Origin of the sequence: Sporosarcina sp. P37, assembly GCF_002109365.1 — a bacterium.
Classification (GTDB): domain Bacteria; phylum Bacillota; class Bacilli; order Bacillales_A; family Planococcaceae; genus Sporosarcina.
The window spans coordinates 2060515-2175206 of the sequence record NZ_CP015349.1 but is presented as its reverse complement, the minus strand read 5'-3'; the positions used below and the strand labels follow the sequence as shown (position 1 = coordinate 2175206).

The 114692-nt window shown below is 44.7% G+C and carries 120 protein-coding genes, 1 pseudogene and 2 riboswitches (2 of these 123 only partly in view); of the genes and pseudogenes, 40 read left to right on the top strand and 81 right to left on the bottom strand.

Annotated features, from left to right (window positions below; translation table 11 throughout):
- A protein-coding gene (glpK, locus tag SporoP37_RS11190) for a glycerol kinase GlpK (RefSeq protein ID WP_085430975.1) crosses the window boundary here: on the bottom strand, window positions 1-599 show its 5' end (the start). Its footprint begins 910 nt before the window's first position; only the first 599 of its 1509 coding nucleotides appear in the window; it begins with the start codon at window positions 597-599; the stop codon falls past the left edge of the window.
- A 444-nt stretch (window positions 600-1043) separates the two neighbouring features.
- Here glpK and SporoP37_RS11185 point away from each other — a divergent pair, with 444 nt between their 5' ends.
- On the top strand, window positions 1044-1823 hold the full coding sequence (locus tag SporoP37_RS11185; RefSeq protein ID WP_085430974.1) for a DeoR/GlpR family DNA-binding transcription regulator: 780 nt from the start codon (window positions 1044-1046) through the stop codon (window positions 1821-1823).
- Window positions 1824-1954: 131 nt separating this feature from the next.
- Here SporoP37_RS11185 and SporoP37_RS11180 read toward each other — a convergent pair whose 3' ends face one another.
- The 3 genes from SporoP37_RS11180 to SporoP37_RS16985 are packed head-to-tail and all read right to left on the bottom strand — an operon-like array spanning window position 1955 to window position 4265.
- Window positions 1955-3619 carry a cbb3-type cytochrome c oxidase subunit I gene (locus tag SporoP37_RS11180; RefSeq protein ID WP_085430973.1) on the bottom strand — a complete coding sequence of 555 codons (1665 nt, stop codon included), beginning with the start codon at window positions 3617-3619 and terminating at the stop codon, window positions 1955-1957.
- 13 nt (window positions 3620-3632) lie between these two features.
- Window positions 3633-4100: a cytochrome c oxidase subunit II gene (locus tag SporoP37_RS11175; protein WP_085430972.1), complete on the bottom strand. Its 468-nt coding sequence runs from the start codon at window positions 4098-4100 to the stop codon at window positions 3633-3635.
- Between the two features lie 12 nt (window positions 4101-4112).
- Window positions 4113-4265 carry a hypothetical protein gene (locus SporoP37_RS16985; protein ID WP_155961338.1) on the bottom strand — a complete coding sequence of 51 codons (153 nt, stop codon included), beginning with the start codon at window positions 4263-4265 and terminating at the stop codon, window positions 4113-4115.
- A 799-nt stretch (window positions 4266-5064) separates the two neighbouring features.
- Here SporoP37_RS16985 and istA point away from each other — a divergent pair.
- Window positions 5065-6483 (top strand): IS21 family transposase, encoded by a 1419-nt coding sequence (gene istA, locus SporoP37_RS11170; protein WP_335696860.1) that lies wholly within the window; start codon window positions 5065-5067, stop codon window positions 6481-6483.
- Window positions 6480-7205 (top strand): IS21-like element helper ATPase IstB, encoded by a 726-nt coding sequence (istB, locus tag SporoP37_RS11165; protein WP_085430033.1) that lies wholly within the window; start codon window positions 6480-6482, stop codon window positions 7203-7205. Before istA ends, istB begins: the two co-directional genes overlap by 4 nt.
- 422 nt (window positions 7206-7627) lie before the next feature.
- Here istB and SporoP37_RS11160 read toward each other — a convergent pair whose 3' ends face one another.
- Together SporoP37_RS11160 and SporoP37_RS11155 are read right to left on the bottom strand one after the other, a co-directional pair.
- Entirely contained in the window at window positions 7628-7897 is a 270-nt protein-coding gene (locus SporoP37_RS11160) for a hypothetical protein (protein ID WP_081243719.1), read from the bottom strand.
- A 75-nt stretch (window positions 7898-7972) separates the two neighbouring features.
- The gene (locus SporoP37_RS11155) at window positions 7973-8926 is read right to left on the bottom strand and encodes a calcium/sodium antiporter (RefSeq protein WP_085430971.1); all 954 of its coding nucleotides are present in this window, start codon (window positions 8924-8926) and stop codon (window positions 7973-7975) included.
- A 321-nt stretch (window positions 8927-9247) separates the two neighbouring features.
- Between SporoP37_RS11155 and SporoP37_RS11150 the strand changes: the two genes are divergently transcribed.
- A complete protein-coding gene (locus SporoP37_RS11150; RefSeq protein ID WP_232329748.1) occupies window positions 9248-9664 on the top strand; it encodes a DUF1259 domain-containing protein in 417 nt (138 codons plus the stop codon).
- A 170-nt stretch (window positions 9665-9834) separates the two neighbouring features.
- Here the strand turns inward: SporoP37_RS11150 and SporoP37_RS11145 are convergent, their stop codons facing one another.
- The 6 genes from SporoP37_RS11145 to SporoP37_RS11120 form a co-directional block, all read right to left on the bottom strand.
- Entirely contained in the window at window positions 9835-10443 is a 609-nt protein-coding gene (locus tag SporoP37_RS11145; protein WP_085430970.1) for a CPBP family intramembrane glutamic endopeptidase, read from the bottom strand.
- 141 nt (window positions 10444-10584) lie between these two features.
- Complete coding sequence (locus SporoP37_RS11140; RefSeq protein WP_232329747.1) at window positions 10585-11208, bottom strand: DUF3885 domain-containing protein; 624 nt, start codon at window positions 11206-11208, stop codon at window positions 10585-10587.
- Between the two features lie 141 nt (window positions 11209-11349).
- The gene (locus SporoP37_RS11135) at window positions 11350-11694 is read right to left on the bottom strand and encodes a DUF5412 domain-containing protein (RefSeq protein ID WP_232329746.1); all 345 of its coding nucleotides are present in this window, start codon (window positions 11692-11694) and stop codon (window positions 11350-11352) included.
- Window positions 11695-11798: 104 nt separating this feature from the next.
- Window positions 11799-12350, bottom strand: a complete 552-nt coding sequence (locus SporoP37_RS11130) for a hypothetical protein (protein ID WP_085430968.1) — start codon at window positions 12348-12350, stop codon at window positions 11799-11801.
- Between the two features lie 207 nt (window positions 12351-12557).
- Window positions 12558-12929, bottom strand: coding sequence for an iron chaperone (locus SporoP37_RS11125; protein ID WP_081243713.1), 372 nt, complete (start codon window positions 12927-12929; stop codon window positions 12558-12560).
- A 270-nt stretch (window positions 12930-13199) separates the two neighbouring features.
- The gene (locus SporoP37_RS11120; protein WP_085430967.1) at window positions 13200-13622 is read right to left on the bottom strand and encodes a hypothetical protein; all 423 of its coding nucleotides are present in this window, start codon (window positions 13620-13622) and stop codon (window positions 13200-13202) included.
- Between the two features lie 222 nt (window positions 13623-13844).
- On the opposite strand from SporoP37_RS11120, the gene SporoP37_RS16980 reads away from it, so the two are divergent.
- Complete coding sequence (locus tag SporoP37_RS16980; RefSeq protein ID WP_157118631.1) at window positions 13845-14018, top strand: hypothetical protein; 174 nt, start codon at window positions 13845-13847, stop codon at window positions 14016-14018.
- 74 nt (window positions 14019-14092) lie between these two features.
- Window positions 14093-14272, top strand: coding sequence for a hypothetical protein (locus SporoP37_RS11115; protein ID WP_081243711.1), 180 nt, complete (start codon window positions 14093-14095; stop codon window positions 14270-14272).
- A gap of 88 nt (window positions 14273-14360) precedes the next feature.
- Here SporoP37_RS11115 and SporoP37_RS11110 read toward each other — a convergent pair whose 3' ends face one another.
- Both SporoP37_RS11110 and SporoP37_RS11105 read right to left on the bottom strand, forming a co-directional pair.
- Window positions 14361-15266 (bottom strand): chemotaxis protein, encoded by a 906-nt coding sequence (locus SporoP37_RS11110; RefSeq protein WP_085430966.1) that lies wholly within the window; start codon window positions 15264-15266, stop codon window positions 14361-14363.
- A 140-nt stretch (window positions 15267-15406) separates the two neighbouring features.
- Complete coding sequence (locus tag SporoP37_RS11105) at window positions 15407-17458, bottom strand: bifunctional diguanylate cyclase/phosphodiesterase (protein ID WP_158233669.1); 2052 nt, start codon at window positions 17456-17458, stop codon at window positions 15407-15409.
- A 289-nt stretch (window positions 17459-17747) separates the two neighbouring features.
- On the opposite strand from SporoP37_RS11105, the gene SporoP37_RS11100 reads away from it, so the two are divergent.
- Both SporoP37_RS11100 and SporoP37_RS11095 read left to right on the top strand, forming a co-directional pair.
- A complete protein-coding gene (locus SporoP37_RS11100) occupies window positions 17748-18074 on the top strand; it encodes a nucleoside triphosphate pyrophosphohydrolase (RefSeq protein WP_081243708.1) in 327 nt (108 codons plus the stop codon).
- Complete coding sequence (locus SporoP37_RS11095; protein ID WP_085430964.1) at window positions 18067-20499, top strand: DEAD/DEAH box helicase family protein; 2433 nt, start codon at window positions 18067-18069, stop codon at window positions 20497-20499. Before SporoP37_RS11100 ends, SporoP37_RS11095 begins: the two co-directional genes overlap by 8 nt.
- A 211-nt stretch (window positions 20500-20710) precedes the next feature.
- On the opposite strand, the gene SporoP37_RS11090 is transcribed toward SporoP37_RS11095, so the two are convergent.
- The 12 genes from SporoP37_RS11090 to SporoP37_RS11035 form a co-directional block, all read right to left on the bottom strand.
- The gene (locus SporoP37_RS11090; protein WP_081243699.1) at window positions 20711-21574 is read right to left on the bottom strand and encodes a YitT family protein; all 864 of its coding nucleotides are present in this window, start codon (window positions 21572-21574) and stop codon (window positions 20711-20713) included.
- Between the two features lie 105 nt (window positions 21575-21679).
- Window positions 21680-22318 carry a GntR family transcriptional regulator gene (locus SporoP37_RS11085; RefSeq protein WP_085430963.1) on the bottom strand — a complete coding sequence of 213 codons (639 nt, stop codon included), beginning with the start codon at window positions 22316-22318 and terminating at the stop codon, window positions 21680-21682.
- Between the two features lie 15 nt (window positions 22319-22333).
- The gene (locus SporoP37_RS11080; protein WP_081243704.1) at window positions 22334-23140 is read right to left on the bottom strand and encodes a carbon-nitrogen hydrolase family protein; all 807 of its coding nucleotides are present in this window, start codon (window positions 23138-23140) and stop codon (window positions 22334-22336) included.
- Window positions 23141-23164: 24 nt separating this feature from the next.
- On the bottom strand, window positions 23165-24451 hold the full coding sequence (locus SporoP37_RS11075; protein ID WP_081243703.1) for a TRAP transporter large permease: 1287 nt from the start codon (window positions 24449-24451) through the stop codon (window positions 23165-23167).
- Between the two features lie 3 nt (window positions 24452-24454).
- Complete coding sequence (locus SporoP37_RS11070; RefSeq protein WP_081243702.1) at window positions 24455-24949, bottom strand: TRAP transporter small permease; 495 nt, start codon at window positions 24947-24949, stop codon at window positions 24455-24457.
- A 15-nt stretch (window positions 24950-24964) separates the two neighbouring features.
- Entirely contained in the window at window positions 24965-25990 is a 1026-nt protein-coding gene (locus SporoP37_RS11065) for a TRAP transporter substrate-binding protein (protein WP_081243701.1), read from the bottom strand.
- Window positions 25991-26677 (bottom strand): RraA family protein, encoded by a 687-nt coding sequence (locus tag SporoP37_RS11060; protein ID WP_081243700.1) that lies wholly within the window; start codon window positions 26675-26677, stop codon window positions 25991-25993.
- A gap of 881 nt (window positions 26678-27558) precedes the next feature.
- Window positions 27559-28422, bottom strand: coding sequence for a YitT family protein (locus SporoP37_RS11055; protein ID WP_085430962.1), 864 nt, complete (start codon window positions 28420-28422; stop codon window positions 27559-27561).
- 188 nt (window positions 28423-28610) lie between these two features.
- Complete coding sequence (locus SporoP37_RS11050) at window positions 28611-29759, bottom strand: M20 family metallopeptidase (protein WP_158233668.1); 1149 nt, start codon at window positions 29757-29759, stop codon at window positions 28611-28613.
- An 18-nt stretch (window positions 29760-29777) separates the two neighbouring features.
- On the bottom strand, window positions 29778-31283 hold the full coding sequence (locus tag SporoP37_RS11045; RefSeq protein WP_085430960.1) for a tripartite tricarboxylate transporter permease: 1506 nt from the start codon (window positions 31281-31283) through the stop codon (window positions 29778-29780).
- A gap of 22 nt (window positions 31284-31305) precedes the next feature.
- Complete coding sequence (locus SporoP37_RS11040) at window positions 31306-31749, bottom strand: tripartite tricarboxylate transporter TctB family protein (RefSeq protein WP_158233667.1); 444 nt, start codon at window positions 31747-31749, stop codon at window positions 31306-31308.
- Window positions 31750-31778: 29 nt separating this feature from the next.
- Complete coding sequence (locus SporoP37_RS11035) at window positions 31779-32777, bottom strand: Bug family tripartite tricarboxylate transporter substrate binding protein (protein WP_085430959.1); 999 nt, start codon at window positions 32775-32777, stop codon at window positions 31779-31781.
- Window positions 32778-32955: 178 nt separating this feature from the next.
- Between SporoP37_RS11035 and SporoP37_RS11030 the strand changes: the two genes are divergently transcribed.
- Together SporoP37_RS11030 and SporoP37_RS11025 are read left to right on the top strand one after the other, a co-directional pair.
- Complete coding sequence (locus SporoP37_RS11030) at window positions 32956-33858, top strand: LysR family transcriptional regulator (RefSeq protein WP_081243694.1); 903 nt, start codon at window positions 32956-32958, stop codon at window positions 33856-33858.
- A gap of 99 nt (window positions 33859-33957) precedes the next feature.
- Window positions 33958-35031, top strand: coding sequence for a tartrate dehydrogenase (locus SporoP37_RS11025; RefSeq protein WP_085430958.1), 1074 nt, complete (start codon window positions 33958-33960; stop codon window positions 35029-35031).
- A gap of 176 nt (window positions 35032-35207) precedes the next feature.
- On the opposite strand, the gene SporoP37_RS11020 is transcribed toward SporoP37_RS11025, so the two are convergent.
- From SporoP37_RS11020 to SporoP37_RS10975, 10 genes are all read right to left on the bottom strand, one after another.
- Window positions 35208-36119 carry an aminopeptidase gene (locus tag SporoP37_RS11020; protein ID WP_085430957.1) on the bottom strand — a complete coding sequence of 304 codons (912 nt, stop codon included), beginning with the start codon at window positions 36117-36119 and terminating at the stop codon, window positions 35208-35210.
- Window positions 36116-36985 carry a DMT family transporter gene (locus SporoP37_RS11015; RefSeq protein ID WP_085430956.1) on the bottom strand — a complete coding sequence of 290 codons (870 nt, stop codon included), beginning with the start codon at window positions 36983-36985 and terminating at the stop codon, window positions 36116-36118. Before SporoP37_RS11015 ends, SporoP37_RS11020 begins: the two co-directional genes overlap by 4 nt.
- Before the next feature lie 41 nt (window positions 36986-37026).
- A complete protein-coding gene (locus SporoP37_RS11010; RefSeq protein WP_085430955.1) occupies window positions 37027-37698 on the bottom strand; it encodes an AroM family protein in 672 nt (223 codons plus the stop codon).
- A complete protein-coding gene (locus SporoP37_RS11005; RefSeq protein ID WP_081243689.1) occupies window positions 37695-38636 on the bottom strand; it encodes a DUF1177 domain-containing protein in 942 nt (313 codons plus the stop codon). Before SporoP37_RS11005 ends, SporoP37_RS11010 begins: the two co-directional genes overlap by 4 nt.
- A 15-nt stretch (window positions 38637-38651) precedes the next feature.
- Window positions 38652-39698, bottom strand: a complete 1047-nt coding sequence (locus tag SporoP37_RS11000) for an S-methyl thiohydantoin desulfurase domain-containing protein (RefSeq protein ID WP_085430954.1) — start codon at window positions 39696-39698, stop codon at window positions 38652-38654.
- Between the two features lie 13 nt (window positions 39699-39711).
- The gene (locus SporoP37_RS10995) at window positions 39712-41283 is read right to left on the bottom strand and encodes an OPT/YSL family transporter (protein WP_081243687.1); all 1572 of its coding nucleotides are present in this window, start codon (window positions 41281-41283) and stop codon (window positions 39712-39714) included.
- Window positions 41280-41927, bottom strand: a complete 648-nt coding sequence (locus SporoP37_RS10990; protein WP_081243686.1) for an aspartate/glutamate racemase family protein — start codon at window positions 41925-41927, stop codon at window positions 41280-41282. The genes SporoP37_RS10995 and SporoP37_RS10990 overlap by 4 nt, the downstream gene beginning before the upstream one ends.
- A gap of 125 nt (window positions 41928-42052) precedes the next feature.
- On the bottom strand, window positions 42053-43633 hold the full coding sequence (locus tag SporoP37_RS10985; protein ID WP_085430953.1) for a PucR family transcriptional regulator: 1581 nt from the start codon (window positions 43631-43633) through the stop codon (window positions 42053-42055).
- A gap of 353 nt (window positions 43634-43986) precedes the next feature.
- Window positions 43987-45360: an alkaline phosphatase gene (locus SporoP37_RS10980; protein ID WP_369922959.1), complete on the bottom strand. Its 1374-nt coding sequence runs from the start codon at window positions 45358-45360 to the stop codon at window positions 43987-43989.
- 120 nt (window positions 45361-45480) lie between these two features.
- Complete coding sequence (locus tag SporoP37_RS10975) at window positions 45481-46401, bottom strand: DMT family transporter (protein WP_085430952.1); 921 nt, start codon at window positions 46399-46401, stop codon at window positions 45481-45483.
- 166 nt (window positions 46402-46567) lie between these two features.
- Between SporoP37_RS10975 and SporoP37_RS17445 the strand changes: the two are divergent.
- A pseudogene (locus SporoP37_RS17445) lies at window positions 46568-46666 on the top strand (DUF1284 domain-containing protein); the annotation flags it as partial.
- Window positions 46667-46721: 55 nt separating this feature from the next.
- Here SporoP37_RS17445 and SporoP37_RS16970 read toward each other — a convergent pair.
- Window positions 46722-46919, bottom strand: a complete 198-nt coding sequence (locus SporoP37_RS16970; protein ID WP_157118611.1) for a hypothetical protein — start codon at window positions 46917-46919, stop codon at window positions 46722-46724.
- A gap of 18 nt (window positions 46920-46937) precedes the next feature.
- Here SporoP37_RS16970 and tnpB point away from each other — a divergent pair, with 18 nt between their 5' ends.
- From tnpB to SporoP37_RS10955, 3 genes are all read left to right on the top strand, one after another.
- Window positions 46938-47291 carry an IS66 family insertion sequence element accessory protein TnpB gene (gene tnpB, locus SporoP37_RS10965; RefSeq protein ID WP_085430172.1) on the top strand — a complete coding sequence of 118 codons (354 nt, stop codon included), beginning with the start codon at window positions 46938-46940 and terminating at the stop codon, window positions 47289-47291.
- Between the two features lie 67 nt (window positions 47292-47358).
- Entirely contained in the window at window positions 47359-48927 is a 1569-nt protein-coding gene (tnpC, locus tag SporoP37_RS10960) for an IS66 family transposase (RefSeq protein WP_085431677.1), read from the top strand.
- Window positions 48928-49050: 123 nt separating this feature from the next.
- Window positions 49051-49359, top strand: a complete 309-nt coding sequence (locus tag SporoP37_RS10955) for a DUF1284 domain-containing protein (RefSeq protein ID WP_085430951.1) — start codon at window positions 49051-49053, stop codon at window positions 49357-49359.
- 123 nt (window positions 49360-49482) lie between these two features.
- On the opposite strand, the gene SporoP37_RS10950 is transcribed toward SporoP37_RS10955, so the two are convergent.
- Window positions 49483-50736 carry an S-layer homology domain-containing protein gene (locus SporoP37_RS10950; protein ID WP_158233632.1) on the bottom strand — a complete coding sequence of 418 codons (1254 nt, stop codon included), beginning with the start codon at window positions 50734-50736 and terminating at the stop codon, window positions 49483-49485.
- A 487-nt stretch (window positions 50737-51223) separates the two neighbouring features.
- Here SporoP37_RS10950 and tatA point away from each other — a divergent pair, with 487 nt between their 5' ends.
- From tatA to SporoP37_RS10925, 5 genes are all read left to right on the top strand, one after another.
- Window positions 51224-51448 (top strand): twin-arginine translocase TatA/TatE family subunit, encoded by a 225-nt coding sequence (tatA, locus tag SporoP37_RS10945; RefSeq protein WP_081243681.1) that lies wholly within the window; start codon window positions 51224-51226, stop codon window positions 51446-51448.
- 12 nt (window positions 51449-51460) lie between these two features.
- Window positions 51461-52345 (top strand): twin-arginine translocase subunit TatC, encoded by an 885-nt coding sequence (gene tatC / locus SporoP37_RS10940; RefSeq protein ID WP_085430949.1) that lies wholly within the window; start codon window positions 51461-51463, stop codon window positions 52343-52345.
- 278 nt (window positions 52346-52623) lie between these two features.
- Window positions 52624-53577 carry an agmatinase family protein gene (locus tag SporoP37_RS10935; protein WP_085430948.1) on the top strand — a complete coding sequence of 318 codons (954 nt, stop codon included), beginning with the start codon at window positions 52624-52626 and terminating at the stop codon, window positions 53575-53577.
- A gap of 108 nt (window positions 53578-53685) precedes the next feature.
- Window positions 53686-54321 (top strand): helix-turn-helix transcriptional regulator, encoded by a 636-nt coding sequence (locus SporoP37_RS10930; protein WP_085430947.1) that lies wholly within the window; start codon window positions 53686-53688, stop codon window positions 54319-54321.
- A gap of 51 nt (window positions 54322-54372) precedes the next feature.
- A complete protein-coding gene (locus SporoP37_RS10925; RefSeq protein ID WP_085430946.1) occupies window positions 54373-55623 on the top strand; it encodes an Nramp family divalent metal transporter in 1251 nt (416 codons plus the stop codon).
- Between the two features lie 122 nt (window positions 55624-55745).
- Here the strand turns inward: SporoP37_RS10925 and SporoP37_RS10920 are convergent, their stop codons facing one another.
- The 5 genes from SporoP37_RS10920 to SporoP37_RS17600 all read right to left on the bottom strand — a co-directional run bounded on the left by SporoP37_RS10920 (window position 55746) and on the right by SporoP37_RS17600 (window position 61502).
- Window positions 55746-56999, bottom strand: coding sequence for an S-layer homology domain-containing protein (locus SporoP37_RS10920; protein ID WP_085430945.1), 1254 nt, complete (start codon window positions 56997-56999; stop codon window positions 55746-55748).
- Between the two features lie 161 nt (window positions 57000-57160).
- A complete protein-coding gene (locus SporoP37_RS10915) occupies window positions 57161-58720 on the bottom strand; it encodes an ABC transporter permease (protein ID WP_232329745.1) in 1560 nt (519 codons plus the stop codon).
- Between the two features lie 20 nt (window positions 58721-58740).
- On the bottom strand, window positions 58741-59640 hold the full coding sequence (locus SporoP37_RS10910) for an ABC transporter ATP-binding protein (RefSeq protein WP_085430943.1): 900 nt from the start codon (window positions 59638-59640) through the stop codon (window positions 58741-58743).
- Between the two features lie 243 nt (window positions 59641-59883).
- Window positions 59884-61371, bottom strand: a complete 1488-nt coding sequence (locus tag SporoP37_RS10905; protein WP_085430942.1) for an S-layer homology domain-containing protein — start codon at window positions 61369-61371, stop codon at window positions 59884-59886.
- Window positions 61371-61502, bottom strand: coding sequence for a hypothetical protein (locus SporoP37_RS17600; protein ID WP_257789302.1), 132 nt, complete (start codon window positions 61500-61502; stop codon window positions 61371-61373). Before SporoP37_RS17600 ends, SporoP37_RS10905 begins: the two co-directional genes overlap by 1 nt.
- Before the next feature lie 85 nt (window positions 61503-61587).
- Between SporoP37_RS17600 and SporoP37_RS10900 the strand changes: the two genes are divergently transcribed.
- Complete coding sequence (locus SporoP37_RS10900; RefSeq protein ID WP_081243672.1) at window positions 61588-61776, top strand: DUF6440 family protein; 189 nt, start codon at window positions 61588-61590, stop codon at window positions 61774-61776.
- Window positions 61777-61933: 157 nt separating this feature from the next.
- On the opposite strand, the gene SporoP37_RS10895 is transcribed toward SporoP37_RS10900, so the two are convergent.
- The 5 genes from SporoP37_RS10895 to SporoP37_RS10875 form a co-directional block, all read right to left on the bottom strand.
- Window positions 61934-62608: a Dph6-related ATP pyrophosphatase gene (locus SporoP37_RS10895; RefSeq protein ID WP_085430941.1), complete on the bottom strand. Its 675-nt coding sequence runs from the start codon at window positions 62606-62608 to the stop codon at window positions 61934-61936.
- On the bottom strand, window positions 62605-63597 hold the full coding sequence (locus tag SporoP37_RS10890) for a GNAT family N-acetyltransferase (protein ID WP_232329744.1): 993 nt from the start codon (window positions 63595-63597) through the stop codon (window positions 62605-62607). Before SporoP37_RS10890 ends, SporoP37_RS10895 begins: the two co-directional genes overlap by 4 nt.
- Before the next feature lie 1076 nt (window positions 63598-64673).
- On the bottom strand, window positions 64674-65198 hold the full coding sequence (locus SporoP37_RS10885) for a PCYCGC motif-containing (lipo)protein (protein WP_085430940.1): 525 nt from the start codon (window positions 65196-65198) through the stop codon (window positions 64674-64676).
- Between the two features lie 87 nt (window positions 65199-65285).
- Window positions 65286-66668, bottom strand: coding sequence for a class II fumarate hydratase (gene fumC, locus SporoP37_RS10880; RefSeq protein ID WP_085430939.1), 1383 nt, complete (start codon window positions 66666-66668; stop codon window positions 65286-65288).
- Between the two features lie 146 nt (window positions 66669-66814).
- A complete protein-coding gene (locus SporoP37_RS10875) occupies window positions 66815-68032 on the bottom strand; it encodes a multidrug effflux MFS transporter (RefSeq protein WP_085430938.1) in 1218 nt (405 codons plus the stop codon).
- 250 nt (window positions 68033-68282) lie between these two features.
- On the opposite strand from SporoP37_RS10875, the gene SporoP37_RS10870 reads away from it, so the two are divergent.
- The 4 genes from SporoP37_RS10870 (at window position 68283) to SporoP37_RS10855 (ending at window position 72607) form a co-directional block, all read left to right on the top strand.
- On the top strand, window positions 68283-68903 hold the full coding sequence (locus SporoP37_RS10870) for a DUF47 domain-containing protein (protein WP_085430937.1): 621 nt from the start codon (window positions 68283-68285) through the stop codon (window positions 68901-68903).
- Between the two features lie 13 nt (window positions 68904-68916).
- Window positions 68917-69915 carry an inorganic phosphate transporter gene (locus tag SporoP37_RS10865; RefSeq protein ID WP_085430936.1) on the top strand — a complete coding sequence of 333 codons (999 nt, stop codon included), beginning with the start codon at window positions 68917-68919 and terminating at the stop codon, window positions 69913-69915.
- A gap of 192 nt (window positions 69916-70107) precedes the next feature.
- On the top strand, window positions 70108-70308 hold the full coding sequence (locus SporoP37_RS10860; RefSeq protein ID WP_009766462.1) for a cold-shock protein: 201 nt from the start codon (window positions 70108-70110) through the stop codon (window positions 70306-70308).
- 148 nt (window positions 70309-70456) lie between these two features.
- Window positions 70457-72607 (top strand): MMPL family transporter, encoded by a 2151-nt coding sequence (locus tag SporoP37_RS10855; RefSeq protein WP_085430935.1) that lies wholly within the window; start codon window positions 70457-70459, stop codon window positions 72605-72607.
- A 185-nt stretch (window positions 72608-72792) separates the two neighbouring features.
- On the opposite strand, the gene SporoP37_RS16965 is transcribed toward SporoP37_RS10855, so the two are convergent.
- Genes SporoP37_RS16965 through SporoP37_RS17595 form a run of 3 tightly spaced genes read right to left on the bottom strand, consistent with a single transcriptional unit; the run spans window position 72793 to window position 73600 of the window.
- Window positions 72793-72960, bottom strand: a complete 168-nt coding sequence (locus tag SporoP37_RS16965) for a hypothetical protein (protein ID WP_155961335.1) — start codon at window positions 72958-72960, stop codon at window positions 72793-72795.
- A gap of 21 nt (window positions 72961-72981) precedes the next feature.
- Complete coding sequence (locus SporoP37_RS10850; protein ID WP_085430934.1) at window positions 72982-73443, bottom strand: hypothetical protein; 462 nt, start codon at window positions 73441-73443, stop codon at window positions 72982-72984.
- A 31-nt stretch (window positions 73444-73474) separates the two neighbouring features.
- Entirely contained in the window at window positions 73475-73600 is a 126-nt protein-coding gene (locus tag SporoP37_RS17595; RefSeq protein WP_255414225.1) for a hypothetical protein, read from the bottom strand.
- A gap of 119 nt (window positions 73601-73719) precedes the next feature.
- On the opposite strand from SporoP37_RS17595, the gene SporoP37_RS10845 reads away from it, so the two are divergent.
- From SporoP37_RS10845 to SporoP37_RS10835, 3 genes are all read left to right on the top strand, one after another.
- Complete coding sequence (locus SporoP37_RS10845) at window positions 73720-74847, top strand: CAP domain-containing protein (protein ID WP_085430933.1); 1128 nt, start codon at window positions 73720-73722, stop codon at window positions 74845-74847.
- 98 nt (window positions 74848-74945) lie between these two features.
- A complete protein-coding gene (locus SporoP37_RS10840) occupies window positions 74946-75395 on the top strand; it encodes a hypothetical protein (RefSeq protein WP_081243658.1) in 450 nt (149 codons plus the stop codon).
- Window positions 75380-75670, top strand: coding sequence for a DUF2653 family protein (locus SporoP37_RS10835; protein WP_081243657.1), 291 nt, complete (start codon window positions 75380-75382; stop codon window positions 75668-75670). The genes SporoP37_RS10840 and SporoP37_RS10835 overlap by 16 nt, the downstream gene beginning before the upstream one ends.
- A 167-nt stretch (window positions 75671-75837) precedes the next feature.
- Here SporoP37_RS10835 and SporoP37_RS10830 read toward each other — a convergent pair whose 3' ends face one another.
- Window positions 75838-76434: a superoxide dismutase family protein gene (locus tag SporoP37_RS10830; RefSeq protein WP_081243656.1), complete on the bottom strand. Its 597-nt coding sequence runs from the start codon at window positions 76432-76434 to the stop codon at window positions 75838-75840.
- Window positions 76435-76602: 168 nt separating this feature from the next.
- On the opposite strand from SporoP37_RS10830, the gene SporoP37_RS16960 reads away from it, so the two are divergent.
- Window positions 76603-76794 carry a hypothetical protein gene (locus tag SporoP37_RS16960; protein ID WP_143565469.1) on the top strand — a complete coding sequence of 64 codons (192 nt, stop codon included), beginning with the start codon at window positions 76603-76605 and terminating at the stop codon, window positions 76792-76794.
- 113 nt (window positions 76795-76907) lie between these two features.
- On the opposite strand, the gene SporoP37_RS10825 is transcribed toward SporoP37_RS16960, so the two are convergent.
- From SporoP37_RS10825 to SporoP37_RS10810, 4 genes are all read right to left on the bottom strand, one after another.
- Window positions 76908-77297, bottom strand: a complete 390-nt coding sequence (locus SporoP37_RS10825; protein ID WP_081243654.1) for an ectoine synthase — start codon at window positions 77295-77297, stop codon at window positions 76908-76910.
- Window positions 77298-77312: 15 nt separating this feature from the next.
- The gene (gene ectB / locus SporoP37_RS10820) at window positions 77313-78593 is read right to left on the bottom strand and encodes a diaminobutyrate--2-oxoglutarate transaminase (RefSeq protein ID WP_085430932.1); all 1281 of its coding nucleotides are present in this window, start codon (window positions 78591-78593) and stop codon (window positions 77313-77315) included.
- A 66-nt stretch (window positions 78594-78659) separates the two neighbouring features.
- On the bottom strand, window positions 78660-79184 hold the full coding sequence (gene ectA / locus SporoP37_RS10815; RefSeq protein WP_085430931.1) for a diaminobutyrate acetyltransferase: 525 nt from the start codon (window positions 79182-79184) through the stop codon (window positions 78660-78662).
- Between the two features lie 610 nt (window positions 79185-79794).
- Window positions 79795-80475: a phosphoribosylaminoimidazolesuccinocarboxamide synthase gene (locus SporoP37_RS10810; protein WP_085430930.1), complete on the bottom strand. Its 681-nt coding sequence runs from the start codon at window positions 80473-80475 to the stop codon at window positions 79795-79797.
- A 166-nt stretch (window positions 80476-80641) separates the two neighbouring features.
- Between SporoP37_RS10810 and SporoP37_RS10805 the strand changes: the two genes are divergently transcribed.
- The 8 genes from SporoP37_RS10805 (at window position 80642) to SporoP37_RS16955 (ending at window position 86410) form a co-directional block, all read left to right on the top strand.
- A complete protein-coding gene (locus SporoP37_RS10805) occupies window positions 80642-80863 on the top strand; it encodes a heavy-metal-associated domain-containing protein (protein WP_085430929.1) in 222 nt (73 codons plus the stop codon).
- A gap of 15 nt (window positions 80864-80878) precedes the next feature.
- Entirely contained in the window at window positions 80879-82780 is a 1902-nt protein-coding gene (locus tag SporoP37_RS10800; RefSeq protein WP_085430928.1) for a heavy metal translocating P-type ATPase, read from the top strand.
- Window positions 82758-83447: a Crp/Fnr family transcriptional regulator gene (locus tag SporoP37_RS10795; RefSeq protein ID WP_085430927.1), complete on the top strand. Its 690-nt coding sequence runs from the start codon at window positions 82758-82760 to the stop codon at window positions 83445-83447. The genes SporoP37_RS10800 and SporoP37_RS10795 overlap by 23 nt, the downstream gene beginning before the upstream one ends.
- Window positions 83448-83505: 58 nt before the next feature.
- Window positions 83506-83614: riboswitch (TPP riboswitch) on the top strand.
- Window positions 83615-83682: 68 nt separating this feature from the next.
- Window positions 83683-84294 (top strand): thiamine phosphate synthase, encoded by a 612-nt coding sequence (locus SporoP37_RS10790; protein WP_085431773.1) that lies wholly within the window; start codon window positions 83683-83685, stop codon window positions 84292-84294.
- Complete coding sequence (gene thiS / locus SporoP37_RS10785) at window positions 84278-84484, top strand: sulfur carrier protein ThiS (RefSeq protein WP_085430926.1); 207 nt, start codon at window positions 84278-84280, stop codon at window positions 84482-84484. The genes SporoP37_RS10790 and thiS overlap by 17 nt, the downstream gene beginning before the upstream one ends.
- Window positions 84481-85254 carry a thiazole synthase gene (locus tag SporoP37_RS10780; RefSeq protein ID WP_099662766.1) on the top strand — a complete coding sequence of 258 codons (774 nt, stop codon included), beginning with the start codon at window positions 84481-84483 and terminating at the stop codon, window positions 85252-85254. The genes thiS and SporoP37_RS10780 overlap by 4 nt, the downstream gene beginning before the upstream one ends.
- Entirely contained in the window at window positions 85251-86267 is a 1017-nt protein-coding gene (locus SporoP37_RS10775) for a ThiF family adenylyltransferase (protein ID WP_085430924.1), read from the top strand. The genes SporoP37_RS10780 and SporoP37_RS10775 overlap by 4 nt, the downstream gene beginning before the upstream one ends.
- Complete coding sequence (locus SporoP37_RS16955; RefSeq protein WP_157118630.1) at window positions 86264-86410, top strand: hypothetical protein; 147 nt, start codon at window positions 86264-86266, stop codon at window positions 86408-86410. Before SporoP37_RS10775 ends, SporoP37_RS16955 begins: the two co-directional genes overlap by 4 nt.
- A 373-nt stretch (window positions 86411-86783) precedes the next feature.
- Here SporoP37_RS16955 and SporoP37_RS10770 read toward each other — a convergent pair whose 3' ends face one another.
- The 4 genes from SporoP37_RS10770 to SporoP37_RS10755 form a co-directional block, all read right to left on the bottom strand.
- Complete coding sequence (locus tag SporoP37_RS10770) at window positions 86784-87464, bottom strand: ABC transporter ATP-binding protein (RefSeq protein ID WP_081243644.1); 681 nt, start codon at window positions 87462-87464, stop codon at window positions 86784-86786.
- Window positions 87465-87467: 3 nt separating this feature from the next.
- Window positions 87468-88538, bottom strand: a complete 1071-nt coding sequence (locus SporoP37_RS10765; protein ID WP_081243643.1) for an ABC transporter permease — start codon at window positions 88536-88538, stop codon at window positions 87468-87470.
- A gap of 17 nt (window positions 88539-88555) precedes the next feature.
- Window positions 88556-89848: a globin-coupled sensor protein gene (locus SporoP37_RS10760; protein ID WP_085430923.1), complete on the bottom strand. Its 1293-nt coding sequence runs from the start codon at window positions 89846-89848 to the stop codon at window positions 88556-88558.
- Between the two features lie 137 nt (window positions 89849-89985).
- Window positions 89986-90432 carry a hypothetical protein gene (locus tag SporoP37_RS10755; RefSeq protein ID WP_081243641.1) on the bottom strand — a complete coding sequence of 149 codons (447 nt, stop codon included), beginning with the start codon at window positions 90430-90432 and terminating at the stop codon, window positions 89986-89988.
- Window positions 90433-90634: 202 nt separating this feature from the next.
- Between SporoP37_RS10755 and SporoP37_RS10750 the strand changes: the two genes are divergently transcribed.
- The gene (locus SporoP37_RS10750) at window positions 90635-91441 is read left to right on the top strand and encodes a MerR family transcriptional regulator (protein WP_232329743.1); all 807 of its coding nucleotides are present in this window, start codon (window positions 90635-90637) and stop codon (window positions 91439-91441) included.
- Here the strand turns inward: SporoP37_RS10750 and SporoP37_RS10745 are convergent.
- From SporoP37_RS10745 to SporoP37_RS10725, 5 genes are all read right to left on the bottom strand, one after another.
- Window positions 91411-92838, bottom strand: a complete 1428-nt coding sequence (locus tag SporoP37_RS10745; RefSeq protein ID WP_198160019.1) for a cryptochrome/photolyase family protein — start codon at window positions 92836-92838, stop codon at window positions 91411-91413. The genes SporoP37_RS10750 and SporoP37_RS10745 overlap by 31 nt on opposite strands.
- A 28-nt stretch (window positions 92839-92866) precedes the next feature.
- Entirely contained in the window at window positions 92867-94591 is a 1725-nt protein-coding gene (locus SporoP37_RS10740; RefSeq protein WP_085430920.1) for a DUF2207 domain-containing protein, read from the bottom strand.
- 101 nt (window positions 94592-94692) lie between these two features.
- Window positions 94693-95187, bottom strand: a complete 495-nt coding sequence (locus SporoP37_RS10735; RefSeq protein WP_081243637.1) for a DUF1648 domain-containing protein — start codon at window positions 95185-95187, stop codon at window positions 94693-94695.
- Window positions 95188-95203: 16 nt separating this feature from the next.
- Window positions 95204-95590 (bottom strand): hypothetical protein, encoded by a 387-nt coding sequence (locus SporoP37_RS10730; RefSeq protein WP_085430919.1) that lies wholly within the window; start codon window positions 95588-95590, stop codon window positions 95204-95206.
- Window positions 95591-95674: 84 nt separating this feature from the next.
- Window positions 95675-96871 (bottom strand): class I SAM-dependent rRNA methyltransferase, encoded by a 1197-nt coding sequence (locus tag SporoP37_RS10725; RefSeq protein WP_085430918.1) that lies wholly within the window; start codon window positions 96869-96871, stop codon window positions 95675-95677.
- Between the two features lie 154 nt (window positions 96872-97025).
- Here SporoP37_RS10725 and SporoP37_RS10720 point away from each other — a divergent pair, with 154 nt between their 5' ends.
- A complete protein-coding gene (locus tag SporoP37_RS10720; protein ID WP_085430917.1) occupies window positions 97026-97763 on the top strand; it encodes an MBL fold metallo-hydrolase in 738 nt (245 codons plus the stop codon).
- Between the two features lie 90 nt (window positions 97764-97853).
- Here the strand turns inward: SporoP37_RS10720 and SporoP37_RS10715 are convergent, their stop codons facing one another.
- From SporoP37_RS10715 to SporoP37_RS10670, 10 genes are all read right to left on the bottom strand, one after another.
- Window positions 97854-98684: an undecaprenyl-diphosphate phosphatase gene (locus SporoP37_RS10715; RefSeq protein WP_085430916.1), complete on the bottom strand. Its 831-nt coding sequence runs from the start codon at window positions 98682-98684 to the stop codon at window positions 97854-97856.
- Window positions 98685-98958: 274 nt separating this feature from the next.
- On the bottom strand, window positions 98959-99591 hold the full coding sequence (locus SporoP37_RS10710) for a response regulator (RefSeq protein ID WP_081243632.1): 633 nt from the start codon (window positions 99589-99591) through the stop codon (window positions 98959-98961).
- The gene (locus SporoP37_RS10705) at window positions 99566-100609 is read right to left on the bottom strand and encodes a sensor histidine kinase (RefSeq protein ID WP_085430915.1); all 1044 of its coding nucleotides are present in this window, start codon (window positions 100607-100609) and stop codon (window positions 99566-99568) included. Before SporoP37_RS10705 ends, SporoP37_RS10710 begins: the two co-directional genes overlap by 26 nt.
- Window positions 100606-101307 (bottom strand): cell wall-active antibiotics response protein LiaF, encoded by a 702-nt coding sequence (liaF, locus tag SporoP37_RS10700; RefSeq protein WP_085430914.1) that lies wholly within the window; start codon window positions 101305-101307, stop codon window positions 100606-100608. The genes SporoP37_RS10705 and liaF overlap by 4 nt, the downstream gene beginning before the upstream one ends.
- A 50-nt stretch (window positions 101308-101357) precedes the next feature.
- Window positions 101358-101990, bottom strand: a complete 633-nt coding sequence (locus tag SporoP37_RS10695) for a PspA/IM30 family protein (RefSeq protein WP_081243629.1) — start codon at window positions 101988-101990, stop codon at window positions 101358-101360.
- Between the two features lie 14 nt (window positions 101991-102004).
- Window positions 102005-102349 carry a lmo0954 family membrane protein gene (locus SporoP37_RS10690; protein WP_081243628.1) on the bottom strand — a complete coding sequence of 115 codons (345 nt, stop codon included), beginning with the start codon at window positions 102347-102349 and terminating at the stop codon, window positions 102005-102007.
- 198 nt (window positions 102350-102547) lie between these two features.
- Window positions 102548-102985, bottom strand: a complete 438-nt coding sequence (locus SporoP37_RS10685) for a DinB family protein (RefSeq protein WP_198160018.1) — start codon at window positions 102983-102985, stop codon at window positions 102548-102550.
- A gap of 82 nt (window positions 102986-103067) precedes the next feature.
- Entirely contained in the window at window positions 103068-103430 is a 363-nt protein-coding gene (locus SporoP37_RS10680; RefSeq protein WP_085430913.1) for a hypothetical protein, read from the bottom strand.
- A gap of 144 nt (window positions 103431-103574) precedes the next feature.
- The gene (locus tag SporoP37_RS10675; protein ID WP_158233636.1) at window positions 103575-105764 is read right to left on the bottom strand and encodes a sensor histidine kinase; all 2190 of its coding nucleotides are present in this window, start codon (window positions 105762-105764) and stop codon (window positions 103575-103577) included.
- A gap of 156 nt (window positions 105765-105920) precedes the next feature.
- Complete coding sequence (locus tag SporoP37_RS10670) at window positions 105921-106610, bottom strand: response regulator transcription factor (RefSeq protein ID WP_081243624.1); 690 nt, start codon at window positions 106608-106610, stop codon at window positions 105921-105923.
- Window positions 106611-106904: 294 nt separating this feature from the next.
- Between SporoP37_RS10670 and SporoP37_RS10665 the strand changes: the two genes are divergently transcribed.
- Window positions 106905-107093: a hypothetical protein gene (locus tag SporoP37_RS10665; RefSeq protein ID WP_085430911.1), complete on the top strand. Its 189-nt coding sequence runs from the start codon at window positions 106905-106907 to the stop codon at window positions 107091-107093.
- A gap of 171 nt (window positions 107094-107264) precedes the next feature.
- Here the strand turns inward: SporoP37_RS10665 and SporoP37_RS17300 are convergent, their stop codons facing one another.
- On the bottom strand, window positions 107265-107441 hold the full coding sequence (locus SporoP37_RS17300; RefSeq protein ID WP_099662767.1) for a hypothetical protein: 177 nt from the start codon (window positions 107439-107441) through the stop codon (window positions 107265-107267).
- Window positions 107442-107731: 290 nt separating this feature from the next.
- Between SporoP37_RS17300 and SporoP37_RS10660 the strand changes: the two genes are divergently transcribed.
- Window positions 107732-109222, top strand: coding sequence for a glycine betaine uptake BCCT transporter (locus SporoP37_RS10660; RefSeq protein WP_085430910.1), 1491 nt, complete (start codon window positions 107732-107734; stop codon window positions 109220-109222).
- Between the two features lie 44 nt (window positions 109223-109266).
- Here SporoP37_RS10660 and SporoP37_RS10655 read toward each other — a convergent pair whose 3' ends face one another.
- The 5 genes from SporoP37_RS10655 to SporoP37_RS10635 form a co-directional block, all read right to left on the bottom strand.
- Complete coding sequence (locus SporoP37_RS10655; protein ID WP_081243621.1) at window positions 109267-110547, bottom strand: O-acetylhomoserine aminocarboxypropyltransferase/cysteine synthase family protein; 1281 nt, start codon at window positions 110545-110547, stop codon at window positions 109267-109269.
- A 273-nt stretch (window positions 110548-110820) separates the two neighbouring features.
- A riboswitch (SAM riboswitch) is annotated at window positions 110821-110924 on the bottom strand.
- Window positions 110925-111590: 666 nt separating this feature from the next.
- On the bottom strand, window positions 111591-111761 hold the full coding sequence (locus tag SporoP37_RS16950) for a hypothetical protein (RefSeq protein ID WP_155961332.1): 171 nt from the start codon (window positions 111759-111761) through the stop codon (window positions 111591-111593).
- Window positions 111762-113049: 1288 nt separating this feature from the next.
- Complete coding sequence (locus SporoP37_RS10645) at window positions 113050-113826, bottom strand: sulfite exporter TauE/SafE family protein (protein ID WP_085430909.1); 777 nt, start codon at window positions 113824-113826, stop codon at window positions 113050-113052.
- A gap of 57 nt (window positions 113827-113883) precedes the next feature.
- Window positions 113884-114111, bottom strand: a complete 228-nt coding sequence (locus SporoP37_RS10640; RefSeq protein ID WP_085430908.1) for a sulfurtransferase TusA family protein — start codon at window positions 114109-114111, stop codon at window positions 113884-113886.
- Between the two features lie 80 nt (window positions 114112-114191).
- Window positions 114192-114692, bottom strand: partial view of an MBL fold metallo-hydrolase gene (locus SporoP37_RS10635; protein ID WP_085430907.1) — the end only. The gene runs 621 nt beyond the window's last position; 501 of the gene's 1122 nt are visible here — the last part of the coding sequence; its start codon lies off the right edge, out of view; the stop codon is at window positions 114192-114194.

The following is a 114692-nucleotide window of genomic DNA, read 5'->3' as shown; positions in this document are numbered from 1 at the left end:
CCGCCAGCGATATTCATGAGCATTGTCCTTGAGGCTGTCGAATGGTCTGTAATATGCAGTTCTTTATTTGTCATCTTCCAAATAAGCCATGTATCCAGCGTACCAGCTGCCAATTGTCCTGCTTCTGCCTTTTCTCTTGCGCCTTCCACATGATCTAAAATCCATTTTATTTTGAGTGCTGAATAGTAAGAGTCCACTGAGAGACCAGTTTTGCTTTTTATTATCTCCCCCCACGTTTCTTTCACTTCATCTGCTTCTTTCGCCGTTCTTTTATCCTGCCAGACGATCGCATTATAGACAGGTATCCCCGTCTTTTTATCCCAAACTACTACTGTTTCCCCTTGATTCGCGATGCCTAGTGAAATGACATCATCTATTTTCAAATCCCCATTTTTCAATGCCAGGTTTATGGACATCTTTGTTTTATCCCATATCTCTAAAGCATCGTGCTCGACCCATCCAGGCTGGGGGTACAACTGCGTGTGTTCAATATAACCTTGTGAATGCACTTCCCAGTCATCATTTAAGATGAGCGTGGTGGTACCCGTTGTCCCCTGGTCAATACCCATGAAAAATTTATTTGATGGTTTCGCCTTCATTTCTTTCCACCTCATCTACTGTTCAAATACCATTTCTGTAGTTTTTTGCTAGTATTATGTGGTGTGTTGTATATATTTCCATTAAAAAGAGTATAAAGCGGTTACAATTCAATAAAATGTGACAACTTCAATTGTACAGTATATTCCGCTGTATTTATTATTTTTTCAAGAGTAAGAATCTGGGAGGATTAGTCAGCGATAGCAATAATTTATGAAAAGAGTTACAGCTTTACAGTCAGATCTAAAGTAAATGATTGCCGCAGTTATTTGAGAATCCCAAGATCCTATTGTGATAAAATTAGATGGAGGAATTTTACTGAATGCACATAACGGATGAAAGTCTTTCTTTGCCCACAAAGACGACCATCCATACGCAGCCATTACAAGAAATGATGAACAGTAAATTATGCGGCCAACACACTACAAATAAATGGAGGTTCTACATTGTTAGCACAAGAGAGATATGAAATCATTATCGACCTTTTACATGAAAATAAAATTGTAAAAGTTTCTGAGCTATGCAAAAAATTTGAGGTGTCCATAGAGACCATTAGAAGAGATCTGGAATATTTAGAGCAAAAAAACAAGTTAAAGCGGATCTACGGCGGAGCAATACTGAAAGAAGAGCCTGCTTTGGAACCTTCGTATACAAAGAGATACACAGAGTACACTAGAGAAAAGAGTCATATTGGAAAAGAGACAGCAAAGCTTGTGGAAGATGGAGACAGTCTGATGATTGACCTGGGAACAACGACTTTAGAAGTTGCCCGCCATTTAAAAGAAAAGAAAAATTTAACGATCATCACAAATAGTATGGTGATAGCGGAAGAGTTAGTGGACGTACCGACATTTAGGGTCATATTGCTTGGAGGGATTTTACGTCCGAACGAATTAAGCTTATCAGGCTCTATTTCTGAACAATTAATTCAAAACTTCACGGTGGATAAAACGATAATTGGCGCAGGCGGTATAACTGCTGACATGATTTCTGACTATCATCTTGAAGAAGCCCGGGTAAGAAGAGCGATGATCGAGAGCGGAAGGTTAGTGATTGCAGTATCTGATCACAGTAAATTCGGCAAAAAGGCATTTGTGAAAGTATGCCCGACCAGTCAAATAGATGTCATGGTTACGGATAATCAATTAAGCCATAAAACTGCACAATTGTATATCGATAAAGGCATAAAAGTAATAGGTTATACGGATCCGTCGGAAGTAAAGTAATTCCCCTCCCCTGTATCATATCTATACACATCAAAAAGTCCCGCCAATCATTGAGATGGCGGGACCTATTCTTTTTATTTCACGCCATGGCCCGGATTAGAGAAGCGGCAGACGCCCGATACTTACAGCGCCTACCATGTAATAAATGGCGCTGATCCCGGCGGTGCATTTCCTATCATGTCAATCAACGGGATTACATATCCGAACGCGACAATGAACAGCATAATTGCGATCCACAAACTCCAGCGTTCAGTCCATTTCGGTGTATCACTGGCATTATCTTCACCTTCCGCAATAGGAAACTCTGTATCTCCTTTTGGCGCAAAGAACATTAAATTGAAGACAATATAGACGATCAGCACGAGACCTATCGTTAACAGTGTTCCTCCCACCGCCAACAAAAGTAAATATGGGTCCCAGCTTGCAGCAACAGCACTATCACCGTATGTCGTATAAGACGTTCTTCTTGGCGCACCCAGAAGACCAACCGTATGCATACCACCGGCCATGAAAAGCATTCCCAGAGTCCATATGAGTGTTTGAATAACGCCTAACTTATTCATTGCCGGCGTAAGTGTCCGCTTTGACAAATAAGGTATCAGCCAATACATTGCACCAAAGAAGGTTAACACAGCTGTTACGCCAACTGTTATATGAAAATGACCTACAACCCACAACGTATTATGAACGACTTGATTCAACTGGTTCGCATTTTGAGCAATTCCTCCTGCTCCCCCCGGGATGAAGAAAATCATCGCGATCATAGGCGCCAGGAAACGCACATCTCCCCAAGGCATTTTTGCAATCCAGCCAAACACCCCATTTGCGCCCTTCTTCCTGCCGACGCGGGCGAATACGAAGAACATAGCAAATGCTGTCATTAAGGAAGGGAAGCCGATGACCATACTCATCAGTGCATGTGTCAATTTAATCCCTTCTGACATTCCCGGGTCGACAATTTGGTGGTGAAAGCCGCCTGGAATGTTAGAAACAACCAGCAGTATAACTACTACCCTTGTTAACGTATCACTGAATAATCTCCCGCCAATCACTTTTGGTACAACTACATACCATAAAGAAACTGCCGTTAAGTACCATATGTTTACGAATGTATGGCCGAAGCTCCAAAATAAAGTTCTGCTGAGCATTACATTGATTTTTTCTGTCCAGCCAAACGCCCAAGGTATAAGCATTAACACTTCTGCTGTTACACCAAGACTTCCAAAAAAGAGAAGTGTGAAAACTCCCATTGCAAAGAATGCCAGTAATGGTATATGTTCGCCGCGGTTTCTCTTTCTCCACTTGGCTATTTGAATAAACCCGCCAAAAGCCGCCATCCATATGCCAGCAACAACAATGAATAAACCGACATAGAACCATGGCGATGCCTTCATAGGCGGATAAAATGTATACATAACAGATGCCTTGCCCATTACGATTGTAGTAACTACAAAAACTACCCCTATTAGCATTGTAACGAGAGCAATCCATCCCATCTTTCTAACGACAGGAAATAAATCGTCCATTGTATGAGAAAGCACTGAGTAAAAATAAGCGATTACAAATAACACGGAGAACACTAAAACTAATAGAATACCATGCGCGGTTAAGACCTGGTAGTAGTTAAAGTTTGCCGGCAGTTCAAGTAATCCGGCACGGTTAAGTCCTTGAAGCAGACCGAGAAGTCCGCCGATAAACAAAGTGACAAAAGCGATTGAGAAATACGTTAATGTAAGACGTGAATCCAGCTTGTTTCCGCCTGATAGTTTACGGAATTTCTTTTCTGTTGTTTCCATTTCATTCACCTCCCTATTTAACTGTAATTGTCATACTCATTAATTGGTGACCTACGCCGCAGTATTCATTACATATTACTAAATACTCACCGGGCTTCGTAAATTTCTGTTTCGCTTCTTGAATATGACCAGGCATGATCATCGCGTTTAAATTTGTTCCAATAACTTGAAAACCATGCATTACATCAGTAGAAGTCATTTTAAAATGTACGGTTGCACCAGCAGGTATTTCAATTGCATTCGGCTCGAATGAGAATGCGCGTAATATCATGACAACTTCATATTCATTCTCACCGATTTTAGAAATCCCCGGATTATCAAACGGCGCTGTTTCCTCAACTTTTTCCGGGTCAATCATACCTACACCACTTGGCGGTCCCTGACCTAATGCAAAGGTTTGTACTCCGCTATACACTACTGCAATAACCAGCATGGAAGCAGCCAAGAAAAGCCAGATCTTTTCATATCGATGCATCTTCATTTGATTCCCTCCCTATAGTCTTACTGAAAAAATGATGAATAATATTAGCCAAAAAAATGCGATACCCCCTCCAACGAATAGGATGGAAGCATACATCGCGTTCCTGAATGACTTCTCATCCACTGTCTCTTCATTGTTCACTTGTTTAGTTGGTGAATTTTTCATTTTGTCCCCCCCTTTAGATAAGTCTTTAATGAAAATGTATAGTAAGTCATTGTAACCGTAATCAATTGAATGAATGAGTTATTATCAGACAGATGAAAACCCAGTTACTATATGAAGTTTTCTGTTTTAATAAATAGGATGATGTTTTGCCCGCTGCCGAGGCATAAAAGATTTATTCGGGTTGGCAATGTTTTACTGCATTTAACCTGTACCAATAAACTTTCCTTCGAATGATGTGCGTATTTTGCTGGGTATGAACTTTACTGAGTTCTTTTTACCTATCTAATTTTAATTTTCAGATTACTAGTCAGGCAGCTGGGTGCTATCAAACGTAATTCATCCAATTTATTATTATCATCCAGACTTTTATCTGTGCAATCTAAATCATTGGCGATAGCAATGTCCTATCCAAAAAACGGAGAAAGGAATAGATTTTCACTAACGTCATTTGACAAGGACTATTTACTGTATATCTAACCTTTAACTATAGTATGAAACATCCAGTGGACTTAAACCTTGATGTACGTCAAGAATAAAAGTCTGCTCAGCAAAGTAATTGTATGGGTGCTGCAACATCACAACCATCACAAAGGACTGTCGGCAATCAGTTTACGGATGTTTAGTGCAAAATAGAAGTACATAGTTTTGAAATGAAAAAGTACATAACATTGCAACGTAAGTTTCAATAAAAAAAGGCTTGCCAGCCTCTTCAAACTTCTCTACTGTATTGGTGTCGAATCAAAACCAGTGGAGGTTGAAAGGAATGCTGACAATGCCTGAAATTAATTGTATCAAACTAATGAGAAATCAGAAATCATTATCTATCAACAAGATATCTAAAACCTTAGGAATTAATTGGAGAACTGCTAAAAAGTATGCTGATGGTGATCTATTACCTAAAGAAGCAAAGAGAAAAAGATCGGGAATGATGTATAGAGAAAAATGGGGAGAAATTGTTGGAGATTGGCTTTGGGAAGATCAGAAGCTTAAAAGAAAAGATAGAAGAACTAATAAAGGAATTTTTAAGGCCTTGCAAGAGATGGGATTCGAGGGGTCCTATCGGACTGTTTCAAACTATATTCAAGAATGGCGTGAAGGAAGAGAAGACCTGGAGGATGAAACGAAAGACAAAAGCTATGAGAGACTCATCCATCCCCCTGCTGAGGCACAATTAGATTTCGGATTGATGCAAGCTGTGCAGGATGGAAAATACCGAGATGTTCATTGTTTGGTTATGACGCTTCCTTTTAGTAACAGTGCATTTGCCATCCCATTGCCAGCAGAAAATCAAGAGTGTCTTTTACACGGTATGAAACTTATCTTCGATCAACTTGGTGGTATTCCAAGAACAATCCGTATTGATAACATGAAAACTGCAGTGGTGAAACCAAGGAATAGAAATGAAGAGGCTGCTTTTACCCAAGAATTTTTACAGTTCGCCACTCATTATGGATTTGAACCACAAGCCTGTAATCCATATTCTGGTCACGAAAAAGGAAATGTAGAAAATAAGGTGGGATATGTTCGATATAACTTTATCACTCCGGCCCCTGTTATAGAGGACTTAGACCACTTGACAAAGCTACTGCAAGAGCAACTAACGACAGATCGACAACGTATTCACTATAAGAAGCAAGTTCCGTTACAAGAGTTACTGGAGGAGGAGCATCAATATCTTTTAGCATTACCTGAAGAAGAATATCCAGTATTCAAAGAGGAGAAAACAAAAGCGAATAAGTATGGAGAAATCACGTTAGATAAAACGAAGGTGTATGTTCCAAAAGGATATAATTACAGTCAATTATCCGTAGTGAAGTACTGGGATCGCTTTAAGGTGGTGTCTCCTCACGGAGAGCCGTTATATCAAGACAACCGACCCTATATGCATAAGAATCGCGAGATTCCTTGGCAATCCATCTTGAAAGCATGGTTGAGTAAACCACGGGCAGTAAGCTATTCACGTTATTCAGCTTATTTACCTGGTCGACTCTTTGAATATCTAAACATCTCTAATCTTTCGATTCGCAAAGAGCGTATTCAATGGATTATCGGGCTTTTAGCTACGTATGAAATGAATGAAATCAATAATCAATTCTACGAACTCTTAAGTGGTCAATCGGACGAGTTAAAAGAGCCAGATGCGCATCCCTATAACATTGATTGGAGCAAGTATGATCAGCTTCAGAGTGCTCCTCAGATTGAAGGTGAGGGGAAATGACCCAAGATTTACAGACCATGTGCAAAGCATTGCGCTTAGCGCACGTGCATGATGTTTATTCAGATATCCCATTTGAAAATTCTGCTCAATTTCTTGAAGCTTTATTAAAAAAAGAGCTGCAGTTACGGGAAGAAACGAAAGCCGAGAGATTGATTAAGAAAGCAAGATTTCTGCAAAAGAAGTCCCTTTCGGCATTTCAATGGAATGAACAGATTCATTTTCCCTCTCATATTGATTCGCAAGAATTATGTACGTTAAGTTTCATCAGGCGCAAAGAGAATGTCATTCTAACCGGTGCGCCCGGTACAGGAAAGACTCACTTAGCTACGGCCATTGGTTATGATGCGTGTAAAAGAGGGCTTGAAGTACGATTTTACCGGGTTTCAGATCTAGCAGAAGCATTGGAGAAATCCTGGCAGGAGGGAAAGTCAACGCAGTTTAGAGCGCGTTTTAAAAACGTAGACCTTATCATATTGGATGAAATGGGGTACATACCATTCAATAAGGAAGGGGCAGAACTCCTCTTTCAGCTGATTTCTGACTGGTACGAACAAAAAAGTTTAATCATCACATCAAACTTGGAATTTAGTCAGTGGAATCGCGTTTTTAGCGATTCTAGATTGACTGCAGCATTAGTAGATCGGGTGATACATCATGCCCATATATTGAATTTTACGGGAGATAGTTTTAGAGTAACAAACGCTTTATCACGTCAAAAATAATACTGAAATGAAGGCTGGCAAGCTTATGTATTTTACTTTGCATTCTTCTGCACTTTTATCTTGCAAAACACAACGGATCTTACAAAAAAATAATCGCCCCTCTATATAAAGGGACGATGTAATGGTTTTATTATTTTTTTCTGATAGATCTTTTGTAAATGGCACGGTATCCGATTAGAAACTGTCTCCGTTTACTTACGTACGGCTCAAATAATCCCTTTCTATTTTGAGGGACTATAAGCATTACTGGCCAGATACTCAAAATAGGTACAAATATTATTACTATCTTGTATGGAAAACTCGCATTACTAAACAGAGTAAATAATTCTTTATGTTTCAGTTATTTCTTTATTAATCTGATTCATTCTTCGATTCGGAAAGAATTGCTGATACTGCTGTCCAAATGGCCTTCGAAAATAAACCTACTTATAATGTTTATTTAATGATCTGACCAGAATGACATACAACACTAGAGTTACTGCTATAGCCGCTGCGTAAAGATTCCAAATATCTGAAAGCAAAAGCTTAGTTATCAGGCTGCTGGCAATTACGGATGCAGCCGCTCCTGCCAGCAGGCTTATTATTTTGGAGGATGTTATTTTGTCACTTAATTCGTGAAATAAAAAGCCGACAACAGCACTGATCACAACCAAAAATATAAACAGAGAGAAAAGCGTGTAGTATATAAACATTGAATTCCCTCCCTTAACTAATAAGTCCGGGGAACTTCGGCATTCCAGCCGGCAAGCTTACACAGGCAGTGCTTACTAATTACGCAGAATGATATACACCAGATATATTACGTAAGCCGCTGCCAGCATTACACCTTCACGCTTTCCGATCCTGAAACCAGTTCTCGAGAACAACAGCAGCACCACGGTCAACACAATCATGATCACCACATCGATAAAAACCTTTTCGTTCACCGCGATCGGCGTAATGGCAGACGAAGCTCCTAATACAAACAGGATATTGAAAATATTGCTCCCTACAATATTCCCCAGAGCAATTTCACTTTCTTTTTTCAGCGCCGCCGAAATAGACGTTACGAGTTCAGGCAAAGATGTTCCAATGGCAATTATTGTTAGTCCGACCAATGTTTCACTCATGCCGAGGGAATAAGCGATCTTCGTGCCATTATCGACGACCAAATCTCCTCCAAAAATGATGGCAATCAGCCCTAACAAAGTAATGACAATATTCTTCCCCCAGCTGATATTCTGTGAGGATGAGACAGGCACGGCATTTTGCCGGCTTTTCAGGCCAAGTTCAATTACATAATACATAAAAATTGATAGGAATAGCAGAAGAATAATCCCGTCACTGCGAGTAAGTACATTACTGCTGAAACCTTGCAGTGCTATATCGCTCATCAGCACGAGCATGACAATACTTGCCAGCAGCGTGAACGGGATTTCTTTCTTGATAGTTTCACTTTGAACTTTCAGCGGAAAAAGGAAAGCCGCCAATCCAACTACAACGGTGATATTAAAAATATTGCTGCCCACGACGTTACCTACAGCAACATCCGCATTCCCTCCGAACGCCGCAATAATACTGACAGTCGCTTCCGGAGAACTTGTTCCAAGCGCAACAATAGTCAGCCCGATTAAAATAGGCGGGACGCGCAGCAGTCTTGCGATATTAGAGGAGCCGTCAACGAAAAAATCGGCCCCTTTTATTAATAATATAAATCCAACAATCAGTAAAACATATGACATATGCTTGTATCTCCTATCACGGAATTGTAGTTTCAAACCTTTTGCTTACGGCCTGAGAGTGAACCCCTCAGGCCCTGTTATGATTGAGACATTAGGTGCTTCCCGCACATGCAATGCTTGCCAATGCTGGTACTGCACCCCTTCGTTTTATGAACTGCCCTTTACATGTAAGGGCCATTGTAATTCAAGGGCTGTGGTCAACTATTTGACTGATGATTTTAATTGACCCCACATTTATGCCGGCTGCAAACATTTAAAAACTACAGCTTATCCGGTGGACTATTGTAAGTTGTATGCATAGGATAACCCAAGGGGGAAACGATGGAAACCAGCATGTATTTTAATTCAATTTGCGATGATTTTGCCAAGATATTAAATGGAAAAAGCAACATACAAAACGGAAGTTGTTCCGTATCATTACACCGCACATTTGGTGTCAGAATGATGGGCAAAGATGCTTCATCGATTTTAGGTGTTGGCGTCAACTTTCAAGATTTAGATAACCAGGGTAATGCATTAAACATTTCTGAAACAGCGGTTTTGCAAGAGGAAATCCCGGCGTATGTTTATGCATTGACACAACAGGGCCTAATTGTAAGTGCCGTTCACAATCATTGGCTTGTGACTGATCCGCCACAAATTATGTATGTTCACGCCCAGTCAGTTGAACCGCCGCTTCAGTTTGCCCAAAAAATGAAGTATGCATTCTCACAATTAAGCAGTTTGCCTGTATCGTAAGCATCATAATATCTGCGCACGTTCTTTTTAAAGAACCGCTGATTTCTGTTCCAGGCGAATGCGTTTTGCGGAGCGGGCGGTGAACACAATGGAGTTGCCGCCTACCACTCCCATCGACTAAGAGTTTGCCTGGAATTTTTATATAACCATCCGTTAGTTTAAATAGAAAATCATTGCTTCAAATTTATTATTTTGTATTTAAATAAAATAGTCATTCCGACATTCAAAATGAAATGAACGAAAACCGGAACTAAAAGATTATTTGTTTTAAAATATATCCAGCCAAAAACCAGTCCTGGAATGAAGATATTCAAAAACATAATTGGCTTTTTAAAATATTGGACATGGGCGGCCAGAAACAATAAAGTCGTCGACAGAATGGCAATCCATTGGTGATCTGTAAATACGAAGAGCAGGTTTTGAATAATCCCTCTAAATAACAGTTCCTCAAACAATACAATTATAAACATGAAAATAATAATAGCTGACAATGAATGGTCTTGATATGTTTTATTGGTGTCGTCAATGTGTTTCGATGGAATGATAAAGGTTAAGAGGACCCCGAATGCTAATAAAGCAACAGATGAAATAACTGCAATCATGATCGATTCTATTGGATTATTTACAGAAAATATATTTCCAATAGTGAGCACATCATAAATCACAAGCGCAAAGATTACAGCAGAACAAACGAATGTAAACGAAGAAAACACAAAAACTGCGTCTTTGATTTTGAAATCACGATTTATATTTTCTGATCCGTTCTTTACATGATCCATACATATGACTTCCTCTCTAGATGACTGGAATAAAGCTAAAATAATATATATAACCATCACTGCTGATTGCCATGCTTCTATTCTTTTACTAGTTTCCAACAATATCTAAAACCAGCGCTGCCAGTTGACTGTCTTGCCAAGTCAAGTGAACACCTCATCAATTTCTGCGCGGTCATAATCTAAAATCCAGCTGTTACACTCTTCATACACCCAGCGTATTGCTTCCTTGTCCGCTCCGAGCAGATCACAGCCCCTGTCATCGTAGACATAGAAGACCGTGCCTTTCGTTTCATTCACAAAGTAGACAGGATAGTGAATGCTCGGACGTGTGCCCATATCTTGGTTGCAGACCGCTTTCAGAAGTGACGCATACTGGAAATCCGAACGACGGCATCTTAAACTGAAACGATGTGTACGCCAGTCCCAGGCTTCATCATCTTCCGGATAGATGTATGGCAAGCTCTCGTGCTGCAGCCGGCGCAAAACTGAATGGTCTTTTACATACTTCGCAAAGACGTTCAGCTTCCGACCCAGGGCATATCCTTTTCCAAAGTCGTGCGCATCAACCACAAGGTAAAGCTCATCCTCAGGAGCATGCAAGGCTTCAAATAAGTCAATTGCCCGCCGGTATACCCCTTGTAAATACAGCGGGTTTTCATGAATACTGACAGAGCTTTCGTTCACTCCAAGTTCGAACCGTAAGCTCGTATCCCACGAGTAAAAAAGAGGCGACCCGAGCTTCAGGCCAGGAAATTTATTCATCATACACTCATTTAGCGTCATGTTTCTTCCTTCTTTCTAGAAAAATCCTGTAAAACCGCACGGGTCTTCGCAGAGAAACTGGCTTTATATCTTTATAGGCTTCATTATATATACGGCAATCGTGCCCAACAATGAAGTACTGTGTTATTGCTGTCTAAAATTAAATTTATCTTTTGGCACATTCAAGGTATGCCCATTAATAACTACTGTATCGTTATCTGTCCAAGTGATAATTACCGTATCCTCTTTATAATTCCAATAAATATTTTTCGTTTTATTATTTTCTTGATTGAAAACCAATTCTCCGCGAATAGCATAGGGCACAGTAGCCCCTCCGTTCGTGACATAGACTTTTACTGTGTATTTTCCATCAGGTGATGTTTCTTCCGTCACGTATTCTCCTGTCGGCAATCTGCTCATATCATAGAACGCCCAATACACCCCATAACCAATAAATGCAGTTAACAATAAACTGACGACTAAAAACACTTTTAACGTATTTTTATTAATTGGCTTTGCCCACCTTTTATATGAATTTCTTTCATAGATTCAAAAAATAACTCCTTTACAGCCTCGGCAAAGAGCTGACCCATTTACCGTGCAGCTGGTTTAATCAGCACCTTAATTTCCTCTTTATTCTCCTCTGCCAATTTCTCCAACAACTGATTCGCTTCTTCATTCATCTTTTCATCGCCGAATTGATAGCCGTCTAATTTTTCTTCAAGAAAGGTAATGAGATTTGCATTGAGTTCATTTATTCTTCTGGCATACTCCTTTTGGTATTCTTCTGGATCCATATTCAATTTTTTTGCTTGAGATTCAGCAAAATCACGTATTTGCCTGCCGCCTTCATCTTCTGTGTTTTTAGGAGGCAGTTCTGAAAACCAGTCTTGGTCTGTTTCTAAATTTCCAGTGATATCGAGACCCATTTCCTGCACTTCCTGCTTTACCAATTCTAATTTTATTGTTCCGTCCAAATAATCCAAAGCTGTCTCATCTGGATATAAGAACCGTAAATCCCCAATTGTAATTTCCTGCCCTTTCACAATGGCCGCCGGTTCATGATCGTCATACTTCGCAATGCCGCTGCAACCGGACAGAAGGAAAATGAGCAGAAAAAGGGAGTATCTGAAAAAACTTGTCATCACTGCACCCCCAAACTTCTTAATTAGAAAAACCAGCCGTTAGTTGGATGGCGGTTTGAATCCGTTGATCTGCGCTGCATACGGATGCTTTCCGCGGCTTCCGCGCAAATCTACTAAATGACTAAATAGAACGTATTTCATAAACTTTAACAACCCGGTAGTTGGATACTTATGTTATAAATTATTCCCGTCAGATAATCGTGGCTTTCACATCCATTTTGCATCATTTTCCACTACATCCTTCAATCGATGGCTGGCTATTTCACGGATTAATTTTAACGGTAAAGGTTCATTCAATTTTAACTGTATTGCGCTTTTAGTTGTTGAGAAAGGTTTGAGTTCTTCGTTAAACACATTAATTGTGGCAGGTGTAGGATAGAAATTTACATGCTTCTTAAATGCTGCAACAGTGAACAAAATCCTGCGATAAGTAAATGCGGGAGCACCCCATTTTAGTTCCTTTTCTGCCTCCGGAACTACCTCAGTAAGACATGTCAGCAAAGCATCTAATGTTCGCTGCGTCTCCAGCGGGAATTGAGATACATATTCTTCAATAGTTTGTGGTTTTTGTTTTGTCATATTTTCAGCTCCAATTACTATTCTCAAATCTGAGGCTTCAACATAATGGCCTGACAGATGCGCAATGGCTATTCAGTTTACACCCCTGTTCGTTTAATACAAATATACATACATACAGAACAAATAGAATGTAAAATTGTGATGCAGATCGATGAGTTGAAGCTATGCTCTGCATCTTGAATAGCTTAAATGGACAGTTGAGATTCAGGTTACATTTATACATCTAAATTTATTAATGATAATCCTATGATACCCCTTCTTCGTATACTTTTAATCGCCGCGCACGCCGATCGTACCGAAATATGTTTCTTCACCATTTTTGTAAATCTTTGAATACGTAAATTCACGATTAGATTCAATTCGATACAGCCGATACGTATCTTCCGTCGGCTCTTCACTTTCTTTTAAATATAAATGCATCGAATCTGCATCTGTTTCGATATCTAACCCGCCAAAACCTTTTCCGTCAGTGAGAAAATCCTGAGTCACATATAAATATTGAATGTTTTCTTTATCGTAGTATTTATATATTCCATTTCGCTCCTGATCTTGAATCCCCTGCACACTCTGAATGAAGATTTTCACGTTTTCATTGACTTTTTCCTGTGGTACTTCCCGATAAGATACTGTATTCTCACCACAGCTAGCCAGCAGACTGCTAATCACAATAATAAGTAAAAAAAGTCTTTTCACATTACACAACTCCCTTCCATTCAATAAATATACCATTTCTTTCTATCAACTGTCTTTTTAATAGCGGAATTTTCCGTTAATAGGCTGACAGAGTAACTCCAATCCCCCAATCCATGACGTATTTGTGGTAAAATAAAAGTGTAGATACATCACAGAGTACTGTCACACATTCCATTTCCCCAAAGAGTAAAATACGCTTTTATTTTAAAGGAGGAATTATAAATGGGTAAAGACGACAGAAAAGAAATTGTGAAGACTAACGAAATGCGCACGAAGGAGATCTCTAAAATGATCGGCGAAGGCGGAATGGGCGCGGATAAGTATTATAATATTAAAAAAGTGCCGCCAGCAGAAAAAATCATTGAAGTACCCGAGGATAATAACAGCAAAGAATAATTCAGCGGCAGATGAATCTTGACAGTCACACAACTTTTTCCGAAAATACATTTTAGTAAAAGGTGGAGACGAACATGACTAAAGATGACCGTAAAAAAATTGTTAAAGAACATGAAATGCGCACGAAAGGTATTTCAAGAATGATTGATGAAGGCGGCGTAGGTGCAGACAAATACTACGACATCAAGAAAGATGGACTTAAGGGAGAATATGTTCCAATAGACGATAACGTGAAAAAAGACGACGATAAATAAATAACATCACAACACGCCACCGCAAAGTGGCGTGTTTTTACTGCGCGATCGAAAAAAGACTCCCGCATGAAACGGAAGTCTTTCATTCTTATAATATATACTTATCAATCTTCAATACCAATTCAGCAATTTCTGGCTTGCTGACTTGATCGTCCGCTCCGACACTGTCGCCTTTGTGCTTCAGGTCATCTGTAATGAGTGAAGAGAAGATAATGACCGGCAGTTCCGCGAGTTTCGGCGTTTCGCGAATCCGTTTCGTGAAATGATGGCCGTCCATCTGCGGCATCTCGATATCTGTGATGACGAGTTGAATTTCTTTTTTTACATCGACGTCATCCGTCGCCAGTGTCATCAAATAATCCAGCGCATCCTGACCGTTCTCATAAAAATCCAGATTTTCATAGCCCGCTTCGCTGAGTGTATCATGCAATAATTTACGCAATAACGGCGAATCTTCCGCGATTAAAATTCGTTTATCAGAACGTTCCCGTTTTCCAAGTTTTTTCACTTGATCGACGTTAATGCCTGCTTCCGGATTGATATCCAGAATAATCTTTTCAAAATCAAGCAGCAGCAACATTTCGCCGTCCAGTTTAATGACGCCAATCACTTGAGAGTTCTCCGCCGCATAAATGCCCGAAGGTTTCTCGATTTGATTCCAGGAAATACGATGGATCTGTGTCACATTGTGCACACGGAACACGACAGTCTGCTTATTGAATGAAGCAACAATATATTTTGCATCTTGCGGATTGACGGAAGGCGCCATCCCTAAGATTTTCTCCATGCTGATGACCGGCAGCACTTCTCCGCGCAACTGGATGATACCTTCCACTGCAAAGTGCGCATGAGGAATCGGTGTAATAGGCAGTGGCATAATGATTTCCTTTACTTTGATCACGTTGATGCCATAACGGTTACCCTGCATTTCAAAACCGACAATTTCCAGTTCATTTGTGCCGCTTTCCAATAAAATACCTGAATCATTGGACAATTTCTTCCACCCTCTCAGACAATTTAATCTATTTCCTTATACTTATACGCAATATCCATATTTTGTTGATGTATAGGACTACTATACCATATGGAATGTCCGGGAATCTACGTAATTTCAGAAGAATCTATCTGCCCGCTTCATTTTATTGGGAATGCGCTTAGATTCGGAAATTGCTTGCGCTTCATTGCTTCTGCCACCCAGTCATTCAGCTGCGGAACAGTCAGCGGCCTTGAAAAGTAATACCCTTGAAAAGTTAAGTCAGACTTTAGTTCCAGCAGAAACTCCGCTTGCTTCTGCCGCTCTACCCCTTCAATGACGACAGCCAAATCCATCGAGCAGCCAATCGCCAGGATGGCATTCAGCACGGCACATTTCTTTGGCGGTGCCGGCACCCCGTCTGTAAAAGATTTATCGATTTTCAGCGTCGTGATCGGCAGCTGCTGCAGATAGGAAAGCGATGATACGCCTGTTCCAAAATCATCAAGAGCCACCGAGAAACCATAGCGCTTGAACCGCTTCATAGCGGCAATCGCCTGCGGAATCGATTTCGCGGTACTTGTTTCTGTAATTTCCAGCTCAATACGGCTTGGATCGATTTTATACGCACCGGTTTCTTTCCAAAGAAGGTCCAGCAAATGGGGATCTGTTACATACTCCCCCGGTATATTGATGGCTACCTGAGGTATATGTGTGCCCTGAGAATCCCAGTTATGAATCTGTCTGCACACTTCCCGGATGATCCAGTCAGTCACTTCGCCCATCCGTCCATCCTGCTCTAAAATCGGAACGAACGTGGCAGGCGGAATCGGCCCAAGATCCGGATGCATCCAGCGCAGCAACGCTTCGACCCCGACAAATTCAGCATGGGCACCTTTCACTTTCGGCTGATAGACGAGGGAAATATGATTTTCCTTGAGCGCCTTGGAAATATCACGCAATACATCCCGCTCATAAGACATACCGTGGATGGCAGGATCGAACGTCAGCAAGCCCCACTCACGTGTAATCGCTGCCTGTTCCACGACCATCATCGCCTCTTTATACAACTGCTTGACTGATTTATGCTGATCGGCTTTTGCCACCCCGCAAACGTAGCGCATCTCTTGCCGTTTGATCGGCAGCAATTGATCGATTTCCCGCTGCATAATGACTAAAAACTTATGAAAATCTGCGTAACGTCCTGCCTGCTTGACATAAAACAAATAACGGTTCCCGCTGACACGGTACAACTCGGTGAATGTAGGTTTCCACTTCGCAAGCAGCGAGCCAATTTCCTGCAGGATTTCGTCCCCCGCTTCATAGCCGTATAATTGATTGATCCGCTGAAGGTCAGGGAAATTCCAGACTGCCACATCCCCCGCTGCCACGTCATCGGTTAAACAACGCTCCCAATTCCGGCGGTTCGGAAGTTTTGTCAATACGTCAAAATACTTTAGCCAATAATCCAAATAACCGTCTACATATGAAACCAATAGCATCGCAACAAGCAGCAAACCCGCTCCGACACCTATTAATGTATTCATGAAATGCATATGCATCACGGGTTCACCTAACGCTTGTCCAGTTTCTATGTAAAAGCCCGTTCCGAACATTCCGATAAAGTGCACGGCTGCTGTTCCGGCAGTCAGAAACGCGACTGCTGACACTTTCGATAACACCGCGCGTTTCGGATGACTGATCGCCCGAAGTGCGAAATAGGTCAACAACCCGGCAATTACGTTTGCCAGTATCATCAGCAACCAATTATAGCTGATGTACACATCCATCTTCATCGCTTTCATACCGAGTAAATGCATGATGCTCATCCCGTCTGCTATGAGCGCCGCCGCTACCGCATGACGCCAGCATATTTTCATCGGGGTCTGCACAAGATGGAATGCCAGCAACGCCGCAAAAAATATCGGCAGAATACAAAGGAATCCCCATGTGTAGTCTACATGCATTTCTACGGGCAGCACGAGTGAATTCATCGCCAGGAAATGTGTAGACCATATTCCGAATGCGAGTGCCAGCGAAGCCAGCACAAGCCAGACTTCCCGTTTGAAAAAGCTGGGTTTTTGCATCCGGTCATATAGATTAAGCGTCGTAAAGGAAGCGAACACTATTACCAGAATGGACAATATGTTCATTTCCAGCGAATAGGAACCGGTTAATTGTGATAGTTCTTGGTAGTCTGGTGCACTAAACATCCGTTCCACCTCCTCAACCCATATAAAAGGGAGATTCATACTTTATAGTGATTCTAACTACTCATGGTAAACGTTATACATAAAAGTTTATTCTACTATTATTTACTATTTTACTAGTATAGTCAATTTATTTCCGAGTAATATGGAGGTGTTTCTCCCTGTTTTTAGTAACTTTCTGCTGGCATTATGTTTTATTTGTAAGGGATCGCAACAGATGTACAAAGTGTACGTACTTCTATCGCCGCAGTATGGTAGAATACAGGAAATTACTGCTTAAAGGAGAGAGTTTATGCCTATCTACAATAAACTTGTACGTGACTTGATTCCACAGATTATCGAAGCCGATGGAAAGACATGTGTAACCCAGACACTTAATGAGACGCAATACATTGCTGAATTGAATAAGAAAATGCACGAAGAGCTCGCGGAGTATGAAGAAGCCGATACAGCAGAAGCAGCAGTGGAAGAACTGTCCGACTTACTGGAACTGATCCATGCGGCTGCCAATCATCATGGCGTGACAGTTGAGGAGCTGGAAACGGTGCGCGCCGAAAAAGCCAGTGCACGCGGCGGATTCACAGACCGGATTTTTCTAGTGGAAGTACAAGATGACTAAACTGCGGCTGCTGACGAAAAACTTGGTGAATGACTTAAAACAACTGACTGCAGAAGCAGATACAATCTACTGGATGACGTCATTTATGATGAAGTCAGGCGTTAAGGAAGTACTTCCCTCTCTTCGTGATGCTGCCATTCGCGGCGCAGAAATCAAGATCCTGACAGGCGATTATCTGTCCATCACTCAGCCTGATGCCCTTACTTTACTGTACGATGGATTGCCGGGCGCCGAACTTCGGATGATGGAGAGCGGCGGCACTTCCTTTCACCCGAAAGCCTATCTATTTAAGTCAGCAGACAGCGCTGCCGTGATCATCGGCTCCTCGAATCTTTCTAAATCCGCATTAACTAATGGAATCGAGTGGAATCTCTACGCGCCGTCGTCTGCAGATGAAGATATTTTCGAGACCTCTGCCAGCGCATTTACAGAAATGTTCTTGTCGCCGAACACCGTAGCAATCAATGAGAATCAAATCGAACAATACCGGCAGCGATATGACGAAACCAACCGAAAACTGCCATTCAGTTCTATATGGGAGCCATATACAGCCGCGACCGAAATCGAAATGACATTTGGCCCAACTGAACATGCATCCGCCGACAGTTTCACCGATCCCGCAGCCACGTATGAGTCAGCTGTAATGGAACCGCGGCCTGCACAGGAACTTGCGCTGGCTGCTTTAAATGAAACTGTCAAGAATGGTTATGAAAAAGCGCTCGCTGTTCTCGCTACAGGACTCGGCAAAACATACCTTGCCGCGTTCTTCGCTGAATCATTCAAACGCGTACTTTTCATTGCCCATCGTGAAGAACTGCTGACACAGGCGCAGGCTTCCTTCTCGCGCGTTTTTCCGAACCGGACGAGCGGTATTTATAACGGCCAGCAAAAAGAAACTGACACAGAATTTGTTTTCGCATCTATCCAGACACTCGCCAGACAATACCATCTGGAGAAGTTCTCTTCTGCCGCGTTCGATTTAATTGTCGTGGATGAATTCCATCATGCGGCGGCCACTACATATGAACGCGTCCTGGATTACTTTACGCCAGAATTTCTGCTCGGCCTCACCGCCACACCGGACCGGCTCGACAATAAAGATGTCTACAGCCTGTGCAACGGCAATGAAGCGATCTCTATCCACTTTCTGGACGCCATCCGGCAAAATTGGCTTTCCCCTTTCGTCTACTACGGTGTACTGGACAAAACGGATTACAGCGAGCTGAAATGGCGCAATAACCGCTATGACGAAGAGGAACTGTCCCGGCTGCAATTGCGGGACAGTTACGCGGAAGCTGTAATCACTGCATGGAACGAACATAAGAAAACCCGCACCATCGCCTTCTGTTCTTCCGTTAAACAAGCCAGTTTCCTAAGCGACTACTTCACAGAAGCCGGCTTCCGTTCACTTGCGCTGCACGGAGGCACGGACCGGCACGCACGCATTGCAGCCCGAAACATGCTGGAAACTGGTCAACTCGATATGATCTTCACCGTCGACTTATTTAATGAAGGCGTCGACATCCCGAACGTCGATACTTTATTATTCGTCCGCCCTACCGAATCATTAACTGTCTTCACGCAGCAAATCGGCCGCGGTTTACGAATCGCGCCAGGCAAGTCGCACTGCGTAATCATTGACCTGATTGGAAACTATCGCAATGCCCGGAAAAAGTTCCAAGTATTCAACGAGTCGAACGAGCTGCCGGCGAAGATCAGCAGCGGGACATTCAGTGAACCGAGTTATTTTGAATTTCATTTTGAAACGGCTGTCGTTGATCTGCTTGAAGCTATGAAACAAAATGAACCTGTCCAGCAACGGCTGATTACTGCCTATTTTGAACTAAAAGCTGAACTGGGGCACCGCCCTTCCTATCTGGAATACCATCTGAAAGCCACTGAAGATGCAAAAGCCATCCAGCAAAAATTCAAGACGTACCCGCTACTCCTGAAATATGCTGATGAACTGAATGATTTGGAGAAAGAAGTTCTTACACAGCATAAAGATTGGCTAATTGAAGTGAACAAAACGACAATGACGAAAAGCTATAAGATGATTTTGTTAAAGTACATGCTGACGAGAGGACCTGCCAATTGGCATCAGCCCGTCACCCCAAAAGAAGCTGCGCCGTTTTTCCATGCGTATTTGATGGAGAAGCCCTATCGCCGTGATGCAGATCTGTCGGATAAACAAGGCAAATCACTCCGGCTATATAATGAAGAAAAGATAGCCAAACTGATTGCTGCCATGCCGATGACGAAGTGGAGCGGGGCTTCTAAAGGTAAGATTGTGTTTGAGGACGGGATGTTCATACCTAAGATAGATGTTGCAGAGGAGCACGAGGAAATCTTGTACGGCTGGGTGAAGGAGATTTGTGAATATCGCCTGCATTGGTATTTTGAAAGAAAGAGTGCTGACATATAAGCTTTCCACTTTGCTGCTGTTATTCTATAACTACTATCCTTGAACTCAATAGGCACTCTTCATCAGCTTCGCATTTATTCAAGAACAGCCCTGCCGATTATGAATCCTTGCTCGTCTTGATTATTTCAATTGGGCTTCAGGTGCTGTTGAATACCCCGCAGCACCTGAAGATTACACATTTGCACAAACTTTTTTACGACACTTTGCACGCTTACCCAATGCGTGCAAAGTGTTTTTTGTCTAACTTCTTCTTGAAGCCCCTTTTGAATATTTCCTGCACATTGTTGATCGTGACATACGCTTCTTCATCGGTATGCTGTAAAATGCGTCGCAGCTGAACGAGTTCTGACTGATTAATGATCACATACAAAATATCTTTTGTTTCCATTGTGTAGCCGCCGCGGCCTTCGAGGATGGTGACGCCTCTTCCCATAGTAGTCAGCAGTTCCTGTCGAATGGTTTCCTGGTGATTAGAGATAATCATCACAGCTTTTCGATCGTCTGCCCCGCCAACGATTTTATCAATGACAATCGCCCCGACATAGACAGCCACTAATGTATACATCGCCTTTTCTATTCCTATAACGAAAACCGAGAGCAAGATGACTGCGATATCAATGACCAGCATGGATTTACCTACACTCCAGCCTAGCAATTGGGACATCAGTCTGGCCAATATGGTTGCCCCGCCGGAGGTTCCGCCGACTCTAAAAATAATTCCAAGGCCCATGCCGACGAACAGCCCGGCAAACAATGCAGCCAAGAGCGTGTCATCGCTGAATTTCACTCCCCAATGGACGCTCAGCTGCAAAAATACCGACATGAAAACAGTTGTAATCAATGTATAGATAAACGACCTTTTGTCTAAAAATTTATAGCCTACCAAAATTAAGACCAAGTTCAACACAAGACTGACAGCAGCCGTTGACCAGTTAAATACATAATGCGCGATAATGGAAAGTCCAATCACGCCGCCTTCAGACAGCATGTTTGGAATTGCGAAGTAGTTAATTCCAATTGCGAAAAGCAATGAGCCCGCAATCAAGGCTGTATAATCGATCCATTTCTGTTTCATTACTACACCCCTTCTGTCTCATCAGGTGATGAGTTTTTGTGTACATAAAATGGCCCTCACCTGTTGTAAGATGAGGACCAGTAGATGATAGACGTTTATTTCACGTTAAGACAAGAAATGTTGTTTACCCTTCAATATATGTTGCTCCATAACGGATCTAACCATATCGAAATCACGTTTTTTCAGATTTTCGTTTATTAGAATATGATCGTCTATGGACATTTGAATCCGGCTGAGATCCTGAAAAATTTTCATTCCGTGGTGAAAGCACCTATCACTGACGTTGCCAAGTATTTTCACGAAGTAGTCATTGCCGGTCAGCTGCAATAAATAGGAATGGTATTCCAGATCAGATTTGATGAACTCGTAGACTTTAGACTCTTCATACATCTTTTGCTGTTCTTCAACAAGGGCTTCCAAACGCTCCAGATGTTCGTCAGCGAAAACAGCCGATAGCTTTTCTATCGAGAATAACTCAATGGCTAGCCGTACATCCATGACATTGTTCGTTTCTGCAACTGTCATTTGTTTAATATAGATTCCTTTTCTCGGGTAAATCTCAACAAAATTTTCAGAAGCCAATTTTAATAATGCTTCCCTGATCGGAGTTCGGCTCATACCCAGTAAGTCTGCTAACTCATTTTCGGATACCATGGGACCTTTTAATTCGCCCTTAATAATCAGTTCCTTAATCTGTGCATAAGCTTTATCATTTAAATACTTTGGCTTTGAAATGATAGTCACCTCATCCTGACACGATTAGTAAACCGCCGGTCGTCTGTGGTCGAGGCAAGGAATACTTTCTCTAGCATTCTTAACAGTTTCAGCATCCATATCTGCCATAACGAACCCTTCTCCTTCAGGAGCCCGTGCGACAACTGTTCCCCAAGGATCAATAATCATACTGCTTCCATAGCAGGCTTTTCCAGGCACATTAGTTCCAAACTGTCCGGCTGCCACAACATAACATTGGTTTTCTATTGCTCGTGCTCTTAGTAATACTTCCCAGTGTAACATTCCCGTATATAAAGTGAAAGCTGCCGGAATAAACAGAACACTCGCACCGTTAAAGGCATAACTTCTGAAAAGTTCAGGGAATCGCAAGTCGTAACAAATACTCAATCCCGCTTTTCCAATCGGCAGATCAACCATTTTAGTAGACTCTCCCGCTTGCACTGTATCTGATTCTTTATATGTTCCTCTTCCTTCGATACCAATATCAAAGAGATGCACTTTTCTATACGTTTCAAGCAACTCGCCGTCTTTCCCGATAAACAGGCTCGTATTATATGACTTTTCATCAGTATGCTTCTCCAGAATACTTCCAGCGTGAATGAAGATACTGTGTTTCTTTGCCAGTTCCGTCAGCATCGTAGTAGTTTCGCCTTCTGGAATTACTTCTGCCGCTCCCGGCTTCTGTTCTTCAGGCCCCATGAAGTTGAAGTACTCCGGAAGGGAAACTAGTTCTGCGCCTTCATTAGCCGCCTGTTCAATAAACTTCTTTGCTTTCTCTAAGTTTTCTTTCTTATTGTCTCGTGTATTCAATTGAATAACTGCTGTTTTCATTTCGACATTCCTCCTGGTATTTTATTATTTACTTCCCAGTAGTTCCGGCAGCCATAGTGATAACTGAGGGAAATACGTAATTAATAGTAATGCGATGAACAATGGAATGTACATCGGCAATATTGCTTTCACAATACTTTCAAACGAGATTTTCCCCACCCTGCTCATAACATAAAGACCTAAGCCTACAGGTGGTGTGACCATCCCAATCAACAAGTTAAAGGACATGACGATACCGAAGTGAATACGATCAATACCCAAACTATCGATAATCGGCAATAGAATCGGCAATAAAATTAACTTAATTGGTATCCCTTCCATAGCCATTCCAAGGACCAGCAACATTACGTTGATGATTAACAGCATCAAATACTTATTGTCCGTTAAGTCCAACAGGAAGTTAGAAAGTAAGTAAGGGAGTTGTTCAGCCGAGATGACCCATCCCATAGCTGTACCGATTCCTACAAGGAACATAATGAGTGCAGTTGAACCGACACTGTCAACGAACCCTTTTTTCATCGTATCCCATTTCAATTCTTTATAGACGGCTGCACAGAATATAGAGTACACAACTGCGATTGCACCCGCTTCTGTCGGTGTTACGACCCCGCCAAGCATTCCGCCGAGTATAACCGCCGGAGCAAGAATTGCAAAGAATCCGTCCTTAAATGTCTGTCCAAGTGTTTGTAGTTTAAATGGCTCTGCTGGAGGAGTGACAATCGTGCCTCTCGCAGCACCAATATATACATAAATTGATAATGTCACTGCAATTAATAGCCCAGGAATAATACCGGCAATAAACAGCTTTTCGACAGAAACTTCAGCCAGATATGCGTAAATAATCAGAGGCACACTTGGCGGAATAATCGCCCCTATTACAGAGGATGCTAATGTCAAAGCAGCACTGAAAGGTTTTTGGTATCCTTTGTCTGTCATCGCCTTAAGTTCAATCGCTCCAAGACCTGCCTGATCGCCTACCGCCGTTCCTGAAATCCCGGAGAATATGACACTGGCCGCAATGTTTACCTGTGCCAGCCCCCCTCTAATATGACCGATTAGAGCGGATGCAAAAGCAAAAATACGTTGCGTAATACCGGCTGAGTTCATTAAGTTACCGGCTAATATGAAGAGTGGCACTGATAAAAGCGTGTAGCCTTTTATTCCTTCCACCAACATAAGCGGTAACACTTCCGTTGTATACCCCCCCATGACCAGCACTACAATTGTCGAGAGTGCCATAGCAAAGGAAATCGGGAATCCGAACAGCAGCAACAGGAAGAATACCGAAAACAATGTAATTGCTAATAGCATATGTTATTCCACCTCCTCTTCTGAGACTAGATGCTGCGCTGGTTTAATTGAGCGGAAAATTCCATAAGCCGCCGTTACAACCACTAGAGCCAGCATCAATACCAGCGGTGCATAAAACCAGGCTGAGGGTGCTTTCATAATAACTGTTGTCTTTTCAAGATGTGAAATTGTCAGCTTCAATGAAAAGAAGAACATCGTAGCGGAAGCAATAAACAATAATAAACTGTTAATCATATTAATGATTCTTTGCTTTCCATAACTGAATTTATCGACCAGAAATGTAATCGCGATGTCTTCTTTATCCACCACTATCTTTCCAAATCCTAAAAATGTGATCCAGCAGACTAAGATAGAGAATAGTTCTTGTGACCAGTCCAGTGAATGACTAAAGAAGTATCTCAGCACTATCTCTGTCGACAAGATCCCAATCAAAGCGAAGAAGCAAAGTAAAGCGATGAACAAATAGATGTTTGCGACTGTATCGAGTATCTTTTTCACTGGGAGTCCACCTCATTATTCAATAGATTTTATCTTGTCTACGAAACCTTCAGGGATCTTGCCTTCTTTTTCAAGTTGGTAGTGGTAATCGGAAAATGCTTCTACCCATTCATCTTTATCAATTTCAAAGACTTCAATTCCATGATCGTCTTTCATCATTTGCATATGTTTTTCAACTTCATCAAGCGTTAATTTCGTCGCTTCTTCTCCTGCTTCATTAGCTGCCTCTACAAGGATTTTCTGATGTTCTTCAGATAGCTCGGAGTATTTGTCTTCACTGATTGCAATGACGACATCTTGTGGATATTCATCAATATTCGTCATATATGGGGCAATTTCCGTGAACTTCATTGGCCATACTAATGAAATCGGCGATGTAACTGCGTTTACAAGACCTTGTTTCAAACCAAGATACGTCTCAGTCCAAGCAATTACTGTAGGCTTTGCTCCTACAGAATTATAAGCAGAGGAATAGAACGCAGATTCAAACGACCGTAACTTCAATCCTTTTAGATCCTCTACTGTCTTAACTGGTTCTTTTGACAACATGACACGGTATGGGCCGCGTCTAAAGTTCCGTTCAGTATTCAAGATTCTAACTCCGTTTTCAATTAAGTTCTCTTCAATATCTTTTCCGATTTCGCCTGTATTGAACTTTTGGTAATGTTCAAAATCCCTGAACAGATAAGGCACACTTCCAACTTCAATTCTTGCATCAAAATCCTGGAAGTAATTTGCACCTTCAGCGTACATATCTTGAGTCCCAAGCAGCATATTGTCTATTTGCGTTGTTCCTTTACCAAGTTGCTCTGCAGGGTAAACTTTTACTTGTAAGCTACCGTCACTCTTCTCGTTAACTAGTTCAGCAAAATGCTCAAACCCTTGACCTTCAGCGGTATCTTGCGGCATTTTGGTTCCCATCTTTAATACGACTGCTTTTTCCGAACCATTCTTCGAGCTGCCGTCAGCTTCGCCACCGCTGCAAGCACTTACAAGTAGTGCAAAAGCCGACACTAGCATTACTGTAAGAAGTCTTTTCATTTATTTTCCGCCTTCCATTTTAGAATAGTATGCATCGATTAATTCATCTGCTCTAGTGATACTGGAAAGAACTTTTCCACCGTCCAGCAATTTCTTCGTATTTGGCTCCTTCTGTTCGCTTGCTTCAGTTTTTGCAAGGATTTCTTCATAATCCAAATCTGCCGGCATAACCAGTACCCCATTATCGTCCGCGACAATCAGATCACCAGGATTTACACTTACACCGCCGCATTGTACAGATGTGTTGATTTCTCCACTTTCACCATAAAGCTTCGTTGTGATGGGTGATAATCCTGTAGCAAAGACAGGAAGTCCAATTTCACGTAGCGCTTGAATGTCCGTACAAGGTCCATCGATGATAATAGCTGCGAGCTTTCTTACATTGGCCGCATATGCAACCATTTCTCCAACACAAGCATGTTTAACATCGCCTGTCCGGTCAATGACCAAGATATCTCCTTCTTCAGCTAAACTCACTGCCTTATGTACCATAGTAGAGTCATCTACACTTGTTCTGACTGTAAATGCGGTACCGACAACGCTTACATTTTCAAACATACTTTTAATTCTTGGATCCATAAATCCATAATGTAAGTGGTGTCCAATTGTCGCTGGCTCTACCTTGCTGAATCGTTCCTTAAGTTCACTCGTTAATTTACTATTTTCTACACGGTTTAATATTTTCATCTTCCATTCCTCCTCGAATACTTCTTGTATACAAGTAGAATATTACGGTTAATTTATCTCAAAAACAATAGTGCTTTGTGATTATTACGAATATTTAGTTATTTAAAGATAGCGCTTTCATTTGTTTTATGTATAATGTTGAAAATTACCAATCAATAGAATGCAGAACTACTTTTACCCTATTTTTTATAACAGGAGCAGAAAGAAAGCCTGCACGTATGATAAGTACACAGAAAATCCTCCAGCTTCCACTTGTTCAACAATCAAGGGCTTTTTTATGAAATTCTTGTTTATAGAAGAACTTTTCATTTAGAATTTAATATAATAATATAGTAATATCTTGAAAAATTATTCAGAAAATTTTATTTACTGAGTGATTAGAACTACTAAGTGATAAGCTATAGGCAGCTCCAATATTTCAATGCTTTACTTATCAAGAGGTGGTGAAATAGAGTTTGGAATCGAATCTTTGTTTTATTTAGCCCTAGAAGGCAAAAAGCAGCTGCTGCATATTACTTAGCGACGACTGCACCCAAACTCATATGTAAACACTTTGTGTTAGCCCCGGACATTTTTAGCTAGTAAACACGCTAAATTTGACGAAGGTTCTATGATTACAGAAACGCCGATACAAAGATTATTAATTTTCGTTTGTAAATTTCATCAATAAAAGGATGGAGCTATTTCGATTGGTGTTTCCGCAGGTGGGTTATGGAGGGGTCTGATATGGATTATGTTAAAACGGGGTATTTTATCGCCCTTTGATATACGGACAGCGCTAGTATTAGTTGTTTTCCAGTCGAACTTCAGGTGCTGTTGAATACCCCGCAGCACCTGAAGATTACACATTTGCACAAACTTTTTTACGACACTGTGCACGCTTACCCAATGCGTGCATAGTGTTTTTTGTCTAACTTCTTCTTGAAGCCCCTTTTGAATATTTCCTGCACGTTGTTGATCGTGACATACGCTTCTTCATCGGTATGCTGTAAAATGCGTCGCAGCTGAACGAGTTCTGACTGATTAATGATCACATACAAAATATCTTTTGTTTCCATTGTGTAGCCGCCGCGGCCTTCGAGGATGGTGACGCCTCTTCCCATAGTAGTCAGCAGTTCCTGTCGAATGGTTTCCTGGTGATTAGAGATAATCATCACAGCTTTTCGATCGTCTGCCCCGCCAACGATTTTATCAATGACAATCGCCCCGACATAGACAGCCACTAATGTATACATCGCCTTTTCTATTCCTATAACGAAAACCGACAGTAAGATGACTGCGATATCAATGACCAGCATGGATTTACCTACACTCCAGCCTAGCAATTGGGACATCAGTCTGGCCAATATGGTTGCCCCGCCGGAGGTTCCGCCGACTCTGAAAATAATTCCAAGGCCCATGCCGACGAACAGCCCGGCAAACAATGCAGCCAAGAGCGTGTCATTGCTGAATTTTACTCCCCAATGGACGCTCAGCTGCAAGAATACCGACATGAAAACAGTCGTGATCAGTGTATAGATAAACGACCTTTTGTCTAAAAATTTATAGCCTACTAAAATCAAAACCAAGTTTAACACGAGACTGGCTGCTGCAGTTGACCAGTTAAATACATAATGCGCGATAATGGAAAGTCCAATCACGCCGCCTTCAGACAGCATGTTTGGAATTGCGAAGTAGTTAATTCCAATTGCGAAAAGCAATGAGCCCGCAATCAAGGCTGTATAATCGATCCATTTCTGTTTCATTACTACACCCCTTCTGTCTCATCAGGTGATGAGTTTTTGTGTACATAAAATGGCCCTCACCTGTTGTAAGATGAGGACCAGTAGATGACAGACATATATTTCGCTTATGACAAGAATTTCGATTAATTTTTCAATGGTCCATAAAGGAAGATGAAGGTTGTTTACTTCTCCTTCTGCCAATTTATCGATTAAATACTTCTGGAAAATGTCAGAACCGATCGCATTAACAATTCCATTCTCGGAAGAAATGTATCCAATTCCATATACTCATCGGCTGCATGCCAGTTACCGCCTACGGGACCCATTGCACATATTGTAGGTATTCCAATCGATGAGGCAAATCCTGCATCAGCGGCCCCTTTTGTTTTCTGCTCTGTGATTGGCAATGACATGTCCTGCGCACACTTTTCTACAATTTCGTAAAGGTTCGCTATGCCATCGTTATATTCCATTGGCAAAATACTGACCCCGCCTGATAAACTGCTTTTCGTTCCTGGAATATATGATGTATTTACAATTTTTTCGATTTCTTTATACACTTCATCAAAATCTTTTGTTTTCCAAAATCCTGAATGGACCGTAGCTGATGCATGCGGCGATACCATATTGTTGCTGACACCGCCCTGGATGATGCCAATATTAATGGTTACATCCTTATCATTATTCATTAGTTCCTTAATTTTGATCATCTTTAACGCAAGTTCATCATTCGCACTAATTCCATTTTCAATAAATGCTCCTGAATGGGATGCCTTTCCTTCTACTTCAATTTTGAGATGAGCAGATCCTTTTCTTGCGGTGACAACTGAACCATCAGGTCGCCCTGCTTCAAGATTAAAAACTGCTAATGCATCCTTAGCTCTTTCTTCAATAACTGCTCTCGAAATCGGGGAACCAATTTCTTCTTCCGGTGTAAACAAGATTTCAATATCGCATAAATCATCAACAGCAAATTCCTTCAGCGCTGCAGCTGCATAAATCATCGTCACCAAGCCGGCTTTCATGTCTGATACTCCGGGTCCGCGCAGAAGATTTCCCTCTACGGCGAACGGTCTGTCTTTTGTCGTTCCATCCGGATGGACCGTATCCATATGACCCATCAGTAGGATCTTCCCGTCTTTTGGCCCCTTAATAGTAGCGATTATATGATTTCCGAATTCCTCATTTTCTCTTACTTCATAGGAAATCCCTTTGCCGTCAAGCAATTCCATAATCTTTGCGGCTACATTATTGACGCCTGCTTTATCGTAAGAATAACTGTCTGTATTTACAATTGACTTGAGAAAGTCCAAGGCTTCTTGTTCATTTGCAGCCAGGTATTCGGTAAGCTTTGTCATGACTTGCGCGCTCATAATTTAATCACTTTCCTTTTCTAATTTCCTTGCCAGCGTGTACTTTTTGAATTCATTAAATATAATTTTTCCAAATACGAAGAACGTGATAACCAAAATGACTGCACTGACTGGTCTTGTGAAGAAGATACTTAAACTTTCCTGGGACAATAACATAGATCTTCTGAAGTTTGTTTCTGCAATAGGCGCCAGAATCATGGCTAACAGTAAAGGAGCCAGAGGTAATTCGACTTTTAGCATCACATAGCCCAACAATCCAAATATCAGCATGATCATTACATCAAACATTGAATTGGCGATGGAGTATGAACCTAATACACAAAGCACCACAATCACCGGCATTAGAATTCCTTCCGGTATGCGCAATAACTTCGGGAATATTTTAGTGGCTCCAAGTCCCAATGCGAGCATAAAGATATTCGCTACAATTAATGCCATGAAAATTCCATAAATCACATCGGCATTTGTTGTAAATAACATAGGACCCGGCGTCAGGCCTTGTATCATCAATGCACCAAGCATTACTGCCGTGATTACATCACCTGGAATTCCTAATGTCAGCAGCGGTACTAATGCTCCGCCTGTTACTGCACTATTAGCAGATTCAGTCGCAGCCAGACCATCTACGTTTCCTTTTCCAAATTGGGATTTATCTTTTGAGGCACGTTTTGCTTCATTATAAGCAACGAATGAAGCTACACCTGATCCTGTTGCCGGAATAATCCCTATAAATGTTCCTATCGCTGAAGAACGAAGCAAGTTAAACCAGTTTCTTTTCAACTCTGACATCTTTAGGCCAATAGAAGTCGACCCTATTTTACTTTGCAATTGCTCGCTTTTACCTTCCATCCTTGTCAAGACTTCTGAAATAGCGAATAACCCAACCAAAGCAGGTACCACGTTAATTCCGTTTAATAAATCTACACTGCCAAAAGTAAATCTTTCTGTTCCTTTAACCGGATCTAGTCCGATAGAAGCAATGATTAATCCTATTAAGCCTGCAATAACGCCCTTTAATAGTGACTTCCCCGATACGCCCGCCACTATCGATAAGCCGAAAATTGCCAAAGCAAAATATTCTGGAGGTCCAAACGTTAGAGCAAACTTTGCCAATTGCGGTGAAACGAGAATTAGCACCACACAACTGAAAATTCCGCCAATTACAGATGCAACAGTCGTCATGGTAAGTGCCTTTTTCGCTTCTCCTCTTTTTGTCAATGCCGGCCCTTCCAATAGCGCTGCCGCTGCTGCCGCAGTTCCTGGTGTTCCAACGAGGATAGCCGTGATAGACCCGGCATAGACAGCTCCAACATACACGCCCAGCAATGCACTGAACGCAACGATAGGCGGTATTCCGAATGTCAGCGGTATTAATAATGCCAGCCCCATTGTCGCTGTGAGCCCGGGCAATGCTCCAAATACAATGCCCAGTGCAACTCCTGCTAAGTTAGCAAGGAGTGCGACCGGAGCCAAAGCGAATAGTAATCCTGCAATAATATCTGGGGACACAGTATCCCCTCCTTTTTAAAGTTTAAGGTAATGGAATTTTGAAAAGGAAAGTAAACACGTAATATAAAACAAACGGCAACAGTATAGACGTAGCGATCAAGATTGGAATCTTCCGAATTCCAAATAACCACTGCCCAATAAAAAGGAATACTATGGTTGAAATAATGAACCCCGTTTGAAAGAATAATGCTATATAGCCGAGCAGCACAATAATGAATAGAACCACTCCAAAGACTGTCTTTCCATTAAAGGCTATTACGTCTTTACTGCGCTTGAAACGCAGTATTGCGGTGATTAGTAAAATAACAGAGGTAACCGCAATTAACAGGAAGACCAATTTGGGAAAGAAATCCGGCCCGTATTTAATAGTAGAATCTACTTTTAACTTTGAAGAGAAAAAATAACCAATCACTGAAAACAACAATAAAACTATACCTGTAGAAATATCACTAATTTCTTTTTTCATAGATTCCATACCACCTATGTCGTGTTATTTTAATTTAACGACTGAATTACTTTTCCATTCTTCTCATTTTCATTTGATACTTTTTCTTTAAATTCATCAGAGTTAAGATATTTGATTGGAAGTCCCGCATTTTGGAACTGCCCCTTTACTTTGTCTTCATCCAATGCATTTTTAATTGCTTCATCCAATTTGTCTACTATTTCTTTTGGTGTATCTTTAGGTGCCATGAAACCAAACCAAGCACCTTGACCAACCAATTCATAATCTAATTCTTTAAAGGTTGGCACGTCAGGCAGATTCTCTAATCTTTCATCTGAAGTTACCGCAAGAATTTTAAGTGCGTTACTTTCTGCATGAGGGGTAATCTCAGAAATAGTATTTACTGAAGCCGTGATATGATTGCCAAGTAATGCACTGACAGCCTCCGCCCCTCCATCGAATGGAACGTGCTCCATTTCTGTATCTGGAATCTGATTTAAAAATTCAGCAGTAACAACGTGTTGATGCAATCCGGCACCAGTAGTTCCGTACGTAGCTTGTCCTGGATTTTCTTTTGCAAATTGCAGAAGTTCATCCAGAGAATTGATACCTGAATCCGAATTAACTGCTATGCCATACGGTGCTTCAGAAATCTGAGCAATCGGGTAAAAGTCTTCCGTCACGTTATATCCCACGTCATTTGCATTTGGCGTCAATGTAGAAGGTCCGACAGCCGTTAGAATAATTGTATAGCCATCTGGTTTTGATCCTTTCAGCGTGTTCATTCCTGTTGCTCCTGCGCCGCCAGGTTTAGAGACCACGTTAACCGTCTGCCCTAATTGATTTTGCAGAGATTGACCGATCAAGCGGGCTTGTACATCCGCACTTCCCCCGGGACCATAAGGGATTATCAAACTAATCGGGCGCTTCGGATAATCCAAATCACCCGATGAAGCGCTTTCACTTCCGCTATCTTTATTGCAGGCAGTGAGAATAACAAGTGCCAATGTAAGAAAAAGCATCATAAGCTTTTTACTATTTTTAATCATTTTATTTCCTCCTCTTTTTCCTTAAAATTTATGCTCTCTTTTTCTGAAACTCCTAGGTAAGGTTTCAGAAAATTTAAACGTAGTGTTATAATATATGGTGTTCGTATAAATGTAAAATATATATTAAGTGTATTCTATATATCTTTTTCGTATATAAGGAATAAGGGGGCATGCTTCATTGAATATTCAAAGACTAAAGTATTTTATGGCAGTTGTTGAACACGGCACCATTTCAAAAGCCGCCATAGCACTAAATATTACCCAACCGCCGTTAAGTGCGGCAATCAAAGGTTTTGAAGATGAAATAGGCGTCAATTTATTCGACAGAATCGGGAAAAGGATGTATCTGAACGATACCGGACGGTTATTATATAGGCGCGGAAAAGAGTTATTGGCGTCTGCAGAAATAATTATTCAAGAAATTCATGAACATCATCAAGGTGAAGGCGGACATATTACGATTGGGTCTTCAACTATTGCAAATCTAACAATCATTCCCGAAGTTGTTCATTACTTTAATGAACGGGATATACCGATTATTATCCATGTCAAGGAAGGCAACGCGGCCTATATACTGGAGCAAATACGTCATCATAAGATGGACATAGGAATTTTGCGTAATGTTTTTAATAAAGAAGACTTGCATACGATTCCTTTATTATCTGAGAGATTGCTGGTAGCCCTTCCGCCTTCCCATCCTTTGGCCGACAATAAATCCATTACATTAGATGAACTAAAAGATGAGAAGTTCTTTATGCAGCATACAACTTTCGGTCATGGCATCTCTGAAGATATATTGGAAGAATGTCATATTCGCGGATTTAATCCGAACATCATTTATTGGGGAACTGAAACTTTACCTATGCTCAATATGGTAAAGAAAGGTATGGGCGTGGCATTTTGTCCCGAAGCTTTCTCAAAGCTAGATGGAATGGATCTTCCCCCGCTTTTGGAGCTGTCTGATCCGGTTCTTTATTCAAAATTAAATTTAGTGACCTCCAAAAACGGCGTGAAAAAAGCAGCAGCGGAACACTTTATTAAAGTAGCAAAAGAAATAGTAAAAATTTTGGATATTCATTAATCAAATATAATTAAGATTCTAAAATAACTTATACACAAATGGAATTACCCATGATAATCTATTAACGGAATATAATGATAAACAGAAATGAGTGGAAACATGAAAACATTTAACATTGCGGTAATTGCCGGAGACGGAATTGGGCAGGAAGTGGTTGATGAAGGCATAAAGGTAATGAAAAAGGCAGCGGAATTGGATGGCCGCCTGTCCTTTGGGTTCACGTATTTTCCGTGGGGCTGTGAATATTATCTGGAGCACGGAAGTATGATGGCGCCTGACGGGATGGAACAGTTGGAGAAGTTCGATGCCATTTATTTAGGGGCTGTCGGTTTTCCGGGGGTCCCGGATCATATTTCCTTATGGGATCTGCTCTTGATTATCCGAAAGCAGTTTGATCAGTATGTGAATATTCGGCCGATCCAGCTATTGAATGGAGCTCCTTGTCCGATTGAAAACGGTTCGAAGGAAACGATCGACATGCTGTTTATTCGCGAAAATAGTGAAGGTGAATACGCGGGTGCCGGTGATTGGCTGTTTAAAGGGAAGCCAGAAGAAGTCGTACTGCAGACAGGCGTCTTCTCCCGCAAAGGAACGGAGCGCATCATTCGCTATGCATTTGAAACTGCTTCAGCTATGGGGAAGACACTGACGAGCATCAGTAAAGCAAATGCGCTGAATTATTCGATGGTTTTCTGGGATGAAGTGTTTGAAGAAGTAAGCAAAGACTATCCGCATGTGCAGACGGCAAGCTATCTTGTCGATGCCGCTGCCATGCTGATGATTAAAGATCCGGGACGGTTTGAAGTTGTCGTCACGTCCAATCTGTTCGGTGATATTTTAACCGATCTTGGTGCCGCACTTGCTGGCGGAATGGGTCTCGCTGCCGGAGCGAATATTAACCCTGAAAAAACGTACCCTTCTATGTTTGAGCCAGTGCACGGCTCCGCGCCCGATATTGCCGGACAGCATATCGCGAATCCATTGGCAGCAATCTGGTCAGCCAGTCAAATGTTCGATTTCTTTGGATATGAAGACCTTGGAAAACTGTTGCTGGATTCCATTGAGGAGTTATTGACGACAAAATCTGCGCTGACTCCTGATTTAGGCGGCAGCGCGAGTACAATAGAATTAGGAAATGCAATAGTGGATATAATTGAATCTAAATATGTGTAACGATGAAATTCATCCCGGTCATGTGTTTAATTCTTTGATCTCTTCTGTTGAGTGGTATACCAGCTGAAATAACCAGTCCGCAAAAAAAGAAGTTGCGGCTCGTGTTTTGAGCTTCAACTTCTTTTGCTGTAATCTTTTGACCGTTAACAGAATTGACTAAACTTTATTTATGAATATTATTGCCAACTTACTATTGGATTTTTCGTCACACAATCAATATGCACATTTGTTTTAATCTTTCCGCCAAATGTATGATTAGAACCAAATGCGACATGGATTGTTTCATACGCTTTTTCATCTTCAAGAATATTGCCGGTTAAACGAGCTGCGTGATTTGTCCCAATACCTAGTTCGCATAAATACCTTCCGTCCCCATCACCCAGCAGTTCCAGCAATTTCTTTCCGTCCTCTCCGCTGGCGTCAATTAACCGGCCTTTTTCTATCGTTAATAGTACAGGCTCCGCCACTAATCCTATACCCGAAATTGATCCGTTTATTTCAATTCTTCCTTCCGCTTCCCCTTCAAGCGGCGCAATATATGCTTCGCCAGACGGGAGGTTTCCAGACGCCGCTTGTCCGCGGAATACCCCTGTGCTTGGTACTCCGTCACGGCCGGTTACTGGTATGACTAGTTCATGCGCTTCCCCTGTTTGAATAGTAACCGTATTCGCCTCTGTTAATCTCTCCGTCATACTAAACGTTTCCTCTTCCACCCGGCTGTAATCAGCGGACATCGCACCGTTTAAAAACATATCTTCGGTAATACCCGGCATTGTAATGACGCTGATTCCATGAGTATTGGCATTCTTTCTGGCGACTGTATGAGTCAATGAATGCTTCGTCAAACAAAACACCAGATCATATTTCAACATTTCATCTGCAGCTTCCTGAGGAGGTTCTTCTCCGGACCTCGTGCGATCTTCCATGCAATATTCACGTACTTTCCAGCCATCCTCTTGCAGGGCATCTGCAAATTTCTTACCCAATTCCTCAGTACTCTTATCCATTAGAACTAACACATTGATGTCTTTTGTTACTTCAAAGTTATTTACCATTAGCTTAGAAACTGTTTGTTGAAAGTTATTCATTCTGCTGCACCCTTTCTTTTTGATAAATATACACTATATAACACAAATACTAACGCAATAAAGGTTCCCAGGCCTACTGGTTCACTCAATAAAAAATAACCTAAAAAAATTGTTGTGATAGGCATCAAATACGTAATCGAAAGCGCAAAAATGGCTCCGCCAGACTTCACTATATGATAAAAAAGTAAATTTCCTATACCCGAGTTGACTCCGCCCAGCAGCAAAAACCAGTAGAAATTTTGACTGTCTGTAAATCCTTGCAGGCTGCCTGGATCCGCCGCCAGCATGATAGGACCTGAAAAGAGGATGCCAGCCGTCATAGAACAAAGGGATATGGTCACGACTGAATACTTCGTTAAGAACTTCCCTGTTAACACAGACGATAACGCATAAAAGTTCACAGCCAGAAGCAATATAATCGCACTCCCTGCCTGAAAGCTTTTCGTCTCTGCTGAACCAATTGCAAAAGCAATGAAAATCCCCGTGAAGCCAACAATGACACTAATAATGGCTGTTCTTTCTACACGTTCTCTTAATAAAATCATAGTAAGCAGCACACCAAATATCGGACCCGTTGCATTTAACACTGCACTGATCGTCGTGTCTAAGTTCTGCAAACTGATGCTCATTAGTATCCACGGTATCCCTGCGCTCAGCAAAGGAATTCCCAACAGTAAAGGAACCTCGTCCCAAGTACATTTTCCTTTCTCTTTTTTCATTAGATAAAATGGCAATAATGTCAGCGCGCCAAATATGCAGCGATAAAATACAATAGACACTGGATGGAAGTCTGGTAATAATAACTTAGTAAAATAGAATGTCGAGCCCCACAGTACGCTGAGCAAGAATAAAGCGATAACTGGCATGTTACTACCCCCCCATGTAAAAAAGACCCGGAAAACCGGGTCTATTCAGACACAAACTCAGACAGGACTTGGGCAACCAGTGCACGCGGCAAAATCACCGGCAGCCCGCTGCTCTTTACAGCCTCCAATTTATGCTCTTCATCATAGCCCATGCAGTCAAGCACAATCATACTGGCACCTCGCTCTTGCAGTGCAAGTGCAGCTCCTGCGATATCACTTTTTTCATAGGGCGATGCTGCTTCTGAAAGCAGCTTCAGCCCTTGCTGATCCCATTTCGCCAGCAATTTCTCTCTCTGCTCTTCTAATGGAATGATCAGCCCGAGCGGACATGACGGTGACATAGCGCTAACCATTTCATTTAGCACTTGATCGGGATAGATAATAGGATTTTTCGTGCGCAATGCGGGAAAATCACCTGTACATAACATTAATGTAATATCCGTTTTACTCTCCAGTTCGGTTAATTCTTTCTGCAATAAAGGGAGGAGTTTGCTTTTCCCGATTTTTACGGACTGGCCATTTCGCAATCTGGAAATATAAGTAGTATCAGTGTCTTCAGGTTCAACAGAATGAATAGATTCTTCCGTCAAGCTGTCTAATCCTCCGCTTTCTATAATCGTGACGTCTGGCCCCATATAGGATTGAATGAATGGAGTCACGTCCGTTCGCGGCGACTGTCCGATTGTCAAAACACCTATGATTTTCTTTGTCATGCTTCTTCATTCCCTAGTGTTTGGAGATGTTTCATAGAACCATACAGCATTTCCAAACGTTCAAATTCTTTTCTGTCATAGAATTCAATTTGACCTCTTGTATATTCTTTAGCAATTTCGATAGTGAATCGTACTGCCTGCGCTACATCCACTTCATGACTTGCACCCGTTCCACAGCCTGGTACAGCTGTTTTAGCAGTGATTGCCACACCTACTACGGGGGCGTCTGTTGCGACTGCAGGCTGCAGAATGCTGTTAATGTGATAGACATCATTCCCGTAAGGAGTGATATCCTGCGTAGTCACCGCAAATGTTACCGGCAGATCCCCTGTTGTCATTTCCATAATTCTAAGTAATTCATCACTGAATTTCAGTACATATCCAGACTTTACAGTCGGTGACAGTGCGATTCCGCGATGGTTAATTACCCGATTTCCTTTTGTAGTATCGATGGAAACAACCGCATCCATCTCGGGTACTACTTCGTATTGATTCATCGTCAGGATATCTACTGGTGATCCCATGAAATCCACTGGCTCGTGTGGCTGTGTAGGGGCAGTTGGACAGATATGTGTAGTAATAATGACGTCGCCGGGCAAACGGTCACCCCTTACCGACATATTGGCGAGTTTTACACCAATTGAAACCGCTGCCGCCGCCCCATCTCCGTCTGATACGAATCCTATTCTATGAGGACGCGCCCCTATTCCGCCTAAACGGCCAACGATTCCAAGTGTTCGAGCCTCCCCTCCGCTAAGCCGGCCTTCTGTTCCTTTGACAATGATTTTCACGAAGTCTGTAGAACCTTCAGCACCTGTAACTGTCTTATAAGAAGCTTCACAATGTTCAAATCCCTCGAATAAATCGACTATTTGTTTTCCGCTGACATGGATATCATCTAAAATTTCCATAACGTCCATTGTATATTTTAATGACATAAGTACTCATCCTTTTCAAAGAATAGTTTTGTTAATAATCGGTTCAATCACACGCAATAATTTTTCATTGAACATCGTCGAGCTTAATTTCAAATGTTCTTTCGGCACAGAAATTACTGCGATCTTCATTCCTTCCTCCAGCTCCGCACTGACAACGGGCATTCCTGTTTCAGCGTTAAATGTCATAATGAGATCAGGGAACGTCCCTTTTCTCTCTCCATTCATCTCCACCGTCATATATTCATTCCAAAACGTCATCTCCAGATCATCCACTTGGACAAAGCCGACGTCAAACCCTTTGACAGCTTTTAATTCGAACTGGCTGATTGTGCCTGAATGAATGACGCGGCCTTTTAAATGAGCAGCTACCGCTTCGATCCGGTCAGGGCCTTCTGCCGAGAAGAAGACTTCGCCAAGTTCAATAGCTTGTGATATTCCGCCTACCGCAGCATGTTTTTTAATATGACCAATGGATACAGGGTTTCTGCAAACTCCTACCATGCCGCCTGCTTCTACGGAGACTGAACGCACTACGTTTGATGAAATATCCAGCGTACTGGTGATAACACCTTCTACTCGCCGGGCACCTTCTCCGCCAGCATATGCTTGGATTGACACGTAGCCTTCTTCTTCCGATAAGTTTAAAGATCCCATAGATCCTGTTGGATGGGCTCTGCCGTTGCATGGCGCATCCAAAAACGGAAGTCCTGTTGCAGCTGCTTGGAGCCAGCCGTTAATAGTAGTGGCCGCGCCGTTTTCATTTGTCATGAGCGCTTTAATCGGTTTTGAAAATTCTTGCTGTACTCGTTCCACTGTTGAAACGAGCTGTTCACTATTGATATATACATTTCTTGCAGATGGGGCACCAACCAGTGATACACAGGCTGCATAATCTTCATCTTTCAATTCATCTATCGTGATAAGTTGAGGTGAGCCGAGAGCAAAAGCTTGCTCTGTTTTCTCCAAGCCATCTGAGATCCAGCCTCCTCCGCCGCCGCCTAAAATACAGCCTCCATATACTCCGTTGATAGCATCTTCTTTTGTAAGTGTTCTTGTTGTCATAATTATTCCTCCATTACTTTGCTTTCCATAGTGATGTGAAGAAGCTGTAGATTGCGTCCCCAGCGATAAATCCTGCCGCCATGGTATACATTGCAGATTCTGCCTCTGGACCTTTTACTTTCAGTACAATAAACCGAATTGTGATACCAACAAGTACAGCCCAGCCTGCGATTGGATTAACGATCAATAGCCCCGTCGCGAATAAGATACCCATTTGTCTTCTGGGACCGCCGATTAATTGGATAATTGCTCCTGGAATTGCCCATAGAAGAAGCAACATGCCAACGTTTCCGCCCAAGCCGCTTTCAATCGTAGTAGCATAGACGTAGTTTACTGGCGGTACGAGATCTTGTGCGAAGAAGGAATCATGGAAAAGTGCGACCATGACAACCGCTACCCCAAAACCGATTAATGAACTTTTCAATTGCTGCCTGCGGCCAAATATCTCTATTGCTTTTACTTCATGATTCCGTAAGATTGCACCTGATTTAAAGTCATAGCCTAAATCAGCAAATGCTGGACCTGTCGCAGCCGTAAAACCAGTAAGTAGTGCAAGTGCAATCGGCGGGAAGCCTAACATCATACCGATAAGCAAGGAAATCAATGTCACCGCAAACGCCGGGAACCAGCCCGAGTGCATGGCTGCAATTCCGACGATGATTTCACTGGCTAATGCTGCAAATGCTGCAAACAGTACAAACGTAATAGTCTGTGTAACAGACATGTCGCCGATGATTCCGCCAATAACCGCTAAAATCAGAGCGGACACTAAATACAGCAGAAAACCGATGCCAAATCCTTTTTTCACATCACTGTCTGAGCGCGTGCAGCTATAGTCAGCTTCTTCACGCTGCGCATTCTTTTGTTTCTTCGCCTGCCAAAGCGTGATGACGAATTGCAGTAAGGCAACTGAGCCCGCACCAATCATCATGCCGTGCGGAATATAGAATTCATTTAAATCTACACCGAATATCGGAACGGAATAGCCTCGAAGCAATAGACCAATACCGAACATGAGTAACGCCCAAATGTTTCCGATAAATGCCACACCAAATGCTGACATTGCAATGCCGAAGTACGAACCGATTACCCCGATTCCAATACCGATGCCAAGGAATTTTGCTTTTGAACCGCCTTGATCCCCTGCTTTTAGAGCTTCAGCAGTCGCAATACCAGGCGGCCATGCTTCGTTTGCTCCAAATAGTTTGGAATCGAATACTTTATAGAGAATAAATACATCGATGAACAAAGCCAGTCCTGCACCAATTAGCATCGGTGTAATGAGCTCTGGCATCCCCATTACAAATGGAAGACCGATCGGAATGAGCAAACTATTCGCCGCTCCGAAAGTAGCCGCTGAGATTGACGTCTGAATAAGGTTTTGATTCTCTATAGAACGATATTTATAAAACATCTGCATGGGTATTCTGGCAATCAGCATCGCTATCAGCGCACCGATAATTGATGTGTTCGGCGTAATTCCTAAAGATGTAATCAGCTGCATCCCAATGATGGCTCCAAATATTGAAATGATTATAGAAAATATTACAAACGGTATATCAAATATTTTTGTCTTTGTATTCATCCCTTGCCCTCCTTTATGAATTGCTTATATACGGCTGCCTGCGCTTCAACCAAATCAATAATTGGTATTTGGATAGCTTTTGATAAATATGCTTTCAGGCGAATCGTAGAAAATCCTGTACAGGCAAACAATAAAACATTGGCTCCCGATTTAACTCTTTCATTCGCAAGTGCCAGTAATTCTGCTTTTGCCTGTTCAGTAAACAGGTCCGTAGTTTTTTGCAGGTTTGGCGAATGTGTATAAGAATGAAAACAGTCCCCTAATTCATTTTTGATATTTTTCGGAACCGTATCCGTAATTCCTATCACCGCAACTTTTTGTCCTGCTTGCATAGCCGCCTTAGCCCCACATGCACCTGCACCCATGACAGGAAAATTGGCTATTTCCTTTACTTCCTGCAGCCCCGGATCAGCGGCACAACTAATCGTAATGGCATTGACCCCAGGTTCACTGATGAGTTCTTGAGCGAGAGAAATGATCTTTGGGACCGCTTCTGCTTCTGTCTTATGATCGTAAATGCCATTTGGCTGATTTGGGATACATCGTGTAATCGATTGAATTTGATCTGTTTCCCACATGCGCCTTCCATGCTCTAGCAAAATCTTTTCATCGTCTGTTGTCAAAACCCTGATGATTCCCAACATTTCCATCACTCCTTTGAATTGATTATAAATAGTTTGACTATTCAATGTAATGTTAGTAGTGTGCAATATTCAGTCAACTGCATTGCACATAATTTACACAATAAAAAATAGACGTTCAGAGACGTCTACTGATCTACAGATTTTATTCGCAAGCAAAAGTTCAAAATGAAGCGATTTTCCGCGTCATCAATATTCATTTGCAGCAGTTCTTGTATTTTTTGCAGCCGGAATGTCAGTGTTCTTCTGTGAATGAATAATTTTTCCGATGCCTTTGTCACATTTCCATTCTCATTCAAATAGATTTCCAGCGTGTGAAGTAACTCTTTATTTTGATTTGCAGACAACGGCTCTAAAATGCCCTCTGTATAATTTTTCACCGCACTTTGTGACGTTAAGTTGATAAGAATCTCATAAATGCCCAATTGATCATAGGTATAGAAATTCTCTTCTTTTCTAATAAGGCGTCCGATTTCCATAGTTTTATCCGCCAACCGGATACTGTCCGTCAGCAAGCGACTGTCTTTTTCAATTGGAGCCACTGCGATTGTCAGTGAATGGGCGCTCTCTGTAACCATTTTTTTTAGTGATTGCATAACAGACATATCCTTGTTTTTTTCACATTCCAGCAATCCATAGAAGTAACCATGCTTTTCAAATAATGTAAAAGTGCAGTCCGGAATGTCTTCCATCATGAGCAGGAGCTCTTTTAATACTATATTTGAATGATCAATCAGATAATGTGTCAATGTATCATGTTTTTCAAACCAGCCGGTATGGAAGCGAATAACAAAGTATTCCGTTAACTGAAGGCCTTCCTCATCCACTTGGTTAAATTGCTCCAGACGTTTAAGATGTTCAATTCGCTTGTTTTGCAAATAAAGCTGTTCGTTCATAAATAATTCTTCTATCTTTTCAGCAGTTTCTTTCAGGTTTTCAATTGGGCTGTTGCCTGCTTCCAATTTTTCTGTATACGGGATATGAAGCATTCCAAAGACGTGTTTGTTAGACAGTAACGGCATGATAAGGATCTTCCGAAAACCGTCAATTTTCAGCGAAGTTCCCCCGGTTTGTATCAGGGAACTCTTCCATTCCCCGGTAAGCTTTACATAGTCCTCATGAATCGGTCTAGAGAATAAAGCACTGGAATCCCGCCAGCCATTCGGCAGAAACTTTTCCGTACAATAAAGCAGCGAACCTTGTTCATCTTCTATATATAATGGCCCTCCGATAATTTCACTCAATTCTTCCATTGCTATTGAAAGAGAGGCGAACGATTTAGATTCAAAATCTATTAGCGGCTGGTAGGAGTTTTCCTTTAACCGCTTCTCTTTGTATAACTGCTCATATAAGGGAGCAAGCACATTGATATAGGAAACATTTTTCGGTATGACTATAATGGGGAAGTCCGCTTCATCCGCAATTGCCAGCATTTTCTCAGGCAATGCATCTACGAATCGGCCAAGTTTGATGACAATACCTGCCGCATTTTTTTCAATTAACGTCTGAACGATTTCAATTTGCTTGTCCTTATCATTCTTAATGGAATAAAACGCTGTCATTACTAATATCCCGGGTGTAACCCAGCTGACTACTTCAGGAACTTCCATTACTTCGATAGAGGTGATTGTACGTGTCATACCAGTAGATCCAGCAACAACCTTACTTTTCGTCAAGTCACCAATCGCTAATGCGTCTTGAATATTCATCTGTAATCCCCCCTGAGTTAATAGTATACAATATACTGTGTATTATACGCTTAGAAAGAGAGTTAGCGTTTTTAATATTTATTATTCTTTATCTAACAATAAATTCCATAACATGTTTACACCGCTTTTCCACTGCTTCTGCCTTTCATATTCACTTCAACTATATTGTATGTCGGTCAACAGCGAGCACAAGTATAAGGTTGGGACTACACTCCATCAAATAGAAAAGCCGCGCAAAACCAGGTTGCACGAACTCTGGTTTACGCGGTGTTAATTTGGTGATCATGGTTGGTCACAGCAGATTTTCTGTTCATGTTCCAGCATCTTTTTCATTCACCTTTCAGTACATCGGCTTACTTCTTGCCCGCAAGAATTTCAAATATAATGTTCGCATGATCCGTATTATCTAACAAGCCAGTAAAGCGCTCTTTGGATGGTCCATAAGCATAAACAGGTACGTCTTCACCTGTATGTCCGCCGGTTGTCCAGCCAGTATGGGAACGTTTGTCGACGATTTGTTTGATAGCTGTTTCAATTTCACTTGCCTCTGTCCCTGCTGCCTTGACTGCTTCAATTTCTTTCTGTTCCAATGGCAAACTTTCTTGATCGGTGTAGCGTACTAATGCTTCTTCTGCATCGGCACCGTTTGCGATTTGTTGCGATATGAAGGCCGGCGTACGGTTCACTGCCTTGACAGCATCCACTGACCAATTATATACGCCATCCGCTCCTATGGATAATCCTCCAGTTGAATGATCCGCAGTAGCAATAACTAATGTGTGTTCGTCTTGCGCCGCAAATTCGAGGGCTGTTTTGAATGCTTTTTCGAAGTCTTCCATTTCACTCATCGCACCGACAATATCATTATCATGTCCTGCCCAGTCGATTTGGCTGCCTTCCACCATAAGGAAAAACCCCTCATCATTTTTCTTCAATTTCTCAATCGCAACTTCTGTCATTTCTTCCAGTGATGGTGTTTCTGGCGAACGGTCAATCATTTTTTCCATACCGCCATCCGCGAACAATCCAAGTAATTTGTCGTTCTTATTCTCCAATAATTCTTTTTTTGTAGTGGCATAGCCGTACCCGTGCAGTTCAAATAAATACGCCAGGTCCATGTCTTTCCTGACAAAGTGTTTTTTTCCGCCGCCTAGAAGGACATCGATTGTATGCTCCCCATTGATGCGTTCGTTATAATAATCATCGGCAATCTCATCCATATTCTTTCTGCTTTCATTATGAGCACCGTAAGCTGCAGGCGTAGCATGTGTGATTTCAGAAGTAGCGACGAGGCCAGTCGATTTTCCAGCTGCTTTTGCAGCTTCTAGGACGGTTTCCACGCGCTCTTTCTTTTTATCTACTGCAATTGCGTTATTGTATGTTTTGACACCTGATGACATGGCCGTTGCCGCAGACGCTGAATCTGTAATCGACTCATCGTCATCATCAGGATACGTCATTTGTTGCCCAACCAAATATTTATCGAACTCTGTTAACTCTATCTCAGGGGTAGTCGGATCATCTTTGAAATAACGATAAGCTGATGTGTAGGAACTCCCCATACCATCTCCAATCAAGAATATGATGTTCTTAATCTCTGAAGTGTCTTCCTTTTTCACTTCACCAGCTGAACTCGCTGAATAATTCCCAGTCCAGATTGCTCCGCCAATTAAAACAGCTGATAGCGCTACTACAGGCACAATTCTCTTACTCATCTTATTCAACAATAAACAACCTCCTGTATTTGTAATCAACTTCAACTCTACAGGAAGATTATTAATACCCTGAGAAGGCTATGTAAATGTTTTGTAAGGAAAGAACTTTTTCAAACGATCACAATCTACTGACTATCTGACAGGCGGTACGTGTTTATTCCGGCTCCTTATAAACATTTCCAAAGACCCAGAGCCACAGATGACCCCTGCCACAATAAATATCAAACCGATAAAATGTGCAGGATAAATGGACTCTCCTAAAAATATACTTGCGCCTATTAATGCGAAAAATGTATTGAAATTTAAAAAGATGGAAGCGCGTGCTGCACCAATTGTTTGAATGGCTGAATTATATGCCATGTGACCAACGGCAGTCGCAATCAGGGCCGAGAACATGAATACTCCCCAGACAGCAGCTGTTCCTTCACTTAGTTCAGCAAAGCCGCCCGGTTCCTTGATGCGTGCGATTACGACTAAAATGATGGAACCGGCCAGCATCATGTATCCTGTCAGCAGCCTCGCATCCATTGTTCTGGAAGCTTTTTTAATCAGCATAAAACTAACAGCCTGGGACAAGATGGATAAGAAGATTTCTAAATCTCCGAATGAAGGTTTGCCTACTGTTCCGCTGCCCCCAAGCACTACAATACTTACTCCTATACCGCCAAACAGAAAGCCTAAAGTGCGTATGCCGGTGATCTTTTCTTTCAAAATGAACACAGCCAGAGTCGCTGTCAATAACGGCCCAAGCCCTAAAATTAATCCTCCGTTGGCAGCACTCGTTCTGGAGAGTCCTTCCGCTAGAAAGTAATGATGCATCACTACGTTGGTCGCAGCGCCTCCGATGATATATAGCCACTCCCTATTCTTTGGCAAGCGAATTTTCTTAAGGAAAAATAAGATGACAAACACCAATATAGCGGCGGACATAATCCGCAGCGACGTCATAGTGATCGGATCAAAATAGGTCACGAGATATTTGAGTGCTGATACGTTAACTCCCCATGTGAACATGACGAGCACTAATGAAATAATTACTTTTATATCTTTCATTCTTCACAAGCCTTCCCACAGAATATTTCTGTATTGGGCTAATTATAGAAGGTACATACATAAAGTCAATGCCGCCAAGCTCGCACTTCCCTCATGCACGTCATTATGTGTATACTGAATAATAAATTCAGTTAACTAATGTGCAGTTTAGAAAGGGCGGGTGTTTATGATCAAATTACGCGGGCATCACATCTTTTGCCTTCTCGGATACCGGGGGATGGGCTATTCAGAGGAATACGCGGAAAATATGACGAAGATCCGTAAGCCCGTAATCAAACAACGCATATATTTTCAAAGCGCCTCCCGGTAAGATCAAATTATTATTTGATTTGGGAGGTGCTTTTCATGCCAACAATAAAACCGTTAACGATTGTCCCCGTGACTTTACATCCGATTTCCTCTCCCAGCCTTCCGGCTGCCCCTGCTAGCAGTTCGCCGGGCACTTGCTCCGTCAAGATAGCGAACGCGGAAATCCATTTCCATAACGGCGTAGAAGAGCGCATCATCCGAGCCGTCATGAAGGAGCTGATGCATCCATGAAACAGGATTATACGGATGTGCAGAATATATATATTGTCTGCGGAAAGACCGATATGCGAAAAGGCATTGATGGACTGGCGACATTAGTCCAAGACTCTTTTGAACTTGACCCTTACAGCGACTCCATCTTTTTGTTCGCCGGTTGGAAAAAAGACCGCTATAAATGTCTCTACTTTGATGGGGATGGATTTGCGATGTTGTATAAGCGGCTAGACACAGGCAAACTGCAATGGCCACGGAGTGAAACGGAGGTCAAGAACCTGACACAACAGGAACTGCGCTGGCTGCTCGAAGGGTTGTCCATCCAACAGCCAAAAGCGATTCCCCCTTCTGCAAGAGGTGTGTTTTAAAAATAGCTATTCACGTCCTGTGAAATCCGGTATACTACTCACAACGAGAAGGAAAGCGGTGAAGGAAATGGCCAAGCGTTCAGCAGAAGAATCATTGGAAAAAGTCATTGCGCTATTGGAAGAACAACTGGCGTATTCCAATGAACAAAATGAAAAGCTGTCCCGACAGGTGGAGACATTGACTCAACAGGTACAGTATTTGACCAAGCAATTATTTGGTTCCAAAACAGAGAAATCCAAGTATCAAGTGCCCGACGGGCAAGGATCCTTATTCGATGAGGACGAGAACCCTTTTCCCGATTCTGAGCAGACAGAAGAACAAAGCCAACAGATGATTTCTTACACTGTTGTCCGAAAACGTCCGAAGAAACGAAATGATCTATTTGATGAGGGGATCCCCACAGAAGTCATTCATCATCATCCCGAGCAGTTGGAATGCAACTGCTGCCTGCATCCATTGACAGAGATGGGTGAGGGTCAAGTCGTTCGGGAAGAGGCAGAATTCATCCCAGCTAGCCTGAAACGTATTCAGCACGTAGAACATACCTACGAATGTACACACTGCAAGACAGATTCGAACACTTCCTCCATGATTGTCAGAGGAAAGGCCCCGCAGCCCGCCATTCAAAGAAGCGTCGCTGGACCGAGTGTCTTGGCCCACGTCATTTACCAGAAGTTCATGCAATATCTTCCCCTTTACCGACAGGTAAAGGAATGGGCACGTCATGGGCTCAAAGCTAATGACAAAAATTTGTCTAACTGGGTCATCCGTGCAACCGAAGACTGGTTAGCTCCTCTCTACGAGCGAATGAAAGAACTGTTGACTTGTCGGAACGTCCTGCATGTGGATGAAACCTCAGCTCAGGTACTCTTTCGCACAGACGGTAAACCGGCTCAAAGCAAGGCTTATAATTGGGTGTGCAAAACGATTCCTTGCCAAGGTCCTGTCATGGTGCTGTTCCATAGTTCCCTGTCGCGTTCTCGTGCCGTTTTGGAATCTTTCATCCAAGGATTTCGGGGAACCGTCATTTGTGACGGATATTCTGCTTACGGTAATCTGCCGGATATACAATTCGCCAACTGTTGGGCGCACGTCCGTAGGTATTGGCTGAAAGCCAACTCCAAGAATGGACAAATCGGCGTGGATTTCTGTAACCAACTATATGCGTTAGAACGAGAGTTTCGCCAACTACGGCCAGGGAAACGCCGACGGATGCGGAAAAAGTATTCCAAGCCGATCGTGAAAAAATTCTTCGCATGGATAGAAGAGAGTCCTTTTTACGGAACGAATGCGCTGGCAACAGCCGCAGACTATACGTTGAAGCGGAAAAAAGAGCTTCAGCTATTCTTAACAGATGGTCGTCTGGAAATCGATAACAATCCGGCAGAAAACGCTATCCGTCCGAACGTGATCGGTCGAAAAAATTGGCTATTCTCTGTCAGCGAAGCGGGCGCGAAAGCGAACGCCATCTGTCTCAGCCTAGCAGAGACCGCCAAATTACATGGGATTGATTTCTATATGTATTTGAAAAAGGTCTTTTCGGAACTTCCGAATCTGGAATTCGGCCAGAATCCTTCACGACTGGATGACTATCTGCCGTGGTCGCCACAAATCCAACTGGAATGTAAAAAATAACAGCCCGCTGCTTCAAAAACAGGAAGCAATCGGGCTATTTGTGATGACGTACCAAATAGGTACGTTTTTTTATATTACGGGCTTACGAAGATCCACGATGTGTTACGGGAGCGGCCGGATACGATGATTCAGATCATAAAAGGCCCCGATTATTTATGTGCGAAGTTTCCTGAAGGGCAGCCGTACCATTGCGAGGATGATGGGATTTACGTGAGGGATTCGGAAATTTTACGCAGACTTGGATTGAAGGTCAGCGACGTGCTGCCTTGGCGTGAGGTCGAGAGAAGAATTCGGCTGAATGTAGTGCCAGGGGATATCGCGGTAGTGTGTGAGACGTGTTCTTGGCGTTCGTATGGGTTTTGCGAAGAAGGAGTAGAAGGTGTTATAGAATCTAACGGTCTGAGAAAAGTATTGCCGAGCGGAACGGATTAAAGTAGTCCATTGGCAGATTTATCTTTCAGCGCCCTCCATTCCAAAACCGAAGTCACCGTACAATATGAATTCATACAAAAAACGTGCAATCCATCCGCCTCGATGGCGTGCACGTTTCGTTAGTTAATTCACAAATGAGGTGTAGCCATCTGAGGAATTGAATTTCACTTTGAAGCGTCCATAATCTGAATCCAGATTGAACGTATACTGGTCAAATGTATACTTCGCATCTGTCACCGGATCCAATTCAACTTGCTGAGTTGTTGTAACATATTTTGCCACAATATTTTTATGTCCATAGGTTATAAACTCGGCTTCCAATACTTTTTTGGCTTCATTGATTGTCAGCTGGAAGTTCTTCGTACCAACCTTCGTATACGTTAACGAATTCATCTTCCACTTATTATCTTGCTTTTTAAATTGGTAAGCCACAAATCCGCCAACCGAATAGCCATTTTGGAATTCTATGGTGTTTACATTCAGTGTGCTGGAATCCGGCTGCGTAAACTCAAAGCGTACCAAAGGCTCATTATTAATATACGGCAAGACGTTCATATAGCAATCCACACATGCAGGATTGTAGTAACCTTTCAGACCGCCATCTACAAACGCTTTTGTCGCACTCATGCGCAGAGCAGATTTTATGTCTGAATATCTCCACTGATTCATCCGCGCATCACGCATAGTCTTCTCAAGTTCAAACGTTCTGCGATTGACGAGATCCCACGCTTTACCTTTTGTTACTTTGTCTGTCGCCGGACGAGCTTCCTTCACCTTGATGGCTGCGTATAAGAACTGTGAATAGTGCGCGCGCGTGACGGGGTCATTCGGCCTAAATTCGCCGTCAGGATAACCGCTCGCAACTCCACTAGCTTTTAATGCATTGGCATGTGTATAGCCCCAATGCTCAATATACACATCATAAAATGAATTTTGTTTCGTCATATACAAATCAAATGCGATATCCAGTACTTTCGCCATTTGAATCCGTGTAATCGGTGCTTCGGGATTAAAGTATCCATCCGTGCCGCCGCTGAATATGCCAGCTGCCGTTAATTTCATAATCGGTCCATAATACGGATGCGTCTTCGGAACGTCTTTGTACACTACAGCAGTACTTGACTGTGGCAACTTCAAAGCTTGGTCCAGTAACTTGGCCACGTGCTTGCGTGAAATGTTTTCTTGCGGTCGGAACGTGCCGTCAGGGTACCCCCCTATGAAGCCCTTTTCCTGCAGATACTGAATCGCTTCATAGTTCGGGTGGTTCTTCGGCACATCTTTAAATTCTTTTGCCGCTGCCTGCGTGGAACCTATACTTACAAATGAAAACATGACGAGTAATACGGTCCAAACGAAAATCCGACGGGGCTGTTTCATCATCTTTCCTCCTCTAATAGTATTTTGTCGGCTGTACGTTACTGGTTATCTTTATTCTACCAAGTTCTGTTTGATTCGTATATAATTATATTCCAAATAATCAAAATATTTATTTTGCCGCTTTATTAGACAAGCTGCCGCAGTGTTGAATAAATATACTTTTTTTGCCGCAAGCTATTTGACCAATAGATATTCGTTTGATAGCATAAGACCATTATACAGCTATCGGCAATTCCAGTATGTCCGTTTGAAGTAATGAAAACGATAAATACGATTGGTCGACATATGGATATCGCGGATGAACACTTGGTACTTTGGGCCATGGAGAACGAAATGTTTGTAGGCGCAGCAAACTTCAATCATAATAGGGAATATATTCCGTCTGCTGTAACTGGCGCACTTGTGCACCGTTTTGCAGACAGAATACAGAAAAAGTGTATACACGGCGGGTCTCCCGTCCAATCAAAACTGAAAGGATGGATGTACAATGAACTTAGCAGCAATCGGAGTACCTGGACTTATTATCATCCTTGTGATTATCTTAATTCTCTTCGGGCCGCGTAAATTGCCGGAAGTCGGCTCTGCTGTCGGAAAAACATTAGCGGAATTCAAAAAATCCGCAAAAGATATTATGGATGACGAGGATGAGAAAGATAAAACAACTGTCACATCTGCCAAAACGAATGAATTGGAACGAAAAGATACTAAATAAGTAGGTGAGAAGATGGAACCGTATAGTGATCAGAACCGTAAAAATTCAAATCCGGCAGACAACAAAGCCATGGAAGAAGCTGCGCCGCACGATCACTCTGCGGAGACTTCCTCCACTGAACAGCTGAAGCCCGATCCGCAACCGGACGAGCCAAGAATACCGCCGGAAAAACCAAGCGACGAGGAGTCAGACGTAGATCCTGCTCTGGTCGAACACTTGACAGACTTGCGGAAGCAGCTCATTAAAAGCATCGTCGTCTTTCTGATTTTCTTCATCGGCACTTTCAGTACGATCAATCTGTGGTTCCCGTACATTACACGCGGCTATAAATTGATAGTGCTCAGCCCAATTGAAGTCATTTCATTTTATACGACGATTTCCGCAGCGATGGCATTCGGATTATCCGTCCCGTTCGTCTGCCATTTCCTCTGGCAATTCGTAAAACCCGGACTGACGCAGAAAGAGAGCCGCTTCCTGAGCCTCTACTCCCCTGCAATTTTAATCCTTTTTGTCGGCGGACTGGCGTTTGGCTATTATGTAGTCAACCCATTAAGCTATAACTTTTTAGTGAAGCTAGGCAAAATGAATTTTGAAGTCATGATTACGGCGAAAGAATATGCCCGTTTCTTACTGATGACGACGATGCCGATCGGCTTGCTGTTTGAGCTGCCGGTTGTGGCATTATTCTTATCGGCTATTGGCATTTTGACATCAGAAACGCTAAAGAAAGTGAGGAAGTGGTCGTACGTAACACTGGCGGTAGTATCCGCGCTGATCACCCCTCCCGATTTCCTGAGTCAGCTCATTATTCTCGTTCCGATGATTGCATTGTACGAAGCAAGTATTTTCATTGTCACGCGGACGGAAAACCGCCTGACTTCGGAAGCTTCAGCTTAACACCCAAAAGCGCTCCACTGATTTTCATCAGTGGAGCGCTTTTTCATATGTGAAACGATAGTTCATGACGCACTCGCTTAACCATTCGTTTATCTGCTCTATGGCGAATGTTGACCGCTTTCTTCACTCATGTAACCGCTCATACCTCTCCCTGCTCTCTTCAAAACTGCCCATATTCCCCTCTTGAAATTTAATTTTTTTAAAACTATTTGACAATTAGTAAAACAAGTTTTATTATTAGTAAAAGTTCTTTAAAAAAATTAAAGGTGGTAATCATGATGACAGAAATGATCTACGGCAATACGCCATGTATGTTAGGGGCTAAAAATATATCAGCAACAAAAGATATTTCGGATGTAGACGTAATTGTGTACGGAGTTCCTTGGGAAGGCGCTGTTACATGGGGTGATTACACCGGCTGCGAACTCGGCCCAAAAGTAATGCGCTTATGTTCTGCACGCTACTCAGGCTACCTTCCAGAAATTAACGACATGGATATTTTCGAACATGTCACACTAGGCGATATGGGTGATATTGACATCGTGCCCGCAGATGTAGATGAAACGATGAAGCGAATTACTGATTTCACGTCGGAGTTATGGAAATCAGGAAAGTTTGTTATTGGCCTTGGCGGTGATCATGGTATAACGTACCCTATCGTGAAAGCGATTGCAGAGCAGGATAAAAAGGTTGGAATTATTCATATGGACGCTCACTATGATAATCTTCCGTCTCACAACGGTGACCAGTTCGCTCGGTGCAGTCCATTCGCTCGTTTGTATGAACAAGAAGGCGTACGAAACGAAAGTATTATTCATACAGGTATCCACGGTCCCCGCAATAAACCTGAAAGCGGACGCAATGCGAAAGCCGCTGGTGCAGTAACTATTACGATCAACGAAATCCGTGGCCATAAAGATTTAAAAGAGATGGCTAAAGAAATCTATGCACAAGCTTCAAAAGACGTGGATTGCGTTTACTTGACGATTTGCAGTGATGTTTTGGACTTCGCATTTAATCCAGGTGGTCCGGTAGATGGCAACGGCTTGACATCTTATGAATTACTTACATTGGTTCATGAAATTTGTAAACTAGGCGTAGTTGGCATGGATTTCGTGGAAATCTATCCGCAACAAGATCCTAATCAATTTTCTGCTCATTTTGCTTCAACTTTGATCCTATATGCACTAGCAGGAAATATCCTTCACAATCAGCAAAAAGAAGAAAAATAATCTACTGCTTCTTAGACTGCTAAATCTTTCGATCGAAAACAGTCGATTTTTCCTTCTTTGTATAGGAAAATAAGAAAGAGTATGTAATCTGAGGAGTGTTAAAAAGATATGAATCCAAACCAATTGATTTTCGATTCTTATATGCGAATGGCTGATGCCATATATAGCGTGTTCAATGTGAATTGTGAAGTGGTAATTCATGATGTGACGAAAGTAGAATCCTCTTTAATTTATTTAAAAGGTGATGTAACGGGCAGATCCGTTGGCGCCCCTACTACAGAAGTCATTTTGAAGGAATTGAAAAAGAAGAATGAGGATATTAAAGATCTGAATGGTATTATCACGAATACGACGCGTGGAAAGATTATTAAGACTTCCATTGTATTCATTAGAGATATGGACGGCAAAGTGATTGGTTTCCTTGGCATCAATTTGGATATCACGGAAATCAATCGTCTGCAGCAGGTGCTTGAGGAAATGATCCGTTCTGATACAAGCTATGATGGGCAGCATTTCGATGAGACATATGCAACTCATATCGATGAGGTGTTCGATAACATCACGAAAAGCACCATCGTGGAGCTTGGAATCGATGTGGAAAACTTGAAACGTAAAGACCGTATTACTTTTGTACGACGGCTAGAAAGTAAAGGAATCTTTTTGATTCAAGGGGCCGCCGACCGGATTGCGGATTTAGTAGGTGTATCCAAACAAACTATTTATAACTCACTCGAGGAAAAGTGACCTTTCTTTTCCTCGCCTATTAAGTGGGAACAATTAGGGGAGGAAAAGAAGATGGTTGCTAACGTACCCGCTACACAGCAAGTTAAGAAAAAAGGGTTACTTTCAAAGGTGAAATCGATGGGGCCAGGAGCCATTATTACTGCTTCATTCATAGGTCCGGGAACTGTCACCACCGCCACTCGTGCAGGTGCTGGATTTGGTTATGCCATTCTATGGGCAGTGGTATTCTCTATTATCGCGACAATCGTTCTTCAGGAAATGTCTGCACGGCTTGGTGTCGTTTCAAAAAAAGGATTGGGCGAAGCGATACACGACCAATTCAAGCAGCCTTTACTGAAATTTGCTTCTATATGGCTCATCATTATATCTATTGGTGTTGGCTGTGCTGCGTACATTTCAGGTGATTTGATGGGAACCTCTCTTGGCATCTCTACATTGACGAATATTCCAGCACATATTGTAAGCCCTTTCATCGGCGTAGCGATTCTATTCTTGGGATTATCAGGAAGTTATAAACTAATCGAAAAGTTAATGATTTTTCTCGTGATCGTCATGAGCGTGACGTTCATTACGACAATGATTGTCGTAAAACCTGATATTGGCGCGGTGTTTGCAGGGGCATTTATCCCAAGCATGCCGAACGGTTCGATCATTATGATTATTGCATTGGTCGGAACGACAGTCGTCCCGTATAACTTCTTCATCCACTCATCTATGGTGCAGGAGCGCTGGACGCAGGTCAGTGACTTGAAGGAAGCAAGGTGGGATACCATCATCTCGATTTGTATCGGCGGATTAATAACCGCTGCAGTACTGATCACAGCAGCTTCTACGATGATGGGCATGGAAGTGACGAGCGTGGCTGATCTTTCCGTCCAATTAGAACCTTTATTCGGTTCATGGGCGAAAGTATTTATTGCGATCGGAATTTTTGCTGCAGGTTTCTCATCTGCTATCGCGAGTCCGCTTGGTGCAGCAGTCGCAATCAGCAGTGTGATGAAGTGGGAAGGCGGAATGAAGAATAAAAAATTCAAAATGATATTCTCCGGTGTTATAATCATTGGTATTATCACATCCGCAATTGGTTTCAGTCCACTCGATGTATTGCTTGCGGCACAAGCGCTGAATGGTATTTTGCTTCCAATTGTTGCGGTATACTTGTTTGTAATTATGAATAACAAGAAATTAATCGGAGATCAGCGCAACTCAGCTTTACTCAATATCATTGGGGCTATCGTCATCTTGATTGCGATTTTCCTTGGAGGATATAGTTTAGTTGATGCAGTTCAAGTATATTTGTAAGAGTGATTGTAGAAGAGGCTGTCCAGAAAGTCATTCAATGACTTTCCGGTCAGCCTTTTTAATGCGGAAATACGTTCGCGCAATTATTTCATTACAGCATAGCCATATTTCAATGAGTTATATTATTCCATCCATCCGTCATTTGAATTCACGGATACCGTTTCACGGCCATTGCTGTACTGCACGGTAAACTTGTATTGATCAAACGGATACGATTCCTTTGTGACAGGATCTTTATCGGTCAAGCGTGATTTGGATACAAACGTGACTTTTACAGGAGTTGATGAATTAAATGAGTAATTGTACTTCACAATTTGTTCCGCTTCTTGCTGTGTAAGTTCAAAGTTCTTTTTCCCAATTTGGGTATAAGTGTAATCATGCATCTTCCATGTTCCGCTTTCTTTCTTGAACATGAAATCAACAAACCCTCCGCCCGACATCGGTCCAGGTGAATTCAGCAGTATCGTCCGGACTTTTAATGTATTCGGGTCCGGCTGACTGTAATCAAAGCGCATGGAAAGCTCCATTGTAATGTAAGGGAACAAGAATGAATCACATTCCGTACATACATAAGGATAATCAGATTTCAGCAAACCATCTGTAAATCTGACTGTGGCATACGGCAATATTTTAGAACGGATCTGACTGTACGTTTTCTTTTCAACCTTCCCCTGGATTCGTGTACCTTCCAAGATAAGCGGCAGGCGAATGGATAGGTCCACTGCTTTCGCTTTGCTGACGGCGGCTGCATTCGGGTCCTCTTTCTTCACTTTCATAGCACGGGATAGAAATTCTGCATAGTGTGCTCTTGTAACCGGTTTATTCGGAAGATAGTTTCCGTTATCTCCTTTTGACACACCTGTTGAATACAGCGCCATGGCATGAACATATCCCCAATGAAACATGTACATATCATTAAAAGAACCTTGTCGTTCGTCAATTTTCAAATCAAACGCCAAATCCAGTATTTTCGCCATTTGAATGCGAGTTAATGAAGCATCCGGGTTGAACTTCCCATTTGTTCCGCCACTTATAATTCCTTCATTATACAGCTTCATAATCGGCCTATAATATGCATGATTCTTCGGCACATCTGCAAAGACGTATTTGTCCTTTGCGGGCTGTGGAAAATTCAAAGCATTATCCAATAATTTCGCCACGTGCTTACGGCTTACCGGCTCATTCGGACGGAACTTCCCGTCAGGATAGCCGTTGATGAAGCCCGCTTTTTGCATTTCCTGAATCGCAGCATAGTTCGGATGCTTCTTCGGGACATCCGTGAACTCTTTTGCCGATGCTTCGTTGGAACCTGCGTAAATAAACGATAAAGCCAGCAGCAGCGCAGTCCAAATCAGAACCTTGAACATTCCCTTCATATTCCCACTCCTCTGTTAAATAATCCGCCAGTTAGTACCAGCTACTATTATATTACCAATAATCCGAATAGTAGTATATACATATTTAGAACATTCTGGAATACCATGTACATTCTCTCTATTTCGTTCGGTATAGCTTCCATTGGCGGAAGTCACCTTACTTAGGAATCCTGTATATCGCGGCGCGTGTAGCGATTGATTCCAAAAATAAGTAAAATCATTGTAACTGTAAGTGACCCCCCGGCATACAGCCAGTTCATATCCTCAATAGGCAATTTGGCCACGAAACCGAACGGCGACAGTTTTTCCATCCATTCAGGAAACTGAAACAAGCCGCCTAAATAAAGCGTCAGGAAACCATAGAAAAGATAGAGCCAGACAAATCCCGTTGCTTTTTTGGCAACACCAATTAAAGCGGCACTGATTCCAATCATCACGGTGATCGCAGGAAAGTGAACGATGCTGGCCTGCCACACGGTTTGGAACATGAACGGATCTTCCATCGAAGCTGTGCCAGCAAGCCATAAACCAAGCGCAGAAAGATTCAGCATCACAAATCCAGTAAACAGCGCAAGCACTATATAAGAAACTAGTAACCTCTTTCTTGAAACAGCACGTCCGAGTAAGTGATCCAGCCGCAATTTCCGTTCTTCCCCCGCTATTTTGTGAATGGCAAGCAGCGCGGGAATCGTACTGATGAATGCCAAGACGGCCATCAGCATCGGCAGGAATTGCGCTGTCAACGAACTGTTTTCATCCGCCACGATCATCGATGCCAGCATGTCATTGTCTTTGAAAAACATATCCAAGTCTCCAAGGACAGAGCCATAGGACAGCCCAAGAACGAGCATTCCGATCGACCAGGAAATGAATGCTGTTCTCTGCAATCGCCACGCAAGCCCTATCGGATGACGCAACAGAATCGATGCGTGCGCACGGCCGCTTCGTGACGGAAGAAGACCTGATCCCATATCGCGTGTCCCCTGTAAAATTACAGCGAGCATAAACAGCAATACACTCGCGGCAAGCAGCCCCCAAACTGGCAGCCAGTTATTATCGCTGTATGGCTGAACTTGTGCGAGCCAGCCAAACGGCGGAATCCGTTCGGAGCCTGACCGCAATAAATAACAGCCGATCATCCCCGTGAACGCCAGTCCGACTGCCCCTCGCGAGCTGTCCGAAAGCTGTGAGCAAACCGCTGTAAATCCTGCAAAAAACAAGCCGACAGCTCCAAGCGATGCACCATAAACAAGTGAACCCGGCAAATCCATACTGTCGAATGAAAGATTGTACAGACCTGCACCAATGAGCACACTGAGCAGCAGATTGACACCGAACAGAACCAGCATCGAAGCGGTCAGCTGCGAATGGCGCGCAATCGGCAACGAACGCAGTAATTCTGCCTGCCCATCCTCTTCCTCCGACCGCGTATGGCGCACCGTCAATAGAATATTCATGATAGCTGCCGCAATGGCGGTCATCAGAAGCATTTGGTGCGACACCATAGCGCCAAGTGTATAATTTGCGAGATCACCAGGCCCGACCATTGCCGTCATCACAGGGTTTTTCATCGTTTCTGCCATCAGATCCCGGTCATGCTGAGAAGGATAGAGTTCATTCAGAGCCGGCGGTACAATCAGCGTCATGATGACAATTCCCGCAAGCCACCACAGATAGCGCATCCGGTCCTGCCGAACGATGAACCGTGAGAGATAGGACACTCCAGAAAGCCGGCCCTTCATCATAATTCCCTGCTTTCTGCTGTTTCCTCATAATGCCGCATGAACAGATCTTCAAGCGTAGGCGGTGCACTTTCTACTCTTTGTATTCCGTGCTCACTCAGCTTGCGCATGATGTTTTCCATCTCTTCTATATCCGCATGAAATATCCAGCCCATTTCCGTCGGCACTGCGTCATGGACACCATTCCACGAAGTCAGCGACCCGATTGGAATTCTTGTCTCCACCGTCAGCTGCATACGCGTCAAATGCCGCAGTTCATTCAATGTGCCGCATTCAATCAGACGCCCTTGCCGAATGATGCCAACGCGGTCGCACAGCTTTTCAACTTCGGATAAAATATGGCTCGACAGCAACACCGTCTTCCCCTCTGCCTTCACTTTCGCCACACATTGCTGAAACACTTTCTCCATTAACGGATCCAGTCCCGACGTCGGTTCATCCAGCAAAAACAGCTCCGCATCTGAGGCAAATGCCGCCACCAACGCAACTTTTTGCCGATTTCCCTTCGAATACGTCCGGCACTTTTTCGTTGGATCCAGCTGAAAACGTGCAAGCAATTCATCACGTGTGCTTGCATTCACCCGCCCTTGCAGACTTGCAAATAAATCAATTACTTCGCCGCCCGTCAGCTGCGGCCATAAATTCACATCACCCGGCACATACGCAATGCGGCGATGGATCTCCACCGCATCTCGCCAAACATCTTTACCGAAAATCGTCGACGTGCCGCTCGTCGCGCGGAGCATACCAAGCAATGTACGAATCGCCGTTGACTTCCCCGCCCCATTCGGCCCTATAAAACCGAACACTTCGCCACTTTTCACTGCCAAATCCAGTCCATCCAGCGCACGGTGCCTGCCGAATTCCTTCGTCACCTGATTCATCTCAATCACATTCATCTGCATGCCCTCCCTTAGTTTGAGTCGGAGCCCGTTGTTAATTTCAGTGTAGCATACGGCGGCGGGGATGGAATATTTTTTCCGAAGGGCTTGAAGTGCGGGCTGGTGCGGCGATGAAGTTAATCAGTGCGGTGACGGAATGGAATTGCGCTGTCAAGCTCTGGAGTAGCGCAAAAACGAACCCGAATTGCGCGGCGGCATCAGGTTCGTCTTCATCGAATTCATTCTCTCACTATCTGTTATTCATTCATTAAAAATCATATCATCCTCATGGCTGATTTCCGCACTGACATGCAGATAAGGCCCCAGTTTACTGACCTTCACCGTTATACCGTAATAAATCATATGATCGCCAGGAGCTACCTCACTGTTCGGAAACTCGATAAAGAACTCTCCGGTTTTCTTCGGTGTAATACGGAATACATTCGTTCCCGGATCTCTCGTAACCGCGGCAATCTGTTCACTTCCCTTTGGCAGCACATGCTTGCCAAGCAAAGCGCCTTCCCATACTTTCACGGTTTCCTCTGACTTGATCGGCGTCATATGAATCGCGTAATAAAATGCATTTTCGTATTCAGTGGATGTGATGTAATAGCGGAAATCCTTACCGTCCTCATAATGAACAGTCGCAATAAATTCCCCCGGCTGGTCCAGATGAATGATGCTGCAGTATTGAAGTCTCTCGTCATCACATGATGAAAATGCCACATGATCATTCAATAACTCACCTTCCGCGGTAGAAAGAGAAATAGATTCTGCACTTACTAGCGGTTCGTTCTCTTCTCTCATTTCATAGCGCATCCACAGCTGTGCAGGTGTTGAATAAATATCAGCTGTCTCTTCTAATGATAGATCCCATTCATTATCCACTTTTTTAACATGCACATAGTATTTTCTATAACCTTTATCGTCAGGGCCGGATTCCTGACCGGAGAACGTGCTGAAGGTCAGTCTGGCCGTGCCTTCTTTTTTCGGTACAATATGAATTTTTGTCATCAGATTAATTTGGCTCGGCATTTCATTTCCCGGCACGATATCAACTACATCGGAGCTGGTTTTGCTGACATCCGCAAATCGCTTCCATTGATAGTCCTTCGCATACAACGTACGAATCCCAGGCTTTACATCTTCTGCGGCTTTAAGTAGCTTCGCTGCCTGCCCTCTGGTAATCGGGGCATTGGGACTGAACGTAGCAGGAGATGTTCCTGTGGTCAGTCCGAGCTGATACATACTATAAATACCGTCCCTGTGACTGTTTTTATAGACTACATCTTTAAAGCCGTAATCAGGATCACGATACAGCGGCAATTCAAATGCTTTGATAATAATGGAAGCCATTTGTGCACGCGTAATGGAGTCATTCGGTCCGAAACGTCCGTCGCCATAGCCATTTATAATCCCTTTATCTGCCAGTGCAGCAATTGCTTTGTAGTAGCCGTTTGCTGTCGTAACATCCTTGAATTTCGGATCTCTTACATTGGCTGTATTCAGTTTTGTCAGCTTCACGATAATTGCAGCCGCCTGCCCTCTCGTAATAGAAGCGCTCGGCCGAAACGTGCCGTCCGGATACCCTCCAATTATATTGCGTGCCGCCAGCTCATTAACCGCTTCCGCAAAGTGCTTCGCCGGCGGTACGTCCGGAAATTTCGCATTGTCTGCAGCTGCGCCTGTTAAGGGTAAACTGAATGCCAGCAAAATTGTGCCGAACACTGCCAGTATTTTATTTTTCATTACGCTTCGTCCTTTCCATAGTTTACTAATGTGCCGTACAGACGCAGACTTTGGAAAATAGTTTCATGTTTATTTGAAATTATTTTTCGGACGGTGAAACTCGCGGTATGGAGCTGGAGCTGTTTCGTCACGACCTTTCTGCACTTTAGCTCAATCACTTTTGAATTGTCAAACAACTTACCGTATAGTAATACTAATAAAAAGGAGGGGGCTATCATGAATACCAAACGTTTTGAAATCATCGAAAAACAAGGGAAGCTGCAGCAATTCCAAGTGATCCGCGACAATGAGACGGGTGTTCTTTATCTGTCTCAGGCGCAAGGATACGGTCTCGGCATGACAGTACTCGTTGATGCGGAAGGAAAACCTTTAGTAGATGAGGAATACGTACGTACCCGCCTGTAAACTTTGCGCGTTTTAATAGTTGAATAACTGGTTTACTAATGGATCAAAGAGATCGCTTGATTGACATGGACTCAAATGCAATCAGTGAGCACAGCGGCAAAATAGATATTTCCTCAGAAAATACACGCGATGAAAAAAGACACTCTACAGACCGATATCAGTCTGCGGGAGTGTCTTTTTCGATTTCACATTTCAAAAATACATATCCGTCTTTTTCAATCGTTTCATTCATTATCACAGGAATCCGTTCCTTGAAGAGAGGGCCGCCGACGACGACTGTGTGGAATTCCCCGGATTCGCCGCAGCTGTCAATACCCAGTGCTTCGAGTTCATCGATCAATTCTATCGTGAAACGTCTTCCGAGGAATTCCGCAGGCATCATCTTCGTATTGACGACTACGACATACGCCTCGAATCCTTCGGCGATGAATTCTTCCAGCAGCTTGCGTCTTGGTTCTTCCCATAGCGGATGATATGCTTCCATGCCGACTTTGGCGCACATTGTCTGTACCCACAGTAAGTGATCTTCTAAATCGATGTCTCCAAATACTGCTTTTGGTATACCGTGCTCTTTGCATACGCGCATCGCATCGATAAACTGCATCTCATAGCCTGCCCAGTCCGCTTTCCTGATCATCGACGGCACGCCCATCTGCTTTGCCTGCGCTTTAATAATCTCAAGCGGCAGCGCGTGTGATTTAGAATGGGTCTGGTATTTTTCGAACATCGTCCACAGCATAGCCGGCGTATTGCCCTCCTGGATTGCGCGATAAACCGCGAGCGCCGAGTCTTTGCCGCCACTCCAGGACGAGACGAACTTCACGCCCGTCATTGTCCGTCCGCCCATGCGATTCGCGCATCTACTGTTCGTGCCATACGAATCATATACGAACGGAATCCCAGCTTCGGCCAGAAATACGACGCTAAGTGGTTCGCCGTCAGCCAATCCGTCATGATATATTCATAACCTGCATTTTTCATTTGTGTAAAGCTGTGGTTTGCAATGGACTTCCCAATGCCTTGTCCGCGCATATCAATATTCGTCGTAGCTTGCACAAGCACAGCCGACTGATCAGGTGTCGTCATAGCATGCCGGGCGTCTGCAGGTGTATAGAGATGGAATGCTACTGGCGTTCCTTCCTGCTCAGCAATCCAGCTGCGCGTTCCTTCTTTTCCGGCATAAGCCGAGAATACATCCCGTTCCGCGTCTAATGCTTCCTGCGTGATCGGTTTCCACGCGGGAGCTTTCGCCTGATGCATACTGTTCCATGGCGCCATTTTACGCAATATAGACTGCTCTTCGCCCGTAAGTTCTTTCATTTTCACAAGACTATTTTCTCCGGGCTGTGCGCGATACCGTTCAAGTGATAACGCCGCAAAGCGTTCTTCAAAATGAAACGACTGCTCCAGCATTTCGAGAATTAATTCATCATTTCCTACCGGCACATCCAATACATGTTCAAAATACCCATTGCGAACCCACTCCGCTCCGGCTTCCGTATACATCAGCCGCGCGAGTCTTGGATGTTCGTCTTCATGGATGACAAATGATGGATAGCCGACATACACCGTACGGCCACGCGTAGTGTCTTGGCGATATTCATACAATAAATAGCCAATCACCTCTTCGTCACGCAATGTTACGAGTCCCCCAGTATACGGCTTCTCCATTTCTTCACGCAAACGTTCTTCTGCATGTTCGACGTCCTCAAAGCGCTCCTGCAAAAACGGAAATCGCTGCCGTTCATCTGCATGTCTCGCCGCAAGTAAAGAGGCCATCTTCGGTATATACCGCTCTTCAAATTGAACAAAATGAATCACCAGAATCCCCTCCTGCCTAGTTTAACTAAATTATACCATACCCTTTGCACTTTCCAATGAAACGAATGGATCTGTGGGGTGGCGTATGTAGATGGATTGATGGATGGATTGAGCGCTTGACGGGGAGGTATGAGCGGTTGTGAAGGATCATTGAGCGGATACAGACGGGGTTAGAGCGGATAAACGGGGGCATTGAGCGGTTACCCCGCGACTTTGAGCGATCAACGGAATCTATGAGCGGATGGACGGGATGTATGAGCGGGACGGCGAAATAAGTTGGCTGGGCTGCCTTGAAGACAGGGATTGAGCGGTTGTAACGGAGCATTGAGCGGATACATACGGGGTTAGAGCGGATAAACGGGGACATTGAGCGGTTCCCCGCGACATTGAGCGCTCAACGGAATCTATGAGCGGATGGACAGAATCTATGAGCGGGACGGCGAAATAAGTTGGCTGGGCTGCCTTGAAGACAGGGATTGAGCGGTTGTAACGGAGCATTGAGCGGATACATACGCGGTTAGAGCGGGGAAACGAGGGCATTGAGCGGTTACCCCGCGACTTTGAGCGCTCAACGGAATCTATGAGCGGATGGACAGAATCTATGAGCGGGACGGCGAAATAAGTTGGCTGGGCTGCCTTGAAGACAGGGATTGAGCGGTTGTAACGGAGCATTGAGCGGATACAGACGCGGTTAGAGCGGATAACCGCGGGCATTGAGCGGTTACCCCGCAACATTGAGCGCTCAACGGAATCTATGAGCGGATGTGGACAGAATCTATGAGCGGGACGGCGAAATAAGTTGGCTGGGCTGCCTTGAAGACAGGGATTGAGCGGTTGTAACGGAGCATTGAGCGGATACATACGGGGTTAGAGCGGATAACCGGAGGCATTGAGCGGTTACCCTGCGACATTGAGCGCTCAACGGAATCTATGAGCGGATGGACGGGATTTATGAGCGGCTGCGCAGCATGATAGAGCGTTTGGCGAAGCCTTCTCACCTCACCCCCGAGACTCCACACATATTTCAAAGTCAAAAAACCCCTTTCCACAGCAGAAAGGGGTTCATAGCCAACTCATTAAGCCGGCATTGGAGTATCTGTTGGTTTTGCATAGTTTCCATTGCCGTATTCCGTGTCGATTGCGTCACGGATTTCTTTCATGGACTTGCCGTCTTGTTTCATTTGTACGGATTTCACGGCGATCTCCAGGCAAACTAGGCAGCGTGTGCCGTGATCGTCCCAGACAACCGATCCGTCTTCGCGTATTTCATCAAGAAAACAATTCATATTGCTTTCGTGGCCAGCGCTGTCGCCGCAGCCGCAGTAGCAAGGCATGTATTCCAGCACATCTGTTGCTTTGGCTGCGACTTGATAGACCATGCGCATATCTTCCGGCTTATCGTCAAGGAAAGACGGCAGAATATCCGCTGAAGCCGTTACTTCCTGCAGATCGCCATTCGGTAATTGCTTCATGTGGTCATGCCCGGCTTCCGCACGTGCATCTTGCGGATCTGTTTCAGCCGGTTTTTCTGTTGCGCCGTTTCCGCATGCCGCAAGCACTAATGTCAGTGCAGCCAGCCCTGCAAATAATTTCTTTTTCATATATGGTTCTGACTCCTTTGTATAGACGTAATGCATTCAGTATACAAGGTTTACGGGCGAAACGAACGTACAAATTTATGACAGTTATTACATTCCTGTCATTTTGCTTGGATCTACGTATTCGTCAAACTGCTCTTCTGTCAATAAACCAGTAGAAAGCGCCGCTTCTTTCAGCGTCGTTCCCTCTTTGTGAGCCTTCTTCGCAATTTTCGCTGCATTTTCATAACCGATATGCGGGTTCAACGCTGTCACCAGCATCAATGAATTCTTTACTTTATTGTCGATTTCTTCACGGTTCGGTTCAATTCCGACTGCACAGTTATCATTGAAGCTGATCATGCCGTCAGCAAGCAGTTTCGATGATTGCAGGAAGTTATAGATGATAACCGGCTTGAAAACGTTCAGTTCAAAGTTCCCCTGGCTCGCTGCGAAGCCGATCGTCGCATCGTTACCCATTACTTGAGCCACGGCCATCGTTAATGCTTCACTTTGTGTCGGGTTCACTTTACCCGGCATAATCGAGCTGCCCGGTTCGTTTTCCGGAATCGTAATTTCGCCAATGCCCGAACGCGGTCCGCTTGCCAGCCAGCGTACGTCATTCGCAATTTTCATCAGGTCCGCAGCTAATGCTTTTAGCGCACCGTGTGTGTACACTACTTCATCATAGCTTGTCAGTGCATGGAATTTATTCTCTGCTGATGTAAATTCGATGCCAACGGATTTTGAAATTTCTTCCGCCACTTTGTCACCGAAGCCAGCAGGTGCGTTGAGTCCTGTACCGACAGCTGTTCCGCCAATTGCCAGCTCTTTCATAGACTGGACGCTTGCTTCGAGCATGCTGCGCGTTTTCTCCAGCATACGGTGCCATCCGCTGATTTCCTGTCCTAACGTCAGTGGCGTCGCGTCTTGCAGGTGCGTGCGTCCGATCTTGATAATATCCATAAAGTCTTCAGATTTTTTATGAAGTGTTTCTTTTAATTTATCAATTGCCGGCAGTACTTCGCGCTCTACCGCTACAACACCCGCTACGTGAAGCGCTGTCGGGAATGTGTCGTTGGAACTCTGTGATTTATTGACGTCATCATTCGGGTGCAGGCGCTCTTCCTCGCCCCACTCCTCAAGCAGCTGATTGCCGCGGTTCGCAAGCACTTCGTTCATGTTCATGTTGGACTGCGTGCCGCTTCCTGTCTGCCAGACGACTAACGGGAAATGCTCGTCCCATTTCCCTTCGATCACTTCTTCCGCTGCTGCTTTAATCGCTTTCATCTTCGCTTCGGATAAGTTGCCGTAGGAATGACTTGCTATCGCTGCTGATTTTTTCAAATGGGCAAAAGCCTGGATTACACCAAGCGGAATACGTTCACCGCCGATTTTAAAGTTTTGCTTACTGCGCTGCGTCTGCGCTCCCCATAACTTGTCTGCAGGTACTTGTATTTCTCCGAACGTGTCGTGCTCAATACGATATTCCATCTTTCCATCCACCTCTCGAAATAATAATCAGACTCTCTATCTCTATCATGCCTTATTTTCGGTTAAATTTGAATTAATAAGGGTTGAGCGGTGCGTTACATGCTAAGCAAGAGGTGTGCACTTTTTCAGATTCCGCCGCTTGAAGCTTACAACTTCTGCAATAGAAACGCCTTCCGGACCACGGTGAAAAATATCACTACTGCACCCGCACTGCATGTCAGCACCACGATACTGAGCGGCCAGGCGGAACTGTCACCCGCAAGACCTGTGAGCGGTGACACAGTAGCACCGCCAATAAAGGGCAACAGACCGAGAAACGCTGCTGCGCTTCCTGCCGACTTTCCCTGACTTTGCATCGCAAGCGAGAATGATGACGTGGAAACCATGCCCACACTCGCGACTACCATAAATAATGCACATGCGATGACAGCGAGCGGCCATTTATTCCAGACTGTTAATAGAAGAAGGATACTGCCCGCGAATGAAATCAGCACACCTGTGCGCAAAAACTTCACTTCATGAATTCTGCCCGCTAAACGTCCGGTCACTTGCGCCGCAGTAATGATTCCCACGCCATTCAAAGCGAAGAATAAAGAAAACTGCTGAGCCGTAACATCATACAGATTCTGCAAAACGAATGGAGATCCCGCTATATAGGCGAACATACTTGACATGATCAATCCTTGCGTCAACGCGATGCCCATGAACCATTTGTCCTTCAACAGTCCGCCAAACGTCTTGACGAGAGCAAGCATTCCGCCTTCTGCCCGCTGTTTTACAGGCAGAGTGTCGGGTAAAAAGAGAGCTGCCGATAAAAACATCAGCAAGCCAATGCCGCCGAGGATAAAGAACACAAATTGCCACGAGGCAAAGTTCAGTACGACACCGCCGGCAATCGGCGCGAGAATCGGTGCTGCCCCGTTAACGATTGACAGCATCGCCATAAACTTCGTCAGCTCACTCCCCGTATACAAATCACGCGCACACGCTCTTGCGATGACAATCCCCGCCGCACCTGTCATTCCCTGGATGAAACGCAGTAAAACAAAAGCCCCGATGTTCGTACTGAACGCACATAAAAATGAAGCGATGGCGTACACTACGAGCGTGGTGACGAGCGGCTTGCGCCTGCCGTAAATATCACTCATCGGTCCAAAAATCAGCTGCCCTGCGCCTAAACCGAGCAGACAGGCTGTTAGACTTAATTGGACAAGTGATGTGGATGCCTGCAGGTCATGAGCCACGGCAGGCAATCCCGGCAAATACATATCCATCGACAGCGGTCCGAACGCTGTCAAAGAACCGAGCAGCAAGACGAGCCAGACAGTAGGCAACGGTATTCTTTTTTGTAATTGGTTATTCATATGTACAAAACCCTTTTCTTCTATAGAATTCATTCAGTATAGCAAAGAACGTATATCGCTTGAAGGTTTATGCGACATACCCTTTCACCTGTCAGAATGCCCAATTACCTATAAATGTTCAATCAGCCATTCGAAGTTTATAATTTCACGCAAATTACGCATGTATTCTACAATGTTCGCTATCTTTTTACATAAAGATTTTGTTATGATGAAGAGACTATCGATTTCACTACTGGATGGAGGTAATAATATGCTGGGCCCGCGTAAACCTGATCCGTTTTTCACTGCGTTATTGGACATCGCCAAACACGTGCAAGAATCCATGCATTATGCAAATGATTTCCAAGTTGAAACGGTCGCTGATCTGAAAGAGGTCAGTATTCAAATGAAAGAATATGAAACAGCCGGCGACACTCTGATCCATGAACTGATTACGAAGCTGAATACGTCGTTCATGACACCGATTGAACGGGAAGATATTTTAAATATCGCGATTAAAATGGATGATATCCTGGACGGCATCGAACACTTCCTTGCAAACCTTGAAATGTTTTCGCTCATTGATATCGATGAATACATGCAGAAATTCATTACGAATATTACGAAAAGCACCGATGAAATCGTGAAGGCGATGGAGTTGCTGACGAAAAAGAAGCTTGTTGAAATGCGCACACATGCAGTGCAGATCAAAGAATATGAACGGATTTGCGACGAAGTCTTACGGACGTCGATTAAGCAGTTATTCATTCGCGAGAAAGACCCGATCCGCATCATTCAGCTGAAAGATCTGTATGAGCTGCTTGAAGATATCGCGGACTATTGCCAGGACGTGGCGAACAACATCGAAACCATCATCATGCGTAACGCATAAGGAGCTATAAGCGATGGATATGATTCTCATTTTGACCATTCTCGTCGTCATTTTTGCTTTAGCATTTGACTTCATCAATGGTTTTCACGATACCGCCAACGCGATTGCCACTTCAGTCTCAACGCGTGCACTAAAACCGCGGTCGGCTATTATGCTCGCTGCGGTAATGAACTTTGTCGGGGCATTGACATTTACAGGCGTTGCGAAGACCATTACGAAAGACATTGTCGATCCGTTTTTATTGGATAATGGGTCTCTCGTTATTTTGGCGGCACTTGTTTCGGCAATCATCTGGAATTTGGTGACGTGGTATTTCGGAATTCCCTCCAGCTCTTCGCATGCACTGATCGGCTCCATCGCGGGTGCAGCTATTGCGGCGGCGGGTTTCGGTATTTTAAATTACAGCGGCTTCATTAAGATCATTCAGGCTCTTCTGTTATCCCCTGTCATTGCCCTGGTTGGCGGTTTCATTGTGATGACCGTATTGCGGGCTGTCCTGAAGAACCGTAATTTATTCAAAGCGAACCGCCGAATCCGCTATATGCAAATTGGTACGGCGGCTGTTCAATCATTTACTCACGGAACGAACGACGCACAAAAAGCGATGGGAATTATTACAATGGCATTGATCGCGGCGGAATTGCAGACGACTGATGATATCCAGCTGTGGGTCCGTATTGCAGCGGCCACCTCGATGGGCATCGGCACATCTATAGGCGGCTACAAAATCATTAAGACGGTCGGCGGCAAGATTATGAAAATCCGTCCGATTCACGGGATTGCGGCAGACTTGAACTCCGCTGCCATCATTTTCGGCGCCACCCTTCTCCACCTGCCGGTCAGTACGACGCACGTCATCTCTTCGTCCATCATGGGGGTTGGATCGGCTCAGCGGTTGAAAGGCGTGAAATGGGGCGTCGCACAACGAATCGTTCTGACCTGGATCATTACTATGCCCATCTCTGCAGCAGTCGCGGCAGTCATCTATAAAGTGCTGTCTGTTTTCCTTTAATCCCAGTAAACTTTACTTGGGATTTTTCATGCATGGAACTTTTAACTTGCAATATCTAACAATACTTGTTATGATAAAGGAGAATTATTTTTGTTCGACGTTGGTCAGCGATTTCATCTCGACCGTTTTTAAGAAATTGAGCAAGGATAGTAATACAATGTGTACACAAGTGTGCACGAGGAGGAAACAAACATGGAACAAGGTAAAGTAAAATGGTTTAACGCAGAAAAAGGTTATGGCTTCATCGAACGTGAAGATGGCGACGATGTATTCGTACACTTCTCAGCTATCCAAGGCGACGGGTTCAAAACTCTTGAAGAAGGTCAAGACGTGTCTTTCGAAATCGAACAAGGACAACGCGGACTTCAAGCAACTAACGTTACTAAAAACTAATTTAACCTTACAAACCACTTCCTTTTAGGGAGTGGTTTTTTTATGGTTTTCTTTCCTTAATCCCACGGGACTTTCCAATATTTACTTGTTATGATAGGCATAGAACTACTTATTGATCGTTTCCTATATCACTCGAGGAGGAATTATTTTGCGCAGCTTCGCTAAGTTTGTGACCCGTTCATATAAATGGATTTTCGCCTTCTGGATCTTCCTGTTTGGCGCAATGACCTATTTTGCTATTCAGCTTCCCGGCTTGCTTGCGGGTGATGGATTCCGTGTAGACGGCGAACATGAACAGGTTATGAAAATCGTCTCCGAAGACTTTGGATTGCCGGCAGAATCATTATTTCTAGTATTCGACGGAAAATCGGACAATGAAATTCAATCCGCCCTTGACAGACTGGATGCACTTGACATCGTATCTGAGACCGTTTCACCGCTGACAGAAAAAGCACAGTATACCAATAAGCTGTCTTATGCCCTGCTCCATTTTAATGAAGCTCCGGATAATATGCCGCAAGCCGTAGAAGATATCCGCGAAACCATTCATGGCGAATCAGGTATTACCCTTACCGGCGGCGGAGCATTTGAACACGACGTCAACGTGGCGAGCCAGCGTGATTTGATGACGGCTGAGGCTATTGGTTTACCTATTGCCATTGTCGTCCTGCTGTTTGCTTTCGGCACAGTCGTTGCCTCATTCGTTCCGCTGATTGTCGGAATCGGCACTGTCGTATCTTCACTCGGGATCCTGGCATTGCTCGGCAACACCGTTGATTTGTCGATTTTCGTGCTGAATATCGTACCGATGCTCGGCCTCGCACTCAGTATCGACTTTGCGTTATTATTCATCAGCCGGTATCGTGAGGAGCTGAAAAAGCGCAGTACTGTGGAATCTGTCATCATGACGATTTGCACGGCCGGACGTTCGATTATCTTCTCTGCGATTTGTGTCTTTATCGGCTTAGGCGCAATGCTGCTGATCAAAGTGGATATTTTCGGGAATATTGCACTCGGCGGCATGATCGTCGTCGGGATGGCAGTCATTTCGTCACTTACTTTATTGCCTGCCGTGCTGCTGATGCTTGGCGGACGGATCCACAAGGGACGCTTGTTAAAAGAGCGCGGTGAAGATGCGAACGGCTGGCGAAAATTCGCTCACAGCGTGATGAAACGTCCGGTAACAATTGCGGCTGCAGCGTTCGTGCTGCTTGCAATCGCAGTAATTCCAGTAAAGAACATGGAATTGACGATACCGCAGATTGATTCATTGCCGGACTCATTCGATACCCGGTTGGCTTTCGAGAAGATGGAAGATGAATTCGGACTGGGAGATGAAAGCACCGTCTTTCTGATCGCAGAACGCGACGGCAGCTGGAAGACAACAGAAGGTCTGACGGATATGCTGACGCTGCAGAATCAATTGACCGGCGATGCGCTGGTTAAGAACGTATCAACCATTTTTACAATCAGCGGTTTGGATGACGTCACCCAGTGGGAGCAGACATTGCGCATCCCGCAAATGTACGATCAGCTCAATCCGGTGCTAAAAAACTTTACGGACAGCGGCAACCGTCTGCTCATCCCGGTCACACTCGCAGCTGACGGCAGTTCCAATGAAGCACAGGATTGGGTCCGCGACTGGTCTGACAAAGATACCGGCTTTGACCTTCTGCTTGGCGGGGAACCTCGGTTCAATCAGGAGATTTTCGATGAAATTGCAGGTCATATCGTTTATGTATTGCTGATTATCATCGTTTCTACGTTTTTCATTCTAATGTTTGCTTTCCGTTCATTCATCATTCCAGTGAAAGCGATTCTGATGAATATTCTCGGGCTGTCTGCAACGTTCGGCATACTTGTTTATATATTCCAGTATGGCCATTTCGGATTAAATCCCGGCACGGTGGCGCTCATTATCCCGGTCATTGTCTTTAGTCTGGTATTCGGCTTGAGCATGGATTACGAAGTGTTCCTTATTTCCAGAATGCAGGAGGAATTCGCGCAGTCATTCGATAATGATAAATCTACCGTGGAGGGGCTCGCGACAACGAGTAAAGTGATCACATCCGCCGCCCTCATCATGATCGTTCTGACAGGTGCATTCGCATTCACGGACGTCATGCCGGTCAAGCAAATCGGCGTCGGCATTGCGATAGCTGTGGCAATCGATGCGACAATCATTCGCTTGTTGCTGGTCCCAAGTTTAATGAAGCTGTTCGGTAAATGGAACTGGTGGCTGCCGTTCGGCAAAGGTTTGTATCGTTCAAACAATCCGAAGCATTATTCGAATAAATAAGATGGAGCCGCTCAGAGTTTGGTCAGTTGACTGGACTTTGGGCGTTTTTTTGTGGTGTGTGATGGGACGATGCGGGACAGCCTTGATGCGCCCTCCCCCTGCTCCAACGCACACAGCAAAACTTCTCCAAACAAAAAACTGTCCGGAACACCCCGCTTTGGGATATTCCGGACAGTTCGTTATATTTATTGCCAGCCGAATGTACCGGTTTCGGTGTAGGGCTGGTTGTCCATTGATTGATGATTTTTCTGTACAGGATTATTTCTGAATGTGGCCTGTACCATGAGAATGATAGCCGCGACGACGATAATCAGCATGATCACGAGACCAATTGCAACTGTCTTACCCTTCATTCAACTTCACCCCTATTGCTATTATTTCGTTTTGACTGCAAAGCCTTCTTCTTTCAGATAGCTTGCCGCTTCCGAATAATCTCCAAAGCCTTCTTCCAGATTTGCTTCGTGGTAGATGTTAAAGAAACCGTCTTCCTCGAGAAGTGTCAGCTTCTGGCCATTGGAATTTTGCCATGTTTCAGCAATCGGGTCCGCTTCCTGCACTTCTGTCGCCAACCCTTCAATCGCTGCACGGATCACAGCACGCAATTCATCCGCTGTGAATTCCCGCACATTGACCAGACCGCGGTCATCCGCTTCGTACCCTTCCACATCCGCTACGTAGACAAATGCGTTGCCATTCGGGTGCAAATGCTGTACAACGACGGTTTTATCATATAATGACTCTTCATAATGATAGTTCAGCCGTTTCATTGATACTTCTTTTTTCACTAGCTCTGGAAATTCTTCTATAATCTGTTGTTTCTCCTCAAATGTTAACATGGTTTTCCTTCTTTCTGCTTAAATTAATCTGTTATCTCGTTTTCCATTCCATAAACAGTACAAGCAGTATGACAACTGCAAATGCTACTATATAAAACCAGGAAGGTACACTGCTCACACCGCCGAACATACCATCCACTCCTTCCAGACTTTCCATTCTTTTTTAAGTATACCCTTTTTCGCGCATCTCTGGACGTTAATTTTCAACAATTAATAGTTCCCGCTGTATTGCCGGAGGGTAAACAGAGTATAATATGATAGAGGAGTGGGTGTCACATGATAAAACGCCTTTTTCAATTACTTTTTCTCGCAGTGATTGTCTACGCATTCAAGCCATACTGGGAAGATCCGGTATCGAACTACGTGGATTTATCGTTTCTCGATCCGCTTGATGCGAAGGTGGAAACAGTTCTCAACGAGGAAGCAGTTGAATCTGCGCTTGATTATACAAAACAATCAATTACCAATATAATTTCATATGTTTCTGAGAAAGCCGCCGGAAGCAGTCCGCCGGATGAAGTCGCCCAGCCGGAACTGGAAGCGCCCGCAACTGGCATTATTTCCATCCATAATATCGAAATCGGCACGTCAGAAGCAGAGGTGAAGGAGAAACTGGGCGATCCAGTGCGTACGTCTGTCAATGAATACGGCACGGAATGGCTGACCTTCCATGAAAACTACCAGAACTTCATCATGCTTTCATACGATGTCAAACGCCGTGTCAATGCAATTTACACTAATGACCGGCTGATCGCCTCATCGATCGGCATCGAATATGGTGTGCCAAAAGCGAAGATCCGAGAAAGCCTCGGCGAACCGATTTCAGAAATACGCAAAGGAACGAATATTTATAAGCTCCAGGACGATGAAGGAATGGACGTTTTTCATTCAGACGGTATTTATATGTACGTCTTTTATGATTTGCATAAGGATACTGCCGTTACTGCGGTGCAGCTGATTTCGGATCGTTTGGAACAAGGTAAAACTGCGCTTTACGCACCAAAGAATGATGCAATGCGCAAAGGCTTTGAAATGCAGCTTTTCGATTTGACGAATGCCGCACGGGTGCGTCACGGACGCTCGATTCTTACGTGGGATCAGCTGGCTTCTGAAACCGCTCGTCTTCACAGTACGGATATGGCCGTACAGGATTATTTCAGCCACGAAAACTTAAAAGGGGAATCCCCTTTTGACCGAATGAAGAAGCAAGGGGTCAAGTTCGTCAGCGCTGGTGAAAACTTGGCTTATGGCCAATCAAGCAGTATTTTCGCTCATGAAGGGCTGATGAATTCGAAAGGTCACCGGGAAAACATTCTGATACGCGATTATCAGTTCCTTGGAATCGGCGTGGATTTCAATGACAAAGAACAGCCATTTTACACGGAAAACTTCTTCGCAAAATAAGGGGATTTCCTTTCATTACAGCAAGTAATCCGGTAAAATAGAGTGAAGGGCTTTTGTACAGTAAAGACCTTCATTACAGCTTTAAAGGAGACTATCAATTGAAAAAAATTGCTGCATTTTTCCTGGCCGCGTCATTAATTTTGTCGCCGATCGGGAACATCATTTTTCAGGATGAAATCACTGCGGAAGCGCGCGGCTACAAATCCGGTAAGAAAAGCTTCAGTACACCGAACCGTGTACAGCCAAATAAAGCAGAAAAGAAACAGGATACAAATCAAAACAACGATAAAGCCACTGCAGGCAATACTGCCAAAAAGCCAGGCGGAATGGGCGGCGGCTTGATGAAGGGCCTATTCGTCGGCGGACTTGCGGGTCTGTTATTCGGCAGCCTGTTTGCAAATATGGGTATCCTTGGTTCCATTATGGGCTTATTGATTAACGTACTTGCGATTGTTTTCATCATCTATATGGTACGGAAGATTTTTGCGATCTTCAAAGAGAAAGAGCGTAAACGCAATGAGGATATGAATCAATGGAACAACAGATAATTTACGAACAAGACGTAGCCAATGCAGTGTGTGTATTGATCGCTAAAGAATCACGGGCAATGCCTGACGACGTAGAAGTCGAACTTGCTTACGATGACGACACCGGGTTTTCAGCAGAGGCCGAGCTTAACGGCAAGATGCATCATTTAACTACCTCCCGTCTCGTCGAAGCGCTTCGCCTTTGGATCGAGCAGTACCTCGATCAGGATCCGATGGCAGCAGGCATCCAGTTAAAGCTGGATGATGAAGAAGGGATTATCGCAATTGTACGATAATCAGCAGAACACTCTTTTCCGGAGGGTGTTCTTTTTATTGTCATAAAGAAAATGCCGGATGTTAGGATTTATGCTTCATTCAAACGGACGGAAGCAGATCTAACGCTACAGCCGTGCGCAAAAAAGGATGCCCTGAGAACTTCGGGGACATCCTTTTTTATTCATTATTATTTCATATTCTCAGATGTAATCTCTGCACATGCGAACGGTGATCCTGAATCGCCTGCCGGATCCGTTTTATAATCATCTGCACCTTCATGGATGATCAATGCCGACCCGTCTTCATCCAGCAATGAATTTTCTTTTCCTGATTCCAATGTTACTTCTTCCGCAGTGATACTAACTTTTGCGTTTCCGTCTTCATCAGCCACGATATTTTCCAAGTCTCCTGCATGATGCCCTTCAGGATTGTCCATTCCGTGCTGTTTGCCGGTCGGGTTAAAGTGACCGCCTGCAGACGCTTTGAAGTCTGGTGCTGTACAGACGCCCGTTTCATGGAAATGCATGCCGTGTTCCCCTGGCTCAAGACCAGTTACATCAAGATCCATCGCCACTCCAGTTGGCCCTTCAGTCAATGTCACAGTTCCAATTTCTTCGCCGTCCACATTCATGACAGGCGCCGTAATTTCTGGTTCAGCCGCATTTTCTTGCTCCACCGGCGTTTCTTCATTTTCATTGACCGGAACTTTCTCATCCTCCGACGCACTTCCGCAAGCCGCCGTCAGCAGCGCAGCCCCTAATACCATACTCGATAATTTCCACATAGTTGAACTCCTCCCCTTATAAGCTACTTTTAGTATTGTTCATTACCCATTAGGATGAACTCATAGTATCTACTGTACCCACATTTAACGTTTTCTAACATGTGATTGTGTAATGTTTATGAACGGCGGCGAAGGTTGATTGAGCGGTTGGACGGGGGGTTAGAGCGGATGCGAAGTCTCATTGAGCGCTTAGGCGAGGAGGTAGAGCGGATGCGGGGCCTCATTGAGCGCTGGGACGGAGGGTATGAGCGGACGCGAAGCCTCATTGAGCGCTGGGACGGAGGGTATGAGCGGACGCGAAGCCTCATTGAGCGCTGGGACGGGGATTATGAGCGGATACCAAGTCTCATTGAGCGCTAGAACAAGAGGTTAGAGCGTTCGCGAAGCCCTATTGAGCGCTCCACTGCGTCCAACACATCCAGCATAAAAAAAACACTCCGAAGCATAAGCCCCGGAGCGTTCATATTTTCAATTCAGTCTTCAATCAGCGGATACACGCCGTTTTCGTCGTGTGTTTCTGTTCCGACTACCGGCGGGTTGAAGACACAGATCAGGCGCATGTCTTCTCTTCCTCCACGCAAGTAATGCTCATCGTGTTCGTTCAGCGCATACATCGTACCGTCTTTAATCGGATAGACTTTGCCGTCTGCCACAGTTTCAATCTCTCCGTCTCCTGCGACGCAATACACTGCTTCCAAGTGGTTTTGGTAATGAATATGTGTTTCTGTGCCTGCGTAGATAATCGTTTCGTGGAACGAGAATCCCATATTGTCTTTCTTCAGCAAGAAACGGCGGCTTGCCCATGTTTCTGCTTTCGTTTCATTTTCACTGCCTATGATTTCATCTATTGTACGTACGATCAATGGTTATTCTCTCCCTTAGTTGTGAACGACTTCTTCAATCGCTTCTTCCAGAATATCGAATCCTTTGTGAATCCCTTTTTCATCCATGATTAACGAACCGAGGAATTTGACGACTTCCCCTTCTGGTCCTGATGTTTCAATGATTAAACCTTTTTCAAATGCTTTCGCGCAAATTTTATCCGCGTAATCTTCTTTGCCTTCACCACAGACAATTCCCTGCATGAAACCGCGTCCTCGGGTTGTTGCTTTCAGCTGCGGATAATCTTCGACGATTGTCTCCATGCGTTCGGTGATAAGCTTGGATTTTTCTTGTACCGATTTAGCGAATTCATCTGTTTCCCAGTACGATAACGCTTCTGTTGCTGTCAAAATCGCCATATTATTTCCGCGGAATGTTCCGTTATGCTCAGCCGGTCCGAATTTATCATATTCCGGTTTGATCAGCGTTAATGCTAACGGCAGTCCATAGCCGCCAATGGATTTCGAAAGACAGACAACGTCGGGCTTGATGCCAGCCGGTTCAAAACTGAAGAAGGTTCCAGTCCGGCCGCAGCCTGCCTGCACATCATCGACAATCAGTAAGATATCGTAATTTTTGCAGAGGCGCTCAATTTCACGCAGCCACTCAAAGCTTGCGGGATTGATGCCGCCCTCCCCTTGTACCGTTTCCACAATCATCGCAGCGGGCAGATCCAAACCACTGCTCGCGTCAGCCAGATACTTTTTCAAATAGTTCAGCGACTGGCCTTCGTCTAAAAACGTGTCGAACGGCATAGATGTGGTGTTAGTAAGCGGTACGCCAGCGCCTGCCCGGTTGTATGAATTGCCTGTGACAGACAATGCACCGAGCGTCATGCCATGGAAGCCGTTCGTAAAGCTGACTACATTCTGGCGTCCCGTTGCTTTGCGGGCGACCTTCAATGCACTTTCGACCGTATTCGTTCCAGTGGGCCCTGGAAACATTACTTTGTAGTTCATGTTTCTCGGCTGCAAGATCACTTCGTTAAATCGTTCAAGAAACTCTTTTCGCACTGTCGTACCCATATCCAGACTATGCGCAATGCCGTCGTCCTGAATATACTCAATTAGTTTTTCTTTCATCTTGTCGTTGTTATGGCCGTAGTTCAAAGCACCGGCACCGGCAAAGAAATCGATATACTCTTTACCTTCCGTGTCCCACATCTTATAGCCTTTTGCTTTTTTGAATACTGTCGGGAAACTTCTGCTGTAACTTCTCACTTGCGACTCATGATTTTCGAATACTTCCATTACCTGCTGACTTTTGGTCAGTACCATTTGTAATTAATTCCTCCATTAAATTTCTGTATTTTCCTGTGTCAATTGCGGCAGCCGGCCAGTTGCTCAGAATGGACCGATACGGAACAGTTCTTCTGATTCGTGTCCGCCTCCAGGAAATTGATCTTCCGTGTAGCCTTCCGTAATTGTGCATTCTGTCTGCAAATCACGTGCCAGCCCTTTAAACAGCTTGGCAGACGGGATATTGGACGGTGTCACTGTCGCCTCCAAATACCGAATATTCCGACATGCATCACTCTGCAAAATAGCGTGCAGCATACGGGATGCCAACCGCTTGCCCCGTGCTGATTCATCGACCGCCACTTGCCAGATAAACAATGTGTCTTGGGCTTTCGGCTGAATAAATCCGGAAATGAAGCCGACGAGCTTGCCATCTTCCTCCACGATAATACTCGTTTCGCTGAATTTATCTGCCCACAGCAAATAGCTGTAAGAAGAATTCAGATCGAGAACCTGCGTATCCTTAATAAGCTGCCAGATGAACTTTCCATCTTCCACAGTCGGGATACGGAATGAGTAGGAGTCATCGCGGTTCAGTACTGCAATCGAAACCTTCTGATTTTTATCCAAACAGTTTCTCCTCCAAGTCCTGTCTTGTGCGTATGCACAAATTTTCACTATCTGCAAATATCTGGGATGTAAAGTCGCTTCTCTGCCAGGGAACGCGGCAATACTAAATTGGTTCACTGAATAATTATTGTCTGTGAGGTTTTTAAAGACCGAGCATAAGCACTCGGCAGATTCCGAATGAGAAATCTGGCGGATATAGCAAGGATACTTACGTAGAAAAGCCAAATGGAGATTCGTGCAGGCTATTTGGGTGCTAACTTTCTGCCTTGCGGTATGAAGAGCAAAAAAGAGCGCCTATACAAAAGCGGAGAGCTTTTGTTCATGAAAACAGCATGATTACTATTGATTCGCTGATATGAAAGACACTTTCATTATCTTGAATTTACTGCCATACGCATTCATCCAGCCAACGTTCACACACTGGCGAAGAAGCAAACTATGTGTCTCCTCTGACACTGGTTGTTATTATAGATAACTCTGAAAACGTTGTCAACAGTAAATATATAATTTCATTTATTTAATGAAAAAGTAAAACCTCGCCAGGTCAGTCAGCTTATAGCCTGAAGCGGAATTAAAAAAACCGGAAACGTTTTTCGTTTCCGGTTGTAATTTATGAAAATAATATCTTTTCTAATTCCATCGGTTCGATATACGTGTCACCTTTATAAACACGCATATTTCCTCCCGAAATCTCATCAATCAACATAATATTTCTTTCAGGATCCCGGCCGAATTCCAGTTTGATATCATACAGTTCCAAACCTTTTTCCGCCATCTCCGAACGCACTACCTCAGAAATTTGCTGAGTCAATTCTTTTAGCGTCGCATATTCCTCATGCGTCAAAATATGTAGCTGTGCCAAAGCGTCTTCAGATATCGGCGGATCTAGACGTTCATCGTCCTTGAGCGTCACTTCCACAAATGCATTCAATACTTGTCCTTCTTCACAGTACGCACCGTATCTGCGCAAGAAACTTCCGACCGCACGGTATCGGCAAATCACTTCTAATCCTTTACCAAAGACCGTAGCAGGCTTCACTGTCATCGTCACTTCATCAAGATCAGCACCGATGTAGTGTGTAGGCACGTTCTGCTCCGCCAATTTCTCAAAAAAGTACTGCGTCATGCGAAGACCGGATTTCCCGGCTCCTTCAATCGTCAGTCCCACTGTGTTGGCACCCGGATCGAATACACCGTCTTCCCCTGTTACATCATCCTTGAATTTCAATAGCACGTGGCCGTCTTCCAGCTGATAGACGTCTTTCGTTTTACCAGAATAGGTTAATTTCATCCGTACGATTCTCCTCTATTCATAAATGTTGTACTACCTATTCAGTATAAAGCACTTCGGCAAGAAGAAAAAGTCCTGATTGTCTAAACTTGATTGGCGTCAAGGCGGCATATATAAAAACGTCCTATACTTAAGTTAACAAATACAAACCAAAAGGATGAGAGTAATGAAAAAAGTTGTATTTTTAATGGAGCCATTCAGTTGTCCGTCATGTATCAAAAAAATTGAAGGTGCACTATCCCGTGCGAAAGGCGTACAGCAAGTAAAGGTTTTATTCCACTCGAGTAAAATCCGAGTAGAGTTTGACGAATCCATTATCACTGCTGATGACTTGCAGGCACTGATTGAAAATCTCGGTTACCCTGTGCTCAGCAAAAAGATTTCATAACAAGGAGGTATTCCAATGAATGCCAAACAAACGGTTCGTATTACGTCCCTTTCCGCGATATTACTTGGAGCTGCCATTATTCTGCACTTCGCAGGCTGGCACGAGGCCCGTCAGATTACACTGATTGCTGCCACGTTTATCGCCGGAACTCCAATCGCGATCAAGGCATGGAAAGCTATTCGCATGAAAGCTTTCAGCATTGAGCTTCTCGTCACCATTGCGGTGATCGGGGCGCTCTTCATCGGTGAATATGTAGAATCCGCCGCGGTCACTTTCCTGTTTTTATTCGGCGCACTGCTGGAAATTCGCACGATGGAGAAAACCCGCTCCTCTCTCAAATCCCTTACTGATCTGGCGCCGCTTGATGCAAGTGTTTGGCGCGGCGGTGAATGGGTAACGATTCCAGTGGAAGAAGTGGAGCCCGGTGACCGGGTCATTGTCCGCTCAGGCGAAAAAATTCCAGTCGACGGCCCGATTATTTCAGGTACCGCATCTATTAACGAAGCAGCAATTACAGGAGAGTCGGTCCCCGCTTCTAAAACGCTGGATGATCAAGTATTCAGCGGTACATTGATCGATCATGGCTATATTGAAGTGCTGGCAGAACGCATCGGCGACGATACTGCATTCGCCCGTATTATTGAGCTGGTCGAAGAAGCGCAGGAAGCCAAATCTAAAACCGAAAAGTTTCTGGAGCGTTTCGCCAATATCTACACACCTTCCATCGTCATTCTGTCGATTGTCGTTTATCTGTTCACACGAAATATCGAAATGACACTGACATTCCTGGTTATTGCCTGTCCGGGTGCTCTCGTCATATCCGCACCCGTCTCTATTGTGGCGGGAATTGGTAACGGCGCGCGTCACGGGGCACTCATTAAAGGCGGCGACGTAATGGAGCAATTAGCCAAAATTGATACCGTCGTCTTCGACAAAACAGGCACATTGACGAAAGGACGCCCTGGCGTTACAGATATCCATAGCTGGAATATGGATAAAGATGAGCTGCTGCGCCTCACAGCGGAAGCTGAATTCATGTCAGAGCATCATTTAGGTCAGGCCATTGTCCGGGAAGCAAAGAAACGATTCATTCAATTGCAGCACAAAGCTCAAAACACAGAAGTGATCAAAGGCAATGGAATTTCCGCCAAAGTAGAAGGTAAGCAGCTTGCCGCAGGTAATCGTAAATTGATGGAATCGCAAGGTACAGTCATTCATCCGGAAATAGAGGCTTATGCAGCCCAGCGCGAAAAAGCAGGTAATACTGCCGTATTCATCAGTGTTGGAAATGAAATTGCAGGCATTATTTCTATTGCGGATCAAATTCGGCCGGAAGCAGAAGCTGCACTGGCCAAGCTCCGGAAGAACGGCATCAAGCAAATGATCATGCTGACAGGCGATAATGTGCATACCGCCCGTCTCGTCGGCGAACAGCTGGGGCTTGATCAAGTGCATGCTGAACTGTTGCCCGAAGATAAAGTGGCAGCCGTTTCAAAATTGAAAGAACAAGGTTACCGGGTTGCCATGGCAGGTGACGGAATTAACGATGCACCAGCAATTGCTGCGGCAGATATCGGACTGGCGATGGGTGAAGGCGGAACGGACATTTCCATGGAGACAGCAGACATCGTCTTGATGGCCGACCGTCTCGACCAATTCTCTCACGCCTATGCATTATCGAAAGCGACTGTTAGAAATATGAAGCAAAACACATTCTTCGCAGTCGGCACAGTATTCTTGCTGCTCATTGGTGTGCTTTTCGGTAAAGTCTTCTTGGCGTCAGGCATGCTCATCCATGAAGCAAGTGTGCTTCTGGTGATCCTGAACGCAATTCGGTTAATACGGTATACTAGTGATAAACCATCTAACCGACATCAAAATGAGGTGAAAGCGAATGAATCAGCACCAGCACGATGACCCTATGCCCTACTATTCCTGCGTGTCCCGGGTGCCTTTGTTTAATCATCTGGAAGAGCAGCAGATGGACCGCATTGTAGAACTTGCACACAGCGCGTCCCACTCACGCGGTGCAACTATTTACCGGGAAGGCGACCATCCACAAGGATTATATATTTTGCATAAAGGCCGGATCAAAATTTACCGCCTGTCGGAAAACGGCAAAGAACAATTAGTGCGTATTTTAGAGCCCGGTGATTTCACAGGCGAACTGTCACTATTTGACGCCAAACCGCATGACGCTTATGCAGAAACGCTTGAGCCTGCGGAATTATGCATTATTGGACGCGATCAAATGCAGAAGCTTCTGCAAGAGCACCCTGCGATTTCATTGAAAATGCTGGAAGAGTTTTCTCATCGACTGGCAGGTACAGAACAGCGGGCCGCACGGATTGGAATGGAATCCGCCGAGACACGGCTCGCCCTGTACTTGGCAGATTTATCAGAAGAGCAGCAGCAACTGACGGTGGAACTGCCGATGAGCCGCAAAGACTTGGCTTCCCATATCGGCACGACGCCTGAAACGATCAGCCGAAAATTAAGCTTTTTTGAAGATTCGGGCTGGATCCGGCAGTCCGGCACGAAAACTGTGCATATTCTCGATTTGGATAAGTTATTGCTAGTATAAAAGAAGCCCTTTTCATTAAGGAATGTAAATGATATGCTAGATGAGAAAAACAAAATATTTTGACCATTAGGGGAATCCTTTACAAGGACTGAGAAAAGAGTGTGGCTCTGAAACCCTTATTACCTGAACAGGTTAGAACCTGCGGAGGGAAGTGGCACGTCGCATCGTATCTATTTCTGTCGACACATCCACCACTTTCCGATTCGGGAAGTGGTTTTTTATTGGAGTGGACCGCATGAAGTTAATTGGCGTTACCGGAGACTGTCTTACGAACGATGAGCTGCTGAAGAATTTACAGCAGGCCGAGCCGTACCTTGACGCTGTGATTCTGCGCGAAAAGTCCAAGACAGATGAACAGTTGACTGATTTGATAATACGTCTGAAGGACAGGAATTTCCCGCTTGCTAAACTTATCATTCATGCCAGACCGAGTTTGGCAAGTATGTTGTCTGTCCCGCGGGTTCAGCTGACTGGTTATGGACTGTCTGTCACAGATGCACAACGGGATTATCCGAATATTTCATTCGGCTGCTCGGTACATTCCCTGCATGAGGCACTGCAAATGGAGCAAAACGGGGCAGATTGGCTGCTCTATGGACATGTTTACGAGACTGCATCAAAACCCGGGCTGCCTCCGCGCGGCACGAAGGAATTATTTGAAATCGCGTCGGCGTGTACTATTCCGGTGTATGCGATCGGCGGAATCCATCCGCATCATCTGACAGATCTGCAGCGGCATCATGTGGCTGGCGCTGCATTATTATCCCCTATGCGCTCATCAGACGCATTACGGAGTTATCGGACGGCAGTTGAAAAAGGAGAGATAGCTAATGAAGAAGATCATTGATTTGAACGGAAAGTCTTATTCCGTTGTGCCGGAAGTGGAAACGGTCCAGCAGCTGCTTACGCATCTGGAACTCAGTGACCGCATTTTGATAGTAGAGCAGAATAAAGAAATTTTGCAGAAAGACAGCTACGATGCACCGATCATGGACAGAGACCAAATTGAAATCATACATTTTGTAGGAGGCGGATAAAGATGTTACAAATTGCAGACAAGAAATTCTCTTCACGTTTATTATTAGGAACAGGCAAATACCCTTCATTTAACGTACAAAAGCAGGCAGTGGCTGTATCGGAAGCCGATATTTTGACGTTTGCTGTTCGCAGAATGGATATTTTTGAAGCATCACAGCCGAATTTCCTGGAGCAGTTGGATTTAACGCGCTACACGCTTCTTCCGAACACGGCAGGCGCAAGCACCGCGGAAGAAGCAGTGCATATTGCACGGCTGGCGAAAGCTTCCGGACTATGTGACATGGTGAAAGTGGAAATTATCGGCTGCAGCCGTTCATTGCTGCCTGATCCTGTCGAGACATTGCGCGCGTCTGAAATGTTGCTGGACGAAGGTTTTATTGTATTGCCTTATACGTCAGATGATGTGGCGCTCGCCAGAAAGCTCTGTGAATTAGGGGTCCATGCGGTTATGCCTGGTGCTGCACCAATCGGTTCGGGCAAAGGCATTTTGAATCCGCTGAATCTGTCTCTTATCATTGAACAGTCAAATGTTCCCGTCATCGTTGATGCAGGCATCGGCTCTCCGAAAGACGCGGCATACGCAATGGAACTGGGGGCTGACGGTGTATTGCTGAACACGGCAGTGTCGGAAGCGGCAAACCCTGTCATGATGGCAGAAGCAATGAAGTTGGCGATTGAAGCGGGGCGTCTCGGTTATAAGGCGGGACGCATGCCGGAACGTGATTACGGCGTCGCAAGCAGTCCAATTGAAGGACTTGTAACCAATTGATCGGGAAATACTCACGGCAGGAACTGTTTGCGCCGATCGGGCCGGTCGGTCAGCAGCGCATCCGTGAAGCGAAAGTATTTGTTCTCGGCGCAGGCGCGCTCGGTTCAGCGGGTGCTGAAATGCTTGTCCGCGCGGGCATCGGTGAACTGACGATTGTCGATCGGGATATTTTGGAATGGACCAACCTCCACCGCCAGCAATTGTATACAGAACAGGATGTCATTTATCAATTGCCGAAAGCGATTGCAGCCGAAAGCCGATTGCGTGCCATTAATAGTGATGTGAAAATTCGCGGCATTGTCGCCGATGTGACGCCTGAAAATGTTCTCGAGTTATTCGAAGGCCATCAGTTCATCTTGGACGGCACCGATAATATCGAGACTCGCCTTCTGGCAAATGACGCAGCTCTTCAATTAGGGATCCCCTTCTTCATGGGTGCATGCGTCGGAAGCTACGGCCTGACATTTCCGATTGGCGTCAAAGAAGACGAACCCTGCCTGCACTGTCTGCTTGAAGCCTTGCCGCCGCAATCTTTAACTTGTGATACCGTTGGCGTCATTGCACCGATTGTCGTCACAACAGCTGCACGTCAAACAGCAGAACTGATGAAATGCATGACAGGCGCAACAATGGAACCGCGCCTCGAATCCGTGGACTTATGGACCGGGGAACGTGCAGCGATGAATGTGCAAAGCATGAAGAAGCCTGAGTGCCCGAGCTGTTCCGCACATCCCGCGTATCCTTATTTGTCCGCCCGGGAAGTTGTCCGCACCGCTGTACTCTGCGGGCGTGATACGGTTCAGCTGACATGGCCGAAAGATCGTCAAGTGGAGCTTGTTTCATTCGCAGAATCCATTCAGGGTATCGTCTCTAATTTGAAACAGAACCCTTATTTAGTGTCTTGCGAATATAACGGCAGCCGGCTCGTACTTTTCCGTGACGGCCGCATGCTCGTTCACGGCACGAAAGATGTCACGGCCGCAAGGAAAATCGCGGCGGGATTATTGGGGTGAATGAGCGGTTGACGGGCGGCTATGAGCGCTTGAGGGAGTGTGTTGAGCGCGCGGCGGGACTTTATGAGCGCTTGCGAGGCCTCATTGAGCGCTTAACCAGGCTTTATGAGCGCTTGAGAAACCTCATTGAGCGCTTAACGTGACTTCATGAGCGCTTGCCAAACCTCATTGAGCGCTTAACGTGACTTCATGAGCGCTTGCCAAACCTCATTGAGTGCTTAACCTGACTTCATGAGCGCTTGCCAAACCTCATTGAGCGCTTAACCTGACTTCATGAGCGCTTGCCAAACCTCATTGAGCGCTTAACGTGACTTCATGAGCGCTTGCCAAACCTCATTGAGTGCTTAACATGACTTCATGAGCGCTTGCCAAACCTCATTGAGCGCTTAACCTGACTCCATGAGCGCTTGCCAAACCTCATTGAGCGCTTAACATGACTTCATGAGCGCCACACAAAAAACAGACAATAAAAATGCTCCAGACTGCCATGACTCTTGGCCGTCTGGAGCATTTATTTTATTCATAAACCGTATCATCAAGCGCAAGTACGCCGTCAGTCATTTTGTATACTTTATCCACATATTTAATCAATCGGATATCATGTGTCACCACAATCGTCGCTGTCTGATTGGATTTTGTTTCATTGCGTAAGATTTCCATGACCTCAAACGCCCGGTCAGAGTCGAGTGAAGCAGTCGGCTCATCCGCTAGAAGGATAGACGGTTTGCTGAACAGCGCCTTGGCAATCGCAACGCGCTGCCGCTCCCCTCCCGATAAATCAGACGGATAGTTCTTATGCAGCTTCGTGATGCCCAGATCTTCATACAGTTTGCGCTGCTCGTCTTTTGACATATTATTCTTTTTCACTTTATTCAGCAATTCAAGCTGTTCATCGACTGTCAGGAACGGCACAAGGTTGGATGCCTGCAAAATAAAGCCGATTTCCTGCAGACGGACTTTGGATCGCTGCTTTTCATTGAGCTTCGACAATTCATTGCCGTTAATGATGACCTCGCCTTCGCTTGGTGTCTGCAGTCCGCCCGCCACTGTCAGGAACGTGCTTTTTCCCGAACCAGACGGACCGATGACTGCGACCAGTTCGCCCCGTTCTACGATGAAATTAGTTTCTTTCATAGCTTCAACCAGCGTATTGCCTTCACCGAAAGTCTTTTTCGCGCGCCGTAATTCTAATACCATCGCTTACCCTCCTATCGCTTCGAGCGGATCAATTCGGATAATCGTCCAAACCGAAATGACAGCTCCCATTATCGCCACTGCTATCAAAATGAAGCCATAAATGACCATCGTCGGGATATCAAACATCACAGGCACCGCACTTGGCAGGAAGCTTCCTGCAAGCAATGTCAGACCGAAACCGACGACAACACCGATCAGCGCTAGGATGAATGTTTGCGCAACGACTGACTTTGCCAAGTACGTGCTCGAAATTCCTTGTGCTTTCATCAACCCGAACATGCTGATTTTCTGCACGGTCAAGACGTAGAGGAAAATCGCGACAATCGCAGCGGAAATGACGAACAGGAAGTAGATCATATACGTCAGCGTCAAATTTTGTTCCGTATAACCCGGCAGATTCTCAATGAATATCTCAGTTTCAATGATTTCCGTATTGTCAGGCAATGATAGGTCCTTCCAGTCTTTGTCTCTGACGATAACCGCATTGACTAGGTTCTTATTCATACTGTAGGCATCGCCGTATTTGATTTTCTGCATATCATTCAATTTCATATACAGGATCGGTGATGCATTGAACCGCGCCTTTTTCGTGAAGCCGACAATCGTCAGCTCTGTATCGGAAGAAGATAATTCCAATGTGTCGCCGATTTTAAATCCTTCATCTTTCAGCACGTCAGATGCCACAACACCGTTTTGCACGTAAAATGTCGGGTCGCCTTCGCTGACTTCGGGTTTGACGAATTCTTCTTTATCAATACCGAATAGCATAACGTTCTGCTTCGTTTCGCCGTTGTTTGCGATAGCACCCATTTGGCTGACAACCGCGGTTTCTTTCGCACCGAGTTCATCCGCCAATTGTTTATCCAGCGCAGATTCATACAAACTCTTATCAGACTCCTCAGTCAGTACAATCGCATCGCCGCCCCATGCATCCACTGCTTCCCTGTTCATGCTCGCCAATCCATTGGCAAGACCCGACAGGAAGAACACGAGGAATGACACGAGCAGCAAAATTGATGTAATCAATAAAAATCGTAATTTATTTTTCTTGATTTCGCTCCAGGCCAAAAACATATACTATTCACTTCCTTTTATAGGACTTCAATTGCTTCTTCCAGCTCGTAAGATGTTGAAACTACTTCTTTTGATACGCCGCCGATTGATGTGACAACTTCTTGCAGACTATTCATATGATCAGAGAAGTGCTGAATATCATCAATTGTCAAACGGACTGTATCTGTGATGCTCTGGAATGTTTCCTTCGACATTTCCGTTTCCTTCATTCCTATATCTGCAAACTTCGTAACATTTTCGATTGCATCATGAACCGCCCGGGTCTTCGCTTTGGATCCGGCAACGAGCTGCGCAATATTATCAGTCGAACGCTTTGTCTGATCGGCTAAATTGCGCACTTCATCCGCCACAACAGCAAATCCTTTGCCGTGCACCCCTGCGCGCGCTGCTTCTATAGCCGAGTTCAGCGCCAACAGATTTGTCTGATCGGCAATCGACTTTACCAGCTGCACCACCTCTTCTATCTGAATGGAAGCGCGATTCAGTTCTTCAATCAGTTCCGCCATGCCTTTTGTTTCTTTGACGATTGTTTCCGATGTCAGGACCATCTGCGTCATCTGGTCAATTCCGGATTGCGCCTGATTCGCAGATGATTTGGAGCGCACAATACTTTCCTGGATTTTTCCGTCGAGCTCCGCGGACTGTTCAATCAACTCACTGACAACAGAATACGTGGACTCAGATTTCTCTTCGATTTTCAGCGCAATACTGCCAATTTGCTGTTTCACACTGTCTTTCACCGCCTGCTGATTTGCACGGATTTCCTCATTCATGCTTTTCTCAAACGCTTCCAGTACGAGCTGTTTCTCGAAGTTCAAGATTTTACTTAATGCCGCAATCATTTTCTGTTCTTCATGGCGCTCCAATTCCAAATCAAATAAAATTTCAAGCATCGTAATATGAAGGTTTTCGAACGCCGCGATGTACCATTTCGGTTCCAGACCGATCCGCAAATGAGATTTCGCTACTTTACTGCGGTTCTCTATATACGCTTCATCAATTACTCCCTCAAATAGTCCGCCAAGGTGAACTGCGAGCGTTTTGCTTAAATAATCTGTCGTGCTGTGTTTGTTGATCATTTGAGACAATTCAGGAACTGCCGTCACACTCGCGTAGAATGCTTTTACAATTTCATCAATTCGGTCGTTCATTGGCTCTTTCAATGCACGCAGCAACTGCAGGTCACGCTCTCTTAACTGAATGGCGTCCAGCTGCAGCTGCACTTCCTTCGAGGAGATTTGCAATTTGACAGGGACAGAAGAAATAGATTGGATAAGTGATGCCGGTTTACGTTTTTTAGTGATCCACATATAGATATTCTCCTTTTCTTCTTCCAATACAGATAAATTGCCGTTCGCTTCATCTGTTTATACCTTGTATAACGTTTGTTTTAGTCTATTATACATAGATATGATTGCAACTACTAGAGAAATTCATCGACAAAGTTCTATTTCAGCTTTAGAGTTTGTCTTCGCATCAGAACTCCTGCAAGAAAACCATACAGTCCGTGGCCAGCAATCCACCAAAACAGCGACAGCGGATCTCCTGCACTTGGCGTTCTATCGGAAAATGAAGTCGTCGGATAAAGCAAGAAACCGATAGCGATGTTCACCAAAAAAACAAACAGAATCACGTGGCTGCGGATGAAACCGGTGCTTTTTCTATAAAAGACAACTAATATGACACAGAGCACCACTGAGATGATAAGATGAAAAAATACTTCAATACTTTCAGGAAATGCATATTCTTTGATGACAGGTATGTAGTCGACATTCAACAGCAAAGTGTATACTTTAAGCCCTGTGACCGCCTGCACTATTTTCAGAAACACCGCAAGGACTATTCCTGTTACGATGCCAATCCATGTACCTTGCACACTATAGTCAGTTTTCATTTGGACACCTTCCTACACAGTAAAATAACAGATTTGACTTAACGTGTCAAATCTCTGTATAATGTTATGCATAAAGAAATGAGCGGTGTGTGGCTGCTAAATCATTTATAAAGAAAGGTGAATTGCTTTGAGGCCTTCATCTGAAACCCCAACGTATACAATTAAACAAGTGGCAGATCAAACAGGCTTGTCGAGACAAGTCTTGAGAAAATGGGAAGAGCGCTATGATATTGTCGTGCCGCAGCGTCTTGAGAATGGTTATCGTGTCTATCGAGAGGAAGATATCCGTCTGTTTTTGCTGATGAAACGTTATGCAGAAGAAGGTTTTGCGCTGCCCCAGGCTTCTGAAATGGCAAAATCCCAGCAAAAGACCAGTATGGGATCCAATACAAAAGATGCGCATGCCGAGGAAATATTATGTGATCTGTTACGTTTTGGAGAAACATGTGATGAGCTGGAATTGAATTTCACGTTGCAGGCTGCTTATCACCGATTAGGGTTAGAACAGTATTTGCAGCAAATCGCCGTCCCATTTTTGAAGATAGTAGGCGACAAATGGGCTTCAGGTGAATGGGATGAATATCAGGAGGCGCTGTCCAGTTTGGTCGTTCGGGATCAGCTCGTTCAGCTGCGCCGAAACTTCCAGTATCGGGAGGATTCACCTATATTGCTGGGGGCATGCCTCCCGAATGAATCACATGAAATTCCCGTGCATATTATCCTGCTGCAATTAATGCTCAAAGGCTGGCGCACGGCTATGATCGGGTCCTCCCCCGCTCAAGGAGCAATTCAGTCATTTGTTGAGAAGATCAAGCCGTCCAAAGTGCTGCTGTCCGCATCCACTGCACTGCCTTTTGAAAATAATCCCCAGGTGATTCAGGAGCTGGATGAATTCGCGGGCCAGCACCCTGAGATCGACTTTTATCTGGGCGGTCATGGTGCATATATCTGTCTGGATCAGCTGAACCTACAGCATATTCAAATGCTTGAATCCATTGATGACATGTAATTTTTGCATAGGTTATATGCAGCCAAAGCACGATCACGGGCAGCCCAATGATCAACAATGGGAGCCGGGTAGGTAGTGCCGATTGTTACCCCCGCTGCATTTAGTACGTCTTCGGGTGCGTCCGCGGGCTGAAATACATAGGCAAGTGGCATGTCTGTTAATTCAGGCAGCCATTTTTTTATGTACTGGGCATCTGAATCGAACTTTTCAGCCTGGAGAATTGGATTAAACACCCGGAAATACGGCGAGGCGTCAAAACCGCTGCCCGCCACCCATTGCCACCCCAAGGAATTGTTTGCCGCATCCAGATCGATCAGCGTATCTTCAAACCACTTCATCCCCTCCCGCCAGTCAATCAATAAATGTTTAATTAAAAACGAGGCAGCAACCATTCGTACCCTATTATGCATATAGCCCGTTTCCCATAACTCACGCATCCCCGCATCGACTAACGGATAGCCGGTATGCCCTGTTTTCCACGCCAGCAGCTGATCACCGACCGGCTGCCAAGGAAACTTTTCAAACTCCGGGCGTACAGGTTTGCTTAGCATTTCAGGAAAATACAGCAACTGATAGTGGGCAAAATCTCGCCATGCTAATTGCCGAATGAACGCTTCGGCCTGCTGGTCTCCTGCCAATTCTGCCGCATTCAGCGCGCCATGCCAAAGTGAACGTACACTGATATTTCCCCATGCCACGTAAGGCGACAGCCGGGATACATAAGACGTTGCAGGGTGATCACGGCCTTCCAGATAATTAGACAAGCTTTGATCCCGAAACGTTTCCCAGCATTCCATGGCCGCTGTTTCGCCGGGTTTCCAGTGTTTGGCCAGCTTTTCATGCCATGCGTGACCGTCCAATAACCCCCATTCCTCCGCGGCGAGTGAGGGAAAACATCCATCAGACGGCTTAAGTTCGGGAGCTGCAAGCGGCCGCGCGATCAATTCCTGCCTCAGCCGTTTCCAAAACGGTGTAAATACTTTATACGGCTGATTCGTTTTATTGAAAATCGCATCAGGTGCTGCGAGCAGCGTTCCTTGGAATGACCGGACCTGCACCCGGGCTTTCTCACATGCCGCTGTCAGTTCACGTTCTTGTTCGCGGCTGTTCGGATCATATAATTCATTAAATACGAGTTGGTCGGCTCCACTTTCGCTAATCAGTTTCATCAGCTGTTCGACCGGCTGTCCTTTTCTTACGACGAACTGAATCTTCCGCTCCCTGAAGCGCGCGATAATGTCCAGCAAGCTGTAATGCAGCCACCAGTCCGAGGCAGCATGGCGCGTCTCCGGTAAAATGAAAACCGGCAGCACATCCCCATGCGCTGCCGCCTCCGCCAAAGCCGGATGATCATGCAAACGCAGATCTTTACGGAACCAAACGACTGTTTTTCCCATACTCTTCATCCCCTTATACTTACTGCAGTTAAAACGCGCCGGATCCGCCGCCTCCTCCGCCCGTTCCGCCCCCGGCACTGCTGCCGCCGTCGCTGCTTGGTGTGTTGGCTGACACATTCGTCGACGCCTGGCCGAATGAACCTGTCAGGAAGAGCGGATTGTAGACAGCGCCGCCATAATATGCACTTTCGTGGTGTGACTCTTGATATCCGTCGCTGTGATGTGTCTTTTTATTTTGATTTAGCCGTTTCTGGGCACTTGCGAAATCTTCATAGTACGCTTCGAGTTCCGGATGCTGAACACCCACCCCGTAGATGAGGACGCGGAATCGGTCATCAATGGATAAACTGTCCCACTTCTTGGTATCCAGTTCCTTCATCCACTGCTCTACCCGTTCCCATTCTTTAGCCAACAGAGTGCCTTCAAAATTATATGCATTGTAAAACAAAGCGAAAGCCAGTGCCCCTGCAGATAAAAGGATCGCTGTAATCAGCAGCATATACAGTTCGTAGTATATGAAAAAGACAGACATTCCAATCCCTGCAACACCGATCATGCTTAAAATTACACGCTCTTTTGTTGTCTGTTCCCGCACATCATACTGTTTTAGTTCAGCTTTCAATAAGTCTTTCCACATGACAAACTTGCTGTTGAAAGCTTCGTAATTCTTCTTCTTTTTCGTATAACCTTCCAGTTCTTTCAAGGTAAATCGTTGATCTTTGCCGATTTGGAAGAATAATAATTGGATTAATTGTTTCTCATGGTCGAGCTGGACATTCGCATCGGTCAGCTCAAACTCTTCATCTGATAACTGCCGCACATGTCCTTTCCTTACTAAATCCAGCAATGCAGCCGACATCAGTTCAATCGATGCCGTGCCTCTTTTGAAAAGAAGGACCGCGGGCATACTCATTTCGCTGACCGGCACATAAAAGCCATCCGAATCGATCTGATACATCGCTTCTTGAACGTATTTTTTTCTCCGCGCGTTTGCAAAGAAACCTATCAGCAGCACGCCGATTGCTCCTGCGGCCATAACGGCGCCGCCGACAGCACCGGTCTTTTGCTGATTCGAAATGAACCGCGCGCGTTCTGCAGCCTGCCGTTGCTGCTCCGCAATAACTTCAGGACGGATTTTTCCGATGCCCTCAGTCATCGCGGGAAATAAGGACGGTTCGTAGATCACCCGAATATCGCCGTTGTCTCCTGCGCTGACTTCTCCAAGAGAAAACACCACTGTCCCATCCTGCTTCAGCTCTCCGCTCTCTTTTGCACTGTCATAGCCTATAAACAGCACATCCGATGCTTTGGCAGGCGGTACAACCGTAATCGTCAAATCGCCGTAATCTGTTTCATTGCGGCGATCGAAAAACGGCCAGTAGAATTGCACGCCGTCCTGGTACTTTTCCAGTCCGTCTGTAATCGTGTACTGTAAATCAAAGGTAACTACTTCATTCTTACCCTTTCTATGTACACGATATTCTGCCAGTTGTTTCTCGACTGCCAGCTCTTCACCTTTTTCATAAGCTGTAAACTGTTCAATGGACGCCCCCTCTTTCGGCTGGATTTCCCGAATGATACCATTAAATTCACTTTCAAAATCATACGTATGCTGCTCTTTTACATGAACAGTGCCATCTGGCTCCAATTGTGCGCTGATTTTTACATCCGGTATGCTGAAATCGACCGCACCTGCTGTCGGCGGCAGGAAAAGAAAGGCCAGCAGCACGACAGGCAGCAGTTTCCACTTCATAAAAATCACCTCTTATCATGAGTATACGATAAGAGGTGATTTTTGGTTTCACTTATTTACAGAATCTTGGAAATCCCTTGGTATCATTTCCCTGCCGGACGTTATAACTTCATCACCCGGTAAACGTAATAACCCATTGAACCGAACAGCAAGGCAAGGATTGTGATGAAAATCGGCGTGTTCAATGAATCGGTCCGCATTAATCCAATATCGACTGTCTGCCAGATCAAAAAAATGAACAACAATACTGAGAGATTTTTTACAACGTTCATGAAGAGCACACCATAACGATATTGAATTTCCATAGTATCGGGCCGCAAATTTAAGTAATTATACATATGCGGATACTTCTCCAGCGCAGTCATCCCTGCCCACATGACGGCCGCAATAAACGGCAGCAATAATAATTCCATTCTCGAACCGTAACGGTCTGCTTCTCCGTCCGGACCGAAATGAGTTGGGATTCGGTCCGGTAATTGACCCCACTGCAATACCAAGTAGACGAGAGCAGCAGCGAATAAAGCGATAACCAGCACATCAAACGCTTTCGCAACAGCAGGCTTCTCAATGTCCAGCTTCGGTTTTTCCATCTGCATATTCCCGTCACCTCACTTATGAATCTGTTGCGCTAGTCATTTCAAAAACATCGAATACGTTCTGCTGGATATTCAGCGACATGATCTTGCCTTTTTTCTCGTAGAAATGAATGGAACCTCTGCGTTCCTCTGGCATTTCCATCCAGCCCCATTCTTCTATCGTACGCAAATAATGCTCTGGAGGATTGCCGTCAGCGTCGCCGATTCCTTTCAGCTTATATTTTGCTGATTTGGATATCTCCCCTACGCAATCTTCCGGTTTTACTTCGTACGCTTCTTTTGGGACAGGAAAGCCCTGATTGATGATCGCCATCCGGTAGCCGTCTTCCGCACTGTACACATTCGAGCAGCCCGTCACCAGAAAAGCAGATGCCAATACCAGCAGCGCAAGCAACTGTTTCATAGTCATTACCTCCCGTTTCACCGTATGATTACTTCAAGCGTACTAGGAAATATTGTCATTGTCACCCGACTTTTCTGTGACGGTTTATCGTAATTTCTCCATGATCACCACTTTTAAATAATTAAATTCCGGATAGTCCCGCGGCGTGCGGAAATCTCTCGGCAGCGTAGATTCTTCCAGCACTTTATAGCGGATATTCATCTCTTTGAACGCCTGTTCAATGAAGCCTTTGAACTTCTTCATGCTGAAGCTCGCGTTGTTCGTCGATGCCACGATAATTCCGTTCTTCTCGGTAACAGCAATCGCTTCTTTCATCAGCATCGGATAATCTTTTGCTGTACTGAAGGTGTATTTCTTGGAACGCGCAAAGCTTGGCGGATCAAGTATGACCAATCCAAACTTCATGTCATGGCGCTTCGCATAACGGAAGTAATCGAAGACATCCATTACTTTAATGTCCTGCTGTTCATAATCAATGCCGTTAACGCTGAACTGTTCAATCGTCTTTGCGACACTGCGCTTCGCCAAATCCACACTCGTCGTCTTCGCCGCGCCGCCCAATGCAGCCGCCACTGAAAATGCGCCCGTGTACGAGAATGTGTTCAGCACTTCACGGCCTTCTGAATAATTATCCCGAATCGTTTCACGGACGTCCCGCTGATCCAGGAATATCCCCGTCATCGCCCCGTCATTCAAATCAACCGCGAAGCTCATACCGTTCTCTTTAATAATAATCGGGAAATCACCAGGTGTTCCTTTCACGTAATCATCCTGCTCCACGTACTGCCCTTTTGAATCAAAGCGCTTCTTTTCATAAATTGCTTTGTATTCCGTACGCTTTTCAAGCACATTATAGACATGGTGACGGAACGCATAAATACCTTCACTGTACCAGCTGATCAGATAATAGCCGTCAAAATAATCGATGGTGAAACCGCCGATGCCGTCACCTTCTCCGTTAAACAAACGAAAAGCTGTCGTATCAGGATCTTCCATATACGCATTTCGGCGCTCAAACGCAGCCGACATTTTCTGATCAAAGAAATCAAAATCAATCTCTTCATTTTCATTGGCAGTCAGCACCCAGCCGATGCCTTTATTTTGAATTCCATAATAGCCTGTAGCCAAAAATTTATGATAGCGGTCCGTCAGACGAATCAAATCGCCTTCCTTCGCCCGGATTTCACCTGTCATTACGGAATCCTTTAAAATTAACGGATATCCCTTCTTTAAAGCCACTGTACCTTGTGCATTTAACTGTATTTCAACTAATTTACTCATATCGTCATCCTTAAAGTGTATTTTCTCTATTATCGCATGCTTGGACTCAAAGAGAAAGTGACATCATCATCTAATCCAGGCTTGCTGTTTATTGCAATCCGCAGACAGCTCACGCTACACTGGCAGAAACAACTGACAAAATAGGAGGAGTTCCATGAACATTATTCCACTAGGCATCTGGGGCGGCTATCCGAAAGCAAACAGCGCCACCTCATCTTTTCTGATCGAACACGACGGGTTTCATTGCCTGTTTGACTGCGGCAGCGGTGTGTTGTCATCCCTGCAAAACTATATCGCACTGGAACAGCTTGACGCCGTCGTGATCAGCCATTACCACGCAGACCACATTGCAGACATCGGCAGTCTCCAGTTCAGCCGGATCATCCAATATTACCTTGGACAGCCGTCACCTGCCTTGCCAATATACGGGCATAAGCAGGACAAAGAACAGTTTGCCAAGCTGACTTACAAAGAACAGACGCAAGGAATTGAAATTCAAGAACATAGTTCAGTTCAAATCGGGCCATTTACTGTGACATTCTGTCCTACTGTTCATCCCGTTTACTGCCTTGCAGTGAAATTCACAGTGAACGGCAAGTCCGCCGTCTTCACCGCAGATACCGAATGGTCCGATCAACTAGTCACATTCGCACAACACGCAGACATCCTGTTCAGCGAAGCGAATCTATACGAAGAACATCTTGGCAAATCGCCCGGACATCTTGCAGGCAGTGAGGCAGGAACTTTAGCACAACAGGCCAGTGTCACACAGCTTGTCCTCACTCACTTGCCGCATCACGGTGACGTCAGTGATATCTTGTATGAAGCGAAGAAGAAATTTAGTGGACCCGCAGAGATTGCGGAAGTCGGAAAGAAATATGAATTACTGTAATCTCACGGCTTTTGGCACATGCTGCCAGACTTTATATCACTCCCCGCAAAAAAGCGACCTCTGCCAATTCCGCAAAGGTCGCATTATTTCTTATAAATACACAATTACTGCCAAAATCACGGCCAGTATAATACGATAGATCGCAAACGGCATCAGCTTGACTTTCGAGATCAGCTTCAAGAAGAAACGAATCGAAATCAATGCGAAGATAAACGCACTCAAAAAGCCGACTGCGTAAAAGCCGATATCATCCATCGACATATACTCCCAGTTCTTTAATACCGACACTAGGCTCGCGCCCATCATAATCGGCACTGCCATAATAAATGTGAAATCCGCGGCCGTCCGGTGATTCATCCCGAACAGTACACCGCCTGAAATCGTTGCACCTGAACGGGAAAAGCCTGGCCACAGTGATAAACACTGCACTAGTCCGACGGTGAACGCCTGTCTGTATGTAATTTGGTCCAGCGTCTCTACACGCGGCTGCTTCGGTCCGAATTTATCAGCCGCAATCATCAGCAGCGCACCTGCAACGAGCGCAATAATAACCGTTTCCACGCCGAATAAATAATCATCAATCAAATCCTTGAACGCAAATCCGAAAATGACTGCAGGCAACATCCCCACGATGACGTGCAGCAAATTAAAACGTTCGCTCACTTTTACACCGCTGTCCACTTTATATAAGCCGACGAGACTGAACAATCGTTTCCAAAACACGACGACGACAGCCAAAATGGATCCGAGCTGGATAACAATCTTGAATGTAATCGCAGGATACTTTCCGAGGAACTCTTCCGTCTTCAGCCACATATCGTCGACAATAATTAAGTGACCTGTTGAGGATACAGGCGCGAATTCCGTCATTCCTTCTACAAATCCTAAAATCAGCGCTTTAATTAAATCAAATAATTCCATATGACTCTCTTTCCGCGAAGGCTTCCCTTCTGCTATTCTATTTTCTTATCCCAGACTACCATGACGCATGCAGCAGTGGATAAGTTTCCGGCAAAATTTCTTTATCCACATGTGCATACATTATTTTTTTGCATACACTTGATTACTTATGCACATAGTGCGTGGATAGATTGTGGAAAAGTCCATAATTTCTGACTATTCGTGCATATATTTCATTTTATCCACAATACAGCATGTATCTATTACTATGTCCTGCTCTCTATCACTATGACTGTCAGTCCGTTAATTTATTCTGAAATGCATAAATAACCGCCTGTGTGCGGTCCTGGACTTCGAGTTTGGATAATAGATTACTGACATGCGTCTTCACAGTTTTCAGCGCGATAAACAGTTCATCTGCTATTTCCTGATTGGATTTCCCCTTTGCCAATAATAACAGCACTTCCAGCTCGCGGTCAGTTAACTCTTCATGCAGGGCATGTGTATCTCCGGCGCGCATTTTCGTCATCATTTTCGACGTCACTTCTGGTTCAAGCACTGTTTGACCCTGCATTGTATCTCTGATCGCATCAGCCACGCGCTTTGCATTGGACGTCTTCAAAATATAACTGACTGCTCCGGCCTCCAGCGCAGGATACAGTTTATCATCATCAAGGAAACTGGTGACGATGATCACCTTTGCTTCCGGCCACTTCGCAATAATGGCCGCCGTCGCCTCGGCACCGTTCATGACCGGCATGACCATATCCATCAGGATAATATCAGGACGCAGCTCCAGCGCTTTCTCCACAGCAATCTGTCCGTTTTCCGCTTCCCCGATTACCTCGATGTCAGGCTGCATCTGTAAATACGTCGACACACCAATCCGCACCATTTCATGGTCATCCACTAATAATACTCGAATCATCCGCCAGCTCCCCTTTCAGAATCGGCAATTTCACTTCCACAATGGTTCCTTGGGAAGGCACCGATACAATCTTACAGCTTCCGCCAATCTCAATCGCACGTTCCTGTACATTTTGCAGGCCGTATGAGCCGCCTTTTCCGTCATCCTGTTTAAACCCGACTCCATTGTCCTGCACGCGCAAAATAGCGAGTCCAGCCCGTTCAATCAATAACACTTCCACTTCCGTTGCTTGCGCATGCCGAAGTGTATTTGATAACGTTTCCTGTGCGATTCGGAATAAATGATCTTCTGCACCTTTGGATAACTCGATATCTTCTAACCGGTGCGTAATGTCAAACGTCACTTTTTCCTGTAATTCCTGAAGCAGCTCTTCCAGCCCCTGTGCAAGTGTCTTATTATGTAGTGCAGCTGGGCGTAAATGAAGGAGCAGCGCCCGCATCTCAAGCTGGGCCTGCTGAACCATTTTTTCCACTTGCAGCAGCGGCTTATGAATAGAGTCTTCATCCGACTGTTCTACGAGCGCTGACAAAAGCATCGAAGCCGCGAATAGCTGCTGGGATACCGAATCATGCAGCTCTCTCGCCAATCGCTGACGTTCTTGGACGATTCGTTCTTGAATAATTTTATCCTGTGTTTCGACCCTTTCATCAGTAATCCGCCGCAAACTGCTCCTCTGTGCTTCCAACACTTCATACAACTGTTCAATCGAGCGATTCATTTTTTTCTTCATCTTATGGGAATGCGTAAATTGCTGCTTGGCATAGAGATCTTCCAGCTTCCCGATAATCACATTCTCTTTCATCCTGCTGTGCAGGCTGATCCAGCTTGCGAGCCCTAGGCTGATGATGAAAATCGTCGTGAACAGCCAGGCGAGCAGCGGCATATCTGCAGCTTCCGTATTAAACAGCAATCCGCGATATTCTTCAAGCGGCACATTGATAAAGAAATAGAAAAAGATGGCGATGATCACGCTGAACATCAGCGTCAACAAGATGGTGCGCCCTATGATTGCTTTCATTTTCTGCGCACCTCCACATCGCCGATCCATGTAAATAACGTAATGATCAATTCAGGATCATTCGGCCGTTTCGTTCCATAGCCATCCTGTTCCTGCACAGACTCATTAAATAATTGCTGTGTGTCATTCTCTAACATCTTCGCCTCACCGTACAATGTCGCATAATGAATCCTGACCGGAATATCATACGGCACTTCTATTGTAATTCTTCCAAAGATTTGACGAATCGAAATCGTAGAAGCACCTTTAGGCAAAACTGTATCCGTCACATCGACATGTACATCACCGAAAAACCCCTGCAAGTGCACATCTTCCCACTCATACGTTGAGAACGGGGTAGATTGGACGGAAAATAGACGATTCCTCCATAAACCTTGTGACCGTCTTTTCCTCGGCTTTGTCAAATCACCAAAGACTTCATTGGCCGGTGTGCCCCTCCATAATTTCAGGATAATGTACAGTACAATCACCAGGATCAGCAGCCGTACGCTCCATAATGTCAAAAGTGCAATGACGATGAAGACAATTCCCGCAATCGCTGTCCATTTCTCCCGCTTTCGATAGCCATAATCAAGGCATCCCCAACCGAGAAGGAGGAAAATAAAATTACCATTTGAAAATAACAAGGATTCGACAAACGCTATTGCCAGCAAACCCAGAACATATACAGAGACTTTAGAAGAATCCATCTTTGCCATTTCATTCTCTCCCTTCCCGGCAGAGGAAGCGCATAGCTCCCTCCTATAGTTTACACAATATCCTGAGATTTTGCGTTAGATTTCTCCAATGAATCAAGACGCTGCTCCATGGAAGAGTGAGACTGCGCTCTTCCCGTGCTGCCGCCAAGGTCTTCAATGAACGAATGCAAGTCATCAAGCGATGAGATTGTGCTGTCCGGCTTCACGAAACGATCCATTTTTTCCTTTGCGCGCATGACGTTTTCTTTGCCCATCAGCTGCAGCTGACGGACCCGCATATCCTTCACGCGGTGCTTCATTTCTTCAAATTTCCGTTCTAATGACAGCAATTCCTGCACAGCATCCTGAATACTCGCTGACAATCGGGCCACCCGTCCTTCATACGCTTCCACTTCCTGTTGCGCAAACGCGATCAGCTCCGCTTCACCCGTTGCTTCAGCCAATTCCAGCTGACGTCGGCGTTTCATCGCCATCAAATCTGCGTCTTGCCGTTCATTTTCCAGCTCTTCTTTCAGGCGTCCTTGACGCTCAAGCAATTTCCCGATTTCTGCCGTTTGCTTTTGTGCGTCTAAGAAATATTGATTCAATAACGCAAGCGGATTCTCTTTCTTTTGCGGCTTGTCCAGCAGCGTGCTCAAATCTTCCTGTACAGTATATTTTAATCGATGCCAAAATGCGTTCATTATTCATCTCTCCTTTATTTTGTCAATTCATTCCACTGGCGTTCAAAATTCGTAAACGGGTCATCTGATGTTACGTCCGGATTCACATTGCGGTCATTCCACTGGCGCCATACATAATAGACCCCGATCAGTGCGATAATTCCAATGAATGCACCGATGTTTGAAATAGAGCCAATCAGACTGATGATCAATACAGCCATCCAAAATACTTTCGCGAACATCGAATAACTCTTTCTCCAATAATGGAAACTGACGAGCGCAATCGCACCTGTTATGGCCAGCGCGATAATTGAACCCAGATTTACTACCAATGCCAAACCTGCTATGATGCCCAGCAGGAATAATCCAAATTTCTTCATGTTGATGTCCTCCCTTCATTTGTAACTTTAGTTTATAATGAATTTCTGTTTTCTCCGACGGTCCCATAGCGGATTTCTAACTCAGACTTAAGGCTGAGCGTGATGCAAGACTTGCAATGGCGCGGTTTATTGGATGATTGGGGAGGTGCATTTTTCTGCACATAAAAAAACAGCCAGATATATTCTGACTGTTCAGCTTTACTTATTTACTTTCATTAGGCCGTCTATTAAGCCTGCGTGCATGCCTTCATGCCAGGTTAGAAATTGCAGAACTTCATCGACAGTTTCCATCGTGATCAGTTTGCCGATAGACAGCGGCGGGTCCAGCCGATATGCCAATTGTTCTTCAGTCAGCTGCGAGATTCGTTTGCCCTGATCTTTCAATGCGGCAATCAGCTCTTCTTCCGCCGGCGGAATACCGGGCCATGAAGAGGGGCTTGTACCCGATGAAAAGAATTCTGCCCACTCCGCCTTGGCGACTGGGTAGTCATTCATTGCACGGCTCAGAAAATCTTCTGCAGACTCATAAATATGCCCCGCGTTCCATCGCACCGTATTGGAAAACCCTTCTGGCTGTGCGTCCCACATATGTTCGTCTGCCCGTTTGAGACGGCTTAACGTATAGCCTCTTGCCATGGAGAATTGTTGCTGCGCACCCATTCTTTCCACCCTTTCATCAGTTAATCTAAAAACAGCCTCGCGCTATGGGCGGGCTGACTTACGACTGAGAATCATCATTCTTTTTGATATTCTTGTGTTCATTCCACTGGTCGTGCGCTTCGCGGTTGTATTCGCGGTTATATGCTTCCTGATCTCCATACGGGAATTGCTCGCCCGGTGTCAGATCATGATAATTTTGGCTTGGTGATTTATTTTGACTGTAAGCAGAAGGTTTATGTTCCCCTGTATCGTCCTGTGCATTTTCCCTGAACTCCACACTTGAATCAGAATCCGCCGGATCAGCAAGCGGTAATTCGTCAGGTACTACTACACCTTCGACTGTATCGGTCTGCTCATCGATTTCCATTACTTTTGGCGTCAGATCCTTTTTGTTTGGATACTTCCCGTCAACAATTGTCATATTCCATTCCTCCCTTTCATGCTGTCATTAAAGAGACTGCACTCCCTATACATACCCTTATTCGTCAAAAACAAAACCGATTCCTCTAAAATGTCAAAAAATAACGCGAAACAGGAATTTTATCCCATAACGCGTTATATCTATTTAGTCACCCGCGATGTCTATTACTACTTTAAATAAATCACCGTCCACCTCGACTTCCATTTTGCCGCCATGCAGTTCTACAATAGACTGTGCGATAGCCAGACCAAGGCCGGAGCCTTCCGTCTGCCTTGATTCATCGCCTCGCTTGAAACGCTCAAATAATTCATCGGTATTGTCACCCAGCTCGTACTTCGCCACATTCTTCAGGATTATCCGTGCGTTCGGGCCAATCTGCTGAAGGTTGAGGTACACTCTTGTGCCGGGCAATGCATACTTCCATACATTGATGAGCAAATTATCAAGGACGCGCCACCACTTCTGACCGTCCACTTGCGCAAAGACGGGTGCTTCCGGTAAAGTTGCGCGAACATGCAAGTCCCGCTCCGCAAACTCTTCTGCATGTTCCGCTAACGCTTGCTGCATCAGCTGATTCAAATCGACACGCTGTTTCACCATTTCCAAATTACCGCTTGCCATCTTCGACACTTCAAACAAATCTTCGATAAGTGTTTTCAAACGCTGGGATTTCTGATCCAGAATGCCGACATACTTTGCCCGTTCTTCTGCAGACAGGGTTTCATCTTTCAATAAATCGGTATACGTGATAATAGAAGTGAGCGGTGTCCGCAAATCATGACTGACATTTGTGATGAGTTCCGTCTTCAATCGTTCACTTTTCGCTTGTTCATTGATCGATACACGGACGCCTTCACGCAAATTATTTAAGTTCGCTGCGTGTTTTGCAAGCGGGGATTTTCCCCTTACCGGTATCTCCTGCGTCAGGTGGCCTGCTGCCATATCATTTGTAGCGGCCAGAATTCTGTTCAGGTACGCTGCCTTCTTGACCAATAGAAATAATGCAGGCAACGCCACGAACAGTACACAAAACACATAAATAAGCATCAGTGCGGAATCATAAAGGGCGCCTGCAAAGCCTATGCCTGCCAGAAAAAATATGACCAGCAATACAAGCAATTGCACACCGATTGTCCGATTGTCAAATAGCCCCTTAACATCGCGCACAAATTGCACTGCAAAGCTTTCACGCCATGCGTTTTCCCATTGACTGGTCTTCTTGTAAAGCTCGACTACATGTACTGTTTGAAATGCCAGCAATGCTGTTAACAGAACGCCGAACAGAAAGAAACTGACGACCATATTACCGGCTGCTCCTAAAGTCAGATAAGTGAATTGGTTTAACACTCTATGAACCGCAGATTGTATATAGGTGGCCAAGACAAACCCCGTCAATAGGACGAGAGCGATTCTCACATCCACTTTCCATCGTGAATAGACAGTAGAAAATCTAACATTCAAGACCCACTCTTTCCGGAACTTTATGACGGTCAATAATGCTGCCAATGCAAGGGCACCCGCAATCCACAGCGCATAGAGCATGTATTTCCCGCGGATAAAAGCGTCATTCTCCTGCGCAAGCGCGCCAATGGTTGCCGCGTCTGACGGGATTATGATGGTGCCCTTAAAATATTCAGGCGGATTGCTGATACTCGCTTCCCCGTCGAATGACGTTTCTTCATCCATTGAATAGTCAGAATAGCCGTTGTCATAGACTGCGGAGTCAGCCTTAAAATAACCGCGGGCGTCGTCAAAGACTTCCCGGTATAGCGCCGCTTTCTCATTATTACCTTTAGTAAAGCGTTCTCCTGTTTCCGTGTTAACCAAGTCATAGGAGATCGGCAAATTCATATCCAGGTTATTTTTCGTTTCTTTTATAAAGCGCGCCAGATTTGCAGCTTTTTCTGACCGAATTTTATCTTCTACATAACTGTCGCTTTCAAAGTTCTTTTGTATGTCTTCAATTTTCATATTTCGCTCTTTGACGAGCGCCAGCAGCAAAGTTTCATTTTCGCTGTCTTTTGCCTCTGTAATCCGGTCCGCATATTGTTGCTGGATATTGTCCAGCTGCTCAGTCAGCGTGCCGTAACGCTCCCGGTGCTCCGCAATTTCACCCGGAAAAACACGCAGTTCTTCGGCTTTTTCCAAATCAAGCGGATTCAGTACGGCTGCTGACAGATTGTCGTATGTTTGTTGCACTCTGTATTTAAAGTCACGCTGGTCTGTAAATGACTTGCCGACAAGCTGTGGTGCATAATGAATGACGGATGGCAGTGCAATTAACACAAGCGTTACGAGCGCTGACCAGACGGCGAGTTTTATCTGTTTATTCATCACACAGCTCCTCCCCTGATGATTCTCCCGAAGTAATCGGCAGCAAAGCTCAGCCGTTCCCATCCACTGACGAAAAGGTCGACCGCAAAAGATGCGCAATATGCGAGACTGCCCAGTGCGAGCGCAATCGCAATGAGCGATAGGAAAAGTCCGTTTCTATTTCTCGATTTTGTAGCCAACGCCCCACACCACCTTCACATATCGGGGATTTTTAGGATCCGCCTCAATTTTCTCCCGGATTTTCCGGATGTGCACCGCCACAATATTTTCTGCGTTATAGGCTTCTTCATTCCATACGCGTTCATAAATTTCATTAATAGAAAATACGCGGCCAGGATGTTTCATCAACAGTTCTGTGATTTTAAATTCAATCGGAGTCAGCCGGACCGGTGTCCCATCCACCGTCAGCTCTTTTTCTTCTTCATTCAGAACGAGCCCGTTGACTTCAATGATTTTCTGTCCTTCATATGTCCCAAGCTGCACATACCTGCGAAGCTGCGACTTTACCCGCGCCATCAGTTCAAGCGGATGAAACGGTTTCGTCACATAATCGTCCGCGCCGACCGACAGCCCGTGAATTTTATCTGAATCCTCCACTTTTGCACTCAACATGATGATTGGGATATTTTGCAGTTCCCGTATTTTGAATGTCGCCGTGATCCCATCCATATTTGGCATCATAATATCTAAAATCAATAAATGGATATCATGGGACGTCAATAACTCCAATGCTTCTTGACCATCTTTCGCTTTCAGCACATGATATCCTTCATTTTTCAAATAAATCTCAATTCCTTCACGAATTTCCTTATCGTCATCCGCAACTAGAACAGTAAACTCTTTCATATTCTTCACCCCGCCTCGTCAATAACTACATTCTATCACCCAACTCTTAACAAAGTTTGAGGATAAATCTGAAGAAATTCTTAAGAAGCTGCTGGACGAATCCTCCGCGCTCAATACAGCGCCGCAGCCGCTCAAATCATCCCGGAACCGCTCATACATAACCTGGAGGCGATCATAGCTGTCCTGCAACCGATCTTATTTCCAATGAAGCGATCATAGCACCTTCGCTAGCGCTCATACCCGGCGTATATTCTCCAATAAAAAAGCCACACTTCCATAATGGAGGTGACATTCATGCCGAATAAAAAGAAAAACAAACAAAATGAAAAAATGCGCGAAGAGTACGGATACGGCTATGATCTGAGTCCGGATGATTTTGATGTAATCGGACAAAATGATGCAGCGAAGAAGCATAATGCGAACTCGAAGAAGGATAAGAATAATGCGCAAGCAGATGGTGACTATCCTGTTAATCCTTCCTAAAACGGTGAATAGATTGGCACTCTGTACATATAGGGTGTTATTTCAAGTCACTTCGGATTATATTCGGCCGAAAAAAAGAGCAGCCGGCGCGGCTGCTCTTTTTCTATACATAATTTACATTCGGCACCCCGCACTTCTGCATGAAAAGCAGACAGTATGGAATAATTGAACTTACAGGTCCTGATAAGCCCGCTGGTGCTTGCCGCCATCCTTTACTTCTGCATGATAAAGCGCTTTTAAGGCAAAGCTCTTCTCAAGTTCATGCTCTTTCATGATAGCTTTCAATTGTCTGTTTAACTCGGGGCTCTGCTTAACGAGCTGAAGCATTTTAGGTTGTGAATATTGCATGATAATCTCCTCCTCATTTCTATCGTTTCTATAGTATAGCACGGCTTCACTTTCTGCGTTTCCGCCCAAGAATAACCCTCGGATGATAGAAAACTTTGTTTTAATATAACACGGATGACCCAATAACCTTTTAAAATTACGCTTTTCATTTGTAAGACATCCATAAAAAAGTTATACTACTTTTTATGTTTATCTAATCAACAAACGGGTACTGTAAAGTGTATATGTGCAATTTTTCGCTAATTGGCTAACTGCAGCAAAAGAATCTATATCCAAAATAAGGGGGATTTATGAGAAAAGTTTCAATAACATTTTATATAACGCTCGCCGCTGTCATCATCGCGGTCGGGTACGGCGTGATTGCGCCTGATCATTTTGAGAATGTCACATCTATCATAAAAGATTTCATTTCAAATTCTTTCGGCTGGTATTATTTACTGACCGTCTCTATACTGTTTTTCATTTCAGTATTTTTGATATTCAGCCCTATTGGCCGAATTCGCTTAGGAAAAGATAAGGACCGCCCGCAATTTTCAATGCTGTCATGGCTTGCCATGCTGTTTTCCGCCGGTATGGGAATTGGACTTGTGTTCTACGGAGCAGCAGAACCGCTCTCGCATTATGCTGTAGATCCAGCGACGACGGCTCCAGAGACTAAAGCTGCTTATAAAGAAGCCATGCGCGAAACGTTTTTCCACTGGGGATTCCATGCGTGGGCTATTTACGGCATGACGGCTTTGGTTCTTGCATACTTCCAGTTCCGTAAAGGGCAGCCCGGTCTTATTTCTGCTACACTCCGTCCGATTTTCGGCGATCGTGTAGACGGAAAACTGGGCACAGTGATAGACATATTTTCAATTTTTGCTACCGTTTTCGGTGTAGCAACATCGCTTGGATTTGGAGCTGTTCAGATTAACGCCGGATTGAACTATTTATTTGGTGTCCCGATCGGCTTCTGGTCACAGTTTGTCATTATTGCGATTGTAACAGTACTGTTTTTGATTTCCGCATGGAGCGGACTTGGTAAAGGAATCAAAATTTTATCCAATACGAATATGGTTCTGGCGCTGGCACTGTTAATTTTCGTCATTGCGCTGGGCCCCACACTATTGATATTCAATATGTTTACTGATTCTATTGGAGGTTACTTGGAACATCTGATCCGTATGAGCTTCCGTACTGCGCCATTGACGCCGGAAAACCGTTCATGGCTGAATGACTGGACGTTATTCTATTGGTCTTGGTGGATCGCCTGGGCGCCATTTGTCGGTATGTTCATTGCCCGCGTATCAAAAGGCCGGACCATTCGGGAGTTCATGATCGGGGTGCTGGTTGTGCCTACCGTATTGAGCGCAATTTGGTTCTCCGCGTTTGGAACGACGGCGATTGAAACACAGAAGGCCGGTATTATCGATCTGGCTTCCAGCGCAGCCGAGCTGACGATTTTTGAAATGTTCAGCGGTTTGCCCTGGTCATTTGTCATTTCAGTAATTGCGGTTTTGCTGATCATTTCGTTTTTCATCACATCAGCAGACTCCGCCACGTTTGTACTTGGCATGCAGTCGTCTCACGGCTCATTGACGCCGCCAAATAATTTGAAGATTATCTGGGGAGTCATTCAATCTTCCATCGCGATCATTTTATTGTACGTAGGCGGATTGAATGCACTGCAAAACGTCATTATTATCGCTGCCTTGCCATTCTCAATCATACTTATTATGATGGTCACCTCACTGCTAAAATCGTTGAAAGAAGAGCGAAAACGAATACACAGACCGTAAAAAAAGGAGCATCCCCGCTTATGCGAGGGTGCTCCTTTTCTATGTTAGTTTACTGCCTTTTCAATGGCTTGTTTCAAATCTGCAATGATATCGTCAGGCGATTCCAATCCGACAGATAAGCGGATTAATTCTTCGCTGACTCCGGAATTTTTCAAGTCTTCTGCAGACAGCTGCTGATGGGTAGTAGAAGCAGGATGAATGATTAACGATTTTGCATCCCCTACGTTCGCGACATGAGACCAGATTTCCACGTTATCGATGACTTGTCTTCCTGCATCGCGGCCGCCTTTGATGCCAAAAATGATGATCGAACCGTAGCCATTCTTCAAGTGCTTATTCGCCAGTTCTGCTGTCGGATGGTCTTCAAGCCCTGTATATGTCACCCATTCTACTGCCGGATGATCTTTCAGGAACGCAGCAACCTTTTGCGCATTTTCATTGTGGCGCGGCACACGCAAGTGAAGCGTCTCCAGTCCTTGCAGCAAGTTAAATGCACTGTCAGGCGCGAGACATGGGCCGAAGTCTCTCAGCAATTGCACACGCAGCTTTGTCGCGAATGCAGCTGCCGCAGTATCGATTCCGTAGCGCAGGCCATGATAGGATTCATCTGGCTCCGTGAAGCCTGGGAACTTCCCTTGCGTCCAGTCAAATTTCCCTGCATCGACCGCCACGCCGCCGATTGTTGTACCATGTCCGCCAATCCATTTCGTTGCCGAGTGGATGACTACGTCCGCCCCGTACTCTATTGGATTGGATCCATAAGGAGAGGGGAACGTATTATCCACAAGCAATGGAATTCCGTGCTCATGCGCGATGTTCGCAACCGCTTCTACATCGAGGACCTGCAGGCTCGGGTTACCGATCGTTTCTGCGAACAACGCTTTCGTTTTATCTGTAATGGCTGCTTCAAAATTCTTCGGATCCGATGAATCTACAAACTTCACTGTAATACCATAACGCGGTAATGTGACAACGAATAAATTGTATGTACCTCCGTACAGATTGCTTGCTGCAACGATTTCATCGCCTGCTCCTGCAATATTCATAATGGAAAAAGCAATCGCCGCCATTCCCGAAGACAGCGCCACTGCTGCCGTTCCGCCTTCAAGCTGTGCCACACGCTCTTCAAATACCGCCACTGTCGGATTAGTGATACGCGTATAAATATTGCCCGCCTCTTTCAGAGCAAATAAATTCTGTGCATGTTCCGTGTCTTTGAATACATAAGAGGTCGTACGATGAATCGGCAAAGCACGTGAGCCTGTGTCAGGATCCGGCTTCTGTCCTCCATGTAATAATATCGTTTCCGGCTGTAAATTCGTCATAACCATTCCCCTTTTTCATGTATTGATGGAACACCGAAAAGCGTAAGAGGGCGTTTAGCTGCGGCAGGCGTTGGAGGTCTGAACTCAAAGGAGCGCTCTTCTCCTTTGCAGTCAGTCCGAAACGCCCCGAGCAGCTGCCCTCTGAAGCTGGACACTGAAAAGCGTAAGAGGGCATCCAGCTGCGGCAGGCGTTGGAAGGCGCGCGCAGCACTCCCGGGTATACAAAAAGCCCTTCTTCCGTAATAAGAAGAGGGCTATGCTTTCGCTCATTTCTCCTTATCTTCCAAACTGCTGGGAGTTTGTAGGAAGTAGCACCTTTGCTTTCGCCGGTTGCCGGGCATCATAGGGCCTAATCCCTCCGCCGCTCTTGATAAGAGTACGTCTATTCGTTTTCCATCTTGAAAAATAGTATAAAGCTATTCGGATGCTATTGCAAGGAACTATTGATGGAATGTTTAGAAAGTAGCGTTATTTTCTTTAGACCAGTGACAAGGCGAGTTATGCTGTTCTTTGTTTCCTGGGGAAGTGTTCTGCCGGGGGTAGTTTGTTTTTGCACTGGTTTGGGTCGTTGCTCGACTGTTTGTTGGGGTTTGCAGTTAGTGAGTGTCCACTTTTTGGACCCGCGCAGGCACGTGGGGGATTGCCTTTCGTCATGAGCCAGCTGGCGATAGAACGCGCCAGTTGTCTCATGACTTCGGCCGACCCCGCAGTTGTGCCTGCGCTGCTGAGTGGAAGCAAGCCAGGTTGTTGTTTAAAAGAGAAGAAATGCATTGACTCGTTGCCGACTGGTGTTTGCTTTGGCAAATGAAGTGTCATATTCTGCTTCCCCTAACTGAACGAAGGCGCCTTACAAGCGGTAGGCGAAGTGATGAGACAGCCAGGCGGTCTTCCTGTCTGGCTCATTGCGTAGCCATCCGCCAGCGCCGCAGTGAGTTCAATGCCGTTCTGTCTCTAGTTTTGTGGTCGTAGCTCGATCGGTTGTCGGGGATTGAAGTCAGCAAGTGTCTGCTCTTAGGACCCGCGCAGGCACGTGGGGGATTGCCTTACGTCATGAGCCAGCTGGCGAAGTGCGTGCCAGTTGTCTCCTGACTTCGGCCGACCCCGCAGTTGTACCTGCGCTGCTGTGTGGGAGCAAGCCAGGTTACTTTTTTATAAGAGAAGAAGTGCAGTGACTGGTTGCCGACTGGCGTATGCTTTGGCAAAAGACGTGTCATATTCTGCTTCCCCCTCACTGAACGGTGGCGCTTTACAAGCGGTAGGCGTAGCGATGAGCCAGACAGGCGATCTTCCTGTCTGGCTCATTGCGTAGCCATCCGCCAGCGCTGCAGTGAGTTCAATGCCGTTCTGTCTCTGGTTTTGTGGTCGTAGCTCGATCGGTTGTCGGGGATTGAAGTCAGCAAGTGTCTGCTCTTAGGACCCGCGCAGGCACGTGGGGGATTGCCTTTCGTCATGAGCCAGCTGGCGATAGTGCGTGCCAGTTGTCTCATGACTTCGGCCGACCCTGCAGTTGTGCCTGCGCTGCTGAGTGGAGGCAAACCGAGTACTCTTTTAAAAGAGAAGAAGTGCAGTGACTACTAGACGACTAGCGTATGCTTTGGCAAATGACGTGTCATGTTTTGCTTCCCCCTAACTAAACGAAGGCGCCTTACAAGCGGTCGGCGAAGTGATGAGACAGCCAGGCGATCTTCCTGTCTGGCTCATTGCGTAGCCATCCGCAAGCGCCGCAGTGGGTACAATGCCGTTCTGTCTCTGTTTTGGGATCGTAGCTCGACTCGTTGTCGTGGATTGAAGTTAGTAAGTGTCCGCTCTTAGGACCCGCGCAGGCACGTGGGGGATTGCCTTTCGTCATGAGCCAGCTGGCAAAAAGCGCGCCAACTGGCTCATGACTTCGGCCGACCCCGCAGTTGTGCCTGCACTGCTTAGTGGAAGCAAACTAAGTACTCTTTTAAAAGAGAAGAAGTTCAGCGACTACTAGATGACTGATGTACGCTTTGGCAAAAGACGTGGCATTTTTCGCTTTCTCCTAACTAAACGTAGGCGCCTTACAAGCGGTAGGCGTAGCGATGAGACTGACAGGCGCACTTCCTGTCTGGCTCATTGCGGAAGCCATCCGCAAGCGCCGCAGTGACTTCAATGACGTTCCCCTTCTTCTGCTACAAAGATGGCAACTGGTGTAACCCAGTTATGATGCACAAAAACCAAAACCGCCTGCACAGCATTTGCCCATCACCTTTCCAAAACCAGAAGCCAAAGTGATTCCCCCTAACTAAACGGAGGCGCCTTACAAGCGGTCGGCGAAGTGATGAGACTGACAGGATGCCCTTCCCTGTCTGGCTCATTGCGTAGCCATCCGCCAGCGCCGCAGTGACTTCAATGACGTCTTGCTTCTCTTATAACAATGACGGCAACTGCTGTAATCCAGTTATTACGCACAAAAAGAAAAGCACCGGAGCAGGGGTGTTGTCCCATGCTCCGGCGCTCGCACTTTCATTATAAGCCCTACTAAAAGATATCCCACCAAATCTTCACAGCAGAAATAACAATCAACACTGCGAGGATGCTTTGCAGTACTTTCGTGTTAACTTTGCGGCTCGCTTTCACACCGATTGGAGCAGCGATGACACTGGCGGCGATCATCACTAGCGCGGGACCATACGGCACCTGCCCCGTGAACAGCTTCCCGCTGGCAGACCCGACTGATGACAGCAGCGTAATGGCCAGTGACGTGGCAATTGTGACGCGCGTCGGGATCTTTAAGATCACCAGCATGACCGGCACCATAATGAAAGCCCCGCCAGCCCCGACAATTCCTGCCGCGAGACCAACAATGAACGCCGCACCGGAAGCGACCAAACGATTAAATATAATATCTTCAATCGGTATATCATCAAGCCCCTTTTTCGGAACAAACATCATGATTGCCGCCATTACCGCGAGAACACCGTAGACGATATTCACGGCAGCTTCCGATAACAGACTGGAACCTAATCCTCCGAGCGCACTGCCGGCCAGGACGCTGATTCCCATATACAGAACGAGCGGTTTCAAAATCAGATTGCTTTTCCGGTATGCCCAGACGCCCGAAAGCGAAGCGAAGAATACTTCCACTGCAGTGATCCCCGATACCTCGTGCGGTGTAAATGCGGTGAATCCCAACAGCGCCGGGATAAACAGCAGCATGGGGTACTTGACTATTGCGCCGCCGATTCCCATCATGCCTGAAAGAAACGAGCCGACGAATCCGATGAGGAAGATGGTGATAATAAATGAAATAGTCATGATGTCCTCCCTTCTCCCTTATGAAAGAGGGAGGTAATCATTCCCTCTGTTTTAAGTTTACCCTTTTTGAATCCAGAACTTAAAGATATCAGACTCTTGCTGCTGATCCTTTATTTCGTGATTGCCTGCCGCAGCCCACGCTGTCAGATCGGCCACCGAACCTTTGTCAGTTGTATGAATTTCCAGGATATCTCCCGTCTGCAGATCTTTCATTGCTTTCCTCGCACGTACGATTGGCATTGGGCATGCCAGGCCTTTAGCGTCTAAAAATTTTGTTGAATTCATATCTATCTTCTCCTTTTATTTGTGTTTTTATAGTGCAGTCTGTCTCAGAAGAAAGTATCATCGTTATACTAATCAGCGGATTATCGTACTGCACAGCGGTTCGGACCGATTTCCATTTCACGCTGCGTCTCTTCATCCGGCTGAATCTTACCCATATTCGTCTGGCGGATTTCCTGATAAGCATTTGGCTGCGGAGGCAAGTCGCCTGTCACGAGTTCTCTGAACTGCTCTTCGTCTTCAATATTCAACCCGTGGTTACGCTCATATAATACACCGAGCTTCTCAGCAACACTGCCGTCCTCATTCAACTCTTCGATAATCATGAAGTGAGCGGGCAGCACCGTCAGATCTTCTGACAACTTTTGATAGCGGCTATACAAAGATTCGCGCAGATCTCCCACCCAGTCGTCTGCCAATCCAGCCAAATCAGGACGGCCTATAGAATCGATGAACAGGATATCTCCCGTCATCAAATAGCTGTCATCTACAATGAATGAAGTCGAACCGATTGTGTGTCCGGGAGAATAAAGCGCTTGGATATCGATGTTCGTTTCGCCGATCTGAATCGATGTGCCGCCTTC

What these genes read in the sequence shown, in the direction of transcription:
- SporoP37_RS10670 (WP_081243624.1), bottom strand. Translation starts at nt 106,610, where the DNA reads ATGAAAGAGTTTACTGTTCTAGTTGCGGATGACGATAAGGAAATTCGT.
- SporoP37_RS10830 (WP_081243656.1), bottom strand. Translation starts at nt 76,434, where the DNA reads ATGTGGAAATTATCGAGTATGGTATTAGGGGCTGCGCTGCTGACGGCG.
- SporoP37_RS10905 (WP_085430942.1), bottom strand. Translation starts at nt 61,371, where the DNA reads ATGAAAAATAAAATACTGGCAGTGTTCGGCACAATTTTGCTGGCATTC.
- SporoP37_RS10740 (WP_085430920.1), bottom strand. Translation starts at nt 94,591, where the DNA reads ATGAAGTGGAAACTGCTGCCTGTCGTGCTGCTGGCCTTTCTTTTCCTG.
- SporoP37_RS10800 (WP_085430928.1), top strand. Translation starts at nt 80,879, where the DNA reads ATGAATGCCAAACAAACGGTTCGTATTACGTCCCTTTCCGCGATATTA.
- SporoP37_RS10925 (WP_085430946.1), top strand. Translation starts at nt 54,373, where the DNA reads ATGGTTGCTAACGTACCCGCTACACAGCAAGTTAAGAAAAAAGGGTTA.
- SporoP37_RS10870 (WP_085430937.1), top strand. Translation starts at nt 68,283, where the DNA reads ATGCTGGGCCCGCGTAAACCTGATCCGTTTTTCACTGCGTTATTGGAC.
- SporoP37_RS10695 (WP_081243629.1), bottom strand. Translation starts at nt 101,990, where the DNA reads ATGAACGCATTTTGGCATCGATTAAAATATACTGTACAGGAAGATTTG.
- SporoP37_RS11065 (WP_081243701.1), bottom strand. Translation starts at nt 25,990, where the DNA reads ATGAAAAGACTTCTTACAGTAATGCTAGTGTCGGCTTTTGCACTACTT.
- SporoP37_RS11005 (WP_081243689.1), bottom strand. Translation starts at nt 38,636, where the DNA reads ATGTCATTAAAATATACAATGGACGTTATGGAAATTTTAGATGATATC.
- SporoP37_RS10895 (WP_085430941.1), bottom strand. Translation starts at nt 62,608, where the DNA reads ATGACGGGCGTGAAGTTCGTCTCGTCCTGGAGTGGCGGCAAAGACTCG.
- SporoP37_RS11100 (WP_081243708.1), top strand. Translation starts at nt 17,748, where the DNA reads ATGCCTATCTACAATAAACTTGTACGTGACTTGATTCCACAGATTATC.
- SporoP37_RS10935 (WP_085430948.1), top strand. Translation starts at nt 52,624, where the DNA reads ATGACAGAAATGATCTACGGCAATACGCCATGTATGTTAGGGGCTAAA.
- SporoP37_RS10975 (WP_085430952.1), bottom strand. Translation starts at nt 46,401, where the DNA reads ATGAAAGATATAAAAGTAATTATTTCATTAGTGCTCGTCATGTTCACA.
- SporoP37_RS10950 (WP_158233632.1), bottom strand. Translation starts at nt 50,736, where the DNA reads ATGAAACAGCCCCGTCGGATTTTCGTTTGGACCGTATTACTCGTCATG.
- SporoP37_RS10845 (WP_085430933.1), top strand. Translation starts at nt 73,720, where the DNA reads ATGATAAAACGCCTTTTTCAATTACTTTTTCTCGCAGTGATTGTCTAC.
- SporoP37_RS11145 (WP_085430970.1), bottom strand. Translation starts at nt 10,443, where the DNA reads ATGGATCATGTAAAGAACGGATCAGAAAATATAAATCGTGATTTCAAA.
- SporoP37_RS10685 (WP_198160018.1), bottom strand. Translation starts at nt 102,985, where the DNA reads ATGGCAAGAGGCTATACGTTAAGCCGTCTCAAACGGGCAGACGAACAT.
- tatC (WP_085430949.1), top strand. Translation starts at nt 51,461, where the DNA reads ATGGAACCGTATAGTGATCAGAACCGTAAAAATTCAAATCCGGCAGAC.
- SporoP37_RS10985 (WP_085430953.1), bottom strand. Translation starts at nt 43,633, where the DNA reads ATGAATATTCAAGACGCATTAGCGATTGGTGACTTGACGAAAAGTAAG.
- SporoP37_RS10710 (WP_081243632.1), bottom strand. Translation starts at nt 99,591, where the DNA reads ATGATTCGAGTATTATTAGTGGATGACCATGAAATGGTGCGGATTGGT.
- SporoP37_RS10735 (WP_081243637.1), bottom strand. Translation starts at nt 95,187, where the DNA reads ATGCAGATGGAAAAACCGAAGCTGGACATTGAGAAGCCTGCTGTTGCG.
- SporoP37_RS10790 (WP_085431773.1), top strand. Translation starts at nt 83,683, where the DNA reads ATGAAGTTAATTGGCGTTACCGGAGACTGTCTTACGAACGATGAGCTG.
- SporoP37_RS11115 (WP_081243711.1), top strand. Translation starts at nt 14,093, where the DNA reads ATGACTAAAGATGACCGTAAAAAAATTGTTAAAGAACATGAAATGCGC.
- SporoP37_RS10755 (WP_081243641.1), bottom strand. Translation starts at nt 90,432, where the DNA reads ATGAAAACTGACTATAGTGTGCAAGGTACATGGATTGGCATCGTAACA.
- SporoP37_RS10995 (WP_081243687.1), bottom strand. Translation starts at nt 41,283, where the DNA reads ATGAATACAAAGACAAAAATATTTGATATACCGTTTGTAATATTTTCT.
- SporoP37_RS16960 (WP_143565469.1), top strand. Translation starts at nt 76,603, where the DNA reads ATGCGAAGTCTCATTGAGCGCTTAGGCGAGGAGGTAGAGCGGATGCGG.
- tnpC (WP_085431677.1), top strand. Translation starts at nt 47,359, where the DNA reads ATGGCCAAGCGTTCAGCAGAAGAATCATTGGAAAAAGTCATTGCGCTA.
- SporoP37_RS10680 (WP_085430913.1), bottom strand. Translation starts at nt 103,430, where the DNA reads ATGACAATTGTTGACGGGAAGTATCCAAACAAAAAGGATCTGACGCCA.
- liaF (WP_085430914.1), bottom strand. Translation starts at nt 101,307, where the DNA reads ATGGCAAAGATGGATTCTTCTAAAGTCTCTGTATATGTTCTGGGTTTG.
- SporoP37_RS16950 (WP_155961332.1), bottom strand. Translation starts at nt 111,761, where the DNA reads ATGACACGTCTTTTGCCAAAGCATACGCCAGTCGGCAACCAGTCACTG.
- fumC (WP_085430939.1), bottom strand. Translation starts at nt 66,668, where the DNA reads ATGGAATATCGTATTGAGCACGACACGTTCGGAGAAATACAAGTACCT.
- SporoP37_RS10730 (WP_085430919.1), bottom strand. Translation starts at nt 95,590, where the DNA reads ATGAAACAGTTGCTTGCGCTGCTGGTATTGGCATCTGCTTTTCTGGTG.
- SporoP37_RS11125 (WP_081243713.1), bottom strand. Translation starts at nt 12,929, where the DNA reads ATGACAAAACAAAAACCACAAACTATTGAAGAATATGTATCTCAATTC.
- SporoP37_RS16985 (WP_155961338.1), bottom strand. Translation starts at nt 4,265, where the DNA reads ATGAAAAATTCACCAACTAAACAAGTGAACAATGAAGAGACAGTGGAT.
- SporoP37_RS10745 (WP_198160019.1), bottom strand. Translation starts at nt 92,838, where the DNA reads ATGGGAAAAACAGTCGTTTGGTTCCGTAAAGATCTGCGTTTGCATGAT.
- SporoP37_RS10705 (WP_085430915.1), bottom strand. Translation starts at nt 100,609, where the DNA reads ATGAAAGCAATCATAGGGCGCACCATCTTGTTGACGCTGATGTTCAGC.
- SporoP37_RS10900 (WP_081243672.1), top strand. Translation starts at nt 61,588, where the DNA reads ATGAATACCAAACGTTTTGAAATCATCGAAAAACAAGGGAAGCTGCAG.
- SporoP37_RS11175 (WP_085430972.1), bottom strand. Translation starts at nt 4,100, where the DNA reads ATGAAGATGCATCGATATGAAAAGATCTGGCTTTTCTTGGCTGCTTCC.
- SporoP37_RS10885 (WP_085430940.1), bottom strand. Translation starts at nt 65,198, where the DNA reads ATGAAAAAGAAATTATTTGCAGGGCTGGCTGCACTGACATTAGTGCTT.
- SporoP37_RS10655 (WP_081243621.1), bottom strand. Translation starts at nt 110,547, where the DNA reads ATGACGAATTTACAGCCGGAAACGATATTATTACATGGAGGACAGAAG.
- ectB (WP_085430932.1), bottom strand. Translation starts at nt 78,593, where the DNA reads ATGGTACTGACCAAAAGTCAGCAGGTAATGGAAGTATTCGAAAATCAT.
- SporoP37_RS11055 (WP_085430962.1), bottom strand. Translation starts at nt 28,422, where the DNA reads ATGAAACAGAAATGGATCGATTATACAGCCTTGATTGCGGGCTCATTG.
- SporoP37_RS11140 (WP_232329747.1), bottom strand. Translation starts at nt 11,208, where the DNA reads ATGATGAATAAATTTCCTGGCCTGAAGCTCGGGTCGCCTCTTTTTTAC.
- SporoP37_RS10675 (WP_158233636.1), bottom strand. Translation starts at nt 105,764, where the DNA reads ATGAATAAACAGATAAAACTCGCCGTCTGGTCAGCGCTCGTAACGCTT.
- SporoP37_RS10660 (WP_085430910.1), top strand. Translation starts at nt 107,732, where the DNA reads ATGAGAAAAGTTTCAATAACATTTTATATAACGCTCGCCGCTGTCATC.
- tnpB (WP_085430172.1), top strand. Translation starts at nt 46,938, where the DNA reads ATGAAACAGGATTATACGGATGTGCAGAATATATATATTGTCTGCGGA.
- SporoP37_RS16980 (WP_157118631.1), top strand. Translation starts at nt 13,845, where the DNA reads ATGGGTAAAGACGACAGAAAAGAAATTGTGAAGACTAACGAAATGCGC.
- SporoP37_RS11105 (WP_158233669.1), bottom strand. Translation starts at nt 17,458, where the DNA reads ATGTTTAGTGCACCAGACTACCAAGAACTATCACAATTAACCGGTTCC.
- SporoP37_RS10765 (WP_081243643.1), bottom strand. Translation starts at nt 88,538, where the DNA reads ATGTTTTTGGCCTGGAGCGAAATCAAGAAAAATAAATTACGATTTTTA.
- SporoP37_RS11060 (WP_081243700.1), bottom strand. Translation starts at nt 26,677, where the DNA reads ATGAAAATATTAAACCGTGTAGAAAATAGTAAATTAACGAGTGAACTT.
- SporoP37_RS10725 (WP_085430918.1), bottom strand. Translation starts at nt 96,871, where the DNA reads ATGAGTAAATTAGTTGAAATACAGTTAAATGCACAAGGTACAGTGGCT.
- SporoP37_RS10955 (WP_085430951.1), top strand. Translation starts at nt 49,051, where the DNA reads ATGATTCAGATCATAAAAGGCCCCGATTATTTATGTGCGAAGTTTCCT.
- SporoP37_RS10860 (WP_009766462.1), top strand. Translation starts at nt 70,108, where the DNA reads ATGGAACAAGGTAAAGTAAAATGGTTTAACGCAGAAAAAGGTTATGGC.
- SporoP37_RS10810 (WP_085430930.1), bottom strand. Translation starts at nt 80,475, where the DNA reads ATGAAATTAACCTATTCTGGTAAAACGAAAGACGTCTATCAGCTGGAA.
- SporoP37_RS11040 (WP_158233667.1), bottom strand. Translation starts at nt 31,749, where the DNA reads ATGAAAAAAGAAATTAGTGATATTTCTACAGGTATAGTTTTATTGTTG.
- SporoP37_RS11080 (WP_081243704.1), bottom strand. Translation starts at nt 23,140, where the DNA reads ATGAAAACAGCAGTTATTCAATTGAATACACGAGACAATAAGAAAGAA.
- SporoP37_RS10645 (WP_085430909.1), bottom strand. Translation starts at nt 113,826, where the DNA reads ATGACTATTTCATTTATTATCACCATCTTCCTCATCGGATTCGTCGGC.
- SporoP37_RS17595 (WP_255414225.1), bottom strand. Translation starts at nt 73,600, where the DNA reads ATGGAAAGTCTGGAAGGAGTGGATGGTATGTTCGGCGGTGTGAGCAGT.
- SporoP37_RS11155 (WP_085430971.1), bottom strand. Translation starts at nt 8,926, where the DNA reads ATGTCATATGTTTTACTGATTGTTGGATTTATATTATTAATAAAAGGG.
- SporoP37_RS11090 (WP_081243699.1), bottom strand. Translation starts at nt 21,574, where the DNA reads ATGAAACAGAAATGGATCGATTATACAGCCTTGATTGCGGGCTCATTG.
- SporoP37_RS10640 (WP_085430908.1), bottom strand. Translation starts at nt 114,111, where the DNA reads ATGAATTCAACAAAATTTTTAGACGCTAAAGGCCTGGCATGCCCAATG.
- istA (WP_335696860.1), top strand. Translation starts at nt 5,065, where the DNA reads ATGAGAAATCAGAAATCATTATCTATCAACAAGATATCTAAAACCTTA.
- SporoP37_RS10910 (WP_085430943.1), bottom strand. Translation starts at nt 59,640, where the DNA reads ATGAATGTGATTGAGATGAATCAGGTGACGAAGGAATTCGGCAGGCAC.
- SporoP37_RS16965 (WP_155961335.1), bottom strand. Translation starts at nt 72,960, where the DNA reads ATGAAGGGTAAGACAGTTGCAATTGGTCTCGTGATCATGCTGATTATC.
- SporoP37_RS11015 (WP_085430956.1), bottom strand. Translation starts at nt 36,985, where the DNA reads ATGCCAGTTATCGCTTTATTCTTGCTCAGCGTACTGTGGGGCTCGACA.
- SporoP37_RS10715 (WP_085430916.1), bottom strand. Translation starts at nt 98,684, where the DNA reads ATGGAATTATTTGATTTAATTAAAGCGCTGATTTTAGGATTTGTAGAA.
- SporoP37_RS10770 (WP_081243644.1), bottom strand. Translation starts at nt 87,464, where the DNA reads ATGGTATTAGAATTACGGCGCGCGAAAAAGACTTTCGGTGAAGGCAAT.
- SporoP37_RS11050 (WP_158233668.1), bottom strand. Translation starts at nt 29,759, where the DNA reads ATGACAAAGCTTACCGAATACCTGGCTGCAAATGAACAAGAAGCCTTG.
- SporoP37_RS10760 (WP_085430923.1), bottom strand. Translation starts at nt 89,848, where the DNA reads ATGTGGATCACTAAAAAACGTAAACCGGCATCACTTATCCAATCTATT.
- SporoP37_RS11130 (WP_085430968.1), bottom strand. Translation starts at nt 12,350, where the DNA reads ATGACAAGTTTTTTCAGATACTCCCTTTTTCTGCTCATTTTCCTTCTG.
- SporoP37_RS11180 (WP_085430973.1), bottom strand. Translation starts at nt 3,619, where the DNA reads ATGGAAACAACAGAAAAGAAATTCCGTAAACTATCAGGCGGAAACAAG.
- thiS (WP_085430926.1), top strand. Translation starts at nt 84,278, where the DNA reads ATGAAGAAGATCATTGATTTGAACGGAAAGTCTTATTCCGTTGTGCCG.
- SporoP37_RS11020 (WP_085430957.1), bottom strand. Translation starts at nt 36,119, where the DNA reads ATGAATAACTTTCAACAAACAGTTTCTAAGCTAATGGTAAATAACTTT.
- SporoP37_RS11035 (WP_085430959.1), bottom strand. Translation starts at nt 32,777, where the DNA reads ATGATTAAAAATAGTAAAAAGCTTATGATGCTTTTTCTTACATTGGCA.
- SporoP37_RS11075 (WP_081243703.1), bottom strand. Translation starts at nt 24,451, where the DNA reads ATGCTATTAGCAATTACATTGTTTTCGGTATTCTTCCTGTTGCTGCTG.
- SporoP37_RS10875 (WP_085430938.1), bottom strand. Translation starts at nt 68,032, where the DNA reads ATGAATAACCAATTACAAAAAAGAATACCGTTGCCTACTGTCTGGCTC.
- SporoP37_RS10690 (WP_081243628.1), bottom strand. Translation starts at nt 102,349, where the DNA reads ATGAAGAAATTTGGATTATTCCTGCTGGGCATCATAGCAGGTTTGGCA.
- SporoP37_RS17300 (WP_099662767.1), bottom strand. Translation starts at nt 107,441, where the DNA reads ATGCAATATTCACAACCTAAAATGCTTCAGCTCGTTAAGCAGAGCCCC.
- SporoP37_RS10835 (WP_081243657.1), top strand. Translation starts at nt 75,380, where the DNA reads ATGGAACAACAGATAATTTACGAACAAGACGTAGCCAATGCAGTGTGT.
- SporoP37_RS11010 (WP_085430955.1), bottom strand. Translation starts at nt 37,698, where the DNA reads ATGACAAAGAAAATCATAGGTGTTTTGACAATCGGACAGTCGCCGCGA.
- SporoP37_RS11095 (WP_085430964.1), top strand. Translation starts at nt 18,067, where the DNA reads ATGACTAAACTGCGGCTGCTGACGAAAAACTTGGTGAATGACTTAAAA.
- SporoP37_RS11160 (WP_081243719.1), bottom strand. Translation starts at nt 7,897, where the DNA reads ATGTTTATATACTACACGCTTTTCTCTCTGTTTATATTTTTGGTTGTG.
- SporoP37_RS11025 (WP_085430958.1), top strand. Translation starts at nt 33,958, where the DNA reads ATGAAAACATTTAACATTGCGGTAATTGCCGGAGACGGAATTGGGCAG.
- SporoP37_RS11000 (WP_085430954.1), bottom strand. Translation starts at nt 39,698, where the DNA reads ATGACAACAAGAACACTTACAAAAGAAGATGCTATCAACGGAGTATAT.
- SporoP37_RS10665 (WP_085430911.1), top strand. Translation starts at nt 106,905, where the DNA reads ATGCCGAATAAAAAGAAAAACAAACAAAATGAAAAAATGCGCGAAGAG.
- SporoP37_RS10720 (WP_085430917.1), top strand. Translation starts at nt 97,026, where the DNA reads ATGAACATTATTCCACTAGGCATCTGGGGCGGCTATCCGAAAGCAAAC.
- SporoP37_RS11150 (WP_232329748.1), top strand. Translation starts at nt 9,248, where the DNA reads ATGGAAACCAGCATGTATTTTAATTCAATTTGCGATGATTTTGCCAAG.
- SporoP37_RS10795 (WP_085430927.1), top strand. Translation starts at nt 82,758, where the DNA reads ATGAATCAGCACCAGCACGATGACCCTATGCCCTACTATTCCTGCGTG.
- istB (WP_085430033.1), top strand. Translation starts at nt 6,480, where the DNA reads ATGACCCAAGATTTACAGACCATGTGCAAAGCATTGCGCTTAGCGCAC.
- SporoP37_RS10930 (WP_085430947.1), top strand. Translation starts at nt 53,686, where the DNA reads ATGAATCCAAACCAATTGATTTTCGATTCTTATATGCGAATGGCTGAT.
- SporoP37_RS16970 (WP_157118611.1), bottom strand. Translation starts at nt 46,919, where the DNA reads ATGACGGCTCGGATGATGCGCTCTTCTACGCCGTTATGGAAATGGATT.
- tatA (WP_081243681.1), top strand. Translation starts at nt 51,224, where the DNA reads ATGAACTTAGCAGCAATCGGAGTACCTGGACTTATTATCATCCTTGTG.
- SporoP37_RS10990 (WP_081243686.1), bottom strand. Translation starts at nt 41,927, where the DNA reads ATGTTGGGAATCATCAGGGTTTTGACAACAGACGATGAAAAGATTTTG.
- SporoP37_RS10920 (WP_085430945.1), bottom strand. Translation starts at nt 56,999, where the DNA reads ATGAAGGGAATGTTCAAGGTTCTGATTTGGACTGCGCTGCTGCTGGCT.
- SporoP37_RS10865 (WP_085430936.1), top strand. Translation starts at nt 68,917, where the DNA reads ATGGATATGATTCTCATTTTGACCATTCTCGTCGTCATTTTTGCTTTA.
- SporoP37_RS10850 (WP_085430934.1), bottom strand. Translation starts at nt 73,443, where the DNA reads ATGTTAACATTTGAGGAGAAACAACAGATTATAGAAGAATTTCCAGAG.
- SporoP37_RS10805 (WP_085430929.1), top strand. Translation starts at nt 80,642, where the DNA reads ATGAAAAAAGTTGTATTTTTAATGGAGCCATTCAGTTGTCCGTCATGT.